Raw genomic sequence first — 111,823 nt, forward strand, 5'->3', positions numbered from 1 at the left:
GCGAAGCCGACAGCCTCGACATCAGGCAGGCGCTGAAACTCTATCGCGTCGCCGACTATCTGCTGATCGCGCTGTTCGGGTTGGTTTCGATTGTCGTCATTCTGGCGTGACCTCACCGCCTCATGAGTTCTCTCCCGAAGGGGAGGAAGAGAGCCGTGCCGCAACAGGCTCGCGCCTTTCCTCTCCCCGTCGATCGGGGGAGAGGTAGCTCGGCGAAGCCGGGAGGGAGTGGGGGTCGACCAGCTCGGCAGTCGCGTTTTCGCATCTGCCGGGTCGCGCCTGCCAGTCTGCGGCCGCGCGTTCGACAAATCGCCGTCCCCCAATCCGTCGCTGCTTCGCAGCGCCACCTTTCCCCCCTCCGGAGGGAAAGGAAGGGAGCCCCGCTGGGAGCGTTGGCGACCAGACTTGAACGGCCTACCCACAGAAAGGGACAACAGATCTCAGAACTCTATCCCCTGCTGCGCTTTCACGCCGGCGGAAAAATGGTGCTTGGTCACGCCCATCTCGGTGACGAGGTCGGCGGCCTCGATCAGCGCCGGCTTGGCGTTGCGGCCGGTGACGACGACATGCAGGCTCTCGCGCCGCGCTTTCAGCGCCGCAACCACTCTGTCGAGATCGAGATAGTCGTAGCGCAGCGCAATGTTCAGTTCGTCGAGCACCAGCAGGCTGATCGACGGATCGGCCATCAGTTCGAGCACCTTGGCCCAGGCGGCTTCGGCGGCTGCGATATCACGCTTCAAATCCTGCGTTTCCCAGGTGAATCCCTCGCCCATCGCGTGCCAGACGACGCGGTCGCCGAAGGCGGCGAACGCATCCTTCTCGCCGGTGTGCCATTTGCCCTTGATGAACTGGACGACACCGACGCGCTTGCCGTAGCCGAGCATCCGCAGCGCCAGGCCGAAGGCGGCCGTGGTCTTGCCCTTGCCGGGGCCGGTGTTGACGATCAGCAACCCCTTCTCGACCGTCTTGCTCGCCACCTCGGCATCCTGCACCGCCTTGCGCTTGGCCATCTTGGCGCGGTGGCGTTCTTCGTCCTTATCGTCGATGTCGGTCATGTCATTTCACCTTGAGCGGCAGCCCCGCCACCATCAGCAGCACCGTATCGGCAATCGCCGCGACCTGCTGGTTGAGCCGGCCGGCGGCATCGCGAAACCGGCGCGCCAGTGCATTGTCCGGCACGATACCCTGGCCGACTTCATTGGACACCACGAACCATGGCCCGCGCGGCCGCGACAGCACCTCCGCCAATCGCCGGCATTCCAGCTCGAAATCGTGTTCGGCCAGCATGTGGTTGGTCAGCCACAGCGTCAGGCAGTCGACAAGCACCGGCCGATCGTCCGGCAAGGCGGCAAGCACGCCGGCGAGATCGAGCGGTGCGTCGATGGTCGTCCAGCCCTCGCCGCGCCGGGATCGGTGCAACGCGATGCGCTCATGCATCTCGTCATCCCAGGCTTGCGCCGTGGCGACATAGGTCCAGGGTGGCGGCAAGGCGGTCGCCAGAATTTCGGCGTGCGCGCTCTTGCCGGAGCGCGCACCGCCGATGAGGAAGGTCAGTGTCTTGCGATCAGGCAAAGCTGTCGCGCAGGCTGGTCGCGGTGCCGGTGAAGCGGCCGCGCACCACGCCGACGACCGCGCCGAGCACCAGCCAGAACACCAGATTGGTCACGGTCACCGCCACCACGAACTGGTGATGCAGCCCTTCTGGAATCGCCGTCTCGTAACTGTCGGGCTGCGGTGCACCGACAACATGCGGTGCGACGATCAAAAGGACGGCAAGGATCGCCAGCGGCAGCGACTTGCGAAACGCGATCAGGCCGAGACCGGCAGCCGTTGCCGCCACCGTCGCCCACCACCAGATCTGGCGCTGGGTGAGATCGGCGGCCGGCATGGCCGGCAGTTCCGGCGGCAGGCCGAGGCCCGGTGCCAGCGTGAACACGGCAAAGCCGGCCAGGCCCCAGAACACGCCCTGGCGCCAGCCACCGATGCCGCCGGCGAATTCGGAGACCGCGACCAGGATCAAGGCGAAGCCGATGCCGGTGACGATGTTGGCAAGCACGCTGAAGGCGAAACGCTCGAAACCGTCTGCCGGCGCCCAGCCTTCGTCTGCCGGAGCGGCTTCCGCCGCCGGTGCAGTTGTGCTCATGGCGTTGCTATCCGTTGCGGCCGGAGCGGCATGGTCATGGTGATGCCCGCCTCCGGCCTGTTCGTAGACTTCCGCCTTCAGGATCAGCGGCACGGTGGCGTAGGCCTGCAGGCAGGCGAGGACGACGCCGGCCACGAGCCCTGCGATCGCCGCGATGAACACGACGTTGCGAAACAGGTTCATGATGTCAGCCCCTCGTCAGTGGCAGGGAAACGCCATCGAATGGCGATAGTCGTGAGCCGCATTGTGGACCGCATCGATATGCGAGAAGCCGACAAAGCCCATCACGAAAATGCCGAGCAGCCCGGCGAGCGCGAGCTGCATGAAGCGCGACTGCGAGGAGACGGAGGCGCCGAGGGAGACGGAAGCGGTAGTCATGTCTTGTCCTTTCGCCCTCCACCCGAGGGCATCGAAGTCAGTTTCCTGTCGCCGGCAGGTCTCCTGGCTCACGGATCAGCGTCCTTCCCCACCTTCCCGAAGAAAAATCTTCAGTGGCATATGGAGAGGACTACCGCACACAGTTGCGGGGGCAGCCACGGCATTGGGCGAAAACTCGCCCTCACCGCATTCCCTCTTGGCTCCAAAATGGAACCGGCGACACCGGCGACTATAGGCAGAATCCTCGCCTCCGGCAAACCAAATTCCGCCGGCAACCATCGCGAATGCGTCGTGCCGATGCAGGATCGCCGGCGCGGTGATTGGCAAATTTCCTGGCTTCCCGGCGCTGGCCCAATGCCGCGGCTGATCAGAGCTCCCGGTCTTCTTTTGTCCGGGGCAACCGTGATAGTCCTCCAGCGGGGCTGAATCAGAATGCGAGACCATGAGCATCCAAACGCCGACCGCACCCGTTCAGGATCGACCAAAGCGCATCGTCGCCATCGACATCGCGCGCGGTATCGCGCTGATCGCCATGGCGAGCTACCATTTCACCTGGGATCTGGAGTTCTTCGGCTACACCGATCCCGGCCTGACCGCCTTCGGCTGGTGGAAGATCTACGCGCGCTGCATCGCCTCGGCCTTCCTGTTCCTGGTCGGCGTCAGCCTGTACCTCGCCCATGGCCAAAAAATCCGCTGGAACGGCTTCTGGAAGCGATTTGCCATGGTCGCCGGAGCCGCTATCGCGATTTCGGTCGTCACCCGCATCGCCACCCCGGACGGCTTTATTTTCTTCGGCATCTTGCACGAGATCGCGCTGGCCAGCCTGCTCGGCCTTGCCTTCCTGCGCCTGCCGGCGCTGCTGACGCTTGTCGTCGCCGCGCTCGTCATCGCCGCCCCCGTCTATCTGCGTTTCGAGGCCTTCGATCACCCATGGCTGTGGTGGGTCGGCCTGTCGGCGACCAATCCGCGCTCCAACGACTACGTTCCGCTGTTTCCGTGGTTCGGCGCCGTGCTTGCGGGCATCGCGGTGACGAAACTCGCCGCCGGTTCCGGCCTGCTTGCCCGGCTTGCCAATCTGGCGCCCGGTCGCTTGGCCAACCCGCTGGTCTTCATCGGCCGGCACAGCCTGGCCTTCTATTTGATTCACCAGCCATTGCTCATCGGCTGCGTCTGGCTGTTCTCGCAGATCATGCCGGCACAGGTCGAAACCCCGCAGGTGAATTTCCTCAAAACCTGCCAGCTGTCCTGTGAGCAGTCGCGCGACACCGAGTTCTGTACGAGCTACTGTGTCTGCATGCTCGATACGCTCGAGGGCGAGGCCACGCTTGATCGGCTCTACAACAACGACCAGACTGCGGAATGGAAGGCACATTTGTCCGATCTTGCCGGCATGTGCACCGCCAAAACCGACAGCAGATTGACGGAGGAAGGGGTCAAATGACCGAAAACCAGCCGAAGCCGGGGCTCATACCGTGGCCGCCGCTGATCTACATCGCCGCGATCGCCATCAGCATCGCGCTGGGCTTGCTCTACCCCCTGCCCTGGATCGGCGACCTGCTGGGCGATATCCTGTTCGCCGCCGGCTGGGTGGCGCTGTTTGCCGTCGCCGCGCTCTGGTTCACCGCGATCCGCACCATGATCCGGGCCAAGACCACGCTCAACCCCAACGCAGTGCCCGATCACCTCGTCACCACGGGTCCCTTCGGCATCACCCGCAACCCGATGTACCTGGCCAACACGCTGCTGTTGATCGGCGTCGCCCTTGTCTCGGGCATCGTGTGGTTCCTGCCACTGGCGTTCATCGCCGCCTATGCCACGCAGAAGGTGGCGATCGAAGGCGAGGAAAAGGTGCTGGCGGCAAAGTTCGGCAAGAAATACCGCGACTACGCGAAACGCGTGCGCCGCTGGATTTGAGCTGGCGTTCTGGTTTCCATCGCGTAGAGGTTTTGACAGGTGCACACTTCGGCGATTAGCCTAAGTCTTGCGAACTTCGTCATCCTAGGGCGAAGCAGGAGCGCAGCTCCGTCGCGGAGACCCTAGGATCCATGCCGTGACCTCGGTCGAGGAGTGCAGCGGAGCAAAGTTCTGCGCCGTCGCGGCGCATTGAAGTCATGGCATGGATCCTAGGGTCTGCGCCGCGTCGCTACGCTCCTTGCTCCGCCCTAGGATGACGAAGGAATGGACGTTTCCGCTAATTCCGAACGCTAACGCCCGACAGAATCCAGTCCGCTCAGGTATTCACGCCAAGCTCGACCAGCCGCTCCACACAAGACTCCTCGGCCTGGTCGAGTTCAGCCAGCGTCTCCTCGAGGTCGCGGCGCTTCTGCCGGAGATCCTCGCGCTTTTCCTCGATGCGCTTGATCATCAGGTTGAGCTGGCCGACTTCGCCGGGCGGCTCCCTGTACATCTGGATGATTTCGCGGATCTCGTTGATCGAGAAGCCAAGCCTTTTGCCGCGCATGATCTGGCGGATGAGGTGCCGGTCGGAGGGGCGAAACAGCCGCGTGCGGCCACGCCGCACCGGCTGCACCAGCCCTTCGTCCTCGTAAAAGCGCAGCGTCCGCGTCGACACGTCGAACTCGCGGGTCAGCTCGGTGATCGAATAATATTCTCGCATTGCCACTCCCGCACGCCGAAACTCCGGGCGACCGCCATGCCGGCGTCACCCTTCTGTCCCGAACCAAAACCCATGCCATGCCGGAATCGACATGGCGCCCCGCGCGAGCCTCGCACGGCATTTACGTAAAAGTCAATTGAACCAAGAGGCCTGCCTTCAGGGCACACCGAACCACCATGTGGCGATGCCGAGAAAGGCAAAGAAGCCGACGACATCGGTGACCGTGGTGACGAAAACCGCCGAAGCGACCGCCGGATCGATCTTGTAACGGTCGAGCAGCAGCGGGATCAGGATGCCGGCCAGGGCGGCCACGAACATGTTGATGATCATCGCCGCCGCGATGATGCCGCCCAGATTGGGGTCACGGAACCAAGCTGCCGCAACGATGCCGATCAGGATGGCGAAGACGATGCCGTTGATGAAGCCGACACCCATCTCGCGGCGGATGATGCGGCCGGCATTGTAGATGTCGAGATCCCTGGTCGCCAATGCCCGCACGGTGACGGTCATGGTTTGCGAGCCGGCATTGCCGCCCATGCCGGCGACGATCGGCATCAGCACCGCCAGTGCCACGATATGTTCGATCGTGCGGTCGAACAGGCTGATCACCGACGCGGCCAGGAACGCGGTCAGAAGGTTGATCAGCAGCCACGGAACGCGGGAGCGCGAGGTCGAAAGGATGCTGTCGGAAAGCTCTTCGTCGCCGACGCCGCCCATGCGCATCAGATCTTCCTCGGCCTCCTGCTGGATGACGTCGACGACATCGTCGATGGTCAGCACGCCAACCAGCCGTTCGTTCTCGTCGACGACGGCGGCCGACAAAAGATCGTACTGCTCGAATTCCCGCGCCGCCTCTTCCTGGTCCATGGTGGCGGGAATGGCGTGCCGCGTCTCGTGCATCACCTCCTCGACCTTGACCGAACGCTTGGTGCGCAGGATCTGGTCGAGGTCGATGGCGCCGAGCAGCTTGAAGCTCGGATCGATGACGAAAATCTGGCTGAAGCGCTCGGGAAGGTTGTTGTCCTCGCGCATGTAGTCGATGGTCTGGCCGATCGTCCAGAACGGCGGAACCGCGACGAACTCGGTCTGCATGCGGCGGCCGGCCGTCTCTTCGGGATAATCAAGCGAGCGGCGCAGCCTGATCCGCTCGGTGAACGGCAGTTGCGACAGGATCTCGTCCTGGTCTTCCTGGTCGAGATCCTCGAGAATGTAGACGGCGTCGTCGGAATCGAGCTCCTGCACCGCCTGTGCGATCTGCGCATTGGGCAGATTGTCGACGATCTCCATACGGATCGCCTCGTCGACCTCCGTCAGCGAGGAGAAGTCGAAATCGGCGCCCAGGAGTTCGACCAGCGCGCGGCGCTGTTCGGGATGCAGCGCCTCGAGCAGGTCGCCGAGCTCCGACTGGTGCAGGTCGTCGACTTCATGCTTGAGGGTCAGCGTGTCACGGTCGGCGATCGCCGCGCCAATCCGCGCCAGGAAGGACGAAAGCACGGCGCCGTCCTCGCCATAGATATCGGCGTGGTTGTCCTCGGCGGCCCTGGCGCCGGTCGTCCGTTCGTGCTCGCCTTCCACCAGCGCCTCCCGCCACAAGAATCCCGGAAAAGGTGCAAATCAGGTCTAGAGCATCGGACCCAAAAGGGGAAACCGGTTTTGGGAGAATCCGACGCTCAAAAAGAAAGTGGCGTAAAGTGCGGGAATATCAACGAAATGCGTCCGGCCCGCAGCGGGCGAGACCGGCACAAATCGGATTCTGGGAAGAGAATGGTGCGGTCGAGAAGACTCGAACTTCCACGGGTTGCCCCACAGCGACCTCAACGCTGCGCGTCTACCAATTCCGCCACGACCGCACGTGGTAGAGCCGGAACCGACCGGCTCGCGGCGTGTAGCAAATCGTTTCCGGTGAAACAAGTGCACGGCAAGCAATAATGTCAGGCGATTGGCATAATGCTCCACAGGGCCCGAAAGCAGCGCCGGAACTGGACGTTTGCGCCTGATATCGCCATATGGAAGGCAAGTTGATGTCACCCAAAGGTGCGGCGCGGTTTTGGGACGCGACATGCATAAGCGAAAAGACGATACGCCATGCCCGAACGCAGCCAGATCGCCACGTCGTTCCTGCCGCTTCCCGGTTCAGCACCGGTCGAATGGCTGATCGAACCCGGCCTCACCGCCTATCCCGAAGCACTTGCCTTCATGGAGGCGCGCGCCGAGGCGATCCGCAGCGGGGCTGCCGGCGAAATGGTCTGGCTGGTCGAACACCCGCCGCTCTACACGGCCGGCACCAGCGCCCGCGGCGAGGATCTGATCGACGCCAGCCGCTTCCCGGTGTTTTCGGCCGGCCGCGGCGGCGAGTACACCTATCATGGGCCTGGCCAGCGGGTCGCTTACGTCATGCTTGACCTGAAGCGGCGGCGCGAGGACGTCCGCGCCTTCGTCGCGGCGCTCGAACAGTGGATCATCGGCACGCTCGCCGCCTTCAATGTGCGGGGCGAGCGCCGCGAGGACCGGGTCGGCGTCTGGGTCGTGCGGCCGGATCGCCCTGCCCTGCCGGACGGCTCGCCGGCCGAGGACAAGATCGCGGCAATAGGCATCCGGCTGCGGCGCTGGGTGAGTTTTCACGGCATCGCCATCAATGTCGAGCCCGATCTCGACCATTTCAGCGGCATCGTGCCTTGCGGCGTGCAGGACCACGGCGTCACCAGCCTCGTCGACCTCGGCCTTCCCCTGGGAATGGCCGACCTTGACCTGGCGCTGAAATCCGCCTTCGAGGATGTGTTCGGTCCCGCCACGGCCTTGCCTGTCGAAGCCGAGCGCAAGGCCGGCTGATCCGGTACGGCTCAAATCAGTTGGGCGGAGGCCCACAACACGCCATAGCCATGGATGGCGAACACCGCCAGCAACGCCGCCGCCATGGCGAGCCGGTCGATGGTGCGGATCGGCTTCAGCTCGTAACGCGGCTTGACCCCGCTGCTCATCGTCAACAGGCTGAGGGTCGAAAACACCGCTCCCGTCGCGAGCAGGAAGTTGGAGGAAAAGCCGGCCTGCCAGCCGATAGCCAAGAAAGCCGAGAGCAGGAAGAACGAGGCCAGCGCCAGCCCGATCGGCCCCGGACAGATCTGGCGCAGCACCTGGCCACCGTCGAACTTCCACACCGGCACCAGATTGGCGATGTTGAACAGTGCGGCGAAGCCCGCCAGGGTCGCCAGCAGGGCCGCCGCCAGCCGGTGACCTTCCGCGCCGGCAAAGGTGCTGGCAGCGATCACAACCGGCACCAGGAATGCGGAGAAGCCGGCCCCCATCAGCGCCACGAAAGCAACCTCGAAACGGCTGTCATAGGGCCGCCCGCCAATGGCGATGCCGCCGAGCAGCGGAATGAAGATCATCCGTGCCCGGTTGTGGCCCATAAGCCGGAACGCCGCCATATGGCCAAGCTCATGCAGGGCGACCACCGATGTGAGGATCCCGGCCAGTGCCAGGCCGCCGAAGTGAAGTCCGAAGAATGGCCACAGGATCAGCGCCGAAAGCCCGGCAAAGCCGACCTGGCTGAGCGGATGCTCGAACCAGCCGCCCTTGCGATACTTTCCGGTCCGCGCCCAGCGCTGCAGCTTGGAGAGTTCGCGGCGCAGGGCGAAATAGCGGAACACCAGGAAGGCGACGCCGCGATAGCGATCGGTCTGGCTGAGCGTCACCCGCGTGCCGTTGCCCTCGGAAACGAGTTCGGCGGTTTCGGAAAAGTCCTTCCAGAACGAAGCGTCGAGCGCCGTGTCCTCGATGACACGCATCGAGAAGCTGATACCTTCGACGACGTCTTCAAACCGCGACCTGCGTTCGATCGGCTTGCCGTCGCGACCTTCCCACGACAGCGTGATGCGGGCCACGCCCTCGCCGTCCAGCGCCTCGGCGGAAAGGATCTCACCGGACCAGCCGGCATCGCTGCCGAGCGGCCAAAGCGCCTGCCAGAGGCGCTGGCGGTCCGCTGCTATCACGCGGCTGAGCCGGACCGTGCACAGACCAAGCGGCACGGTCATCAAGAGAAAGATCAGCCCGAGATTGCTGGCCACCAGAATGGCCGTGACTATGGGCGACACGCGACGCTGCTCCCTGTCTTTCAGGCACCCTAACGTCGCGGCGGCAAGAAAAGCTTAACGGCGGAGCGGTCTTCGACCGCATAGGACCCACGGCGGCGAACGCCGCCAAATCACATGGCTCCGATCCAGATCGCCATGGAAACAAGGAACGTGCTCATGCAAACCAGTGAGATGACATCCTGAACCAGATCGGTCATAACTCTCTCCTGTTGTTGATATGTTCGCATTTTGTTCTAATTTTGTTTCAAAGTCAACGGGCACGATCCGCCCGCCTCCGGAATTTCCGGGCGATCAAATCGGCAGGGTTAAGGAAAGGTTGATGAGGGCGGCGGTTGGCCAGCGCCGACCAGGGCACGGCGAGACTGGGGTCAGGCCGAGCCGAGAATGGTGGATTTCGAGAACCGGAGCGGAGCGTACTTTTGGGTACGTGAGCACAGTTCTACCGCGACGGGTAGAACGGGAAGCGCAGGAAGCCGCCTTTCGCAGGCCGGCCTCACCCCAGTATCGCCGTGCCCTAAAGCGGCACCACTTTGCCGTCGGCCAGCGTAACACGCCGGTCCATGCGCGATGCCAGTTCGTGATTGTGTGTGGCAATCAGTGCCGCAAGGCCCGATTGCTTGACCAGTGCGGCCAGCGCCTCGAACACATAAGACGCGGTGACCGGGTCGAGATTGCCGGTCGGCTCGTCCGCCAGCAGCACCAGCGGCGCATTGGCCACCGCACGCGCGATGGCGACGCGCTGCTGCTCGCCGCCGGAGAGTTCGGACGGCCGGTGCGACGCGCGCTTGCCGATCTGCATGTAGTCGAGCAGTTGTGCCGCGCGCTCGGCCGCGTCCTTGCGGCTGAGCCCCTTGATGAGCTGCGGCATCATGATGTTTTCCAGCGCCGAGAATTCCGGCAGCAGGTGATGGAACTGGTAGACGAAGCCGACATCGTTGCGGCGTATCGCCGTGCGCTCGTCGTCGGACAGCCGACCGCAGGCACGGCCGGCCAGGATGACGTCGCCGGCGTCGGGACGCTCCAGCAAGCCGGCGGTGTGCAGCAGCGTCGACTTGCCGGTGCCCGACGGCGCCACCAGCGCCACCATCTCGCCACGCTTCAGCGCGAAGTCGGCGCCATTGAGAATGGTGAGCTTGCGCGGCCCCTGGACATAGTGCCGCTCGACACTCTTCAGCTCGATAATGACCTCGGCCACTACTCGTACCTCAAGGCTTCGACCGGATCGAGACGCGCGGCGCGCCATGCCGGGAACACCGTTGCCAGGAAGGACAGGCCGAGCGCCATCAGGACGACATAGGTCGTCTCGCGCGGATCCATCTTCGCCGGCAACTGGCTGAGGAAATAGAGTTCAGGATTGAACAGCACCTTGCCGGTCATCCATGAGAAGAACTGGCGGATGGATTCGATGTTGGTGCAGATCAGCACGCCGAGCAGCACACCGGCGAGCGTGCCGGTCACGCCGATCGCCGCCCCCGTCATCAGGAAGATGCGCAGGATGGCGCCCCGCGACGCCCCCATGGTGCGCAGGATGGCGATGTCGTGGCCCTTATCCTTCACCAGCATGATCAGGCCGGAGATGATGTTCAGCGCCGCCACCAGCACGATCAGCGTCAGGATCATGAACATGACGTTGCGCTCGACCTGCAGCGCGGAGAAGAAGGTCTCGTTGCGCTGACGCCAATCGACCATGTCGATCGGCCGCTGCGCCGCCGCCTCCACCTTCGGTTTCAGCGCATCGACATCGTCTGGATTGTCGACATAGATCTCGATCGTTTGCGCCCGCCCGTCCATGTTGAAATAGAGCTGCGCTTCGGAAAACGGCATGTAGACGATGGAGGTGTCATATTCGGACATGCCGACTTCGAAGATCGCCGCGATCTTGTAGCCCTTCATGCGCGGCGTGGTGCCGATCGGCGTCACGTCGCCGTCGGGCGAAATCAAGGTGATGGTATCGCCAAGCGTCAGGCCGAGATTCTCGGCCATGCGCTTGCCGATGGCAACGCCGTCGCCGGAGTCGAAATCGGCGATCGAACCCTGCTTGATGTTGCTGGCAATGATGGCGATCTTGCTCAGGTCCTCACCGCGTATGCCGCGCACCAGCGCTCCGGTTCCGCCGCCGACATTGCCTTGCGCAAGCACCTGGCCATCGATGAGCGGGATGGCGTATTTGACGCCCGGCACGCCATTGATGCGGCTGGCGACCTGAGCATAGTCCTCCAGCGGCGAATCGAGCGGCTGCACGATCAGGTGGCCGTTGACGCCGAGGATGCGCGTCAAAAGCTCGGCCCTGAAACCGTTCATCACCGCCATGACCACGATCAGCGTGGCAACGCCCAGCATGATGCCGAGGAACGAGATCGAGGCGATCACCGAGATCACCGTCTCCTTCCGCCGCGAGCGCAGATAGCGCCACGCGACCATGCGCTCGAAGATGGAAAAGGGTCCCGCACCCGCCGGTCTTGCCGCCACCGCCTCGCTCATGCGGCGACACCGAAACGCTTCTTCGCGTCCGCGATCGGCAGCGTCTCGCGCTCGCCGGTCTTGCGATTCTTGATCTCGATCTCGCCGGCGGCGACACCACGCGGCCCGACGATCACTTGCCAGGGCAGGCCGATCAGATCGGCGGTGGCGAACTTGCCGCCCGGCCTCTGATCGGTGTCGTCGTAGAGCACGTCCTTGCCGGCGGCGACGAAAGCGGCATGCAGTTCGTCGCAGACGCGGTCGCACTCGGCGTCGCCCGCCTTCATGTTGATCAGCCCGATGTCGAACGGCGCCACCGCCTCCGGCCAGATGATGCCGTTATCGTCATGGCTGGCTTCGATGATCGCAGCGACCAGCCGCGACGGACCGATGCCGTAGGAGCCGCCGGAGACGAAATGATCCTTGCCGTCGGGCCCGGTCACCTTGGCGCCCATGGGCTTGGAATATTTGTCGCCGAAATGGAAGATGTGGCCGACCTCGATGCCGCGCGCCGAAACCTTGTCGCTCTCGCCGATCTTCCCCCACGCCGCCTCGTCATGCATCTCGTCGGTGGCCGCGTATGGTGTCGTCCATGTCTTGACGATGTCGGCGATCTCGCCGTCATTGGCAAAATCGGTGTTGGCGCCGGGCACATCGAGCGAGAGATAGTCGCGGTGGCAGTAGACCTGGCTCTCGCCGGTGTCGGCCAGGATGATGAACTCGTGGCTGAGATCGCCGCCGATCGGCCCGGTGTCGGCCCGCATCGGTATCGCCTGCAGCCCCATGCGCGTAAAAGTCCGGAGATAGGATACGAACATCCTGTTGTAGGCCGCCCTGGCGCCCTCGAAATCGAGGTCGAAGGAATAGGCGTCCTTCATCAGGAACTCGCGCGAACGCATAACGCCGAAGCGCGGCCGCACTTCGTCGCGGAACTTCCACTGGATGTGGTAGAGATTGAGCGGCAGGTCCTTGTAGGACTTCACATAGGCGCGGACGATCTCGGTGACCACTTCCTCATTGGTCGGGCCGTAGAGCATGTCGCGGTCCTGCCGGTCCTTGATGCGCAGCATCTCCTTGCCATAGTCGTCATAGCGGCCGCTTTCGCGCCACAGATCGGCCGACTGGATGGTCGGCATCAGGATTTCCAGCGCGCCGGCGCGATTCTGCTCCTCGCGGATGATGCGGCAGACCTTGTCCAGCACCCGCTTGCCGAGTGGCAGCCACGAGAAACTGCCCTGCCCCTGCTGGCGGATCATGCCGGCGCGCAGCATCAGCCGGTGCGAGACGATCTCGGCCTCGCGCGGATTTTCTTTGAGGATCGGCAGGAAATAGCGCGACAAACGCATGGACAGGTCCGTGAGTGAGAAGGGCCGCGTCAGAATCGGCGCGACTTTGGCTTGCTTGACCCGGCTTCATAGCCATTTCAAGGCGGAATGGGAACCCGGACGCTTCAGCCCGAAAAGCGGCAATCGATTTTCAAAAAGCATGGGGTAGCCGGGATCAGAAGCGTCGCACCGTCCTTCGCCCGCCCAGAAGCCTACGGCGCTGCAAGGCATCCCGGTCACTCTGCGCGTCTTGATGATCGTTCGCCAAGCAACGCCTGCCACACTATTGTGCAGTGCAGCACGAGAATGCCCGTTTCAAGGCAAAATTCTTCGTGACATTTTCATTCGCCTTAGGCTAATGTACCTCGATAACCGAGAGGGTAGAAAAAAATCTGCTCTCCTACGCGGTCAAAGTCTTGGGAGGATGCGATCTAGGCGCGGTTACTCGCTGCCGCCGGAAACCGGAAACAGATCGGACGCGTTTAAATTGCAAGGCCTTGTGCCTTGCATTTTTTTTGTGCAATCATCTGCTTAGCGCAACGCGTTGCCAAACCACCTTACCCAGCGTCAGCGCTCCTCCGGCAGCAAAACAGGACGGAAGCCCTGTTCGAAACCATGCACGCTTTCGACGAGCAAAACCGCCGCTGTCGGGCGTTTATTTGGTTGGAGTTTGGCTGAATTCCGGCACGATGTGCGGGATGTCGTTGAGGCTGTATCCCAGCCCATGCGTCAGGCCATAGAAAATGCCCATCAGGATCGCGGTGGCGATGGTCGTGCGGATCACGGCGCGCAGCATGTGAGGCCCACGCGGCGCGCTCGGAACCGTGCCGAGCGTCACGTCGTGATCGTCGTCCTGCGTCCTCACGCTGAACGGCAGCACGGCGAACAGCACCACCCACCAGGTCGCGAAAAACAGGGCGGTGAACGAAACCCAGCTCATGATTGCTCCAGTTCGATCAGCGTGCCGAAGAAATCCTTCGGATGCAGGAACAGCACCGGCTTGCCGTGCGCGCCGATCTTCGGGTTGCCGTCGCCCAGCACGCGGGCGCCGGCGGCCTTGAGCTGATCGCGCGCGGCCAGGATGTCGTCGACCTCATAGCAAAGGTGATGCATGCCGCCGGAAGGGTTCTTCTCCAGGAAGGCGGCGATCGGCGATCCCTCGCCCAAAGGCTCCAGAAGTTCGACCTTGGTGTTGCCGACATTGACGAACACCACCGTCACCCCGTGCTCCGGTAGCGCCTGCGGCGCCGTCACTTCCGCGCCGAGCGTGTTGCGATAGGCAGCGACGGCGGCCGTAAGGTCCGGCACGGCAAGCGCGACATGGTTCAGACGTCCGAGCATTGGCACTCCCAAACTAAGGGAGTAGGGGAATAGGGGAGTAAGGGAGTAGGGGAAAAGACAGATATATCAACTGTTTGCTCTCCCTACTCCCCTACTCCCCTACTCCCCTACTCCCCTACTCCCCTACTCCCTTACTCCCCTACTCCCTTGTTCGTCACCTCGTGACGAACACCGTCACCAGCGGCTTCTTGCCCCAGGCTTCGTTGGCGGCGCCGCGCACGGCGCGCCGCACTGCTTCCTGCACCAGGTCGAGATCTTTTCGGCGCTGACGGGGAATCGAGTCCACCGCGCCGATTGCCGCATCGATCATGAGATCTTCCAGCGACTCGCCACGGCCATCGGCCTCGGCGACGCCGATGGCGACCAGGTCGGGGTCGCCGGCAAGCTCATATTTGTCGTCCAGCACGACATTGACCGCCACGTGGCCGGCAAAGGACAGCTTGCGCCGGTCGCGGATGCCCATCGCCTGATCGGTGCCGATCAGTCTGCCATCCTTGTAGATTCGGCCGAACGGCACCTGATCCATGATGGTGGCTGGGCCGGGAGCAAGCCTCAGCATGTCACCGTCGCGCACCTGCGCCACCTGGCCGATGCCCGATGTCGACATCAGCGAGCCCTGCGCCACCAGATGTGCCGCCTCGCCATGCACGGGAACGCCGATCTGCGGGCGCACCCATTCATACATCTTGCGCAATTCGCTGCGCCGCGGATGGCCGGAGACATGCACCAGTGCATCGCCGTCCTCGATGATCTTGACGCCAAGATCGATGAGGCGGTTCTTGATCTCGAGGATCGCCTTCTCGTTGCCGGGAATGGTGCGCGAGGAAAACACCACCGTGTCGCCCGCCGTCAGCGACACCGACTTCATCTCTTCGCGCGACAGCTTGGCCAGTGCGGCCAGCGGCTCGCCCTGGCTGCCGGTGCAGATGATGACCAGGTTTTCGCGCGGGATGAAGCCAAAATCCTCCTCGGCGATGAATTCCGGCAGACCGTCCATGTAGCCGAGTTCGCCGGCCACATCGATGACCCGCTTCAGCGAGCGGCCGAGCACCAGGCACTGGCGGCCGGCATCGCGCGCCGCTTTGGCGATCGAGACAATGCGTCCGACATTGGAGGAGAACGTGGTGACGGCGATACGGCCCTTGGCAGCCTGGATGACGCCCTTGAGGCCCTCGCCCACAGCCACTTCCGAAGGCGACTCGCCTTCGCGCAGCGCATTGGTCGAATCGCAGATCAGCGCCAGAACGCCCTTGTCGCCATAGGCGCGGAAACGCGCCTCGTCGGTCTTCGGCCCGATGGTCGGCTCCGGATCGATCTTCCAGTCACCGGTATGGATGACGGTGCCTGCCGGCGAGGTGATCGCCAGCGACATCGGCTCGGGAATCGAGTGCGCGACCGGAATGGCTTCGATCTCGAACGGGCCGACGGTGAATTTTTCGCCCGCCCGGTAGATCGTGACCGGTATTTTCGGCGCGCCCTGCTCGCCTTGCCGCTTGGCCTCCAGCAGGCCGGCGCTGAACGGCGTCATCCAGACCGGCGCCTTCAGCTTCGGCCATGTGTCGAGCAGCGCGCCATAATGGTCTTCATGCGCATGCGTGATGATGATGCCGCGCAGATTGGCGAGGTTCTCCTCGATGAAGCGCGTGTCGGGCAGCACAAGGTCGACGCCCGGCAGGCTGGCATCGGGGAAGGTCACCCCGACATCGATGACGATCCATTCGCGCGCATTGGGCGGCCCGTAGCCGTAAAGAGCGAAGTTCATGCCGATCTCGCCGACGCCGCCGAGCGGCACGAAGACGAGTTCGGCGGTTTCCGCTTTCGCCATGATTTTTCCCTTCCTGGCCCTCAGGCCAAGCCCAAAAAGCAATTCCGGGAAAAGTTTGTAACGGTTTTCCCACCGGAGTTGCGCAAAAACAAACAGCTAGAACCGTTCATGAACGGCCCTATGCCCTGGCCGAAGCGACCGCGCCGAAATGCACATCGCCGGCGGCGATCGTCCGAACCGAACCTTCATCGTCGCGGATCACGAAACGGCAGTCCTCGTCAATGGTCTCAAACACCCCACGCACCACATTACCGTCAATTCTGACAGCAACTTCGCCGCCGAGCCCCGCGGCACGATCGAGCCACCGTCGCCTGACGGCCGCAAGTCCGCGCCCCTCGTCCCACAACCGGGCATTCTCGCTCCAGGCATCCGACAGCGCCAGGAACAGTGTTTCCGCATCGCATGCCGCGCCCAGCGCGCTGAGTGATGTTGCGGGATAGGGCAAATCCTCGGGGTATGCCACCACATTGACGCCTATGCCGACCGCCACCGCGAAACGGCCGCCCTCCAGGATTGCCGATTCCAGCAGGATGCCGGCCAGCTTGGCGCCGGAGGCAAGCACGTCGTTCGGCCATTTGAGTTCGAAACGATTCTTTCCTTCGCTGCCACCGTCGAGGCCGATGGCGATCCGGCCCTTCGGCACCACGGCGTCGAGCGCATCGGCCAGCGCCAGTCCGGCGACGAAGCCCAGCGTCGCGGCAAGGCGAAGCTCTGCCTTGGTGATGACGAGCAGCGTCGCCGCGAGGTTGCCTTCGGGGGTCGCCCAGACGCGGCCGCGCCGGCCACGCCCGCTTTCCTGCTTCTTGGAAACGACCCACAATTTGCCGGGGTCGCCTGCCCTTGCGTGGTCCAGCGCCAACGCATTGGTGGAGCCGACGCTCTCATGCGCCTCGAGCCGGAACCCATCCGACGCCGAGGTTGGAGCCAGCCGAAATGCCATGCCGACTAGAAAAACGTCTTGGCGGCGGCTTCGGCATAGGTACCGATCGGCCCACCGATCAGCACGTAGAACAGCACGAAGGCGCCGGAAACGCCGAGTACGACACGCAATTCCGTCGCCATCGGCACGAAGCCGCCGACCGGTTCGTCGAACCACATGATCTTGATGATGCGCAGGTAGTAATAGGCGCCCACCACCGAGGCCAGCACGCCGATGATCGCCAGCGCATAGAGATTGGCGTTGATGGCGGCGAGGAAGACGTACCATTTCCCCCAGAAGCCGGCGAGCGGCGGAATGCCGGCCAATGAGAACATCAGGATGGTCAGGATCGTCGCCATGATCGGATTGGTCGACGACAGGCCGGCCAGCTCGCTGATCTGCTCGACATTGCCTTCCTTGCGCCGCATGGCGAGGATGAAGGCGAAAGTGCCGAGCGTCATCACCAGATAGATCAGCATGTAGATGGCAACGCCGCGCACGCCGGCCTGGCTGTTGGCGGCAAGGCCGACCAGCGCATAGCCCATATGGCCGATCGAGGAATAGGCCATCAGCCGCTTGATGTTGGTCTGGCCGATGGCGGCGAAAGCACCAAGCGCCATCGAGGCGATCGAGATGAAGACGATGATCTGCTGCCAGTCCGCGGCGATCGGCTTGAACGCGCCCATGGTGACGCGCACCATCAGCGCCATCGCCGCCATCTTCGGGGCCGCCGCCAAAAAGGCCGTCACCGGCGTCGGCGCACCTTCATAGACGTCAGGCGTCCACATGTGGAACGGCACCGCCGAGATCTTGAAGGCAAGGCCGGCCAGCACGAAGACGAGACCGAAGACGAGACCGAGCTGGCGCTCGCCGCTGCCGAGCGCGGACGCGATCTCCTGGAAGCCGGTGTTGCCGGTGTAGCCATAGACCAGGCTGATGCCATAGAGCAGCATGCCCGACGACAGCGCGCCGAGAACGAAATATTTGAGGCCTGCTTCGGTCGACCGCAGATTGTCGCGATTGATCGCGCACAGCACATAGATCGCCAGCGACTGCAGCTCGAGGCCGAGATAGAGGCCGATCATGCTGTTGGCCGAGATCATCAGCATCATGCCGAGCGTGCAGAGCAGCACCAGCACCGGATATTCGAACTTGTCGAAACGCTCCGCCTTGGCGAAACGCATCGACATCACCAGCGTCACCGCCGAGCCGACCAGCGCCAGCACCTTCATGAAGCGGGCGAAGGAATCCTGGATGAAGGCATTGCCGTAAGCGCTGCCCTGCCCGGTCCGGAAGATCAGCCAGGCGCCTGCGATTGCCAGCACGGCAACCGCAAGGCCGGTTACCGTGTTGGCCGTGTTGGCGCGCGAATAGGCTCCGACCATCAGCAGCGCCAGCGCGCCGACGGCAAGGATCAGCTCTGGCGTCGAGAGCGACAGGCTGGAGAGAAGGTCCGGCGTCATGGTTCGCAAAACCTCTGGTCAGTTCGCCGCCGCGGTCTGCGCGGCGCCGATGGATGCAGTGACATTGGTGACGAGCGACTTGACCGATTCGGCCGTCGCGTCGAAGACCGGGGCGGGATAGACGCCGAAGAAGATGACCAGAACGACCAGCGGGTAGATGATCACCTTCTCGCGCGGCGACAGGTCGAGCAGGCCCTTGAGGCTCTCCTTGGTCAGTGCGCCGAAGATCACCCGGCGGTAGAGCCAGAGCGCGTAGGCGGCCGACAGGATGACGCCGGTGGCGGCGAAGAACGCCACCCAGGTGTTGACCCGGAACACGCCCAGCATGGTCAGGAATTCGCCGACGAAGCCGCTGGTGCCGGGCAGGCCGACATTGGCCATGGTGAAGATCAGGAACACCGTGGCGTATTTCGGCATGTTGTTGACCAGGCCGCCATAGGCCGCGATCTCACGTGTGTGCATGCGGTCGTAGATGACGCCGACGCACAGGAACAGCGCGCCGGAGACGAGGCCGTGGCTGAGCATCTGGAAGATCGCGCCCTGCACGCCTTCCTGGTTCATGGCGAAGATGCCCATGGTGACGAAGCCCATATGAGCAACCGACGAATAGGCGATCAGCTTCTTCATGTCCTCCTGCATCAGCGCCACCAGCGAGGTGTAGATGATGGCGACGACGGAGAGCGCGAAGACCAGCGGCGCGAACATTTCCGACGCCAGCGGGAACATCGGCAAGGAGAAGCGCAGGAAGCCGTACCCGCCCATCTTCAACAGGATGCCGGCCAGGATGACGGAGCCCGCCGTCGGCGCCTCGACATGCGCGTCGGGCAGCCATGTGTGCACCGGCCACATTGGCATCTTCACCGCGAAGGAGGCGAAGAAGGCAAGCCATAGCCAGGTCTGCATGTTGGCCGGGAAGTTGTGGGTCAGCAGCGTCGGGATGTCGGTTGTTCCAGACTGGAAGAACATCGCCATGATGGCGAGCAGCATCAGCACCGAGCCGGCGAGCGTGTAGAGGAAGAACTTGAACGAGGCGTAGACGCGCCGCTTGCCGCCCCAGACGCCGATGATGATGAACATCGGGATCAGGCCGGCTTCGAAGAAGACGTAGAACAGCACGATGTCCAGCGCGCAGAAAACGCCGATCATCAGCGTTTCGAGCAGCAGGAAGGCGATCATGTAGGCCTTCACGCGCTTCTCGATCGATTCCCACGACGCCAGGATGCAAAGCGGCATCAGGAACGTCGTCAGGATGACGAACAGCATCGAGATGCCGTCAACGCCCATATGGTAGGAAATGCCGGAGTCGAGCCAGGCGACCTTCTCGACGAACTGGAAGCCGGACTGCGAATTGTCGAATCCGGTCCAGATGAACAGCGAGATGATGAAGGTGAACGTCGTCGTCAACAGCGCGATGGCGCGGATGTTGCGGCGTGCATTTTCGCTGTCGTCATTGATGAACAGGATAAGCAGCACACCAACCAGCGGCAGGAAGGTGACCAGCGAGAGGATTGGCCAAGCGGTCATCAGAGCATCATCCAGGTGACGAGTGCGGCAACGCCGATCAGCATGGCGAAGGCGTAGTGGTAGAGATAGCCGGTCTGCAGCTTGACGACGCGGTCGGTGACATCGACGACGCGCGCCGAAATGCCATCCGGGCCGAGGCCGTCGATGATGGTGCCGTCGCCGGTCTTCCACAGGAAATGGCCGAGGCGCTTGGCGGGACGCACGAACAGGAAGTCGTAGAGCTCGTCGAAATACCACTTGTTGAGCAGGAAGGCGTAGAGCCCGCGATGCTGCGCGGCCAGGTTGACCGGCATTTCCGGCGAGCGGATGTAGAATTTCCAGGCCAGCGCGAAGCCGATCAGCATGGCGATGAAGGGCGACAGTTCGACCCACAGCGGCAATTCGTGGATGTCGTGCAAGATGTGATTGTCAGGCAGTGTGAACAGCGATGCCTTCCAGAATTCGGCATAGCCCTCGCCGATGAAGGCGTTGTGGAAGATGACGCCGGCAAACAGCGCGCCGGCAGCCAGGATGAACAGCGGCACCAGCATCACCGGCGGCGATTCATGGACATGGTGCATCACCTCATGGCTCGCCCGCGGCTTGCCGTGGAAGGTCATGAAGATCAGCCGCCAGGAGTAGAAGGAGGTGAAGCAGGCGGCGACGACCAGAGCCACGAAGGCCATGCCGGCAACCGCATTGTGGCCGGCAAAGGCGCTTTCGATGATGGCGTCCTTGGAGAAGAAGCCGGCGGTACCGATGACCGTTACCGGGATGCCGACGCCGGTCAGCGCCAGCGTGCCGATCACCATCATCCAGTAGGTGGTCGGGATCAGCTTGCGCAGCCCGCCCATCTTGCGCATGTCCTGCTCGTCGGACACGGCATGGATGACCGAGCCCGAGCCGAGGAACAGCAGGGCCTTGAAGAAGGCGTGCGTGAAAAGATGGAAGATCGCCGCGCCATAAGCGCCGACGCCGAGTGCCACGAACATGTAGCCGAGCTGCGAGCAGGTCGAGTAGGCGATGACACGCTTGATGTCGTTCTGGACCAGACCGACGGTCGCAGCGAAAAAGGCGGTGAAGGCGCCGATGAAGGTCACGACCGTCAGCGCCGAATGCGACAGTTCGAACAGCGGCGACAGCCGGGCCAGCATGAACACGCCGGCCGTCACCATGGTGGCGGCATGGATCAGCGCGGAAACCGGCGTCGGGCCTTCCATGGCATCCGGCAGCCAGGTGTGTAGCGGCACCTGCGCCGACTTGCCCATGGCGCCCATGAACAGCAGCAGGCAGACGATCGTCATGGCCGCCTGCTTGTCCAGCGCATAGCCGAGGAAGGTCAGCACCGCGGCGCCGTGCGGGGCGCCTTCGGCGGGGATGAACGTCGCCGCATTGGCGAAGATGGTGCCCAGATTGACCGAGCCGAACAGCACGAACACGCCGAAGATGCCGAGCGCGAAGCCGAAATCGCCGACGCGGTTGACGACAAAGGCCTTTATTGCCGCGGCATTGGCCGACGGCTTCTTGTACCAGAAGCCGATCAGCAGGTAGGACGCCAGCCCCACGCCTTCCCAGCCGAAGAACATCTGCACGAGGTTATCCGCCGTCACCAGCATCAGCATGGCGAAGGTGAACAGCGACAGATAGGCGAAGAAGCGCGGCCGGTTCGGATCGTGGTGCATGTAGCCGATCGAATAGATGTGGACCAGCGCCGACACGGTGTTGACCACCACCAGCATGACCACCGTCAGCGTGTCGATCCGCAGCGCCCAGGACGCTTCCAGTCCGCCCGACTGTATCCAGCGCAGCACCGGCACGGTGAACACCTCGCCATGGCCGAAACCGACGGTGAAGAAAGCGACCCACGACAGCACGGCCGCGATCACCAGGAAACCCGAGGTGATGTATTCGGACGCCTTGGCGCCGAGCGACGTGCCGAACAGGCCGACAATCAGGAAGCCGAGCAGGGGAAGGAAGACGATGGCCTGATACATGGTGGTTCCGTCAACCCTTCATCATGTTCACGTCTTCGACCGCGATCGAGCCGCGGTTGCGGAAGAAGACGACGAGAATGGCAAGTCCGATTGCGGCTTCGGCCGCCGCGACCGTCAGCACGAACAGCGCGAACACCTGGCCGACCAGATCGCCGAGTGCCGCCGAAAAGGCGACGAAGTTGATGTTGACCGCCAGCAGGATCAGCTCGACCGACATCAGGATGACGATGACGTTCTTGCGGTTCAGAAAGATGCCGAACACGCCGAGCGTGAACAGAACAGCCGATACGGTCAGATAATGTGCGATGCCGACGATCATGCTTTTACGACTCCTGCCTGAACCATGAAAGTGACTACGAACACTGCGGTAGCCGTCATCAGGGCGGCAACGTAAGGCAAGGTTCCAATCGCGTCTTTCAAAGCCCCGAAAATGAATGACACTCCAACGACCGGAAGGGCGAAGAATAGCAAATAGAGCCCACTGAGCATGGACAGGGACTGCTCCTTCAACCCGAACAACATCCCGAAAACTCCAACGGCGATTACAAACGCAGCAGCAAACCGCAAAAGCAGCGTCATCAAGACTCCGTCTTCGAACGAGAAGAGCGCCGTCCAAGCAGACCAAAGCGCCAAGCCGCCGTATAGCAGTGGACCTGAACTCATATTCCTTCGCCTGTCTTGACCTTGCGGATTTCCATGCCGGTCGCCGGCGTGCGGCCGACCTGGGCCGCGATCGACTGCCGCTTGACGCCTGGCTTGTGGCGCAGGGTCAGCACGATGGCGCCGATCATGGCGACCAGCAGCACGAGGCCCGAAATCTGGAAATAGTAGAGGTAGTCGGTATAGAGGATGTCGCCGAGCGCGGCGGTGTTGGTCCGCGTGGCGAGATCCGGAATGGGCTTGGAGACCGTCGAAGCGAGCTGCGGTGCGAAGGTGTAGCCGCCGAGAACGACGATCAGCTCCGCCGCCAGGATCAGCCCGACCAGCGCGCCGATCGGCGCATATTGCAGGGCGCCGCTCTTGAGTTCGGCGAAATCGACGTCGAGCATCATGACGACGAACAGGAACAGAACCATCACCGCGCCGACATAGACGACGAGCAGGATCATCGCCAGGAACTCGGCCCCGGTCAGCATGAACAGGCCGGCGGCATTGAAGAAGGTCAGGATCAGGAACAGCACCGAATGCACGGGGTTGCGCGACGAAATGACCATGAACGCCGATGCCACCGCGACAAAGGCGAAGAGGTAGAAAAAGGCCGCCTCTAGTCCACTCAACATTGGGGATCCCCCGGGTTCCTGTCCGAAACAGGACGCTCGTCCTGTTCGATTTTTGCGACCGCCTCCGGTCGGCAAGTTGTGTCCTTAGACGAGGCCCCTCGCCCCGTCCATGCGTCAAATATCAGCGGTAGGGCGAGTCCAGCGAGATGTTGCGCGCCAGTTCGCGCTCCCACCGGTCGCCATTCGCCAACAGCTTGTCCTTGTCGTAGTAGAGTTCCTCGCGCGTCTCCGTCGCGAATTCGAAATTCGGCCCCTCGACGATGGCGTCGACCGGGCAGGCTTCCTGGCAGAAGCCGCAATAGATGCACTTCACCATGTCGATGTCGTAGCGAACCGTACGGCGCGTGCCGTCGTTGCGGCGCGGGCCGGCCTCGATGGTGATGGCTTGCGCCGGGCAGATCGCCTCACACAATTTGCAGGCGATGCAGCGTTCCTCGCCGTTCGGATAGCGGCGCAGCGCATGCTCGCCCCGGAAGCGCGGGCTGGTCGGCCCCTTCTCGTGCGGATAGTTGATCGTCTCCTTCGGCGCGAAGAACTGGCGCATCGACAGGAAGAAGGCGCTGACGAAATCCTGCAGCAGCAGCGATTTTGCAGCTTGGGAAAGAGCGGACATCACGCAAACCCCGTGATCTTGAGGAAGGCCGCGGTGGCGACCACCATGAACAGCGAGATCGGCAGGAACACTTTCCAGCCAAGCCGCATCAATTGGTCGTAGCGATAGCGCGGCACGAAGGCCTTCACCATGGAGATGCCGAAGAACACGAAGCAGACTTTCAGCACGAACCAGATGACGCCCGGCACCCAGGTGAACGGCGCGAAGTCGAACGGAGGCAGCCAGCCGCCGAGGAACAGGATGGTGGCCAGCGCGCACATCAGCACGATGGCGACATACTCGCCGAGGAAGAACAAAAGGAACGGCGTCGACGAATATTCGACCATGTGGCCGGCGACCAGTTCCGATTCGGCTTCCACCAGATCGAAAGGCGGCCGGTTGGTCTCGGCCAGTGCCGAGATGAAGAAGATGATGAACATCGGGAACAGCGCCAGCCAGTTCCAGTCGAGGAAGGTGTTGGGCAGGCCAAGCCGCGTACCAATACCATCATGCTGCGACAAAACGATATCGGTGAGGTTGAGCGAGCCGGCGGTGAGCAGCACGGTGACGATGACGAAGCCGATCGAGACTTCGTAGGACACCATCTGCGCGGCCGAGCGCAGCGCGCCGAGGAACGGATATTTCGAGTTCGACGCCCAGCCGCCCATGATCACGCCGTAGACCTCGAGCGAGGAGATAGCGAAGACATAGAGGATGCCGACATTGACGTTGGCGATCGCCCAGCCCTGATTGACCGGGATGACCGCCCAGGCCGAGATCGCCAGCACGGCCGAGACCAGCGGCGCCAAAAGGAACACGCCCTTGTTGGCGCCGGACGGGATGACCGGCTCCTTGAAGACGAATTTCAGCAGATCGGCGAAGGCCTGCAGCGTGCCCCAGGGGCCGACGACGTTCGGGCCACGGCGCAGTTGCACCGCCGCCCAGATCTTGCGGTCGGCATAGAGGATATAGGCGACGAAAATCAGCAGGATAACGATCAGCACGACCGATTTCAGCAGAATGATCAGCGCCGGCAGCACGTAGAAGGAGAAGAAAGTGTCCATGCTTATTCCGCCGCCTGCTTGAAGCCGCTTTTGGCCAGTGCCGAGCATTCCGCCATCACGGCCGATGCCCGCGCGATCGGGTTGGTCAGGTAGAAATCCGTCACCGGCGAGGTGAAGGTGCCCTTGTTCAGCCGTCCGCCGAGCTTCGCCACCCCAGCGATGTCCTCGGCATTGCCGGCCGCGACCTGGTCGATACGGGCCAGATGCGGGTATTCGCCATAGAGCTTGGCGCGCAGCTGCGGCAGCGAATCGAACGGCAGTTTCTTGCCCAGCACATCCGACAGCGCCCGCAGGATCGCCCAGTCCTCGCGCGCCTCGCCCGGCGCGAAGCCGGCGCGGTTGGTCTGCTGCACACGCCCTTCGGTGTTGACATAGGTGGCCGACTTTTCCGTGTAGGCGGCCGCCGGCAGGATGACATTGGCGCGGTGCGCGCCCTGGTCGCCATGCGTGCCGATATAGACGACGAAGGCGCCGCCGGTCTTGGCCATGTCGATCTCGTCGGCGCCGAGCAGGAACAAGAGCTCCATTTCGCCCAGCATGCCGGCAACGTTTCTGCCGCCCTCGCCCGGCACGAAGCCGAGATCGAGACCGCCGACGCGGCCGGCCGCATTGTGCAGCACGGCAAAGCCGTTCCAATCCACGCGGGCAGCGTTGACGGCGGCGGCGAGCTTGGCCGCCTGACCGAGCACGGCCGCGCCATCGGCACGCGCCAGCGCGCCCTGGCCAACGATGATCAGAGGGTGTGTCGCCTTCTTCAGCGTCTGGAAGAACTTGCCGTTGCCGTCGGCCAAATCCTTCAGCGAATCCGGTCCGGCGCCCAGCTGTTCGTAGTCGTAGCGTGTGTCGCCGACATCGCCGATGACGCCGACCGGCAGATTGCCGATCCGCCAGCGCTTGCGGATACGGGCGTTGAGCACCGAGGCTTCATAGCGCGGGTTGGCGCCGATGATCAGCACCGCATCGGCCTGCTCGATGCCTTCGATGGTCGGGTTGAAGATGTAGCTCGCACGGCCGAGCGCCGGGTCGAGTGCGGCGCCATCCTGGCGGCAATCGGTATTCTTCGAGCCGAGCGAAGCCATCAGCAGCTTGAGCGCATAGGTTTCCTCGACGGCAGCGAGATCGCCCGCGATAGCGCCGATCTTCTCGGGCGCCGTCCTCGACACCGCGTCCTTGATCGCGGCGAAGGCCTCGGCCCAGGTGGCGGCAACCAGTCTGCCGTCCTTGCGCACATAGGGGCGGTCGAGGCGCTGCGTGCGCAGGCCGTCCCAGATAAAGCGGGTCTTGTCGGAGATCCACTCCTCGTTCACCGCCTCGTTGACGCGCGGCAGGATGCGCATCACTTCGCGGCCCCGGCTATCGACGCGGATCGCCGAGCCGACCGCATCCATCACGTCGATGGATTCGGTCTTGGTCAGCTCCCACGGCCGCGCCTGGAAGGCGAATGGCTTCGAGGTCAGCGCGCCGACCGGGCAAAGGTCGATGACATTGCCCTGCAGCTCCGAGGTCATCGCCTGTTCGAGATAGGTGGTGATCTCTGCATCCTCGCCACGGCCGATCAGGCCCAGTTCGGAAATGCCGGCAACTTCGGTGGTGAAGCGGACGCAGCGCGTGCAGTGGATGCAGCGGTTCATCACCGTCTTCACCAGCGGTCCGATGTATTTGTCTTCGACCGCGCGCTTGTTCTCGTGATAGCGCGAGGAATCGACGCCGAAGGCCATCGCCTGGTCCTGCAGGTCGCATTCGCCGCCCTGGTCGCAGATCGGGCAATCCAGCGGATGGTTGATCAGCAGGAACTCCATCACGCCTTCCCGGGCCTTCTTGACCATCGGCGTGTTGGTGAAGATTTCCGGCGCCTCGCCATTCGGGCCGGGACGCAGGTCGCGCACGTTCATGGCGCAGGATGCCTGCGGCTTGGGCGGCCCGCCCTTCACCTCGATCAGGCACATGCGGCAATTGCCGGCGATCGACAGCCGCTCATGGAAGCAGAAGCGCGGCACTTCCGCGCCAGCGTCTTCCGCCGCCTGCAGCAGCGTGTAGTGGTCGGGCACAGTGATCTCTTTCCCGTCGACCTTGAGCTTTGCCATTCGCCTCAAACCCCTGCGGAGTTCCCGCAATCTCTTTTTCCGGACGCGGTCGAGACCACGTCGGGCACTTCATTCACTTCTTGACGGCGAGCGCCGCCGCTTGGGCTGTCCAATCGTCGCGGCCGATGCGGCCGCCGAGCGACAGATAGTCCTCGACCCAGGCAACCTCTTGCGGCGTCCATGCCGCGATCTGGGCATACGTCCAGATGCCGAGGCCGTTGAGGACCTTTTCCAGCTTCGGCCCGATGCCCGAGATGGCCTTGAGATCCGCCGGTTTGGCCGGCTTCTCCATGGCGTTGGGCTGCCTGAAATCCTCGGGCATCAGCGCATCGCCGGCGCCGCTTGTCGCCGGAGCGGCGTTGGCGGCCGGCACGGCAGTGGCGGCTTCCTTGGCGGCAATATCAGTGACCTCCCGGGCGAAGGACTGCGCCTCGGCGATCATGCTTTTCGCCGTCGCCCGCGCCTTGGTGGAGGAAGAGTTCGGATCGTCGAACTGCGCGACGCGCGCCTCGAAATCATCGACGATCGGCTGCAGCAGCCGCTGCGAGGCTTCCGCCGCGCCTGAAAACGCGCCCAGCCAGACGCCGAAAGCATGATTGGCGAGCCCGAGGCCAAGCGCCGACATCGCCGCCGCACCCGCCACAGGATGCACGAAAAGGTTGACGGCGCTGGCCATCTCCTTCGGCATCATCCTGGTCAAGTCCTGGTTCATTTGCTCGATCTGGTCCAAATTGGGCATCAGCGGGTTCGAATACGGCGCCATAGAGTTCTCCTGGTCGTTTCTTCGTTCGCCCCGCCCTTCGCTGCGGACTTTCGTCCGCGTAAAACGTTCTTTCTATTCCGCCGCCACCATCACAGGCTCGGCCCGGTGCGCATTGCGCGAAAACTCGTCGATGCGCCGCTCCACTTCGCCGCGGAAATGCCGCATCAGGCCCTGGATCGGCCATGCCGCCGCGTCGCCCAGCGCGCAGATCGTGTGGCCCTCGATCTGCTTGGTGACGTCGAGCAGCATATCGATCTCGCGCTTCTGCGCCTCGCCGCGCACCAGCCGTTCCATCACCCGCCACATCCAGCCGGTGCCTTCGCGGCATGGCGTGCACTGGCCGCAGCTCTCGTGCTTGTAGAAATAGGAAAGCCGCGCGATCGCCTTCACGACATCGGTCGACTTGTCCATGACGATGACAGCCGCGGTTCCAAGGCCGGATTTGAGGTCGCGCAGCGCGTCGAAATCCATCGGCGCGTCGATGATCTGCTCGGCCGGCACCAGCGGCACCGAGGCGCCGCCTGGTATGACCGCCAAAAGATTATCCCAGCCGCCGCGAATGCCGCCGCAATGCGTCTCGATGAGCTCGCGGAACGGAATCGACATCGCCTCTTCGACCGTGCACGGATTGTTGACGTGGCCGGAGATGCAAAACAGCTTGGTGCCGACATTGTTGGGCCGGCCGAAGGACGAGAACCAGGCCGCACCGCGGCGCAGGATGGTCGGCGCGACCGCGATCGATTCGACATTGTTGACCGTGGTCGGGCAGCCATAGAGGCCGACATTGGCCGGAAATGGCGGCTTCAGCCGGGGCTGGCCCTTCTTGCCTTCGAGGCTTTCGAGGAGGGCTGTCTCCTCGCCGCAGATATAGGCGCCGGCGCCGTGGTGCATGTAGATGTCGAAATCGTAGCCGGAGGTGTTGTTCTTGCCGATCAGCTTGGCCTCATAGGCCTCCTCGATCGCGCGCTGCAGCGCCTCGCGCTCGCGGATGAACTCGCCGCGTACATAGATGTAGGCGGCAATCGCGCCCATGGCGAAACCGGCAAGCAGCGCGCCCTCGACCAGCGTGTGCGGGTCGTTGCGCAGGATGTCGCGGTCCTTGCAGGTGCCGGGCTCGGATTCGTCGGCATTGATGACGAGATAGCTCGGCCGGCCATCGCTCTGCTTGGGCATGAACGACCATTTGAGGCCCGTCGGGAAGCCGGCGCCGCCGCGGCCGCGCAGGCCCGACGCCTTCATCTCGTTGACGATCCACTCGCGCCCCTTGGCGACGATGCCGGGCGTGTTGTCCCAGGCGCCGCGCGCCATCGCGCCGGCCAAGGACTTGTCGAACAGGCCGTAGATATTGGTGAAGATGCGGTCTTTATCCCCGAGCATTTTTCGTCCCTCAGACCGGCTTCTTGCCGAAGACGCGGATGTATTCGGCGACGCCACCCTTGGCGAGCGCCTTGGCCTGCTTGACCCAGTCGTCGCGATCGATGCGGCCTTGGAAGGAGAGGTAGCCATCCACCCACTCGCGTTCGGCCTTCTTCCACGACGCGACCTGCGCGAAGGTGAAAATGCCCAGCGTATGCAGGATGCCCTCGATCTTGGGGCCAACGCCGGAGATCAGCTTGAGGTCGTCGACCTGTGCCGGTCTAGCGATGCCGGCCGGACGGTTCTTGTCCTCGAGCGACGGTTTGGCCGGCTTGGCTGCCGGTACCTTGACCTCCGGCGCCTTGAAGGCGGATGCCGGCTCGGCCTTGGTTATTGGACCGTTGCGCTGCTTGGAAATCTGCTCGACCTTGGAGTCCGCCTTGTTGGCATTGGCGGCCGAATGCAGCGGGGCGGCAACGCTCGCCGCCTTTTCAACCGCCGGCGCGACCTTGGTTTTTGAAGGTGTCTTCAACGCCGGGCTGGTTTCAGGGGCGTCGGTCTTCGGCTTGCTGGTGTTGGACGGTGCGACAGGGGCCGCGGCCGGCCCCGGCACGGGCGCCGCGATGATCGCGTCGGGCGCCGCCCTGGCGGCCTTGGCCGCCTCCCTGGCTTCCCTTTCGCGGGTCGATTTGAGGATCGCCTTTTCGCTCTTCAGCGTGGTGAGGCCGGAGGCCGGCTCCGAGCCGGTGCGGCCGTTCTGCGGCCCCGGTTCCACCGAAGCACCCTTGCCGGCGTCATAGAGATCGATGATTTCAGCCAGGCGTTCCGGCGTCAGATCCTCGAACGTGTCCTTGAAGACCATCACCATCGGCGCGTTGACGCAGGCGCCGAGGCATTCAACCTCTTCCCACGACAAGGTGCCCTTGTCGTTGGTGTGGAACTGGTCGTGATGGATCTTTGACCGGCAGACATCCATCAGCGCTTCCGAGCCGCGCAGCATGCAGGGCGTTGTGCCGCAGACCTGGATGTGCGCACGCGTACCGACCGGATTCAATTGGTACTGCGTGTAGAAGGTCGCGACTTCGAGCCCGCGGATGCGCGGCATGCCGAGCATGTCGGAGATCGTCTCGATCGCCGCCTTCGTCACCCAGCCTTCCTGCTCCTGCGCTATCATCAGCAAGGGAATGATCGCCGACTGCTCACGGCCCTTCGGGTACTTCTTGATCCATTGCTTCGCCGCAGCCGCGTTCGCCCGGTTGAAGGCGAAGGATGCTGGCTGGACGCTGGCTTCTGCGAGACGGCGGACTGACATTGCGATTCGCTTCTTATGTTTCTACTGGGCGGAGCTATAGGCGCGGTAGCAATCCTCAGATCGCCCTGACACGCATACGAACTCTTCATTTCCACGCTTCAAGCGGACGTATTCGTCGTAACGATCATTCCACCATGTTACGTGTCCGCAATCGCGGGGCCGAGCCAAGCTCGGCACCTCTGCGACCAAGGTCCTCTCACCCTTGCAACTGGATTGCTCCGGCGGAGCGAGTACAAAAATTCCAGAATCCAGAAGCACATCGCCACCGAATTCACGCACTGTGAGCAGATCGCCTTCCGCTACCAGTTCGAACCCCTCCTTGAGAAGATCCGTCGACGACAGACCATCACCGGATCCAGCAAGGGACGCTTCAGCGGAAGCGGCAAGGCAAGCCGCCGCTAGAAACACTTTGGATGGCCGGAGGGCTCCCATCATCACCGATCCACCTCACCGAACACGATGTCGAGCGACCCCAGAACGGCTGTGACGTCGGCCAACATGTGGCCACGACACAAAAAGTCCATGGCCTGGAGATGCGCGAAACCCGGCGCGCGCAGCTTGCAGCGGTAGGGCTTGTTGGAGCCGTCGGAAACGAGATAGACGCCGAATTCGCCCTTCGGCGCCTCGACCGCGGCGTAAACCTCGCCGGCCGGCACGCGATAACCCTCGGTGTAGAGCTTGAAGTGATGGATCAGCGCTTCCATCGAGCGCTTCATCGCCTGGCGCTTGGGCGGCACCACCTTGCCGTCGAGATTCGACACCGGCCCGGTGCTTTCCTTGCCGAGCAGGAGATCGACGCACTGGCGCATGATCTTCGCCGACTGGCGCATTTCTTCCATGCGCACGAGGTAGCGGTCGAAACAGTCGCCGTTCTTGCCGATCGGGATGTCGAAATCCATTTCCGAATAGCATTCGTAGGGCTGCGACTTGCGCAAGTCCCAGGCAGCGCCCGAACCGCGCACCATCACGCCCGAAAAGCCCCAGGCCCAGGCATCCTCCAGCGAGACGATGCCGATGTCGACATTGCGCTGCTTGAAGATGCGGTTGCCGGTCAGCAGCTGATCGAGGTCGTCGATCGACTTCAGGAACGGGTCGATCCACTTGCCGATGTCCTCGACCAGTTTCTGCGGCAGGTCCTGGTGGACGCCGCCGGGACGGAAATAGGCGGCATGCATGCGCGAACCCGAGGCGCGCTCATAGAACACCATCAGCTTTTCGCGCTCGACGAAGCCCCACAGCGGCGGCGTCAGCGCGCCGACGTCCATCGCCTGCGTCGTCACATTGAGGATGTGCGACATGATGCGGCCGATTTCGCAGTAGAGAACGCGGATCAGCTGGCCGCGCTTCGGCACGTCGATGCCGAGCAGGCGCTCGGCGGCGAGTGCGAAGGCGTGCTCCTGGTTCATCGGCGCGCAATAGTCGAGCCGGTCGAGATAAGGGATCGCCTGCAAATAGGTTTTGGCCTCGATCAGCTTTTCGGTGCCGCGATGCAAGAGCCCGATATGCGGATCGACGCGGTCGACGACTTCGCCGTCCAGCTCCAGCACAAGGCGCAAAACGCCGTGCGCCGCAGGGTGTTGCGGGCCGAAATTGATGTTGAAGTTGCGGACCGAGGTTTCAGCCATTTACTGCTTTGCCTTCTCGTCACCCGGCAGCACGTAATCCGTACCTTCCCACGGGGACAAAAAATCGAAATTGCGGAATTCCTGCTTGAGCTCGACCGGCTCGTAGATAACGCGCTTGGCTTCGTCGTCGTAGCGCACCTCGACGAAGCCGGTCAGCGGGAAATCCTTGCGCAGCGGATGGCCTTCGAAACCATAATCGGTCAACAGGCGGCGCAGGTCGGGATGGCCCGAGAACAAAACGCCGTAGAGATCGTAGGTCTCGCGCTCGAACCAGTCTGCGCCGGGAAACACGCCGGTGATCGACGGCACCATGGTTTCCTCGTCGGCCTGCACCTTGACGCGGACGCGCACATTCTGCTTCGGCGACAACAGGTGATAGACGACGTCGAAACGCTTGGGCCGCGACGGATAGTCGGCGCCGCAGACATCGATGATCGAGATGAACTGGCAGCGCGCATCGTCGCGCAGGAAGGTCATCACCTCGACCAGATCGCGCGGCTCGACATGGATGGTGAGTTCGCCATAGGCGATATCAGCCTCGTTCACGCGGCCGATCAGCTTCTCGCCGAGATAGGTCGACAGTTCGCTCAGGGATGCGGTCATGGATTTACCGTTCGATCGTGCCGGTGCGGCGGATCTTCTTCTGCAGGAGAAGAATGCCGTAGAGCAGCGCCTCGGCGCTCGGCGGGCAGCCGGGCACATAGATGTCGACCGGCACGATGCGGTCGCAGCCGCGCACCACCGAATAGGAATAGTGGTAATAGCCGCCGCCATTGGCGCAGGAGCCCATCGAGATGACGTAGCGCGGCTCCGGCATCTGGTCGTAGACCTTGCGCAGCGCCGGCGCCATCTTGTTGGTCAGCGTGCCGGCGACGATCATGATGTCGGACTGGCGCGGAGACGCGCGCGGCGCGACACCGAACCGCTCCGAATCATAGCGCGGCATCGAGGTGTGGATCATTTCGACCGCGCAGCAGGCGAGGCCGAAGGTCATGAACATCAGCGACCCGCTGCGCGCCCAGGTGATCAGCGCCTCGGTCGAAGTGACCAGAAAGCCCTTGTCGGCCAACTCATTGTTGATCTCGAGGAAGAAGGGATCGTCCTCCCCCACCGGCCTGCCGGTGTTGGGATCGATAATACCCTTGGGCTTCGGCGCGACGAGGGTGCCTGAACTGTCGTTCAATCCCATTCCAGCGCTCCTTTTTTCCATTCATAGGCAAAGCCGATGGTCAGCACCGCCAAAAACACCATCATCGACCAGAAACCGAGCATGCCAATCTTCGAAAACGAAACCGCCCACGGAAACAGGAAGGCCACTTCCAGGTCGAAGATGATGAACAGGATCGACACCAGGTAGAAACGGATGTCGAACTTCATGCGCGCGTCGTCGAACGAGTTGAAACCGCACTCGTAGGCGGAAAGCTTTTCGGGATCGGGATTGCGGTAAGCCACCAGGAAGGGCGCGGCCAGCAGCGCCAGGCCGACAACCAGCGCCACGCCTATGAACAGGACGATGGGCAGGTATGAGCTCAAGAGTGCGTTCATGCTCGGCTTTCCGTTGGCGCAATCCACTTTGATTACAGCACCGGACCCTAATGCGGAAGCGTGACAGTTTAACCGCTGAACCGTTTTAAGGGCCTATGCTGCAACGCGGCGAGGGTTAGCGCAGCACTTCCAGCGAAGCAAGTCAAACCTTGTTCAAAACATCGACCTGGACGGCATATCGCGGCAAACTGGTCCGATCCGCTCTTGTTTGATTTCCTTCGCTTTTTACTCCACTTTTCTCTCCTGACATGGATGCCGCCAAAACCCTGCTAGCATGGGTTGGAATCAGCCATTCGACCCTCGGTCAAAACACTTCAAAGTGATGCCTGCATGAAGGAAAAGATCTCGCTCCCCACGGCCAGGCGCATCGCACTTGCCGCCCAGGGGTTCCTCGATCCCCGCCCGGCCGGCACGCCCGACCGCCGGCATTTTGCCCGCACCCTCTCCCGCACCGGCCTGTTGCAGATCGATTCCGTCAGTGCGGTGGTGCGCGCTCATTACATGCCGCTTTATTCGCGCCTTGGCCCCTACCCGTTCTCGCTGCTCGACAACGCGGCCGTGACGCGCAAGCGCACGGTTTTCGAATACTGGGCGCATGAGGCCTCCTTCCTGCCGGTCGAGACATACCCGCTGATGCGCTGGCGCATGCAGCGCGCCGAGCGCGGCGATGAAATGTATCTGGGGCTCGCCAAATGGGGCCGCGAACATGCCGCCTACATCGAGGAGATCTACCGCCAGGTCGCCGAGCGGGGCCCGATCGCCGCTTCCGCGCTGGAAGGCCAGAAAGGTTCGGGCGGCTGGTGGGGCTGGAGCCACGCCAAGCATGCCTTCGAATGGCTGTTCTGGGCCGGCCGCATCACCACGGCGCACCGTCGCGGGTTCGAGCGCTTCTATGATCTGCCCGAGCGCGTGCTGCCGCAGGCGGTCCTCGATTTGCCGGTGCCGACGCCTGAGGACGCGCACCGCGAATTGCTGCGCATTTCCGCCCGCGCCCACGGCGTGGCGACATCAGGCGATTTGCGCGACTATTTCCGCCTGTCGCCGGCCGACATGAAAGGCCGGCTGGAGGAACTGGTTGAAACAGGCGAATTGCTGCCGGTGCGTGTCGAAGGCTGGGACAAGCCGGCCTATCTTCACCGGGATGCCCGCCTGCCGCGCAAAGTCGAGGCCCGCGCCTTGCTGGCGCCGTTCGATCCGGTAGTCTTCGAACGGTCGCGCACGGAGCGGCTGTTCGATTTCCACTACCGCATCGAGATCTACACGCCGGCCGACAAGCGGCAATACGGTTATTATGTCCTGCCCTTCCTGCTCGGCGACCGGATCGTGGCGCGCGTCGACCTCAAGGCCGATCGCCCGGCCAGCATACTGCGCGTCCATGCGGCCTATGCGGAGGCTGGCGCGCCGCCTGAAACCGCTGCAGAACTGTTCGAGGAATTGAAGCAGATGCAGGGCTGGCTTGGCCTTGAGCGCATGGAAGTGACCCCGGCCGGCGATTTGGGCCCGGCGCTGGCCGACATCGCCGTGTCGTAAGCTCGCGTTGACACCGCCGCCCGCAAAAGCCTAAATCCGGTTCCAGATGGTCCCTTGCCCGCAACGGCAAGGGCTAAGAGGGAATGCGGTGCGGGCAAAAATCCCAAATCCGCGGCTGTCCCCGCAACTGTAAGCGAAGAGCCAAGGCCGAAAGCCACTGGGAGTTCCCGGGAAGGCGGCTACCCAAGGCGATGACCCGCGAGCCAGGAGACCTGCCGTCTGCGACTTTAGAATCCGATCGCCCGGCGGGTTTCCGGGCAAGGAGCCCGATCTTTGGACCACGACAGCAGTTTTTCGGCTGGCACAGCGGATATTTCGTCCGGCCATGATGATGCCTTGGCCGGCGTCACCATCATCGTCTGCGCCTCCTGCCGCAATGAGACCGGCTCCGACGCTCATCCCCGCGCCGGCGAATTGCTGGCGGACGACACGCGCCGCGCCGCATCCGGCGAAGACATCCGCATCCGCAGCGTCGAATGCCTCGGCAATTGCAAGCGGCGCCTCAGCGCCGCGATCCTGCGCGACGGCTGCTGGAGCTACGTCTTCGGCGACCTGACCACGACCAGCGGCGCCGATCTCGTCACGGGCGCCAAGCTCTTCTCCACCTCGAAGGACGGCCTCATTCCCTGGCGCGGCCGCCCTGATAGCCTGAAGCGTGGCCTCGTTGCCCGCATCCCTCCCCTCGACCTGTTGAAGGACTGATCATGACTGCTTCCGTCTCGCGCGTTCCCTGCACCGTCGTCACCGGCTTCCTCGGCGCCGGCAAGACGACGCTGGTCCGCCATCTCCTGGAAAACGCCGGCGGCAAGCGCATTGCCATCATCGTCAACGAGTTTGGCGACATCGGCATCGACGGCGAGATTTTGAAGGGCTGCGGCATCGACACCTGCCCGGAGGAAAACATCGTCGAACTGGCCAATGGCTGCATCTGCTGCACCGTCGCCGACGATTTCGTGCCGGCGCTTGACAAGATCCTGTCGCTGACGCCGAGGGTCGACCATATCCTGATCGAAACCTCGGGCCTGGCGCTGCCCAAGCCGCTGGTCCAGGCCTTTCAGTGGCCGAGCGTGAAAAGCCGCGTCACAGTCGACGGCGTCATCGCCGTGGTCGACGGCCCGGCCTTGGCCGAGGGTCGCGTCGCCAACGACATGGATGCCCTGCAGGCGCAGCGCGCCGGGGACGAGACGCTCGACCACGACGATCCGGTGGAAGAAGTGTTCGAGGATCAGATAGCCTGCGCCGACCTGATCATCCTGTCGAAGAGCGACCTGATGGACGCCGCCGGCACCGCCCGCGCCAATGCCATCATTGGCGAACACTCCGCCCGCGCGGTGAAGATCGTGCCGACGTCGCATGGCAAGGTCGATCCCTCGGTGCTGCTCGGGCTCGGTCTCGCCGTCGAGGACGACATCGAAAACCGCAAATCCCATCATGACGGCGCCTTCGACCATGAGCATGACGACTTCGACACGTTCATTGTCGACATTGCCTCGGTCGCCAATCCCGATGAACTGGCAAAGCGTGTCGCCACGGTCGCCGAAGAAGAGAACGTGCTGCGCGTGAAAGGCTTCGTCGAAGTCGGCGGCAAGCCGATGCGGCTCTTGCTGCAGGCCGTCGGGCCGCGCGTCAACCACTACTATGACCGCGCCTGGACCGCCACGGACGACCGCCGCTCCCGCCTCGTCGTCATCGGCCTGAAAGGGCTGAACCGCCCGGCGATCGAGCGTATACTCGCCGGCTGATTTCGGACACGGATTGCGATGCACATCCTAACCACGACATCCGCCTCGCTCGACGACCTCGCCGAGCCGGTCGATCTGCGGCAGATGCCGGCGGATATCGTGGCCCTGTCCTTCACCGACAGCGACCTCGCCGGACTGTCGGCGGCGTGGAAGGCCGATGCCGACCGCCTGCCCTCGATGCGACTGGCCGCACTGCGCGACCTGCGCCATCCCATGTCCGTCGACCTCTGGGTGGACAGCGTCGCCCGCCACGCCAAGATCATCCTCGTGCGCATCCTCGGCGGCTACGACTGGTGGCGCTACGGCTGCGACCAGCTTGCCTCGACCGCCCGCGCGCACGGCATAAAGCTGGCGCTGCTGCCCGGCGAATGCCGCGACGAGGATCTGCGCCTGATCGAAGCCTCTACGCTGCCGCGACAGGAACTCGACGACCTGCTCGACTATTTCCGCGAGGGCGGCCCGGCGAATATGAGCGCGCTGGTGCGGAGGCTGGCGCGGCTGGCGGGACAGGATGCGGAGGTAGCAGAGCCGGTCGCTGTGCCGAAAGTTGGCTACTACGAACCCGGCCGCGGCGTCGTCCCCCTCCCCCTCGAGGGGAGGGTCCGGCCGCAGGCCGGGGGTGGGGTCCTCTCCGAAACGCGCCGACCTAAAGAAACGTCGAGTCCGGTCGTATCGACCCCACCCGGCCCTGCGGGCCACCCTCCCCTCGAGGGGGAGGGAAAGGTCGTGCCTATCCTGTTCTACCGCTCGATGCTGCTGGCCGCCGATGTCGCGCCGATCGACGCACTTTTTGAAGCTCTGCGACAGCGCGGCATCAACCCAGTCCCCATCTTCGTCTCCAGCCTCAAGGACCCCGCATCCCTGGCGTTCGTGGAAACCGCGCTGGCCTGGCTGAAACCCTCGGCGATCATCACCGCGACCGCTTTCGCGTCCGGTGCCGAACCGGGCGTCGAGACCCTGTTCGACCGCGCCGGCGTGCCTGTCTTCCAGGTCATCGTCGCCACCACCCGCCGTGACGTCTGGGAAACCAACCAGCGCGGCCTGGCGCCCGCCGACCTTGCCATGCATGTCGTGCTGCCCGAGCTCGACGGCCGCATCCTGGCTGGCGCCATTTCCTTCAAGGGCGAGAGCGAGATCGATCCCGCACTTGGCCACCGCGCCTTCGCCAACCGGCCGGAACCGGATCGTGTGGCGCAAGTGGCTGACCGCGTCGCGGCCTTCATCCGGTTGCAGGAGACGCCCCGCGCCGATCGCAAACTGGCGATCCTGATACCCGATTATCCCAGCGCCCCCGGCCGCACCGGCTATGCCGTCGGCCTTGATGTGCCGTCCAGCGTGCTGGCCATGCTGCAGGACCTGCGGGATCAGGGCTATGCGGTTGAGGGGATTCCGGAGACGCCGCGTGAGTTGCTGGGGCTGCTGGGGTTGAGCGGCGATGGGCTGGGGCTGGACGATTATCTCGCTCTTTCGACGGAGTTGCCGACGGGTGCGATTACAGCGGTAGAAGCCGCTTGGGGTACGGCAGAAGATGACACAGGGCTGTGCGAGGCACCCCCCTCTGTCCTGCCGGACATCTCCCCCTCAAGGGGGGAGATTGCGCTGTCATTGCGGCTTTCGCCAATCTCCAACGTTGCGGGAGGGGGCGAAGCGTCAAAACTGCCAATCTCCCCCCTTGAGGGGGAGATGTCCGGCAGGACAGAGAGGGGCGCCTCGCGCGGAAGCTTCCCCTTCCGCGCCGCCACCTTCGGCAACGTCACCGTCGCCCTCGCCCCGGATCGCGGCCGCTCCGCCGACCGCCGCGCCGACTACCACGACCCGACGCTCCCGCCACGCCATGCGCTGATCGCCTTCGGCCTGTGGCTGCGCAAATCGCTCGGTGTCCACGCGCTGGTCCATGTCGGCGCCCATGGCACGCTGGAGTGGCTGCCGGGCAAGACCGTTGCGCTGTCGGAAAACTGCTTTCCAGAGATCCTCACGGGTCCCCTGCCCGTCATCTATCCCTTCATCGTCTCCAACCCAGGCGAAGCGGCGCAAGCCAAGCGCCGCATCGCCGCCGTCACCCTTGGCCATCTGCCACCGCCGCTGACCGGCGCCGGGCTCGACGAAAACCAACACAAGCTCGAGCGGCTGGTCGATGAATATGCCCAGGCCGACGGGCTCGACCGCCGCCGCCGCGACCGTCTGGCGAAACTGATCGTCGACACCGCGCAAAAAACCGGCCTCGCCTCCGAAGCCGGCGTCGCCGGGACCGACGCTCCGGACGAAGCGCTGCGCCGCATCGACGCCTGGCTCTGCGACCTCAAGGATTTTGCCATCAAGGATGGGCTGCATATCTATGGCCGCGCCCCTGAGGACGAACCCGACGCCATGCGCCGCCAAAGTGCTGAAGCCGAGAAAGCGGCACTGCTCGCCGCGCTCGATGGCCGCCACGTCAAGGCCGGCCCGGCCGGCGCGCCCGCGCGGGGTCGCTCGGACGTTCTGCCCACCGGCCGCAATCTGTTCACGTCGGACCCGCGCACCATGCCGACACCGACCGCCTATGATCTGGGCAAGGCCGCGGCGGAGGAAGTCGTGCGCGGCTACATGCAGTCGCATGGCGACTGGCCGCGCTCGCTGGTCATCGATCTCTGGGGCTCGGCTTCGCTGCGCACCGGCGGCGAGGAAATCGCCCAAGGCCTGGCGCTGATGGGCTGCCGGCCGCAATGGGATTCGGCGACCGGCCGCATCACCGGCATCGAAGTGCTGCCGCCGGCCACGCTCGGCCGGCCGCGCGTCGACGTCACCTGGCGCATATCGGGCCTGTTCCGCGACATGTTCCCGACCCAGATCGCACTGATCGATGCCGCCGCCAACGCGGTCGCCTCCCGTGACGAGGACGATGCGGAAAACCCGCTCGCGGCCAAAACCCGCGCCGACGGCAAGATCAGCCCGCGCATCTTCGGCACCTCGCCCGGCACGTATGGCGCCGGCGTCGAGGATCTCATGTCCTCCGGCAACTGGGCGGCGCGCGAAGAAATCGGCCGCGCCTATCTCGACGCCACATCGCACGCCTATGGCGGTGCCGAGGGCGAAGGCGTATCGGTGCCCGGCGCCTTCGAAACCCGCATCGCCGAGGCCGATCTTCTCGTCCACACCGGCGACGACCCCGGCCGCGACATCCTCGAAGGCTCCGCCGACGTCGCCTTCATCGGCGGCTTTTCGGCTGCCCTTGCAGCCCTTGGCAGGAATGCCGACGTCATCGTGCTCGACACCACGGACCCGCAAAGGCCGAAGCCGCGCTCGGTCGGCGAGGCCGTATCGCGCGTCGTGCGTGCTCGCGCCGTCAATCCACGCTTCATATCAGGCCAGATGCGGCACGGCCCACGCGGCGCCTCGGAATTCGCAGAAACCGTCGACCGGCTGGTCGGCTTCGCCGAAACCACGCACGCCATTTCGGGCACGCTGATCGAGGCGGTTCATGATGCCTATCTCGGCGATCCCATGGTCCGCGCCTTCATCCTGCGCGAGAACCCAGCCGCGGCCAAAGTCATCGCCGAGCGCTTCCTCTCGGCGCGCCGGCGCGGCCTCTGGCATCCCCTGCGCAATTCCATCGACGACGATTTGACCGCCCTGATTGCCGAGGCAGAAGCACTTGGGGTGGCGGCATGAACGCCTTCTCGCGTCGCGGCGCCTGCCCGGCTTTGTCCGCGCCGATGCAGACCGGCGACGGCCTGCTGGTGCGGCTCAACCCGGTCGCTGGAGGATTGTCTCCCAAGCTTTTGATCGGACTCGCGGAATCCGCTTTGCGTCACGGCAACGGCATCATGGAGGTCACCGCGCGCGGCAGCCTGCAGATACGCGGCCTGACGGCGGAAAGCGCGGCGTTGCTGGCAGCGGAGGTCGATGCACTGGCCATTGCGGTTCACACAGACGTGCCGGTCGAGACCGGGCCGCTGGCCGGCATTGATCCGCAGGAGATTGCCGATCCCCGACCGCTGGCGGAACGGATCAGGGCGGCGGTCGAGGATGCTGGGCTGACGCAACGGTTAGGGCCCAAGGTTTCGGTGGTTGTCGACGGCGGCGGGCAACTGACAATGGATGCGGTGACGGCCGATGTGCGGCTTGCTGCAACGCGCACCGATGCCGGAGTTCGTTGGCGAGTGTCTGTCGCGGGTGACGGGTGGAATGCGAGGCGGCTTGTCACTGCCGATGAAGGCTCGGCATGCGACATCACCGTCGCGGCCCTAAGAATGGTGGCCGAAAAAGGCCGTGAGGCCCATGCAAGGGATCTGTCTGAGAGACAACTAGCCTCTCTCGCAGGTTGGCATTCTATGGCGCCCCCCTCTGTCCTGCCGGACATCTCCCCCTCTAGGGGGGAGATTGCGCTGTCACCGATGGTTTCGCCAGTCTCCGATGTTGTTAAGGAAAAGCCGGCGTCGAAGCTGCCAATCTCCCCCCTAGAGGGGGAGATGTCTGGCAGGGCAGAGGGGGGCGCCTCGCGCAAACCTATCGGCCTTTTCCCCTTAGCCGGCAACACTTTCGCCCTCGGCGTCGCCCTCCCCTACGGCAGCATGCCCGCCGACAAGCTCATCGCCCTCGCGCAAGCCGCCCACACCCTCGGCACAACCGAAATCCGCCTAGCCCCCGGCCGCGCCCTGCTCCTCCTCGGACAGCCACCGGCCGCTAACCAACCACTCCAACACACCGCCGCCACCCTCGGCTTCGTCATCTCCCCCACCGACCCGCGCACGCGCATCGCCGCTTGCCCCGGCACGCCGGCCTGCGCCTCCGGCCGCATCGCCACGCGCGACATCGCCGAGACGATCGCGGCTGAAAACGCCGACATCCTCGAATTCACCTTGCACATTTCCGGATGCGCCAAGGGCTGCGCCCACCCCGGTCCGGCGACGCTGACGATCGTCGGCGGCGAAAACGGAGCCGGACTTGTCGTGAACGCGATGGCAAAGGCTCTTCCTGCGGGCTACAGGCCGGGCTATGACGCCGCGCGCGGCATCGGCCGCGTCGCGGCAATGATCCGCAGCACACGATATCAAGGCGAAACCGCCGCTGCTTGCCTGACAAGGCTCGGGCCGGTGGCAATCGCCGAGGCTTACCGACAGGCCCAAACTGAAAAACGGAAATGAGCATGGCCGCCTACGACTATATCCATGACGGTACGGCGATCTACGAGCGCTCCTTCGCTATCATCCGCGCCGAGGCTGACCTTTCGCGCTTCTCAGAAGCCGAGGCCGATGTCGCCATCCGCATGATCCATGCCTGCGGGCAGGTCGAAGCTTCAAGTCATTTTGTGTTCTCCAAGGATTTCGTTGCCGCCGCCCGCGCCGCTTTGGCGGCCGGCGCGCCGATTTTCTGCGATGCGGAAATGGTCTCGCATGGCGTCACCCGCGCCAGGCTGCCGGCGGGCAACGAGGTGATCTGCACCTTGCGCGATCCGCGCACGCACGACATCGCCAGGGAGATCGGCAACACCCGTTCGGCCGCCGCGATCGATTTGTGGGGCGAGCGCATGGCGGGCTCGGTGATTGCCATCGGCAATGCACCGACCGCGCTGTTCTATCTATTGGAAAAACTGCGCGACGGCGCGCCGAAGCCTGCGGCCATCATCGGCATGCCGGTCGGCTTCGTCGGCGCTGCCGAATCCAAGGACGCGCTGGCCGAGAATTCCTACGGCGTGCCCTACGCCATCGTGCGCGGCCGGCTTGGCGGTAGCGCCATGACCGCCGCCGCGCTCAATTCATTGGCGAGGCCCGGCCTGTGAACACGCTTGCCAAAGGTCGTCTCGTTGGCGTCGGCACCGGTCCCGGCGACCCCGAACTGCTGACGCTGAAAGCCGCGCGCGCCTTGGCCGAAGCCGATGTCGTGGCCTATTTCGCCAAGCGCGGCAACAACAGCAACGCGCGCGCCATCGTCGAAACACGTTTCCGGCCGGATATGCTGGAGTTGCCGCTGCTCTATCCCGTCACCACCGAGATCGCTAGGGATCACGACGACTACCGCTCGCAGATCACGGCTTTCTATGAGGAGTCGGCCGAGCGGGTCGCCGAGCACCTCGAAGCCGGCAGGATGGTTGCGGTGCTGTCGGAGGGCGATCCTCTGTTCTATGGCTCCTACATGCATCTGCATGTGCGGCTCGCCCATCGCTTCCCGACCGAAGTCATTCCCGGCGTTACCGCCATGTCGGGCTGCTGGTCGCAGACTGGTATTCCGATCGTCCAGGGCGACGATGTGCTGACCGTTCTGCCCGGCACGATGAGCGAGTTCGAGCTGACACGCCGGCTGGCCGACACCGATGCCGCCGTCATCATGAAGGTCGGCCGCAACCTGCCCAAGATCAGGCGGGCGCTTGAAGCTACGGCCAAGCTGTCGCGCGCCGTCTATGTCGAGCGCGGCACCATGGCCGGCAGCGTCTCCATGAAGCTTGCCGACAAGCAGGATGACAAGGCGCCCTATTTCGCCATCGTGCTGGTCGCCGGCTGGTCCGGCCGCCCCGGCGTTTTGGGAGGCGAAGCATGAGCGGCCGTCTCACAGTCATTGGCCTTGGCCCTGGCAATCCCGAACAGGTCACGCCGGAAGCCAGCCGCGCTGTCGCCGAGGCGAAATTCTTCTATGGCTACAAACCCTATATCGACCGGCTCGAGCTCCGCCCGGACCAGACGCGCGTCGCTTCCGAGAATCGCGAGGAACTTGCCCGCTCCAAGGACGCACTGGTCAAAGCCGCCGAGGGCCACGACGTCGCGGTCGTCTCCGGCGGCGATCCCGGCGTGTTCGCGATGGCGGCGGCCGTCTGCGAGGCGATCGAGGCCGGTCCGGCCGAATGGCGCGCGGTCGATGTCACCGTGGTGCCCGGCATCACCGCCATGCTCGCCGTCGCCGCCCGCATCGGCGCGCCGCTCGGCCATGATTTCTGCGCCATCTCGCTGTCCGACAATCTGAAGCCGTGGGAGCTGATCGAATTGCGCCTGCTGGCGGCGGCCGGCGCCGGCTTCGTCATCGCGCTCTACAACCCGATCAGCAAGGCGCGCCCCTGGCAGCTCGGCCGTGCCTTCGAATGCCTCACTGCGATCCTGCCGGGCACCACGCCGGTGATTTTTGGCCGCGCTGCCGGCCGCCCGGACGAGCACATCGAGGTCTATCTGCTGGCCGATGTTGACGCGCAAAAGGCCGACATGGCGACTTGCATCATCATCGGCTCGCCGGAAACCCGGATCATCAAGCGCGGCGACAAACGGGCGCTGGTCTACACGCCGCGTTCGGCAGCAGGCTCGACAAAATGATCGACCATCACGGCCAGCGCCTCCACGGTTTCAGCCGACGGCACGTCCGGCAAGGCTGGCCGTTGGACCATCACAACGTCGAGGCCAAGCGCCCTTGCGGCGGCGATCTTGCCGTAGGTAGCCTTGCCGCCGCTATTCTTGGACACGACGACATCGATGCGATGCTTTTCAAGCAGCGCGCGTTCCTCCGCCTCGCGAAACGGGCCACGGGCCAAGAGATAGACGGCATCGGGCACGGCCAGTTTAGGCTCGACGGGATCGACGCTGCGGATGAGATAATGGTGCTGCGGTGCTGCCTCGAAAGAGGCGACCTCCTGCCGGCCGAGCGCCAGAAAAACGCGACGCGGCGCAGGTCCAAGCGCTTGCGCGGCCTCGCCAGACGTATCGACCTGCGTCCAGCGGTCGTCCTCGACAGGCTCCCAGCCGGGGCGCCGCAGGGCAAGGATCGGCACGCCGGCCATGCGCGCGGCTTGCGCGGCATTGGTGGAGATTTGCGCCGCATAGGGGTGCGTGGCGTCAATCAGCAGGTCGGTATGTTCTTTCCGCAAATAATCGGCCAATCCATCGGCACCGCCAAAGCCCCCCGTTCGCACCGGCACGCCTTGCGCGACCGGGCTTTCGGTGCGCCCGGCCAGGGACAGCGTAACCGAGATATCCGCGCGCGCTGCCAGTTTTCCGGCCAGTTGCCGCGCTTCCGTGGTGCCGCCGAGGATCAGAATACGGTGGGTCATCATGCCTGCTGAGCGTCAATCGCGAGCCGCCTGGCTGACGGTCGTCGGTATCGGCGAGGACGGTTTAGCGGGTCTCGGCGACGAGGCCAAGCAGCGGATTGCCGAAGCAGAAATCATCTTCGGCGGCAAGCGGCACCTGGCGCTGGTCGCGTCCTTCGCCAAGGGCGAGCCGCGACCCTGGCCAGTGCCTTTCGATACCGAGATGGCCGACGTGCTGGCGCTTGCCGGCCGAAACGTCTGCGTGCTTGCCTCCGGCGATCCATTCTTCCACGGTGTCGGCGCCACCCTCGCCCGCAAGGTCAAGCCACAGGAGATGCATGTCATCCCCGCGCCGTCGGCCGTTTCCCTGGCGGCCGCCCGGCTTGGCTGGGCGCTGCAGGATATCGAGACCGTCTCATTGCATGGCCGGCCGCTCGACCTGATCCGGCCGCTGCTGCAGCCCTGCGCCCGTATCCTTGCCCTGACCTCGGACGCCAACGCACCGGCGGCGATCGCGCGCCTGCTGACGGAACTCGACTTCGGCGCCTCGCAGCTGACGGTGCTGGAAGCGTTGGGTGGTCCGAACGAAAACCTGCACACCGCGCGTGCCGACGCCTTCGATCTCGAAAACATCAATCCGCTCAACGTCCTGGCGATCGAGATTGAATCCGGCCCGGATGCGCGCGTCCTGCCGCTCACATCAGGCCTTGCCGATCATCTGTTCGACCATGACGGCCAGATCACCAAACGCGAAATCCGTGCGATCACCTTGTCGGCGCTGGCGCCGAGGCGCGGCGAATTGCTGTGGGACATCGGCGCCGGCTCCGGTTCCATCGGCATCGAATGGATGCTGGCCCACCCTTCCATGCGCACTATTGCCATCGAGGCCGATCCGGCCCGCGCCGCCCGCATTGGCCGCAACGCCGCCGCCTGTGGCGTTCCCGGCCTTGTCGTGGTCGAAGGCAGCGCCCCCAAGGCGCTTGCCAGGCTGGACACGCCTGATGCGATTTTCATTGGCGGCGGCGGCAGCGATGCCGGTGTCTTGAACGCCGCCATCAAGGCGCTGCACACTGGCGGCCGTCTCGTGGCAAACGCGGTGACGCTGGAGATGGAAACCCTGCTCCTTGCCCGACACATCTCGCTTGGCGGTGACCTTGCCCGGATCGCCATCTCCCGCGCGGCGCCAGTTGGCTCGATGCAGGCCTGGCGGCCGGCCATGCCGGTCACCCAATGGTGCTGGGTGAAGCCATGATGGTCGCAGGCATAGGCTGCCGAAAGGGCGTGAGAGTCGAAGACGTGCTTGCGGCGATCGAAACCGCGCTCGAGGCGCATGGGCTGGTGATGACAGCGCTTTCGGCGCTGGCCACGACTGAATTCAAGCGCAACGAAGAGGCCATTTTCGCTGCCGGCCGTAAACTCGACCTCCCTGTCATAGTGGTGGACGTTGCCGGATCCGAACCGGCGCTCCCCCTCACCCAGCCTCCGCTTCGCTCGGCTGACCTCTCCCCGAGGGGAGAGGAGATTGCCAGCGGCGGTGCCAATCTCTTCTCCCCAGCGGGGAGAAGGTGGCCCGAAGGGCCGGATGAGGGGGCCACGCGCAATCTCTCGCAGGATGTTGCCGGCACGCCCTCGGTTTCCGAGGCGTCAGCCCTCGCCGTTGCTGGCACCGGGGCAAAACTGCTCGGCCCCCGCACGGTGCTCGGCCCGGTCACTTGTGCCATCGCCATCAGCGGAGATGCGCCATGACCGTTCATTTCATCGGCGCCGGTCCCGGTGCCGCCGATCTCATCACGCTGCGCGGCGCAAGGCTGCTGGCGAGTTGCCCGGTCTGCCTCCATGCCGGCTCGATCGTCGCACCCGAATTGCTTCAGCACTGCGCGCCGGGGACAAAACTGATCGACACCGCACCGATGTCGCTCGACGAAATCGAGGCCGCCTATCTCGAGGCGCACAAATCAGGCCATGATGTCGCGCGGCTGCATTCCGGCGACCTGTCGGTGTGGAGCGCCGTGGCCGAGCAGATCCGCCGGCTGGAAAAGCACGGCATTGCCTACACGCTGACGCCGGGCGTGCCCTCCTTCGCCGCCGCCGCCGCCGCATTGCGCCGCGAGCTGACCATTCCCGAAGTCGCGCAAAGCCTGGTGCTGACCCGCATTTCCGGACGTGCGTCAAAGATGCCGCTGGGCGAAACGCTGGCCGGCTTCGGCCGCACCGGCGCCACGCTGGCCATTCATCTGGCCATCCACGCCATCGACCGCGTCGTCGCCGAACTCACACCGCACTATGGCGGCGATTGCCCGGTGGCGATCGTCTTCCGCGCGTCCTGGCCGGACGAGCGTGTGCTGACCGGCACGCTGGCGACGATCGAGGCGCTGCTGACCGCCGATCCTATGGAACGCACGGCGATCATCTTCGTCGGCCGCTCGCTGGCCGCGGAAGGTTTTGGCGAGAGTTCACTATACGACGCCCATTACCAGCGGCGTTTTCGCGGACGGGACGGATTGTGAGCGGCAGCACCAAAGACATCGGCGAAAACGCCACGCTCGAAAAAGCCTTGTCACGGCTGAATTTCAAGCCGCGCCGGCTCGAACCCGGCCATGTCTGGCTGGCCGGCGCCGGCCCCGGCGACCCCGGCTGCCTGACGCTCGAAGTGTTGGCGGCGTTGGCCGAAGCGGATGCATTGGTCTACGACGCGCTGGTTTCATCCGATGTCGTCGCCGTTGCCGAAAAAGCCGAGCTTTTCTTTGCCGGCAAGCGTGGCGGAAAACCGTCGATGAAACAGGACGACATCACCGCCCTTTTGGTGCGGCTGGCGCGCGATGGCCGTCGCGTCATCAGGTTGAAGGGCGGCGACCCCTATATTTTCGGCCGTGGCGGCGAAGAAGCTCTGGCGCTCGCGCGGGAAGGTATTCCCTTCCGCGTCCTGCCCGGCCTGACGTCCGGCCTCAGCGCGCTGGCCGCGACCGGCATCCCGGCCACCATGCGCGGCATCAACAAGGCTGTGATCCTGGCCACCGGTCACGCTGCCGGCACCGATGACGATCTCGACTGGGCGGCGATCGCCCGCACCGGCCAGCCTGTCGTCGTCTATATGGGCATGGCCAATCTGCCCCTGATCGCCGCGGCACTGCTCGATGGCGGTCTGGCGCCGTCGACACCAGCGGCTGTGATCGTCGCCGCAACGACGCCGCAGGAACGAACCGTCGTCGCCACGCTCGCCACTATTGCCGAGGAAGCGGCCGCCGCCGGTCTTGCCTCGCCGGCACTGATCGTCGTTGGCGGCATCGTTGCCATGCGCGCGGCACTGGCGGGGCAAGCATGACGGCCCGCGCCATCATCATCGGCGCGCCGCGCTCCGGCTCCGGCAAGACCAGTGTCACCATCGGCATCCTGCGCGCGCTGACCCGGCGCGGGCTGAAGGTGCGCGGCGCCAAATCCGGCCCCGACTATATCGACCCCGGCTTCCACACCGCCGCCACGGGGCTGTCCGGCGTCAATCTGGACAGCTGGGCGATGCCGCCCTCGCTGCTCAATGCGCTCGCCGCGCAGGCCGCCGACGACACCGATTTCGTCATCCTCGAAAGCGCCATGGGACTGTTCGACGGCATTCCGGCCGCAACGGGCCGCACCGGCTCGGCGGCCGACCTAGCGCGCCTCTATGGCCTGCCGGTGCTGCTGGTGCTCGACGTTTCCGGCCAGTCGACCACCGCGGCAGCCGTTGCGAAGGGTTTTGCCACCTATGACCTGGATGTGCGCATGGCCGGTGTCGTACTCAACCGGTTGGGCAGTGAGCGGCACCGCAAGCTGTGCAGCGAGGCCATCGAGGCGATCGGCCTGCCGGTCGTCGGCGCCATCCTGCGCGACCCCACGCTCAACCTGCCCGAGCGCCATCTCGGTCTTGTCCAGGCGGGCGAATACGACGACCTGATGGCGCATCTCGACCGGCTGGCCGACATGGCGGAAAAGTCGCTCGACCTCGATGCGATCATGGCCCTGGCAACGCCCCTCACCCCGGCGTCTGGCGGTTTCGCCGGCGCGCTGCAGCCGCCCGGCCAGCGCATCGCGCTGGCCGAGGATGCCGCCTTCACCTTCCTCTATCCGCATGTCGCCGCCTACTGGCGCAAGGCTGGCGCGGAAATTATCCCGTTCTCGCCGCTCGCCGACGAGGTGCCCGGCGAGGACTGCGATGTCTGCTGGCTGCCCGGCGGCTATCCCGAGCTTCACGCCGGCCGCCTCGCCGCCGCCGCGACTTTCCGCGCCGGCATGGCGCGTTTCGCCGCGACGAAGCCCATCCATGGCGAGTGCGGTGGCTTCATGGTGCTTGGCGAAGCGCTGGAGGATGCCTCCGGCGAAACGCATCGCATGCTGGGCCTGCTCGGCCATTCCACTAGCTTCGCCAAACGCAAGATGAACCTCGGCTATCGCGAGGCGCGGTTGCGTGCCGATTGCCCGCTGGGCTCAGCTGGCGCGCTGATCCGTGGCCACGAATTCCACTATGCCCAGATGACCTCTACCGGCAATGACGAGCCGCTGGCCGACCTCGCCGACGGCCAGGGCAATCCGATCGGCGCCTCCGGCTATCGGCGTGGCCATGTCAGCGGTACCTTTTTCCACGCCATTGCGAGGGGCTAGAATAAGATGCCGAAAAATGGCGACCGGTTTTCGGAAAAGATCAGGCTCATGGTCCGGAACATCATCGTTTCGCCACGACAAATCCCCAGCGACATCGCGCTCTGCCTGGTCTTCTTCACCAGACTGCCGCTCCCTGTCCTCGACTTTCGCGGCCGCAGCCTTGCCGCCGCGATCTGGGCCGCCCCTGTTGCCGGCCTCGTCGTCGGCCTTATCGGCGCCATCGTCTTTGCCACGGCGGAGCGGTTTGGCCTTGCCATGGGGCCTGCGGCCGCCCTCGCCCTCGTCGCAACCGTGCTCACCACCGGCTGCCTGCATGAGGACGGCCTGTCCGACGTCGCCGACGGCTTTGGCGGCGGCAAGTCGCGCGGCCGCAAACTCGAGATCATGCGCGACAGCCGCATCGGCGCCTACGGTGCCATGGCGCTGGGCCTGTCGCTGCTCATCCGCTGGAGCGCGCTGTCGCAGCTCGTCGACCCCACACAGGCACTGTTCGCCCTCCTGGCCGCACACGCGGCCTCGCGCGGCCTGCTCGGCGCCTTTATGCATCTCTTGCCCCCAGCGCGGATCGATGGCCTGTCGGCCGATGCCGGCACCGTCTCGCAGGAAACAGCCATCGCCGGCGCCGTGCTCGGCGCGATCCCGCTGCTCTTGCTTGGGCTCGGCGGCGCCGTTTTCGCGCTGATCCTGCTTGGCCTGCTGTTTGCCGCGTTCCGCGCCCTTTGCCTCAACCAAATCGATGGCCAGACCGGCGACACGATCGGCGCCTTGCAGCAGGCAAGCGAGATCGCGGTGCTGCTTGTCGCATCCGTAGCGCTTTCCTGACCCCCTTGGCCTGATTCCCTTTCGGAGACTTTGCCCCCATGCCCTTCAAATCGCTTAGTGAATTGCGCGCCGCCTGCCTCGACTTGCCGGCCGGCAGCGACGGAGCGGCCAATGCGGTCGCCCGCCGCCAGGACACGCTGACCAAGCCGCAAGGCAGTCTCGGCCGGCTGGAGACCATCGCCGCCTGGCTGGCGCGCTGGCAGGGCCGCGACATGCCGAAACTCGACCGCGTAAAAGTCTTCGTCTTCGCCGGCAACCACGGCGTCACCGCGCAAGGCGTGTCGGCCTATCCCTCGGAAGTCACCGTGCAGATGGTGGCGAACTTCGCCGGCGGCGGCGCCGCCATCAACCAGCTTGCCCGCATGGCCGGCGCCGAACTCGACGTCATCCCGCTCGATCTCGACCATCCGACCGGCGACTTCACGCAAGGGCCGGCGATGGACGAAGCGGCCTTTCTGGCGGCGGTCTCGGCCGGCTATGATGCGATGACGAAGGATCTCGACCTGATCTGCTTCGGCGAGATGGGCATCGGCAACACCACGCCGGCAGCCGCCATTTCAGCGGCGCTGTTCGGCGGTGGCGCGGAAAAGTGGACCGGGCGTGGCACCGGTGTCGACGACGTCGGCCTCAAGCGCAAGGTGGTCGCCATCGAAGCCGGCCTGAAGCGCCACGCCGCCGCCCTTGCCGACCCGCTGGGCATTGCTGCCGCACTCGGTGGCCGCGAGCTCGCCGCCATCTTCGGCGCCACGCTGGCGGCCCGCCATCTGGGCATCCCTGTGCTGCTCGACGGCTTCGTCTGCACCGCCGCCGCAGCCCCACTGGCAAAGATGCACCCAACCGGCCTCGCCCACACAATCGCCGCTCACGTTTCGGCCGAATCGGGCCATCGCGGCCTGCTCGAAGCCCTCGGCCTGCCGCCGCTGCTCGATCTCGGCATGCGGCTCGGCGAAGGCTCCGGCGCCTGCCTGGCCGTCAACATCGTCCGTTCGGCGCTGGAGTGCCATGCCCGCATGGCAAGCTTTGCCGAGGCTGGTGTGTCGGAGAAGTAAATACGAGACTCTACTGCACCGACGGGTGAGCCGATGAAGGCTCTCCACGAACGCCTTGCCGGGCCGCAACTCTCACGTCGTCTCCTAGATTCGGATGACGGAGAAATCTATAGTGGGGCACAGAGTCGGAGAGGTATCCCTTGGAAAGCGACTTTCAAGTTTTCATAAGCTACGCTAGGCCGGACCGTGAGGCGGCGGGGGAATTATACGATTGGCTTAAGCAAAACGGCTTTGAAAGCTGGGTTGACTTCAAGAAAATTAAAGGCGGGCAAAATTGGGATTTTGAAATTAAACGCGCTCTGGATAGGTCATCTATCATTGTCATTCTTTGGTCGAAAAATTCGCGCGACCGTCGAGGCTATATCCAAAGACAGCTGAAGCTGTCTTTGGAAAAATATCAAGAAAAATTGATTGATGATATTTTTATAATACCAGTCCTTATTGATGACAGCCCCATTCCTGAACAATTTAAAAGCATTCAAGCTTTATTCACCAGCCAATCTGATTTTAGAGAAGCGTTATCCGATGCAATATCTCATCAGATCGAGCGGCTGGGCGGCGAGCGTGAGCGCGTGCAGTTGGATCAGAAAATCACCTGGCACTCCTCTTTAATCAAGGAAGAGTGGGAGGGGACACCGGGTTATGCGGTTGAACTTCAGATATTGGATTTTTCTTCCACAATAATTCCGAACGTAGCTCAGATCGGCCAGCACGTTAGAGGTGCTCTGATCGAAAATTTATTTTCTTACCGTCGAAGCAAATTTGAACAAAGATCGGAAACTTATAACTATGCCCAGGACAAATGGTCTCGAACCAGCACATTCGACGCCCATTGCGGAGACCCTATATTTTGCAATAAAATTGTTACACTTCTATACAATATGAATTGGTATGGTGCCGGGGCAGCGCACCCTACGCACGGCCATAAGACTTTTGCATTTCTGCTTGAACCACTTATCAGAATCGAATCGCTTGAAAGTGTTTTCGTGACGCCCGATGTTGCGTTTTCAATTTTACAAAAGGAAGTTCGTCAGCGGTTGGTAAAATACAATCCGTGGGGAGACGAGGAGCCAGACCCCGGCACCGTGATCGGCTTAGAAGAGGAGTGGGTAAACGAAGGAACGGAAAAATGGTCGGATTTTCGATCGTTCGTTTTCAGCGAAAACAGCCTTGATATCCACTTCTCGTCCTATCAAGTCGCCTATTATGCGGCGGGCACGCCCCACGTTTCAATCCCGTACCCCTTGGTCGTCAAATTAATGCGGGAAGAGTACATCGTCGCCCTCAATATCAAGAGATACACATATGACCAGCAGCCTGTTGCCTAGGGAGCTGCCTTTTTGCGGATTTGACGCGGGGCTCGTGACCCCGCTTCGCTTGCAACACATTGAAATATCAGCGGAAAATGGTGGGTGCGCACAGGATTGAACTGTGGACCCGCTGATTAAGAGTCAGCTGCTCTACCAACTGAGCTACGCACCCACTCGGCCGGCAAAAACCGGCGTTGGCGGGCATATAGCCGCCACCATCGGTCCTGTCCAGCCCTGCCGGAATCATTTCCCGACAAATCGACCGAGCATGCGTTCGATCACACGAACAGCTTGCCCTCCGCCACCTTGATCGCGTTGCCGCCAATGCGCGCCGAGGCCAGTTTTCCGCCTTGCACGGTCAGTTCGAGGCGGATGCGCGATGGTCGGCCCATCTCCAGCCCCTGCTCGATCCACAGCTGCGAAATGCCGTCGGTCGGTGCGTCGAAATGCATGATGGCGCCGGCAAAGGCCGCAGCCGCCGAGCCGGTCGCCGGATCCTCGTAGGAAGGCGTGCCGGGCACGATCATGCGCACATGGAAGGCGCTTTCGTGGTTCACCGTCTCGCGGCAGTAGACATAGGGGCTGGCAAAGGCCCACTCGCTCTTGCGCGGCGCCAGTTCCGACCAGGCCTGGTTGTCCAGCCTGATGCGGCCCGCCGCCTCCAGATTGGCAACCGGGATGGTGACGTAGGGCACGCCCGCCGACCAGAACGCGACGCGGTGATTCTCGAAGCCGATCTCATGCGGCGTCAGCCCAAGCGCGGCACCGATCGCCTCCGGATCGGCTTCGAGCTTCAGCGGCTCCGGCAGCTTGGCCAAGTCGAACTCGGCAAAAGTGTTGCCGTCGTGCTCGCTGACGGCGCACCGCACCGGGCCGATATTTTCCTCCAGCACGAAAATGCCGGCGCCGCCCTCTTGCGCCAGTTCGGCCAGCGCGATCGCGGCGCCGACCGTTGGATGGCCGGCGAACGGCATTTCATAGTCGGGGGTGAAGATGCGGATGCGGTTTTTGTGCTTGGGATTGTCCGGCGGCAGCACGAAAACCGATTCGGAAAGGTTGAATTCGCGCGCGATGGCCTGCATCGCGGCCGTGTCCAATCCCTTGCTGTCCAGCACGACGGCCAAAGGATTGCCGGCCAGTCGCTCGGTCGTAAACACATCGTAAAGTAAGTAATTCCGGGTTTTCATTCCTGCCTCAATCCCAACATGGGCGAAATTTAATTTGATATTTGAACCAGTAAGCCTGATCTGTGCACAGATAGGGACATTGCGCATTATAGGGGTCCAGCGTGGACCAGATTGTCAATCTGCCAAGGACGGAATCGGATTCCGCCATCGAGACGGCGCTCGGGCTCGACAGAACGGGTCAGCGCAAGTCGCGCCGGCGCGGCTGGCTCTATGCGCTGCTGGCGCTGATCGTGCTCGTCGCCGGGCTCGGCGTCTATCAGTGGTATGCCGGCTCGCCGGCCAGGATCGACTACACCACCGTGCCTGCCGCCAAGGCCGACCTCACCGTCGCGGTATCGGCGACCGGCACGCTGCAGCCACTCACCCAGGTTGACATTTCAAGCGAACTGTCCGGTATCATCCGCTCCGTCTCGGCCGAGGAGAACCAGCAGGTCAAGAAGGGTGACGTGCTGGCGACACTCGACACGGTGAAACTCGAAGTCCAGATCGAGCGCGCCGAAGCTTCGGCCAAGGGCGCCGCCGCCAATGTCGAGGACGCCACGGTCACGCTGGCCGAAAACGAGAAGGCGCTTGTCCGCGCAGCAGCGCTGACCAAGCGCGGCATGGCGACCGACCAGTCGCTTGAAGCAGCAACCGCCACGCGCGACCGTTCCAAGGCAGCGCTCGACAGTGCGCAGGCCAACCTCGCCATCGCCCAGGCCGACCTCAAGGCGCAGCAGACCGACCTTGCCAAGAGCACCATCTATGCGCCGATCGACGGCATCGTGCTGACGCGATCGGTCGATCCCGGCCAGACGGTTGCCTCCTCACTGCAGGCGCCGGTGCTGTTCATCATCGCCGCCGATCTCAGGAACATGGAACTGGTGGCGGCGGTCGACGAAGCCGATATCGGCGCGGTCAAGTCCGGCCAGCATGCCCGCTTCACCGTGGATGCCTTCCCCGAGCGGCCGTTCGATGCCGAGATCCGCGACATCTCCTATGCCTCGGTGACCACCGACGGCGTCGTCACCTACAATGCGCGGCTCGAGGTCGACAACAACGAGCTGTTGCTGCGGCCCGGCATGACCGCCACCGTTTCGGTCGTCACAAAGCAGGCCAAGGGCGTGCTCACCGTGCCGGCCACCGCCTTCCGATATCGTCCGGCGCAGCAGGCCGCCCGCGGCTGGAGCCTGAGCGACCTGTTCACCGGCCGCATGGGGCGCCCCGGCGGCAACCGCCAACGCCAGGCCGCGACAGCGCCCACCGACGGCTCTCGCACGCTCTACGTGCTGGAGAACGGGCGTCCGCACCCGGTCAATGTCAAGATCGGCTCCACCGACGGCGAACTGACCGAGATCATTTCGGGTCTGGACGAAGGCGCACAAATTATCACCGCGTCGCAGCAGCGGAGCTGATACCGTGGCTGCGGGCGCGACCCTCATCACCTTCGACAAGGTCTGGAAGAGCTATGGCCAGGGCGAGGCCAAGGTGCATGCGCTGGCCGGCGTCGATCTTGCCATCCGGCGTGGCGAATTCGTCGCCATCATGGGGCCGTCCGGCTCGGGCAAGTCGACGGCGATGAACATCATCGGCTGCCTCGACACGCCGACGGCCGGAACCTACTCCTTCATGGGCATCGACGCCGGCCGCCTCGACCGCAACCGCCGCGCCATGCTGCGCAACCTCTATGTCGGCTTCGTCTTCCAGGGCTACAATCTGCTGGCCCGCACCACGGCAGCCGAAAATGTCGAACTGCCGCTGATCTATCGCGGTGTTGCCGCGCGAGAGCGCCGCGACCTCGCCATGCAGGCCTTGGCGGAGGTCGGCCTTGTCGGCCGCGAGCACCACACGCCGGCCGAACTGTCCGGCGGCCAGCAGCAGCGCGTGGCGATCGCGCGCGCCATCGTCACCCGCCCGACACTCCTGGTCGCAGACGAGCCGACCGGCAATCTCGACACCGCCCGCACGCACGAGATCATGGAGCTGCTGACTAGGCTCAACACCGAGCTTGGCCTGACCATCGCCATGGTCACGCATGAGGCCGACGTCGCCGACTATGCCGAACGCACCATCCGCTTCCTCGACGGCCACGTCGCCTCTGATTCCAGGAAGCTGGAGATCGCACAACCATGATCTGGGAAACCGTCCGCCTCTCGCTGCGCTCGATCCGCCGCAACGTGCTGCGCTCGTTCCTGACCTTGCTTGGCATCGTCATCGGCGTTGCCGCCGTCATCGCCATGCTCACCATCGGCTCGGGCACCACAGCAAAGGTCAAGGCCGACATCTCCAAGCTCGGCAGCAATCTGCTGGTCGTCCGCTCCGGCCGCCCGGCCGGCCCCGGCGGTCCGGGCGGGCTCGACCAGGTGGTGCGTCCGCTGGCCGAAAAGGACCTGGCGGCACTGGTTGCGCATCTCAGCGGTGCCCGCGCGATTTCGCCGGCCTCGCAAAAGCAGGTCCGCGTCATCTTCGGCACCGAGAGCCTGACCTCGGGCGTCACCGGCACCGACAGCGCCTATCTCGATGCGCGCGACTGGAAGCTGGTATCGGGCCGCCCGTTCAGCGATTCCGAGACCCGCTCGGGCACCGGCGTATGCCTGATCGGCGAGACGGTGCGCCAGCAATTCTTCGGCGCCGGCGATCCGGAGAGCGAGATCATCCGCGTCAACCGCACCTCCTGCAAGATCATCGGCCTGCTCGAGCCCAAGGGCTATACCGGCTTCGGCCAGGACCAGGACAATGTCGTGCTGATGCCGCTGCATGCCTATCAGCGCCGCATCGCCGGCAACCGCGACATCGACAACATCTACATCGCCGCCGACGACCGCACACCGACCAGCGAGTTGCAGCCCCGCGTCGAGGACATTTTGCGCGATGCGCGCCGCATCACGCCCGACCGCGAGAGCGATTTCGCCATCCGCGACATGACGCAGATCGCCGACGCCATGGCCAGCGCCACAACCACCATGACCGGCATGCTGGGCGCCGTCGCCGGCGTCAGCCTGCTGGTCGGCGGCATCGGCATCATGAACATCATGCTGGTGTCGGTCACCGAGCGCACCCGCGAGATTGGCATCAGGCTCGCCATCGGCGCGCATGAAAAGCACATCCTGATCCAGTTCCTGGTCGAGGCGACGGTGCTGTCGCTGCTTGGCGGCATCATCGGCATCCTGATCGGGCTGGCGCTGGCCGGCCTCGCCGCGGTGACGCTGACCATCCCCTTCGCGCCGAGCCCGGCGGTGATCCTGCTCGCCGTCGGCTTTTCCGCGCTGATCGGCATGGTGTTCGGCTTCTTCCCGGCGCTGCGCGGCGCCAGGCTCGACCCGATCGACGCGCTAAGGCACGAATAGGGCAACCCGGTCGGAAATGCGGCCAGCGCTCCAACCGGTTTTGCACAGTCTTCGGTGTTTCCACCCTGCCCGCCACTGTCGCCGCACCGTTCGCGATGCTAGGGCAATTCACCCTGGGTGGAGGAATAGCCAATGAGCAAGAAGGCGCGACTGGTCCTGGCGATGGTGATCATCGAGGCAGGTCTTGCAGGCATCTGGTGGTATCTCGCCCGCTACGGTATGGCCAATCCCGATCGCGTCACCGCCGACTTCCAGGCAGTCGTCGGCCAGACCATGGGAATGGCGATGGGCGGCTTGCTGGGCATCGGCTTTATCCTGTTCCTCGTCGCCGCCCGCAACGATCGCAACGCGGCACAGAACAAGACGCGCCCTTAATTCCCGTTTGCGAAATGCCACTCGATCAGCGGCTTCATGTGCGGCGAGAGTCCATCCGGCAGGTCGGCGGCATGGCGGATGATCACCGGTCCCTCGATCTCCGGCTCGGTCTCGGCGGCAACGAAGGCTGAGATGCGCCTGGCGATCTCGTCGGCAGGCGCCGCCGCATGGTAGCGGCGAAAGATCACCGTGCCGCCGCTGGTCGACATGGCATGGTAGCGCTTGCCGCGTTCCGCACCTGACAGGTCGAGCCCGGTTTCCTCGCGCACTTCGCGGATCATGTTGAAGTCGACATCGACCAGCCCGTCGCGAAAATCGACAGGCTCGAACGAGCCGGCGGCGAAATAGACGCGCCCGGCATTGACCGTGTGCGGTCCCATGCGGATCGCCACCAGCGCATTGTCGCCGGCCACCAGCATGGCATGCGCATAGGCATGCTCGGCGCCCGAATTCTCGCGCCGCTTACGCCACAGCATGAAGGTCGAGTAGTTGACCGCATGGCAACGGCCGACCAGACGGTTGTCGCGGTAGGCAAGTTGCGATAGCAGCACCACCGTGCCGTCGAACAGCGCCGGATTGGCGGCGATTTCGCGCTGCCAGTTCTCGGCGATCGCCCCCGCATTGTTCAAGGCGAAGGGATGCGGACCGGGATCGAGCCGGACGTCGACGGCATCGACCGGCAGGATGACATTGCGCGGAAGGTCGAAACTCATGCGTCAGGTCATGTCCAGCGTGATCGCCACCGGACAATGATCCGATGCCTTCGGCCGGTCCCAGCCGGCGCGCGGAAACCGCTCCACTTCCTGCCCCGGCGGAAAGATGGTGCGCCAGGGCTGGCCGTTGCGGATGATGTCGGGAACGGCCGTCGCGTTGCTGGCGGCGAGCCCCTTCGACAGCAGGATGTAGTCGAGCTGGCACAGATGCCGCTCTTCGGGTCCTCGCGTGTGGTAAAAACTCCAGCGGTTCATCTCCGGCCGCCGCTCGACGACGTTTTCGCAGAAGCCCCCTGCCGTCAGCACGTTGATGCAGGACAGGGCTTCATCGACCACCTCGAAGCGGTAGCCGTCGATCGCATCGCCGGCCACCTTCACGCGCTGCCGATAATCATTCATGTCGCCGCATATCGCCCAGTGTTTGTCGGCGGCATAGTCCTTGCCGAAGCGCTCCTCGATGATCCGTCGCACGGCCCGCGCCTCGGCGATGCGCACCGGCATCGTCGCCTCGCGACCGTCGAGCCCATTGCGCGGCGAGCCCATCGACTTGAAGTGCACGAGGTAGAGCGTCAACGGCACGCCGCCCACGGTGAGGTCGATCTCCAGGCAGTCGCGCCGGAAGATGCGCTCATTGGCCAGGTTGCCGAGTGTCGCCAGCTCCGGCGTGTGCAGCCCGAACTGCTCGTAGGTGACGTAGGCGTGGCTGGTCATGCGCACGAATTCGATCGGCTGGCCCTGCGCGGTCTCGTTGCGCATCATCACGGCAACGTCGATGCCGCGCGAATCATTGCCCGATGTAGTGTATTTCTGCCGGTAGCCCTGCCCCACCATCTTGAACAGATAGCCGTATTCGAAGGCCTTCAGCGCCTCGATGTTGTCGACCTCCTGCATGCAGATGATGTCGGCCCGGGTGGCAGCGATTGCCAGCGCCGTCAGCTGACGCGTGTCGTCGGACTGGGCGATGGCGCGGGCCTGCTCCAGAATCCTGTATTCCGCCTCGCTCTGGATATCGAACAGCGCCAGCGTCCGATCCTCGTTGAGCTGGTTGCGATAGCCGGAATAATCGAACCTGTTCATCAGGTTCTCGACATTGAAGGTGGCAAGGCGCAGCGACATGCCATGACCTTTGCCCGCAAGTGCTTCGGAAAACAAGCGCGCAGAACCACCAGCTGAGATCGATTGGTCCTGGGCGCGTTCGCGTCATGGTTGACGGAACCTTTCCGTTCATCCGCCGTTCAGATGCAAACATCCATTGTTGCCCCATCCTCGGGTGGGCGTGGGGCCTGTAACTCTTGGAGAGTGCAATGAATTCGCTCTTTTCTTCCACGGTCAAATCGGGGCTGATAGCCCTCGGTATCCTCTCCGGCATCACGGCACCGTCCGCCGCTGGGCCGATCATGCAGCCGAACATGTCGCTTCCCACCAGCACCGCAGCGCCGAATGTCACGCCGGTCCGCGATAGCTGGGCGGGCGGCAACAACAACCAGCAGTACAATGACAATTGGAGATGGCGCCGGTCGGGCAATTGGAACGGCAGCCGTCGACACTGGAATGGCGGCGGCGGTAACTGGAATGGTGGAGACAACTGGCGGTGGCGCCATGGTCGCCATCACTACCGCGGCGGCCGTTACTATGATGATGGCGCGAGTGCCGCGATCCTGGGCCTTGGCCTGGGGCTAGGCCTCGGCAGCATGTACAACAATAACGACTACTACGACCGGCCGGCGCCGCGCCGCTACTACCGCGCGGGACGGCTTTCGAGCGCCCATGTCCAATGGTGCTACAACCGCTACCGGTCGTACCGGGCCTACGACAACACGTTCCAGCCCTACAACGGCCCGCGCCAGCAGTGCTACTCACCCTATTGATGCGCTGGCCCTGTAGCTGAGCTGACCGACAGAATGAAAAACGGCGCCGCGTGGCGCCGTTTCTTGTTTATGGAAGCTGCTGTTTTCCAGCGCTTGTGGATTTCGCTCAATTCTTCGCCTTGTCGACCAGCTTGTTCTTGGAAATCCACGGCATCATCGCGCGCAGCTTGGCGCCGACTTCCTCGATCTGGTGGCTGTCATTGTTGCGGCGGATGCCCTTGAAGCGGGACATGCCGGCGCGGTATTCCTGCATCCACTCCGAGGTGAATTTTCCCGTCTGGATGTCCTTCAGCACGCGCTTCATCTCGGCCTTGGTCTCGGCGGTGATGATGCGCGGGCCCGAGACATATTCGCCCCATTCGGCGGTGTTCGAGATCGAGTAGTTCATGTTGGCGATGCCGCCTTCATAGATCAGGTCGACGATCAGCTTGACCTCGTGCAGGCACTCGAAATAGGCCATTTCAGGCGCGTAGCCGGCTTCCACCAGCGTCTCGAAGCCGGCACGGATCAGCTCGACCAGACCGCCGCACAGCACGACCTGCTCGCCGAACAGGTCGGTCTCGCATTCCTCGCGGAAATTGGTCTCGATGATGCCAGAACGGCCGCCGCCGACGCCGCAGGCGTAGGACAGGGCCAGATCGAGCGCATTGCCCGAGGCATCCTGATTGACGGCGACCAGGCACGGCACGCCGCCGCCCTTCTGGTATTCGCCGCGCACCGTGTGGCCGGGGCCCTTCGGCGCGATCATGACGACGTCGACCGTCGACTTCGGCTCGATCAGGCCGAAATGCACGTTGAGGCCGTGTGCGAAAGCGATCGCCGCACCATCGCGGATGTTCGGCGCGATCTCGTTTTTGTAGATGTCGGCCTGCAGTTCGTCCGGCGTTGCCATCATCATCAGGTCGGCCCATTTGGCCGCGTCCGCCACGCTCATCACCTTGAGCCCGTCGGCCTCGACCTTCTTGGCGGTCGCCGAGCCGGCCTTGAGGCCGATGGCGATCTCCTTGGCACCGGAATCCTTGAGGTTGAGCGCATGCGCCCTGCCCTGGCTGCCATAGCCGATGATGGCGACCTTCTTGCCCTTGATCAGATTGAGATCGGCATCACGATCGTAATAGACGCGCATTTTGTCTTCCTTCCCGTTTATGAATCAGAGGCCTTGCGGCCCGGTTTTGCTCCATGAAGAGCGAGAAACTGCTGCGTCGCGCGCGCGGCATCGCCGCCGATCGCCGCCTCAGTCAATTCCAGCCGGTCGCCGAGCAGCAGACGGATCTGCACGTCGCGGGCGACCAGCCCGAAAAAGGTGCGGAACGCCGTCTCGGCATCCGCGAAGTCCAAAAGCCCGGTCCGTCGGCCGGCCTCAAGCACCGGCTTCAGCCGTTTGGCCAATGCGAAGCGGCCGTTCTCCAGCACCACGGCGCCGAGATTGTCCTTGCCGGAACCGGCATGGCTGACCGCCACCCGATTGAGCGCGATCGACGTGTCGCTGGAAATCACCTTGAGCCAATCCGAGGCGAAGCGCTCGAGGCTCGCGGTCAGCGAGGCAAGATCCAGCCCCTTGCCGTCGACCGGCGCCACCCGCACTTTCGAGGCCTGCCACTGTACCGTCGCCGTCAGCAGCCCGTCGCGGTCGCCGAACCATTTGTAGAGCGTTTCCTTGGAACAGCTGGCGCGGCGCGCCACGGCGGTCATGGTGAGTTGGTCGCCCTCCTCGACCAGCAGCCGCAACGCCGCGTCGAGCACGGCCTTCTGCCGCTCCGTCAGCGCTTCGCTGGTGTCGATGTCGGGCACGCTATGCAACACGCTCTTCTCTCGAAAGGTCGGGCCATCCATCACTCGGCAAGCCGTACCGTACGTTACGGTTCGGCATATTGCTCATTCCAAGGCCGTACGCAAGAGGACGAGAGCAAAATATCTGCAAGTGGATGAGCGTTGCCGCGCGCGACAAGCCTCGCCTAGTCGCCGGCTGGCGGTAGACGCAACCGTCCAAGCAATGCCGAGACCATGGTCAGCTCATCCGCCGACAATTTGGCGCCTACCAGTTCCGCAATCGAGCGTCCGTAGACAGCCCACATCTGGCGGCGTGTCTCTCGCCCGCTGGCGGTGACGCGGATGGTCTGGCCACGGCCGTCATCGGCCACCGGCAGTTTCTCGACGAGCCCATCGGCCTCGAGCCGGGCCAGCAGGCGCGAAATGTTGTATTGCGCAAACAGCGTGCGCTCGATGAGCTGGAACGGCCGCAGCCCGCCCTCGCCCGCCTCGGCGAGCTCATGCAGCACGTCGTACCAGGCAAGCGGCGGCAGGCCGGCGGCCTTCAACGCTTCTTCAGCGCTTTCCATCAGTTGGCGCGAAACGCGCATCAGGCGAGCCCAGGCCTTGATGGCTTCTGGCGAAGGCGTGGCTTTCTCGGTCATGGCCAAGCATAGGCAGTAGATGCATCTGCATCAAGCTTGACGATCGATGCATATGTATCCATATAGATGCAAATGCATTAACTTTGGAAAATCTCATGAAACACAAGCTCATTCTCGTCAGCCATCACCTTTGTCCCTATGTGCAGCGCGCCGCGATTTCGCTGGCCGAAAAGGGCGTGCCGTTCGAGCGCATCGATATCGACCTCGCCAACAAGCCGGACTGGTTCAAAGCGATCTCGCCGCTCGGCAAGGTGCCGCTGCTGCGCGTGCAGCGGAATGGCGAGGAAACGGCGATCTTCGAATCGGCCGTCATCCTCGAATTCCTCGAAGAGACGCAAGCCAATCCCCTCCACCCTGCCGACCCCTATGCCCGCGCCCGTCATCGCGCCTGGATCGAGTTCGGTTCGGCAACCCTCAACGCCATCGGCCGGTTCTATTCAGCCTCGACCGAAGCTGGCTTCCTTGCCGAATCCAGCGCGCTGTCCGCCATGTTCGACCGTCTCGAAGCCGAATTGGCCGACGAGCCTGGCGGCCCCTGGTTCGCCAGCAGGCACTTTTCGCTGGTCGATGCCGTTTACGGTCCGGTCTTCCGCTATCTCGATGCCTTTGACCGCATCGGTGATTTCGGCATTCTGGACGGCAAACCGCTCGTCCGAGCCTGGCGCAAAGCGTTGAGTGAGCGCCCGTCGATCAGGCAAGCTGTGGCGCCGGACTATCCGCAGCGCCTGCATGCTTTCCTGCAAGCGAAGGGATCGCACCTTTCAGGCCTCATCCGGCAAAACGATCCGGCCACCGCGCCTCGGTCAGCCCGATCCGCTTGAACGGATCGATCGCGAGCAAGCGTTGGTTTGCAGCCGTCAGTTTTCGAACATGACGAAGGCGGCCCATACCCGCGGGTCCTGCGCGCCTGATATCTTGCCGTCGCGGGCATCGCGACGGGCCTGGCGCAGCGCTTCCGGATAAGTCCGCCCGGCGGCGAGATGGCCGTAGAAGCTCACCATGAAGGCAGCAGTTCCCGCATCGTCCACAGGCCAAAGGGCGAGCAACGAGCGCTTCGCACCGGCAATGTTGATTGCCGTCGGCAGGCCGCGCAAACCGCCGACGAATGTCTCCTGGCCACGGGCCGTCTCGCAGGCGGAGAGCACAAGCAGGTCGAGGTTCGACAGGTCCCACATCATCAGCTCCATGCCATAGAGCCGGCCGTCATCATCATCGCGCTTCATCGATTGCCGGTTCCCAGACCGGGACAGCACGACCTCACTCTGCCATAGCGCATTCACGGCGCCGACGCCGCCCTCTTTCTCGTCGCGGTAGGCACCGTGTGTGGCCAGATGCGCAACCGTGGCCTGCTCCATGTCCTTGCGCAGCGCCCGTTCGCCGGCAGCGGTTCCGGTAAGGGTCTCGACCGAATAGTGATCGCCGTGCAGGATCGAGGCGATCGCGTCGACCTCCTTGCGGGTACCCGGTAGCGGCTCGGCACCCTTCTCCGCACCCCGTGCGTAATCCAGGCCGCCGGCCAGCAGGGCCTTGCCGGACTTGGGAAAACTCTGATCGATGCCTGCGTTCAACAGCGATTCCGGCCGGGTCAGCATGCGCACCAGGAAGCGATCGTCGAGCGACGCGCCCTTGCTGTCCTGCAGCAAGGGGAATGGCACCGAAAACAGCTTGCCGTCCGGCACCACGAAAAGCGTGTCGGCGCCGCCAAGCGACGGCTCCAGAGGTGCGATCAGACCGGCGTAAAGCCCTGTGAATGTCGCGTTCAGATCGACCAGGGTCACAGCGCCACGCTCCTGCGCGAAGCGGGTCGACCTGAGGTTTGCCATGCGGGTTTCCCGGGCGGCGGGGATGAGCCGGCGCGGATCGCCGAGGTCATAGAGCGACGGCTGCTGGTCCTTGCGCGTGACGATCGCGTAGAGCCGTTCGTCTTCCAGCGGATCGGCGCTCTCGCGATCCGCCCGCCACTTGCGAGTGATGAAATAATCGATCAGCGCCTCGTTGGGCTGCAGCAGCGTGTTGGCGGATGGCAGTGGCTTGTCCACCACGCTTTGGTCGAATCTGTACTTCGTCGTGACTCTCGTGATCGCCTTTTCGTACGCCGCCTGAGCCTGGTCGGGCCGCACCGCACCTGGATCGTCGGCACTGTCGCCACTGGAAGCAGCCTCCTGGTAGGCCAGGGACAGCCGTATCCCGGCCTGGATCAAATGGCGTGTCTCCATATCGTTCGGATCGATCAAACGCGACAGTCTGCGCAACTGATCCCGTTTGTCGTTTTCGAGTGTCGGCCAGCGACGCACCGCTTCAGCGAATGCCGGCACTGCCGATGCGTTGTTTTTTGCCAGCCGCGCATAGTCGTAGAGCATGTCATCGGCCAAGGCGCGGCTGGCTTCAGCGACGACCGGGTTGGCGGCCGTGCTTACCTGGAACCAATTCCAACGCAACATGTCATCGTTGAGGGCCGCGAAATCGGTGGCTGCAGCCTCGGGATTCGACTTCGCCTTGAGGTTGGCCATGGCGTGCCGCGCGGCAAAGGTCAGCGGGTGTACCGAGCCGTATGTCGATCCGGCGATGCTATAGGCCCGATCGAGTTGGTTCATGCTGTTTTCGGTATCGCCCATGGCGGCGAAATGCGCGGCGAGCAGGTTGGCGATCTTGATTGCCAATATCTCGGGATAACTCGCGTCGTTGGTCAGCGGCAACAAGCGTGCGAGCGTCGGCGCGTCGAGCGGCTGTGCACCGGAAAGAGCCCTGGTGTAGAGCAGCCAGGCATCGGCCTGCTCAATCAAATTGCCTTCCTGCTTGAGGACGACAGCGATATCCCGGTCCTGCTGGAAATAGCGCAAGGCCTCGTCGTACTTGGCGAGGTCGAGATAATCCTGAGCCGTGTTGTTGGCGCTAACCAGAACGTTGAAGTGATTTGGCCCGTAGTAGCCGATACGTTTCTCGAGCACATTCAGGTCGTACTGTAAGGCGCGTGTCGGTGCCCCGATCTGACGCAACATGTCGGCAAGATTGTTCTGCAGCTTCCAGGTGAAGCGATCATCCTGGCCAAGCACCCGCTCCGCAATCTCCAGATTGCGCTGGTCAACGTTGATCGCCGCAGCGATTTGACCGAATGCAGCGATCCCTGTCGCCAGCACATCGTTGGCATACATGAGTTCCGGGGATTCCGTGCCATGATAGCGGGCGTAAAGATTGGTTGCTGTAGCGCACATGGAAACGAAGCCCTGGTAGTCTTTCTCGGCCTGTTTCAGCATTGCGTAATTGAGATAGAAATCGGCACGCTTCGCGACATCCTGCTGCATCGCCCTGGTTTTCAGGCCTTCGGCAAAAATCTCCTCGGCGTTGTCGAGGATCTGGTTGTTGAGAAATGTCGCGCCGGCGTTCGAGTAACTCTCGACCGTAAATTCATAGAGGTCGCTCCTAGCCGCATCGAGCAGCGCTGCCCGCAACTGCACGTAACCGTGGTCGAAACGCACCACCTCCATCATCAGCTTGTAGGCCGCATCGATCCGAGCCTTCAGCGCCGCTTCACTGTCTGCCGGAGCCTGCTGGCTGGCCTGACCTGGCGTCTGGGCTTGCGCCTGCGGCAAGGGCAGCATCACGACCGACGTGGCCAGGACAGACGCAACGACCCGTATCAGGTCTAGCGATTTTCGGACCCTGGAGATGACAACGTTCATACGGATCGGTCCGAGGCGAAAAACTCTAGGATGCGGTCGTATCATGACCCGGACTTTGTCCGAAATTCCACCGTGTTTCCTTGAGTCCGATCCGCTTGAACGGATCGACCACCGTGCCCGCCACCATCGAGGCAAGGAATTGCGGCGCCGGCGGGATTTTTGCCACCGTCGCCACCAGCCTGTCGCGGATGAAGGGCAGCGCCACCGAATCCGACTGGTAGAACGGCGTGAATGCCAGCGACAGCGCCTGGAAGATGCGGACATGCCAGCGCCGCGCCCTCGCATAGGCTTCCAGTGCTGCCTCGACGTTTGACGCCCGCGCCAGCGCATGGCTGAGCGCCGCGGCGTCGAGCAGCGCCATGTTGGCGCCTTGCCCGAGTTGGGGGCTGGTCGAGTGCGCCGCGTCACCGATGATGGCCAGCCGCCGCCCTACGGGCCGCTTCATCGTGTGGTGGCCATAGCGCGCCAGCGAGAGCTGGTCGAAACTGTCGATCTGGCTGGTGAACGCCTCGCTCTGCGGCCACAGCCCGACCACCCTTTCCTTCCAGGCGTTCAGACCGCGGACGCGCACCTCATCGGCATCCGACGGCTTCAGGCTCCAGAAGAAGGCCGCCATCTTTTCAGCGCCCGGCTGCGGCCGGCCGATCGGCAGCACGCCGATCATCACGCTCGCTCTGTCGTAGCGTTGCAGCAGCGCGTGCTCGTCGAAACCATCGCCGCGCCAGCCGAGCGAGGCCCAGAACGCGCCATAGGTGAGTGGCAGCGGCTCGCCTGGAGCGCTTTCGCGGCGCAGTTTCGAGCGCGAACCGCTGGCGTCGACGACGAGGTCGAACGGCCCTGCCCTTCGTCCGTTGCCGCATATCAGCGTCGCCCGTTCGCCAGTCTCCAGGGCCTCGATCTCGACGCCGGTCTCGATGGCGATCGCTTCGCGCTGCGCAGCGCGGAAGAGCACGCCGAACAAGGCCGCCCGGTGCACCGCCAGCCCGAAGCGGCCACCGCGTTGCGCATCATAGCGGACATCGAGCACGGTACGGCCTGTCGTGGCATCGGCGCCATGAAGGCGGTCGATGCGGCTGCCCAGCGCCAGTATGTCGTCAAGCAGGCCAAGATCGGCTAAGACCGTCAGCCCTGTCGGCTGCAGGATCAGCCCGGAGCCGACAGGCTTCGGCTCATCGAAGCGCTCGAAGACCGTGACCCGATGCCCGGCGCGCTTGAGATAGAGCGCCATGGCCAGTCCCGCCGGCCCGGCGCCTGCAATTGCGATGTCGTAGGAAATGCCAATGCCCCCAAAGCCGAATGGCCGGGACAATCCTTCAGCGGAAGGACGAAATCAAGTCGCGGCGCCGTCCAGAGGCTTACGCTTGGGCGGCATCAAAATCGGCGCGTGCGCCGCGCACCGCATCATGATTGAGCTCGGCCCACAGGATCAGCTGATGCAAGGCGCCGAACATCGATTGTCCGAGATCGGTCAGGCTGTATTCGACGCTCGGCGGCTTGGTCGGGAACACCTCGCGATGCACATAGCCGTCGCGCTGCAAATCGTAGAGCGTCTGCGTCAGCATGCGCTGTGAAATGTCCGGCACCAGCCGCCGCAACTCGCCGAAGCGATAGGGCTGCTCGGCCAAAGCCATCATCAGCAGCGAGCTCCATTTGCCGCTCACGCCCTGGATGACCTCACGGACCGGACAATTGGAGAAGTTGCCGCCGCCGGAGACCGCCTTGTAGACCTCCAACTTCGATCTCAGATTGACGATCTTGCTGTCCACCGCTGGTTCCCTGCGCGTGCCTACCTCCCGAAAAACTGCCTTCTTTACGGCTCCGGGTCAATTCCTATTTTAGTGCTGGTCTCTTTTTGAGACCGCCACTCGAACCGCCTTAGCGGCGCAACGTCAGGATCTTCCATGACCCAAACCCTTCTCGTCACCGGCGCCTCCGGCCAGCTCGGCCGCGGCGTCATCCACTATCTCCTGGACACGCACAAAGTTCCGCCAGCAAAGATCATCGCCACCACACGCAATCCGGAAAACGTGGCCGATCTTGCGCTGCGCGGCGTCGTTGTCAGGGCCGCCGACTTCAACGACGCGGCCTCGCTGGAAACCGCATTCGAGGGCGCCGACAAGGTGCTGATCATTTCGACAGGGGATCTCGATCTCAAAAGCGGCAGGCGCCTGAAGCAGCACGAAAATGCCGTTGCCGCAGCCAAAAACGCCGGCATTTCGCATCTGCTTTACACCTCGATGCCCAATCCGGAGCCGGTGTCGCCGGTCCTGTTTGCCGATGACCACTACAGTACCGAGCAGGCCATCAAGGCGAGCGGCATTCCCTACACGATCTTCCGCAACGGCTGGTACCAGGAGAACCTGTTCCTGGGGCTGCCACACGCCATCGCCTCGGGACACTGGTATACGTCCGCCGGCGACGGCCGCGTTGCGCCTGGTGCGCGCGACGACATGGCAGCAGCGATCGCCGCCGGTCTCGCTGCCGTTTCCAACGAAAGCAAGACCTACACCTTGACCGGCCCGCAGGCCTACACCACGGCCGAGATCGCCGCCCTGGTAAGCGAGGTCACCGGCAAGCCGCTCGATGTCGTCCAGGTTTCGGATGAAGCCTTGACCGAAGGCGTGAAGGCATCAGGCGTTCCCGAGGATTTCGCTGAGGTCATCGTGTCCTTCGACGCCAACACGCGCGCCGGCCGTATCGCCATGGTGACGGACGCGGTCGAGACGCTCTCCGGCCGCAAGTCGAAGACGCTGAAGCAGTTCCTCGAGGCGAACAAGGCCGCGCTGGCCAGTTAAGATCGGCGTCTTCGTGAGGGCGTGTCGAGATTCAGGTCAGGCTGAGCCGAGAATGGTGGGTTCCGAGAACCGGAACGGAGCGGACATTTGGTCCGTGAGTACAGTTCTACCGCGATGCGGTAGAACGGGGAAGCGCAGGAACCTGCCGTTCGCAGGCCGGCCTCACCTGAATATCGGCATGCCTAGATCGCCACCTGCGTGCCGATCTCCACCACGCGCCCGGTCGGGATCTGAAAATACTCCGTCGCGTCGGCCGCCGTGCGCGCCAGGCCGATGAACAGCCGGTCCTGCCACACCGGCATGCCGGAATTTGGCGAGGCCTTGAGCGAACGCCGCGACAGGAAGAACGAGGTCGTCATGATGTCGAACTTCCAGCCCTGCTTGCGGCAGATCGCCAGCGCGCGCGGGATGTTGGGCTGCTCCATGTAGCCGAAGGTCAGCGTCACCCGCATGAACAGCTCGTTGACGTTCTCCATCTTGACCCTGTCGCTGTCGGGCACCACCGGCTGCGGTGCCGTCACCACCGAAAGGATGACGTTCTGCTCATGCAGCACCTTGTAGTGCTTCAGGCTGTGCATCAGCGCGGTCGGCGCGCTTAGCGGATCGCTGGTGAGGAAGACGGCGGTGCCGGAGACCAGCTGCGGCTTCTTCTTCAACAAATTGCCGGCAAGGAAATCGAGCGGGATCTCGTTGCGGCGGGTCTTGTCGAACAGATAGCGGCTGCCGCGCACCCAGGTCCACATGGCCAGCACGACGGTGAAGGCCACGGCTAGCGAGGCCCAGCCGCCCTCGAACACCTTGACGATGTTGGAGGCAAAGAAGCCGATATCGATGAAGCCGAACAGCGCCGTCAGCGATACCGCCAGCCACAGCTTCCATTTCCAGATGCGTGTCATCACCACAAACAACAGCACCGTAGTCACCAGCATGTTGCCGGTTACCGAGATGCCGTAGGCCGATGCCAGCCTGCTGGACTCGCCGAAGCCGACCACCAGCATCATCACCACCAGCGCAAGCAGGAGATTGACGCGCGGCATGTAGATCTGGCCGGACTGTTTCTCCGACGTGTGCAGGATTTCCAGGCGTGGCAGCATGTTGAGCTGCACCGCCTGCCTGGTCAGCGAAAAGGCGCCCGAGATCACGGCCTGGCTGGCGATGACGGTGGCGGCGGTCGCCAGCACGACCATCGGAATCAGCGTCCAGCCTTCGTTCATCTCGAAGAAAGGATGGCCGACGACGCCGTTCTTGGCCAAGACGAAAGCGCCCTGCCCGGCATAGTTGAGCAGCAGGCAGGGAAACACGACCCACAGCCAGGCCAGCACGATCGGCTTGCGGCCGAAATGGCCGAGATCGGCATAGAGCGCTTCCGCGCCGGTGACGGCGAGGAAGATGGCGCCGATGGTGACGAAGGCGACGTCGGGCGAATTGATCAGGAAGGCGACGATGTAGTGCGGGCTGATCGCCCACAGGATTTCCGGATCGGCGACTATGTGATTGAGACCGGAAAGGCCGATCGCCAGGAACCATACCGCGGTCACGGGACCGAACACCAATCCCACCCCGCCCGTGCCAAAACGCTGCACCGCGAACACCATGGCAAGGATGACCAGTGTCAGCGGCACGACATAAGGCTGGAAGGTCGGCGTGACGACGTTCATACCTTCTACCGCCGACAGCACCGAAATCGCCGGCGTGATGACGGCATCGCCGAAGAAAAGCGATGCTCCGACGATGCCGATGCCGAGCATCAGCGCCGAGCGCTTGGGGAAACTGCCGCGCGCCAGGGCCATCAGCGACAGCACGCCGCCCTCGCCGCGGTTGTTCGCCCGCAGCACGAACATGATGTATTTGATGGTGACGATGATGGTCAGCGACCAGATGATCAGCGACAAAACGCCGAGGATATCACCGCGGTCGGCCACTTCTCCGCCCGACGATGCCACCAGCGCCTCGCGAAAGGCGTAGATCGGGCTGGTGCCGATATCCCCATAGACGACACCGAGCGCGCCCAGCATCAGAACCTTGGTGCTGTGCTGCTCGACTTCCGAATGGCTCGATTGTTCGACGGGTTCTGCCTCACTACCAGTATTGGTAAGGGCCATGGACGACACTCCGATAAGCGCGCGGTGCTCTACGCTTGCTGCGATGCAATATCAAGTGCCGTCGCGTAATGGCTGCCATGCCTGCCACGCGAGGGCTGCCATCGCTACCACCCGCAGGCCTTGAGGAACCGACCCACCGTGCCGGCCATGCCATACTCCAACGCGTCGGCTGTCAACCCATGTCCGATCGACACTTCGGCCAATGCCGGAATGCGCCTGGCAAGTGCCGGCAGATTGCCGACCACCAGATCGTGCCCGGCATTGACCTGCAGCCCGGCGGCAAGCGCGGCGTCAGCGGTTTTTCCCAATCTTTCCAGCTCTTTGGCCGCCTTGGCGGAATCTGTGTGATAGCTGCCATACGGACCCGTATAGAGCTCGATGCGATCGGCGCCGGTGTCGCGTGCGGCGGCCACCCAATCGGGATTAGGGTCGGAAAACAGCGACACGCGAAAGCCCCCTTTTTTCAAGCGCTTGACGATCGGTGTAAGGAACGCGGCCTGGGTGGCGAAGTTCCAGCCATGATCCGATGTCGCCTGGGCCGGATCGTCCGGCACCAAAGTCACCTGCTCAGGCTGATGCTTTTCCACAAGCAACAGGAAATCCTCGGTCGGATAGCCTTCGATGTTGAATTCCGCGCGCGGAAACTCGTCGTCGATCAGCGACCGGATCTCGGGCAGATCGGAGTGTCTTGTGTGCCGCTCGTCGGGGCGTGGATGCACCGTCAGCCCATGCGCTCCGGCCGCCAGCGCAATGCGGCCGAGGCCGGTGACGCTTGGCCACGGCAGGTCGCGCCGGTTGCGCAGCATGGCGATGGCATTGAGGTTGACGGAGAGCTTTGCAGGCATGCGGGTGGCCTCGGAAATCATTCAACGCGCCCACCTATAATGCCTTTGACGGGAACAGTAATGCCTTTGGTGGGAACAGACTGGGGGTTTCGCGTGTTCCAAGCCTGATGAGCGAACCAGAGAAAGGACGCGCCGATGAATTTTCTCGATGAGGTTCCGGCCATCCGCCGGATCGAGACCAGCCGTGACGACCTTTTCGCCATCGATGTCGTCGGGCACGTTTCCGCGGCCGACGGTGAAAATCTTTTCGGGCTGCTGGAGGCAGCCTATGCCCTGCATCCGCGCATCGATGTGCTGGTGCGCCTCGTCGACCACGATGGCGTCGACTGGGCCGACATCGCGGACGAGACCCTCAAGCAGGGCGCCATCCATGCATTGGAACATGTCGGCCGTTGCGCAACCATCGGCGAACCGGACTGGATAGCGGACGCGCAACGCTTTCTGCCGTCCTCACCGCCCATCGAAATCAGGCATTTCAAGGCGGAGGACGAGGCTGCCGCTTGGCAGTGGCTTGCCGCACAGCCTATCGGGGCAACAGCATCCGGCGCCCCTACCTCACGATCGTCAGCCGCTCGGCCGCCCGCGTGATGGCGGTGTAGAGCCAGCGCTGGCGAGTTTCCTTGAAGGCCCAGCTTTCATCGAACAGCACGATCTCGTTCCACTGCGAGCCCTGCGCCTTGTGCACGGTCAACGCGTAGCCATAGTCGAAATCGTCGAAGCGCTTCTTCTGCTGCCACGGGATGTCGGCATCGGGATCCTCGAACGCCGCCTTGAGCAGCTTGATCTTGGCGACGCCACGATCCGGATCGTCCTCTTCCGGCGACACCAGAAGGTTGATGCCGGGCTTCACCGTCTCGCGCGACGAGGTCATCACCTTCCACAGCGAGCCGTTGAGCAGGCCCTTTGCCGGGTCGTTGCGCAGGCAGACCAGCTTGTCGCCGGCTTGCGGATAATCGGCGTTGAAGCCCTTGAGCTCGCGCAGCCGCTGATTGTAGCGGCGCCGCGTGCGGTTGGTGCCGACCAGCACCTGGTCCGCCTTCAGCACCAGCTCCTGGGTAACGTCTTCCTTGCCGATCACCTGCGCCGTGCCATAGTCGCCACGCATGAACTCACGGCCCTCGCGCACATCGAGCGCCAGCCGCAGGATCGGGTTGTCGCGCGCCTGCCGGTGGATTTCGGTCAGCAGAAAATCCGGCTCGTGGTCGGTGAAGAAGCCGCCGCCCGAGATCGGCGGCAACTGGCCGGGGTCGCCAAGCACCAGGATCGGCGTGCCGAAGCTCATCAGGTCGCGGCCGAGTTGCTCGTCGACCATCGAGCACTCGTCGATGACGACCAGTTTCGCTCGCGTAATCGGGCTCTGCCGGTTGAGCGAGAAGGTCGGCGACATGGACGTCTTGCCGGTGACCTCGTCCGACACCGATTCCTCGCCCTTCGGCCGGTAGATCAGCGAATGGATAGTGCGGGCATTGACCGCCCCCTTGGAGCGCAGCACTTGCGCCGCCTTGCCGGTGAAGGCGGCGAACTGCACCTGGCCGTCGACATGTTCGGCGAAATACCGCGCCAAGGTCGTCTTGCCGGTGCCGGCATAGCCGAACAGCCGGAACAGCTGCGGCTGGCCGGTCTTCAGCCATTGGGCGACCGCCTTCAGCGCGTCGTCCTGTTGGGGAGAGAATTCCATCAGCGCGAGAGACCGGATTCGCAAGGGAAAGACAAGACAGCCGCCATCATCATCGATGCGTCGGGACGCTTCAATGCCGCCGACGGGTCAGGCTATCAGGCACAGACAAGAACGTAAAGGGAACAAAGGGCCGCATCAAGTGGAGCCGGAATTCAGGCAATGGCCATGGCGGCCGGCGGGTCGCCGTCGCCGGGTGGTAGCGGAACGGGAATGTATCCGGCATAGCTGGCGTTCAATCGTGCCTGCCCGTTCGAACAGGACCGGAGTACATCCTCCAGCTTGGACATATTTCTAAGCGGCACTGTCGCGTTGACGACGACGACCACGCCGCGGATTTCCCGACTCAGTATCTGGCCGCGGCGGCTGTGCAGTTCGGCGACGACATTGCCTACATGGGTTGCGGAAGTCATCACCTCGACCTTCATGATCGGCTCGAGCAACTGCACGCCAAGGCGTGGCGCGGCTTCGCGGAAGCAGGCGCGGCCGGCGATCTCGAAAGCCAGAGCTGAGGAATCGGCATCGTGAAAAGCGCCATCCATCAGCACCGCCTTAACGCCGATCATCGGGAAGCCCGCCAATGGACCTGAGGATAATATGCTGCGCAGACCCTTTTCGACGCCTGCAATGTACTCGCCATGAAGCGCACCACCGGCGATCCTGGACTCGAACACGAAGTCCGCGCTGTCCGCGATCGGCTCGAACATGATCTTGACGCGGGCGAACTGACAGGTGCCGCCGGACTGTCTCTTGTGCGTGAAGTCCTGCTTGTGCCTACGGGTGATCGTCTCGCGACAGGCCACTTGTGGAGAACCAATATTCACATCGACCTGGGACTCGCGGCGCAGGTGGTCGATGATGATGTCGAGGTGGAGTTCGTCCATGAAGGCGATAATGGTCTGGCCTGATTCCTCGTCGTGCCTGACACGAAGAAAGCATCCTCGTCCGCCAGCTTCGCCAAGGCGATACGCAGCCGCTCCTGATCGGCCCTCGATTTCGGCTCGATCGCGATTTGCAGCAAAGGCAGGGCGCGGCAGGCTTTTCCATAATGGGATATGGTCGCTGGTGGCCCCAATATTTGCAACTGAGTGCCGGAGCGAAATCCGGACTGAGATAACGGAAGACTAAACTGATCTTTTTGACATGGCTGCTCGCAGCCTGCTGTCAGGGTCCGGGATCGTTTTCCAGCAGGATCGGCTTGCCGTGCGGGGTGGCATGCGCGGCGCGCTCCCAGGCTTCAGCCATGGCGTCGACATCGGCTCTGGCTGCCAGCCCTTTTGAAGCAAGCAGGCTTTCCAGCGCCGCCAGCCAGTGTTCGTAATAGTCATGGCCGTCAGTGGCGGCGCCTGGCTTCTTCACCTGCGCCGACAGCGCATCCGCCCACTCGCTCCACGAAAACACACCCTTGTCGTGCAGCGCCACCGTCATGGCGAAGGCTTCGGCCTGCCATGGCTCGGCGAAAACAGGGGTATCCGGCGGCAAATCGGCCATGTCCGAGTCACGCCGGCTCAAGATAGCTCTCCCAGGCGTCTATCGAGACGCTCAGCGTCGGATCGGCGCCCTCGCCCCAGATTTCCGATCCTTCGAAAACCACGGTGTAGACCCATTGCGGGTTTTCGCCGTGGCCATGCGCGTTGCTGTCGGGGAACACGAAGCCGTCGCGCACGGCCTCGATTGTACCCTGCTTGCCGCGTGCGTAACGCGGCAGCCGCGTGTGGCCGGTCGGGTTGAAGTTCTTGGTCCGCACGGGGTCGCCGGCCTTGAACCGCGCCGGCTGCGCCACCGGCCGGTCGCAAGGGCTGCCCTTGGCCAGCACTGCGGGCACGTTCTCCGCCTTCAGCACCCTCTTGGGCGTGGCTGCCGGATCGACCGCCTTGCCCGCTTCGAGATCGCGCTCGCTGACGAAGCCATGGCGCCTCAACAGCACCTCCAGCGCCTTGATCCATATCTGGTAGTAGCTCGATGAATAGTAGACAGCCGGGTGCAGCGATTCCCGTGCGTGCCGGCTCTCGTCGATGTTCCACGCGCCCATGGCGCCGGCAGTCAGCGTCACGCCAAGCGCCCGCCTTTCCCAAGCGGCATGGAAGTACGGTTCGTCCTGTTCGGGTGCGACCGGGCCGAACCCCATCTGCCCGCCAAGATCGTGCGGCCCGTTCATGCCGGCTGCCCCTCTATTTCAGGTCTTTGGGCAAGGCCGGTGCCGATCATCGCGTCACGGCTGACCAGCTCCGCCAGCCGCTCCTCGCTCCAGCCCTCGGTGCCCTCAGGCCGCATCGGCACGACGAGATAGCGCAGTTCCGCGGTCGAATCCCAGACGCGGATTTTCTTGTCCGCCGGCAGCGTCAGCCCGAACTCCTCCAGCACGCCGCGCGGATCGATGACAGCCCGCGAACGATAGGGCGGCGCCTTGTACCAGACCGGCGGCAGGCCGAGCACCGACCACGGATAGCAGGAGCACAGCGTGCAGACGACGAGGTTGTGGGTGTCCTTGGTGTTGAACACCGCCTGCATGTGCTCGCCTTGCCGGCCGGTATAGCTCAGCGATGCGATCGCCGCCGTCGCATCGCGCTTCAGCCATTCGGCATAGGCGGGATCGCTCCAGGCTTTCGCCACCACCCTGGCGCCGTTGCGCGGCCCGATCTTCGTCTCGTAAGTATCGACGATGACGTCGATCGCCGCCGGATCGATCAGCCCCTTCTGGGTGAGGATGGTTTCCAGCGCGCGGACGCGGGCGGCAAACGGATCGAGTTCGTTGTCGTGGTCATGATCGTGTGACATGGCCGCAAACTACGTTTCCAGTGATGCCGCCGCAAGCGCGACGGCTTGGGCCAACGGCATATGGCGCTGGCCTGTTACATCATTCGGCCGCCGCCTGCTGCGGTTCTGGCAGCATGTCTTCCCTGGGCTTGAACAACGAGAGCTGGTCGACATTTTCGACCGGGCTCGGCTCGCCCTTGCGCTTCGACCAGAGCCCGACCAGCCAGCCCGAGAAATTCTCCATGTAGACATAGATCACCGGCGTCACGAACAGCGTCAGCGCCTGCGAAGCCAGCAGGCCGCCGACAACGGCAACGCCCAGCGGCTGGCGCAGTTCGGCGCTGGCGCCGGTGCCGAGCGCGATCGGGAATGTGCCCATCAGTGCCGCCAGCGTCGTCATCATGATCGGCCTGAACCGCATCAGGCAGGCCTTGTGGATCGACTCGGTCGCCGACATGCCTTCTCGTCGCAGTTCAAGCGCGACGTCGACCATCATGATGCCGTTCTTCTTGACGATGCCGATCAGCATCAGGATGCCGATCACCGCGATGACCGACAGATCCATGCCGGCGAAGCGCAGCGCAACGACCGCTCCGAGCACGGCCGACGGCAGGCCGGTGAGGATGGTGAGCGGGTGGATGAAGCTCTCGTAGAGGATACCGAGCACGATGTAGATCGTCAGGATTGCGCCGCCGACCAGAAAACCCTGGTTGGCAAGAGAATCCTGGAAGGTCTTGGCCGTGCCGGCAAAGGTCGTCGAGATCACCGTCGGCATGCCGATCTGCTCCTTCAGCGCATTGATGCGCGTCACGCTGTCGCCCAGCGCCACGCCCTGCGGCAGATTGTAGGAGATGGTCACGGCTGGAAGCTGGCCGAGCTGGTTGACCGTCAGGGCACCGGCCGTGCGATCGACGCGGGCGAAGGCGCCGAGCGGAACAAGACTGCCGCTCGCCGTCCTCATCTGGATGGCCAGCATCCGCTCGGGCGACCACTCGATCTTGGGATCGAGCTCGGTGATGACTTCGTAGCTGTCGGCCGAACCGAAGATTGTCGAAACCTGGTCGGTGCCGAACCCGCCATAGAGGGCGGAGCGCAACGTGTCGGTGTCGATACCGAGCTGGGCGGCCTTGTCGCGATCCACCACCAGCGTCGCCTGCAGCGCATTGTTCTGCAGGTCGCTGGTGACGTCGGTGAAGTTCGCATGGTCGGCAGCCATCGCGTCGTTCAGTTTCTGCGCCCAGATATCGGTCAGGCCGGTATCAAGGCCCTGAACCACGAGCTGGTAGGCGCTGGCCGACGACCGCGAGCCCAGCCTCAAATTCTGCACCGGCTGCATATAGGTCTCGATGCCCGCCACGCCGGCCAGTTGCTTGCGCAGATCCGAAAGCACCTTCTCGATATCGGGGCGCTGGTCCTTGCCCTTGAGCTGAACGAAAAGCTGCCCCTGGTTGAGCGCATTGTTGCCGCTGCCCGCCGACCACGCCACATGGTCGACATAGGGCGAATGCGAGAAGACGCTGGCGACCTGTCCTTGCAGCCTGGACATGGCGTCGAAAGAGATGTCCTGACGTGCGATGGTGGTCACCGATATCTGGCCGATGTCCTCCTGCGGGAAGAAACCCTTCGGCGAAGTCTGTATCAGCCACACCGACGCTGCCGCGGTGCCGACGAAGACCAGGAACACCAGGAAGGTGTGCCGCAGGCAGAAGCTCAAGACCCTGTCGTAGCCGCGCGTGACGAGGTCCTGCTTGTGACCGGGCCCATGCTTGTCGCGATCGGCTTTGGTCACCGACAGCAGCCGCGAGCACAGCATCGGCGTCAGCGTCAGCGACACGAACATCGACGCCAGGATAGCGACCGTCACCACGACGGCGAACTCGTTGAAGATGCGCCCGATGACGCCGCCCATCAAAAGCACGGGGATGAACACCGCGACCAGCGAGATCGAGATCGAGATGATGGTGAAGCCGATTTCGCGCGCGCCCTTCAGCGAGGCATCGAAGGCCGACAGCCCGTCCTCCTCCATATGGCGGAAGATGTTTTCCAGCATCACGATGGCATCGTCGACGACGAGGCCCACCGCCAGCGTCAGGCCCATCAGCGATATGTTGTCGATGGAAAAGCCGAACAGGAACATCGCGCCGAGCGTGGCGATCAGCGAGATCGGCACCGCCACGGCCGGAATGATCGTCGCCGTCACCCGGCGCAGGAACACGAAGATCACCATGATCACCAGGGCAATGGTGAGCAGCAGCGTGAACTGCACGTCGCTGACCGCCTGCCGGATCGAACTGGAGCGGTCGTTAAGCAGCTTGATGTCGGCGGCGGCCGGCATCTGGTCCTTGAAGGACGGCAGCATCGCCTTGACCTTGTCGACGACGTCGACAGTGTTGGCATCGGGCTGGCGCTGCACCGCCATGATGATCGCGCGCGTACCGTCATACCAGCTCGCCGTCGTCGTGGTCTGCACCGAATCGACCACGCGGGTCACCTCGCCCAGCCGCACCGGGTGACCGTTTTTGGTGGCGATGATGATGTTGGAGAAACCCGCGGCGTCGGTCAGCTGCGTGTTGGCGGTGATGGTGAGCTGCTGCTTGTCGTTCTGCAGCACGCCGAGCGGCGTGTTGCTGTTGGCCGAGGCGACCGCCGCCTGCAGCTGATCGATCGAGATGCCGCGTGCGGCAAGCGCGGTCGGGTCGATCTGGATGCGCACCGCGTATTTCTGCTGGCCGAAGATCGAGACCTGCGCCACGCCGTCGATGGTCGACAGCGACGGCGAGATGACATTTTCCGCGAAAGCATCGAGATCCGTCAGCGGAACCGTGTCGCTGACCAGCGACATCAAAAGGATCGGCGCGTCGGCCGGATTGACCTTGCGATAGCTCGGCGGCGCCGTCATCTGCGGCGGCAATGATTTCTGCGTGCGCGCGATCGCCGCCTGCACATCGGCCGCCGCCGCGTCGATGTCGCGGTTGAGCACGAACTGGATGGCGATCGAGGTCTGGCCAAGCGAGTTCGTCGTCGAAATGGAATCGATGCCGGCGATGGTGGCGAACTGCTTGATCAGCGGCGTCGCCACCGATGTCGCCATGGTTTCCGGCGAGGCGCCGGGCAGCGAAGCCGAGACGTTGACCACCGGGAATTCGGCGCTGGGCAGTGCGGCCACCGGCAGGAACTTGTAGGCGAACAGTCCGCCCAGCACGAGGGCGAACGACATCAGCAGGGTGGCGACGGGTCGGCGTATGCAGAATTCGGAGATCATTGGGCCGCCTCGCCGGCGTTGGTCGCCTCGGCCACCTTGGGAGCAGCATTCGCCGTGGCCTTGCCCTCATGCACCGCCGCGCCGTCCTTCAGCCTCGTCTGGCCTTCGGTGACAACTTTCTCGCCGCTTTTCAGCCCCTGGCTGATGGCGCTGTTGTCGCCTTCGGTCAGCGCCACCTGCACCGGCCGCATCTCGACCGTGTTGTCCGGCTTGACGACATAGACGAACGGCCCCTTCTGGCTTGGCTGCACCGCGACCGTGGGAACCGATGTCATCTGCGGCATGATGCCGGCGTCGAGCACGACATTCACATATTGGCCGGGCCATAGCGAAAGGTCGGCATTGGGAATGCTTGCCCGCGTGGCGATGGTGCCCGACGCGGTGTCAACGCTGGAGTCGACGAAATCGAGCGTACCCTTGCCGATCGGCGTCGGGTCGCCGTCCTTGGTCAGCGTCACCGCGCCCTGCTGCGGATTGGCAAGCGCCTTGTGCAGCAGGGCCAGGTTGCTCTCGGGAAGATTGAAGTTGACCTGCAGCGGGTCCATCTGGGTGATGGTCACCAGCGGGGTCGCCGTGCTGCTGTTGCCATTGCTGACAGTGACGAGATCGCCGACGGCGACGCTGACCGCACCCAGCCTGCCGGAAATCGGCGCCGTGATCGTGGCGAAGCCAAGCTGGACATTGTCGGCGTCGATTGTCGCCTTGTCGGCATCGACGGTCGCAGCGGCAGCCTTCTGCGCGGCGACGGCCTGGTCGTAGGTCTGCTGCGTGCCGGCCTGCTTGGCGACCAGATCCTTGGCGCGCTGGAGATCGGACTGCGAGCTGGCGAGCATGGCCTGATCCTTGGCGAGCGCCGCCTGATCCTTGGCAAGCTGCGCCTTCAGCGCCCGGTCATCGAGCGAAAACAGAACGTCGCCGACCCTGACCATCTGCCCGTCCTTGACGTCGATGGAGACGATCTGGCTGGACACCCGCGCGTTGATGTTGACGACGGCGGGAGAGGAGACGAAGCCGATGGCGTAGCGCCGGATCGGGAAATCGGCTGTCGAGGCGACGGCCGAGAGGATGGAAGCCGAGCGCCCCGCATTGTCGGTCTTTTTGTCCGAAGCCGCGGCCTGTTTGTCCGGCGCGGCAACCTGCTTTGCGCCGATGACCTGCTGGACCCTGCCAAGCGCGCCAGGCGAAAGATAGAGCCACCCGGCCGCACCCAGGCAGGCGACGGCCAGCAACGAAAGAACGACTTTTCCACGCATGGTCAAAGGCCCTCTCCACCCGACACGTCGTGGTCCGATGGTTCTACTCTAGCGCAAATCACGGCCCGTTGCCGCGATTTCGCCGAATAGATAGGACACGCCTTTGTCGGAAAAGGGCCAAAACACGGCATTACGAAGATTTAATGTGCACTGCACAATGGATGTGCAACACGGGGCGGCTCCCGGTACGGGGGTGGTCCGCCGAGAGTCCGGTCCCGTCCCCCTACGATCGGATGGCGCGCCCCACGGCCTATTTAAGCATCGGCCAAAGCGTCGCCGCCAGCAGCACGCCCATGGCGATGTTGAACCATTTCAGCCGCACCGGGTCCGACAGGAAGCCACGCAGCGCGGTGCCGAACCCAGCCCACACCGAGACGCTCGGCAAATTGACGATGGTGAAGGCCACGGCGATCAACACCACCGACAGGAACGGGTGCTCGGCATTGGCATAGACGGCCATGGCGGTGATCGCCATCACCCACGCCTTGGGATTGACCCACTGGAATGCGGCTGCCTCGATGAAGCGCATCGGCCGCGCGTTCGTCTCGCCCTTGCCGGTCAGCGTGCGCGACATGGCGATCTTCCAGGCGAGGTACAGAAGATAGGCGCCGCCGGCGATCTTGAGCGCGGTATGCAGCGCCGGAAACGCCGTCAACACAGCGCCGAGGCCAAGACCGACGGCAAGCAGCAGCACGAGGAAACCCATGCTGATGCCCAGCATGTGCGGAACGGTTCTGACGATGCCGAAATTCACGCCCGATGCCAGAAGCATGAGATTGTTCGGCCCCGGCGTGATCGAGGTCACGAAGGCGTAGACAAGCAGGGCAAGGAATGCGTCGAGCGACATGGATATCCTCCCTGACAAGTCAGCACCGGAAGCCTCACTATGGAAGCTGGCTGGCGCGTTCGGCGCCAGCCCCGCCGAAGTCCTACATCGCCTGCGGGCCGCGGTTCAACGCCGCCACGCCGGTGCGGCAGATTTCAACCAGGCCGAGCGGTTTCATGATGGCGATGAACTGGTCGATCTTGGAGCCCTTGCCGGTGATCTCGAAGATGAAATGCTCGGTGTTGGCGTCGATGACGCTGGCGCGGAACGCATCGGCCAGCCGCAACGCCTCGACCCGGGCCTCGCCGGTGCCGGCGACTTTGACCAGCGCCAGTTCGCGCTCCAGCGGCCGCTCCTGGCCGGATTCATGCGAACGCACGGTCAGATCGACGACGCGGTGCACCGGCACGATGCGCTCGAGCTGGTGCTTGATCTGCTCCAGCACATGCGGCGTGCCGCGCGTCACGATGGTTATGCGCGACAAATGCTTCTCATGCTCGGTCTCGGAGACGGTCAGGCTCTCGATGTTGTAGCCACGCCCGGAAAACAGGCCGATGACCCTGGCAAGCACGCCCGGCTCATTGTCGACCAGCACGGAAAGCGTGTGGTTTTCCGGCTTTTCCGTTTCCTTGGCGATGAAATAGGCGGAGCCGGTCGGTTGTAGCTGTGCGTTCATGACATGAATCTCGATTTCAAGCTCTTGAGCTAATTCTCTGTTTGCGCAGGGCTTTCTTAGCGATAGCCCTGCCTTGGTTCTGCCGGCTACACCAGTTCCCTGCCCTTGGCGTCGATGGCGTTGGCCACCGCCTCGTCGGTCGCCTCGTCGGGCAACAGCATCTCGTTGTGCGCCTTGCCTGACGGGATCATCGGGAAGCAGTTGGCGAGCGTCGCCACGCGGCAATCGAACAGCACCGGCTTCCTGACCGAGATCATCTCCTTGATCGCGTCGTCCAGTTCGTCCGGCTTCTCGCAGCGAATGCCGTGGCCGCCATAGGCCTCCGCCAGCTTGACGAAGTCCGGCATCGCCTCGGTGTAGGAATGAGACAGCCGGTTGCCGTGCAGCAACTGCTGCCACTGCCGCACCATGCCCATATACTGGTTGTTGAGGATGAAGATCTTGATCGGCGCGTCGTGCTGCACGGCCGCGCTCATCTCCTGCATCGTCATCTGCACCGAAGCGTCGCCGGCGATGTCGATGACCAGCGCATCGGGATGCGCGATCTGCACGCCGAGTGCTGCCGGCAGGCCATAGCCCATCGTGCCCAGCCCGCCCGACGTCATCCAGCGGTTCGGCTTCTCGAAATGATAGTGCTGCGCCGCCCACATCTGGTGCTGGCCGACCTCGGTGGTGATGTAGGTGTCCATGCCCTTGGTCAGTTCGTAGAGCCGCTCGATGGCGTATTGCGGCATGATCACGTCGTTGTTCATCTTGTAGGCGAGCGAGTCGCGTGCACGCCATTTGGCGATCTGCTCCCACCAGGGGTAGAGCGCCTTCTTGTCGGCCTTGGCGCTCGCGCGCCACAGCCGCACCATATCCTCCAGCACCCGGCCGACATCGCCGATGATCGGCACCTCGGTGTGGACGTTCTTGTTGATCGACGACGGATCGATGTCGATGTGGATCTTCTTCGAGTTCGGCGAGAAGGCGGTCAGCCGGCCGGTGATGCGGTCGTCGAAACGCGCGCCGATGCAGATCATCACGTCGCAATCATGCATGGCCATGTTGGCTTCATAGGTGCCGTGCATGCCGAGCATGCCCATCCAGTTCTTGCCCGATGCCGGATAGGCACCGAGGCCCATCAGCGTCGAGGTGATCGGGAAACCGGTGAGATCGACCAGTTCGCGCAACAGATGGCTCGCTTCCGGGCCGGAATTGATGACGCCGCCGCCGCTGTAGATGATCGGCTTCTTGGCTCCCGCCATCAGCTCGACCGCCGCCTTGATCTTCTCCAGGTCGCCCTGGACCTTGGGCTGGTAGCTGGTGCGCGGCGCGATCTGCGGCGGGACATAGAATCCCCTGGCGAACTGCACATCCTTCGGGATGTCGACGACGACCGGACCCGGACGGCCGGTGGTCGCGACATGGAAAGCCTCGTGGATGGTGGCGGCGAGTTCGTTGACGTCCTTCACCAGCCAGTTGTGCTTAGTGCAGGGGCGGGTAATGCCAACCGTGTCGCATTCCTGAAAAGCGTCCGAGCCGATCAGCGAGGTCGGCACCTGCCCCGTCAGGCAGACCAGCGGGATCGAATCCATCAAGGCGTCCTGCAGCGGCGTCACCGCATTGGTGGCGCCGGGGCCGGAGGTCACCAGCATCACGCCGGCCTTGCCGGTGGAGCGTGCATAGCCTTCGGCCGCATGGCCGGCGCCCTGCTCGTGGCGCACCAGTATGTGCTCGACATCGTCCTGCTGGAAGATCTCGTCATAGATCGGAAGGACAGCGCCGCCGGGATAGCCGAAGACATGCTTGACGCCATTGTCCTTCAGCGCCTGCACCACCATTTCGGCGCCCGTCATTTCGCGCCGCTCGTTCTGTCCGTTGCTCATCGGTCTGGTCCCGTACTGTCGCCATTTGGGCGTTGCTGGTCGTTTAGTCGTGTTTCAGGCAATAAAAAAGGCCCCCGAGGGAGCCTGTGTCTTGCGCATGGGGGGTTTTCGCCCGGCGGTTACACCGCCTTGCCCACGCGCTTTCCTACGAGAATGAGTGCCGTTTTCATGGTGGCGGACACTAAGGGCGGGAAAGGCGGCCTGTCAACGGGAAAAATCGCGCCGGCGCGCACAGCGTGCCGGCGCGATTGCGGTGATCAGCCCGGCGCCTTGCAGCGGGAAACGCGCGGATCGCATTTGGACGCCTTCCTAGCCTGCATCTTCGCTGGCGGATGGTGGGGTGCCACCCTTGCCGGGGCATGGTGCTGGGGCATGCGCATTGCCAGCGCCTGCTGATGCGGCTTTTGTTGTCCGGCACCGCGTGCTGGACGCTGCCCCGAAACCGGCTTGGGCGAAACCGGCTTGGCCGACGATTTGACAACGATACGTCCATCGCCCGCGGTCCTGTCGGCATGCAGCTTGAGCGCATCGGCCTTCGCGCCGCTGCCGGCGGCCATCCGCTTGCGAACGGCGTCGCCAGGCTTCACGACGGCCGGATTGCTGGCAGCCACCGCGCCCGGGGAAATGGCCTTGCCGCCGATCGCAGTCTTCGGACCCGCCAGGATTTGCCCGTTCCCCGTTGCATTGCCGGCAAGCTTCTTGATTTCGGCGCCCCTGGAAGCATCGAGCCGTGCACCGGCAAACACGCCTTTGGGCGGAGGAACCAGTTTTGCCGCCTTGATCGATTCGATGACGGGCTTCGGGAGTTGCTGCAGCCTGGGTCCGGCATTGATGGCAATCACTTGATTGCCAAGCCGCACATGCGGCGCGTTGTTGACCACGACGGTCTGGTTGATGAATGTCGTGTCGCGCACGATGACGACGTTCTCAGTGGCAGGCCGCACCACCCTGACCAGATCAACCGCGCCGATCGCCGCCACCGGCACGAAACACCACCAGGCGTCGTCGAAGGCGACGTCGACATCGGGGGGTGCCGGAGCCCAGCCGACATCGTTGCCGCCCTGGCGCCACACCACCCAGGCTGGCGCCCATTGATCGCCGGCGATCCACACCCAGCCGAAATCGGGATCGTAGGCCCAGCGGCCATAGTGATAGACGACATCGCCGAACGGCTCGGTGGACTGCCAGTACCAGCCATCGTCGGTCCAGACCCACCTGCCTTCGGTGTAGGGCCGCCATTCGGTACGGACCGAGGGAACCCAGACATCGCCGAAGCGGCTGGAGGTCCGCCATCCGCCATAGTTCGAAAGCCTTTCGCGGACGGTGACGGAAATTTCCGCCGCATGCGCCTGCGTTCCGGGCAGCACCAGCGGGCCGGTCAGGGTCGCGCTCAAGGCCATGACCGCGGCCATTGCTGCTGCGCGTCCACGCCGGCCGAGAGAGCGACATGAAGACGCTTGGATAAAGGATATGATGATCATAACGGGCTCCAGAGTTCCGCATCCAGAAAATCCCGGGAACCGCTCTGTTGCCCGCCACCGCTTCCCGGCTTCTCACCGATCGGTTGTCATCGGCCCCGGTGACCGCATTGCGGCATTTGCCCATCAATTTTGCGCGACCGGCGCGGCATTCACAAATGGGACGTTCGTTTCCGGCGCCCGGGCGATTCCGAAACCGCCTGGCGATCCCATTTCGAGGATAGACCATTGAAATTGCTGGAAACTATGGTGGGGCGTGACGAGGGCCGCCATCTCTGACGATACTTGATCGTCCGGCGGCAAGCCCGGCGGAGCCACCACCATGACGATCTGGATTTCACGGGAGGAAACCTGATGCTCGACAAGCCCTCTAGCAAGAACACGGCCCCTAGCAAGAAACTGTCCGACCTGCTCGATCAATTCGGCGCCGCGCTTGCTGCCAATGACATCGAGAAGGCGGTCGATTGCTTTCAGGAGGATTGCTACTGGCGCGACCTCGTTACCTTCACCTGGAACATCAAGACCATGGAAGGCCGCGACCAGGTCCGCGACATGCTGAAAAGCCAATTGTCGAACACCAGGCCCTCGCACTTCGCCATCGCCAAGGGCGAGGACGCGACCGAGAGCGGCGAACTGATCGAGGGCTGGATCAGCTTCGAGACGGAAGTGGCACGCGGCTTCGGCCATATCAGGCTGAAGGACGGCAAGATCTGGACGCTGCTGACCACCATGGCCGAATTGAAAGGCCACGAGGAGCCGGCAGGCTTTGCGCGACCGATGGGCGCCAGGCACGGCTCGGGCAAGAACCGTCCGACATGGAAGGAAGAGCGCGAGAAGGAAGCCGCCGAACTCGGCTTCAAGACGCAGCCCTATACGGTGATCATCGGTGGCGGCCAGGGCGGTATCGCGCTCGGCGCGCGGCTGCGGCAGCTTGGCGTGCCGACGATCATCATCGAGAAGAACGAGCGGGCCGGCGACAGCTGGCGCAAGCGCTACAAGTCGCTCTGCCTGCATGACCCGGTCTGGTACGACCATCTGCCCTATATCGATTTCCCCAAGAACTGGCCGGTCTTCTCGCCCAAGGACAAGATCGGCGACTGGCTGGAAATGTACACCAAGGTGATGGAGCTGAACTATTGGTCCTCGACCGAGGCCAAAAGCGCGTCCTATGACGACAAGACCAAGGAATGGACCGTCGTCGTCCACCGCGACGGCAAGGACATCACGCTGAAGCCCAAGCAGTTGGTGCTGGCAACCGGACAGTCCGGCAAGGCCAATCTGCCGAAATTCAAGGGCATGGAGACCTTCAAGGGCGACCAGCACCACTCGTCGAAACATCCGGGTCCCGACGCCTATGCCGGCAAAAAGGCCGTTGTCATCGGATCCAACAATTCCGCCCATGACATCGCTGCCGCACTTTGGGAAGCCGGCGCCGACGTGACCATGGTGCAGCGCTCGAGTACCCATATCTCCAGGTCCGACACGTTGATGGAAATCGGACTGGGTTCGCTCTATTCGGAGCAGGCGCTGCAGAATGGCATCACCACCGCCAAGGCCGATCTCATCTTCGCTTCGCTGCCCTACAAGATCCTGCACGAGTTCCAGATCCCGGCCTATGCCGAGATGAAGAAACGCGATGCGGCGTTCTACAAGGGATTGGAAAAGGCCGGCTTCATGCTCGACTGGGGCGACGACGAGTCCGGCCTGTTCATGAAGTACCTCAGGCGCGGCTCTGGCTATTACATCGATGTTGGCGCCTCGCAGCTGGTTATCGATGGTTCGATCAAGCTGAAGAGCGGCGTCGACGTCGAAGAGATCAAACAGCACTCGGTCCTGCTCAGCGACGGGTCGGAACTGCCTGCGGACCTCATCGTCTACGCCACGGGCTACGGTTCGATGAACGGCTGGGCCGCCGATCTGATATCGCGCGAAACCGCCGACAAGGTCGGCAAATGCTGGGGCCTCGGCTCGAACACCACCAAGGATCCCGGCCCCTGGGAAGGCGAGTTGCGCAACATGTGGAAGCCGACGCAACAGGAGGCGCTGTGGTTCCACGGCGGCAATCTGCACCAGTCACGCCACTATTCACAATTCCTGGCGCTGCAGCTGAAGGCCAGGCAGGCCGGCTTGGCGACGCCGGTCTACGGGCTGCAGCAGGTGCACCACAAGGGATAGGCGAGCGCCATTCCTGCGGAGTAAAAAAGGAAGGAGGCATGGCTTGCACCCTGCCTCCTTCCTTCGAGGGAATTACGCCGGCTTACCCGCGGCGAACTGCGTCACCACCCGCTGCAGCAGCGGCACGTAATCGCGAAACGCCCGTGTCTTCATGTTGGCGATCTTGCCGCTCTCGTCCCAGATGCGGACCCGGACCGCTTCCTCATGGAAGGGGTTCTTGCGGAACTCGGCCACCTCCTCGGCGCTCATCGGCCCGCCTTGCAGCGACAGAGTGTGCACCGAGGCTTGCGAAAGCCTGCCGAAATAGGTCGGGTCGGTGGCGCAGAGATAGCGCTTGGCCGCGACATGCAGCCTGACGCATTCGACGATGACCGGCGGAAAGAACGGCGCCAGCACCTCGCCGCCGGCCTCGTCATGATGCTTGTCCTCGACATCCTCGGGCGAATAGGTGCCGAACTCGCTGGTGTAGTGGCCGATGTCGTGCAGCAGCGCCGCCGCCACCAGCTCGTCCGGCGCGCCGTCCTTTTCGGCGAACCAGGCGCCCTGCAGCATGTGCTCCGACATGGTGACGGGTTCTCCGAGATAGGATTCGGCGCCCCGGCGCTCGAAGATGTCGGCGATGAACTCGACGATGGTGTCCGCGTTCAAATCCTGGCCACTCATTCCGCCGCCTCCTTGAACCCATGCTCGATTGCGGCCAGCGTCGACAGCAGGCCGTCCTTGTCTGCGTAGCAACCCTGCAGCCAGCGCTTGCCGGTGCCGGAAAACGCCTTGCGCGCATGCATGACGCGGGTGTTGTCGACGATGAAAGCCTGCCCCGCTTCGAGTTTGAACGTCACCTCGAAGGACGGATCCTCGATCAGTTCGGCGAACCGGCGATAGGCGGCGTAGTAAGCCTCCATGTCGGCGAACGGCACGTCGACCGTCGGCGCCAGCGAGCGGTTGTTGAAGCGGATGCAAATCAGCTCGCCATCGGGCCCGAGCTCGATCATCGGCCGCTTCGCCTGCAGCCGCACGCCGGAAGAGCCGGCATATTCGAAGCGCGCCGGGCATGAACTCAACAGGCGGAAGCCTTCGGGGTTCTCAGCCTGCAGCGCAGCCGCGACGGCAAACCCGTCGACGACGCTGGATTCGCCGCCCTCAACCGTATTCTCGATGCAAGACAGGATCTGCAGCGTCGGCACAGGGTCGCGATAGGGATTGTCGGTGTGCGCCTGCAGGCCAAGATTGGTGTAGGCGAGATTGTTTGGATTGACCTCGGCGCGCACTTCGAACCAGCGGCCGTAATTGGTCTCCCTGATATAGCCGAAAAGATCGGACACTTTGCACAGCGCCCCGGATTCGGTCGGCAGATCGTCCATCACCGCGAAGCCATAGGTTTTCACCGCCAACAGCCATTGCCGCAAGACGGCTTGGTCGCCGCTGGCAGCAGAATAACCGGCGCGCGGCACCGAATTCTGCATGGTGGCCTTGGTCCATCGCACGATATCCTCGCCTGTCCAGCCGGGCTGGCGCGCCTCACCGCGATCATAGGTGTTGGCGCGCAGCCATGACGCGGGAAAGCTGACCGTCTTCTGCTCGGGCACGAAGCTGACCTCCAGGGCATCGCCCTTGATCGACGCCGCGCCGATGAGCGTCTCAGCGGGAATGTCGAGAATGGTGATGAGCCGTTGACCATTGCCGGCGCTGCGCGTCTTGTCGTCCAGCGCATTGTCGCGCAGCCACATGGCGTGAAAGCCGCTGCGTGTCCCATCCTGCCAGCCAAGTTCGATTGTTCTGCCTTCGTCGCCGATCAGCGCGTGGGTAAGCATGGAGATCCGTTCCTGTCCGTTGCGTCCCCACGTACCGATCCGCAGGGTCTCGATTGCATGTTGATCCCGCAACAGGCATAACTCAAATTATCATTTTTTGGCCAATGACCATAAATACCTAATGCCTCGGACAAACACACCCTTACCGCCGCTCGACTGGTTGCGCAGTTTCGAGGCGGCGGCGCGGCTGTCGAATTTCACCGCGGCGGCAGGCGAGCTTGGCCTCACCCAGGCAGCCGTCAGCCAGCACATCCGGTTTCTCGAGGAGCGGCTGAAGACACGCTTGTTTTCGCGGCTGGCGCGCGGCGTCGCCCTGTCACCAGAGGGTGCGGCCTACCTGCCGCACATCCAGTCGGCCTTCGCCACCATCGGCAACAGCACCGCGGAACTGTTCGAGCCGCGCGCTGTCCAGACCGTGACCATCCGGGCGCCGATCTCCTTTGCCTTGCTGATGCTGGTTCCAGCAATGCCCGATCTGGCAAAGGCACTGCCACGCATCCAGCTAGACCTTGTGACGATCCATCGCCCTGCTGACTACGACCTGCCGGGCTCGGTGCTCGACATCCGTTTCGGCAACGGATCGTTCCCCGGCCGCGAAGCCGACAGGCTGACGGCCGAGCGGCTCGTGCCGGTGGCGGCGCCGGGCATGGTCGGCGACGCGGACTGGACATCCTTGCCACTGCTTCTGGTTGCCGGCGCACGCGAGATGTGGGCGGAATGGTTCGCTGCCGCCGGGTTGGCCGGCCACCCCAGGCGATCGCACCGTTTCGACAGCTTCGTTGCCGCCATGGAAGCGGCGAGCGCCGGCGCCGGCGTGTTGCTGGGCTCGCGGCCACTGGTCGATACGGCGCTCGGCAGCAAAACCCTGGTCAGGCTTTCCGACTTCGAACTCTCCAGCACATCGGGCCATTTTCTGACCAAGGCGTCGACCGCGCGCCTGACCGGTGCCGAGCAGGATTTTCGCCAGTGGTTGCTGTCGCGCCTCTCCGCGCCGGCATGACTGGTTACGAGATTGGCCCAATCCGCTTCCAGTAGATCAACGTGCCGGTCAGCCCGCCATGCGGCTTCAGGGCATAGTCCGGTATCTCACCGGCCAGCGTGAAGCCCAACCGCTTATAGAGGCCTGAGGCGCCCTCGTCGGTCGCCGTGTCCAGAACCAGCAGCGTGCGGCCCTTCTCCACCGCAAGGCTCTCGGCGGCCCGCATCAGGCGCGTTCCCACGCCCCTGCCCCGGCAATCGACTGATGTCATCAGCTTGGCGATCTCGGCCCGGTGCGGCTGGTTGGGCGGACAGTCGAGCAGCAAGGTCACGGTACCGACCAGGTTTTTGCCGTCCCAGGCGCCAAGCACCGCTCGTTCGCCCCTTGCCGCCGCGGCCAGTGATTTCTCCCAGAACGCCCTTGCCGCCTGCGGCGCCAACGGGTGCATGAAGCTGACCGATCCGCCGGCCGCCACCGTTCCCACCAGCAGATTGGCCAGCATGTCCTGCGTCTCGGCAGCCGGGTCAAGGGTTGCGATCTCGATCGAGTTCATGTGCAGGATATCCTGTGATTGCGATAGAAGCGGGCGCATTGCTGTCATTCCAGATGGCGCACGCGGCGTCGCTTTCGCGCCGCCTTGATGGCGCTGATGCGTTCGGTGTCTTCGTGCCCGAGATGCCGCCCGCGCTCGAGAATCTCGAGCGTGTACTCCTCATAGGTCAGGCCCAGCCGCTCGGCTCTGTCCATGCGCAACAGCATCACCTCGTGGCTCGGCGCCTTCCACGCCTTGGCGTGCGCTGCCTGCCAGGCCAAGAAGATGTAGGGATCGCCCGTGCCCCATGGCGGGCCTTTGTACTCATCGAGAGGCGGCCCCCCATTGTGGGAGCGCTTTGGTTTTCTCGCCATGAAGTCAGCCCCTGACCAGCGCGACGAGATAGTCGGCGCCAGGCTCCAGGGCATGGAAGGTGCAGTCCGACGGCGCCCCAAGCGCCAGGCAATCGCCTGATACAAGCCTGTGCACTGTCTCACCTTCGATGAATTCGAGCCCCCCGGAAATCAGCCATATCTGCTGCTTGATAAAGGCGTAGGAGGCGGCCGGGAAGCTGACTTTGGCGCCCGCCGGCAGATGCACCTTGATCAGTTCCAGCGGCATGTCGGAAGCCGGCGAAAGATGCCGCCTGACATAGCCGGTATCGGGATCGCGCCACACCGGCTGGTCGGCGTCGCGCAACAGCCCGCCGCCCTGCAACTCCGCGCGTGCGATCAAGGTCGACAGCGTCATGCCGAAGGCCGACGCGATGCGCACCAGAAGCGCCGCCGTCGGGCTGGTCTTGCCCCGCTCGATCGTGCTGAGCATCGCCTTCGAGACCCCGGAACGCTCCGCGAGTTCGGCCAGGGACCAGTCGCGCACGATCCTTTCGGCGTGTATCCTGCGGCCGATCGTCGAGGAAATGTCGTTCGCTATATCATCCATATGTCTATTATAGCGAAATATAGACGCCGGAGAAGAGCCGCGTCGCGACAATTTTCAGAGGCCCCTTAATGCTCTCTACACCATCCGACCTCATCGGGCCTTAACCCCATTCGGGTAGGATCGATGCTCCAGGGAAATGGGGATTGGCCTGTCCATGTATGTCGAACGCGAAGCCTCCGTCGGGGAACCGACCTCGCAGGAGCGCCGCCAGGCCGAGCAGAACGACAAGCGCATCCTCGGCAATGTCGTGCAATGCGATGGCGCGCGCGCCACCATCAGCGCCTACGCGGACGATGCCGACGGCGCGGTGACCGGCCTGTGGACGGTTGGCAAGATGATTTCCATCAATCTTGGATCGACGCGAACCGTCGGCCTTGTCTACGCAATTGGCAAGTCGGACCGCGCCTGGAGCAATGAGGGCCAGAACGCCATCGAGGTCAGCATCGAGCTGATCGGCGAAGTCCGTGACGGAGCAGAGCCAGGCGCCAGACCGGTCTTCGACCGCGGCATCACCACCTATCCGCATATCGGCGCCGTTGCGCACCGCATCCGCACCCGCGACCTGCAGGCGGTCTATGACCTCGCCGGGCGTCATTCGATCACCATCGGCACGCTCGCGCAGGACGAGACGATCGCCGCCAACATCGCCATCGACGATACGCTGGCGCGTCACTTCGCCATTGTCGGCACCACCGGCGTCGGCAAATCCACCGCCGTCTCGCTGCTGCTGCGCAAGTCGATCGCGGCACGGCCGGACCTGCGCATCCTGATTCTCGACCCGCACAACGAGTTCGCGGCGTCGCTGCCCGAATACTGCGTCAGGGTCGATTCCAAGTCCCTGGATCTTCCGTTCTGGATGTTCACGCTGGAGGAATTCGCCGAGGTGCTGTTCCGGGGCCGCGAGACCGAGCCCGAAGAAATCGATGCCTTGCGCGACCTCATTCCGGCCGCCAAGAACCTCTACCGCAATCCGAATTCGGGCTCCTATATCAGGCGCGGCAGCGATGCGCTGACCGCCGATACGCCGGTGCCTTACCGCATCGCCGACCTGCTCAAGCAGATCGATGAGCGCATGGGCATGCTCGAAAGCAAGACCGATCGCCCGACGCTCAAATCGCTGAAGACGCGCATCGAATCGGCGGCGGCCGATCCACGCTACCGCTTCATGTTCAACTCGCGCCTGATCGAGGACACCATCCACGAGACGATCGGCAACATCTTCCGCGTGCCGCATCATGGCCGACCGGTAACCTGCTTCGAGATGGCCGGCATGCCGTCGGAAGTGGTCAATTCCGTCTGCTCGGTGCTGGCGCGCCTGGCCTTCGACCTCGCTCTGTGGAGCGAGGGCAAGCTGCAGCTGCTGTTTTTGTGCGAAGAAGCGCACCGCTATATGCCGGCCGACCCGCGTCTCGGCTTCGCGCCGACCAGGCATGCGCTGTCGCGCATTGCCAAGGAAGGCCGTAAATATGGCTGCTATCTCGGCGTCGTCACCCAGCGCCCTGGCGAGCTCGACCCGACCATCCTGTCGCAATGCTCGACCTTCTTCGCCATGCGGCTTGCCAATGAGCAGGACCAGGCGATCATCCGCTCGGCGATTGCCGACTCTTCCGCCTCCTCGCTTGCCTTCCTGTCCTCCATGGGCCAGCGCGAAGCCATCGCCTTCGGCGAAGGCGTGGCGACGACCATGCGGCTGAAGTTCGAAAAACTGCCGAGCCACCTGCTTCCTGGCACCGCCAAGCGCGAAGAGGCCACGTCGAAGCCGGGCGACGATGTCGATCTGGTGGCGATCGTGGAACGACTGCGCAACGTGCCGAAATCAACGCAGCAGGCGATGGCCTTCGCCGAGGTCGTCGATTCAGGCCGCCAGGCCGGCGATCCCGACTACCGCAAGCCACCCGCCGCGCGCGCGCCATCGGACGACGATTTCGACATGCGCTACGGCCTCAAGCCCGCAACCTTCGGCCTGCGCCCGCAAAACGATTGAGTTTGCCGTCTGCCGACAATCCCGAAAGTCTGCTCCAAACTTCGGTTGGTTCTGCTTCGTTCGAAAAGCTCGGGTAAATCCCGTCAGGGAATTCGTCAGGCAGAGTCGGGTGGTGCTGTTTTCGAGAACCGAAGCGGAGCGGACGTTTGAGTCAGTGAGCACCGGCCTACGCCGGCCGTAGCCTTGACTGCCGCCCCACCCATGAGTGCTTCGGCCGGCGAAGGCCGGAAGCGCAGAAAACGGCGCCAGACGGCCAGCCTCACGAATTCAGTGATGGGATTTCAGGCGCAGACGCGGTTGCGGCCTTGCCTCTTCGCCTCGTAAAGCTGGCGGTCGGCGCGGCGATAGAACTCTTCGGCTGTTTCCTTGCGGTCCCAGACGGCAAGCCCGACGCTGGTGGTGATCTTGAGGCGGACATTGCCCGACAGCACCGACATGTTGGCGATCGCCTTGCGGATGCGCTCGGCAAACTTGCCCAGAAGCTCGGCGTCCATGTTGGGCGTGACCACGGCGAACTCCTCGCCGCCCAGTCGCGCCACCACATCGTGGTAGCGCGTCATATCCTTGAGACAGTTCGCGACGGCCTTGAGCACCTCGTCGCCGACGTCATGGCCGTGTGTGTCGTTGACCTGCTTGAAATGGTCGAGATCGAGGATCATCAGCCCGACGGGCTTTTCGATGCGCCGGAACTCCTCGAGATACTCTTTCAGCGCATCGTCGAAATAGCGCCGGTTCTGCATGCCGGTCAGGCCGTCGGTCAGGGCCGCATGCTCGAATGTTTCCGAGCGCGCGCTGAGCGAGACCGTCATGGCGCGTAGCTTGCCTTCCTCCGTCGCCTGTTTGCGGATCAGCGGATAGATGAAGAAAATGCCGAAGAACAGCGCGGTGGCCAGGAGCACGCCGGTCGCGAACAAGAGCTTGTTGAGATAGATGACCTTGTCCAGACCCGAAGCCGTATGCAACTCGTCGGCGAAGGATTGCAGAAGTCCATAAGCATGCAGCGTCACCAGGCCAGCGGCCAGGATCACGAAGATAAAGACGAAAAACGCTGATTCCGCCTTGTGGAAACGCATCTGCTCCCCGTTGGAAAAGTGCCCGCTGACCTTATGGCACGGGCGGGCTTACGGAGGGTTAATTTGGACAACCACAACGAGAACCTTTCCTTGCAGGTAAACTTTTCAGGTTGCATTAGAGGCACGCAATCCGATCGTGGTTTCCAGATCATCACCGGGGCGCAACCTCAGCCATTCCGGCCCCAATTGATGCCTGAACCAGGTGGTTTGCCGCTTGGAATATTGCCTGGTCGCGATCTTGGCGCGTTCGATTGCCTCGGGAAAGCCAATCTCTCCGGCCATCGCCGCCTGCAGTTCGCGAACGCCGATCGCTTTCATCGCCGGCAATTCGGGATCGAGGCCAAGTGCCGCAAGCCGCTTGACCTCGTCCAGCGCGCCCTTGTCCAGCATCTGGTCGAAGCGTTTGTCGATGCGTCCGACCAACGCCGCCCGATCCGGCTCGATCACCTGGAAACGCGCGCTTTCCCTGTCGATGAGCGGCTGGCCGCGCTCTGCCTGCCATTCCAGGATCGAACGGCCAGACGCATCGAGAACCTCCAATGCCCGCACGATGCGCTGGCTGTCGGTTGGCTTGAGCATCGTGGCGGCCGCCGAATCCTCGCGCAGCAGCAGGCTGTGCAGCTTGACGGCACCCTGCTCCTTCAATTCGTAGCGCCAGCGGTCGCGGACCCGCTGCGGAATGTCGGGCATTTCCGAAATGCCCTCGGCCAGCGCGCGAAAATAGAGCCCGGTGCCGCCGACAAAAATCACTGGCCGTTCGGAGAACGTGCCGTCAGGCCGTTCGGAGAACGTGCCGTCGTCGATCAGCTTCCTCACGTCGCGCAGCCAGGCGCCGGTGGAATAGGGTGTCGCCGGGTGGACATGGCCGTAGAGGAAATGCGGTGCGCGGGCGAGGTCGGCCGCCTCCGGCCGGGCAGTCAGCACGTCGAGCACCGAATAGCCCTGCATGGAATCGGTATTGACGATCACGCCACCCCTGCGCTCGGCCAGATCGAGCGCAAGCGCCGACTTGCCGCTGGCGGTCGGCCCGGCTATCAGGATCGCGTTCTTCACGCGGCCCTTGCCCGCCTGCCCGCCGGAATGTTCCATGCCGCTCATCGCCACGCTTGTTTCCCGTCCCACTGAGCGCGCTTTGTCGCTGTCGCTTGCGAATATGGCCTCACGGTCGGTCGGCGCAAGCGCTGTTGTCTGGCTGGCCGAAGGTATTGCCTGCGATCTGATCCTGCCTGAGGCAGAAGACGCCGCCGTTACGAGTGCCGTCTTGCGCACGGCACTCGCCAGCGAGGCGGTCGACGTGATCGTCCAAGAGGCAGAAACCCGCCGCAAGAAAATCCTGATCGCCGACATGGATTCAACCATGATCGACCAGGAATGTATCGACGAGTTGGCCGACGAGATCGGCGTCAAGGATCATGTTGCGGCCATCACCGCGCGATCCATGAATGGTGAGATCGCCTTCGAACCGGCTTTGCGCGAGCGGGTGGCGTTGCTCAAGGGCCTCGACGCCGCCGTGGTCGATCGCATCGTCGCCAATCGCCTGACGTTGGCCGCGGGCGGCCGTGTTCTGGTCCGGACCATGCGCGCCAACGGCGCCTGGACGGCACTCGTGTCTGGCGGGTTCGAGGTCTTCACGACGCGCATCGCCGCCATGCTCGGCTTCCAGGAGAACCGCGCCAATCGCCTGCTAGAACAGGACGGCCGCTTCACCGGGCTGGTCGGCGAGCCGATCCTCGGCCGCGCCGCCAAGGCCGACGCGCTGATCGAAATTTCAGCGCGCCTTGGTCTGACGCCCGCCGACGCCATCGCGGTCGGTGACGGCGCCAATGATCTCGACATGATCCGCCTTGCCGGTACCGGTGTCGCGCTCCACGCCAAGCCGACGGTGGCGGCACGGGCCAAGGTCCGCATCGATCATGGCGACCTGACCGCGCTGCTCTATGTGCAGGGCTACAGGCAGGAGGAGTTTATGCAATGAAACCAATGCGTACCGAGCGCCTGATCCTGCGCAACTGGGAAGATCGCGACCGCGACCTGTTCCACCGCATCAACTCCGATGACCGGGTCATGGAGTTCTTTCCATTCCGCCGCGACCGCGCCCAGGCGGATGCCAAGATGGACGAGCTCCAGGCCTGGACCACGAAGGACGGATACGGTTTTGCGGCCGCCGAGATCACCGCCACCGGTGAATGCATCGGCTTCATCGGTCTCCTCGACACCGATCATGTGCCATCCCTGCCAGCCGGCACCATCGAGATCGGCTGGCGGCTGGCACCTGAGTTCTGGGGCAAGGGCTATGTCACCGAGGCAGCCGAGGCGTGGCTGGCCTACGGCTTCGAGACGCTTGGCCTCGATGAAATCGTATCATTCGCCGTCGCGGCCAAACGCCGCTCCACCGCCGTCATGCAACGCCTCGGCATGAGCGCGGATCCGTCCGGCGATTTCGACCACCCCGGCATTCCCGACAGCCATCCCGCGCTCAAGCGCCATGTCCTGTACAGACTGTCGCGCCAAGACTGGCAGGCAAGAAAAAGGGCGGCCCGCTAGCCGCCCTTTCCATTCAAGATGAGGATTTTTTCGCCGGGTCTTCCGGATATCAGTCCATCCGGATCGTCACGAACCTGAGCTCGCCGGTCTTCGATGCCAGCATCAAGAGCGCGTTCTTGCGCCCTTGTTCCTTCAAGGCGCCGATCCGGTCCATGACATCCTTGGGCGTGGCGACCGATTCCTGTGCGATCTCGGTGATCACCTCGCCGGGCTGGATGCCGCGTTCGGCTGCGGCAGAGTCCTTGGCGACGTCGGTGATGACGACGCCCGAAACATCGGCGGCAATGCTGAACTTCTTGCGCGTCTCGTCGTTCAGCTCGCCGACCGTCATGCCGAGCACCGAAGCAGTGGAAACGGCTGGAGCCTTGTCACCCTTGTCCTGGTCGGTTTTGCCGCCCTCCTCGCTGCTGGCGAGTTTCTCGCCATCCTCGAGCCGGCCGAGCGTCACTTTCACGGTCTGCTCGACACCCTTGCGCACGATGAGCACATCGACCGCCTTGCCAACCGGGCTTTCGGCGACGACGCGCGGCAGATCGCGCATCTCATGGATATCCTTGCCGTCGAACTTGATGACGACGTCGCCCGCCTGGATGGTGCCGTTGTCGACCGGGCCGCCCTTGATCACGCCGGCAACCAGCGCGCCCTTGGCGGTCGCCATGCCGAGGCTTTCGGCGATGTCATCGGTTACCGGCTGGATGCGCACGCCGAGCCAGCCGCGCCGCGTCTCGCCGAACTGGCGCAACTGGTCGACGACGCCGGACGCGAGTTGCGACGGTATGGAGAAGCCGATGCCGATCGAGCCGCCGGAAGGCGAAATGATCGCCGTGTTGATGCCGATGACTTCGCCCGCGCTGTTGAACAGCGGTCCGCCGGAATTGCCGCGGTTGATCGCGGCATCGGTCTGGATGAAGTCGTCATAGGGGCCGGAATTGATGTCACGGTTGCGGGCAGAGACGATGCCGACCGTCACCGTGCCGCCGAGGCCGAACGGATTGCCGATCGCCATCACCCAGTCGCCGACGCGCATCTTGGTGGAATCGCCGAACTTCACCGCCGTCAGCTTGTGGCCTTTCGGATCGACCTTGAGCACGGCGACATCGGTCTTGGTGTCGGTGCCGACCAGCGTCGCCTTCAAGGTGACGCCATCGGAGAAATTGACCTCGATATCGTCGGCATCGGCAATGACATGGTTGTTGGTGACGACGATGCCCTGCTCGGCATCGATGACGAAGCCGGAGCCCAGCGACTGCACCTTCTGCGCGCCGTTGTCCTTGTCGCCGCCGCGGTTCTTGAAGAAATCGTCGAAGAAGTCCTGGAAGGGCGAACCCTCGGGCAATTGCGGCATCGGCACCGCGCCCGGGCCTTCGGTACCCTTGACCGTCTGCGAGGTCGATATGTTGACCACCGCGCCGAGCAGGCCTTGCGCCAGATCGGCAACCGAAGCGGGCCCATCGGCGGCAAATGTCGGCGTCACGAAGGACGGGACAGCGACGGCGCTGACAAGAAGTGCCGCCGCGCCGGCGATGAATGTCCGCCGCGCCGCGCGCAGAATTGTATTGGATGTCATCGAGAAGCCTCCCGGTATTCTTGAAAAGAAAAGCGCTTCGACGAAAACGCCGCGTCACGCCATGTTGGCAAAAAATACGGCACGTTTGCGGCTATGACTATCGGCAAAGGATAAATCATCGCCGCCGTCATGCGCCTCGTACCAGCCAGACGATGCCGACGCCGATCGCGATCGCCGCCAGCCCGGCAATCCGCAGCGCATTCTCGGGCAGCGACAGCACTTCGGTGGCGAGCTTCCTGGCCAAGCCGGGAAAGCCGCCATAGACCAGACCCTCTATGACGAGGACGAGGCCCATGGCGGCAAGAAAATCCTGCACCGGCCGCTACTGGCCGGTGCTAGGCTGTGCCGCCGGCGCGGCGGGTGCCGTCGCCGGAGCGTTTGGCGCAGGCTTTGCCGGCCCCTCGCTGCCGTCGGGATTGCGGAAGAAGCGGAAGAACTCCGAGTTCGGCGACAGCACCATCGTCGTTCCGGTGTTGTCCAGCGCCGTGCCATAGGCATTCATCGACCGGTAGAAGTCGAAGAAGGCCGGATCGCGCTGATAGGCTCCCGCGAAGGTGGCGCTGCGCTGGGCCTCGCCCTCGCCGCGAAGGATTTCCGACTCTTTTTGCGCTTCGGCGACGATCTCGACCACTTCGCGATCGGCGCGGGCGGTGATGCGCTGTGCCGCCTCGTTGCCGCGTGCCCTCAGCCGGGCAGCTTCCGCCAGGCGTTCCGCCTTCATGCGGTCGAAGGTCTGCTGCGAGACTTCGGCCGTGAGATCGGTGCGGCGAATGCGGACATCCTCGATCTGCAGGCCGAGCGATGTGGCATCGGGCCTGAGTTGGTCGCGGACTTCGCGCATCATCACCCCGCGCTCTTCGGAGAGCGCTGCCTCGAAATCACGCAGACCGTAGACACGGCGCAAGGCAGCGTCGAGACGCGTCCTGAGCCGGGCTTCTGCCAGTTCGATCTGACCTGACACGGCGGAGCGGAAGACCCGCGGATCCGAGATGCGGTAGGCGATGAAGGCATCGACCTCGTAGAACTTGCCGCCCGAGACCTGGACGCGAATGTTGTCGAGGTCGAAGCGCAGCACCCGGTTCTCGATCAGCTGCACGGTGTCGGCGTCGAAGAACGAGAACGGCGCCTTGAAGTAGATGCCGGGTTCGCTCTTGACGTCGACGATCTCGCCGAACCTGAGCACCAGCGCCTGCTGGCGCGCATTGACCACGAAGACCGACGAATAGAGCAGGAACAGGATAACCGCTGCTGCGACGACGATGATGGGAAGACGGTTGGCCATCACTGGTTACCTCCCGTAACGCCACTGGACGCAGCGGGTGCCGGCGCTTTCGGCTGCAATGCCGGCAGCGGCAGATAGGGAACGACCCCTTGCCCGTTGCCCTGCTCGACGATGACCTTGCTCGAATCCTTCAGAACCTTCTCCATGGTTTCCAGGTAGAGGCGCTTGCGCGTTACATCGGGCGCCTTGGCATATTCGTCATAGACCGAGATGAAGCGCTGTGCCTCACCCTCGGCTTCCTGCACGACCCGGTTCTTGTAGGCGGCCGCGTCTTCGCGGATCTGTGCGGCCTCGCCGCGCGCCTGCCCGAGCTTCTGGTTGGAGTACTGGTTGGCCTGCTCAACGAACTTGTCCTCGTCCTGCTCGGCGCGCTGCACCTCATCGAACGCATCGGCCACCTCGCGTGGCGGTGCCGCATCCTCGATCGAGACGGCGTTGACGTTGAGACCGGCCTTGTAGCCGTCCAGCGTCGTCTGGATGATTTCACGCACCGAGGCGGCAATGCCCTGGCGGTCGTCGCGGAAGATGTCCTGCGCCGGCCGGCGGCCGACGGCTTCACGCATGGCGCTTTCGGCAACCTGCCGCAGCATACCGTCGGGATCGGACACATCGAACAGATACGCGCTCGGGTCGGAGACCTGGTAGGCCACCGAGAACTGGACGTTGACGATGTTCTGGTCGCCGGTAAGCATCAGCCCGGAGGTGTTGCCACTCGTCGCGCCGCCGCCGCCGATATCAACGAGCTGCTCGGAAATCTTGGCGGTCTCGACGGTTTCGAGCGGCCACCAATGGAAATGCAGGCCGGGCTGCGACAGCTCGGCCTTCGGCTTGCCGAAGCGCAGTTCGACCGCGACCTCGTCGGGCTGCACGGTATAAACCGCCTTGAACGCCCACAACACCACTAGTGCCGCTGCGATCAGCGCAAAAATAGCAGGGCTCGCGCCGCCGCCGCCCGGCAGAGCGCGCCGCAGCCGGTCCTGGCCGCGGCGGATGATGTCTTCGAGATCGGGAGGCGAGCCCTGTGGCCCGCTCGGTCCCTTTGGTCCCTGCCCCCAGGGACCTTGATTGTTGCCGCCGCCGCCGCCCCATGGGCCGCCGCCACCGCCGCTTTTATCGTTCCAGGGCATGAATGTCCTTTCGCTTGGAATTCCCTCAAGCGCCGGTATTACGGCGCAAAATCCAGTATTGTTCTTCTATAGGGACGCCACGAGGCGCTTTCAACGCGATGCGCTGCCGACTTCGTCCGATTTGTCCGGTCGCGACCCTTTGTCTTCCTTCAATGCCCCTTTTTTCAGTCAATGTCTCTCTCGACGCCGCTCGTAAAGCGAATAGCGCGTCGGATGGCTGTCCTTTTCCCCGGCTGGGACGTCCTGCGAACTGACAATGCGCCAGGAATCAGGATCGATCGGCGGGAAATGCGCGTCGCCGTCGACGGCTGCCAGCACATGGGTGACATGCAGGCGATCGGCCAGCAGCATGGCCTGCGCATAGATTTCGCCGCCGCCGATGACGCACATCTCGTCCACACCGACCATGCGGCGCCCGCGCTCCGTCGCCAGTTGGATCGCGGCCTCGAGCGAATGTGCCACCCCGACGCCCTCGGCACGCCAGGTCTTGTCGCGGGTGACGACGATGTTCAACCTGCCCGGCAGCGGCCGGCCGATGCCCTCATAGGTCTTGCGGCCCATGATGATGGGCTTGCCCATCGTATCGGCCCTGAAGCGCTTGAGATCGGTGGAGAGCCGCCACGGGAGCCCGCCGTCCCGCCCGATCACGCCGTTCTCGGCAATGGCAACGTAGATTGCGACATGCATCAATTGCCGTCCGTTGGCTCGAGGATCAGGATGTCGATGTCGCGCTCGGGGTAGAAATCATCCGCCGTCATCTCGAATGTCGTCGGTCCGGTCTTTTTGACATTGTCGCCGCAGAACGAGACCAGGGCTTTCGGATTGCCCTTGTCTATCGTCAGCTTGAACTTGCCGATCGTGCCTGCCGCCCAGTTGCCGCCGGTGGTCAGGATATAGGCGATGCGGCTCTCAAAATATTTGGGATAGCCGTCGGGGTCGCTCTTGGCCGCCTTGCGCACCGCATTTTCGAATGTGCCGTCCATGCAATACCGGGCCTTGTAGGCCGCATACTGACCCTGGAATTTGCCGTCGTAGAAGAAGCTGACTGAAGACGTGCCGCCGACGCTCGGTCTGTAGTGGTGGGAAACATGGACGTCCTTGTTGGCCGGAAAGGTCGAGCGCCACCAGTAGGTCGAACGCAATTGCCAGAACGGCGTGTAGACCTTGGTCGTCTCGGTGCCGTCGCTGCCGGTGTCCTCGATGATGATGCCGCGGTTGACCCAGTCATCGACAACTGCCTGCGGCAGCTTGGCCAGGGCCGTCTTCGCCGCATCGCCGAATGGATAGAACGGCACGTTTTGCGCCTTCAGCTCTGCGCTGATGTCGATGCCGAGCGCCAACACCTTCTGCTCGAGCTGCGGCTTGACGGCGACACCGTCGATAGTCACCTCGAAGCCGAGGAAATTGTCGCTCTGATTTTCTGGGATCGCCGGGATTTCTTCGGGATTGCCCGATATGTCGGGCATCGGGAAAGCGACGATGGCCTCGACATCCCGATCGGTGTTGTTATGGAAGACATAGTCGACCGTGACCTTTTCCGGCGAGATGAAAAGGTCCTCGCTTTGCATCGCCACGGCATCGCTGCGCGACAGGATCAGGCCGCCGGTGCCAAGTTCGGCAACCGAATCATTGGCGAAGGCGGGCGCGGGCGACAGGGCCAGCACGGCGGTCAGAACATATCGCAACATGGAAGCCCCCTCGGCTAGAATGCTTGCAGGACCCTAGCCGTTTCAGTGCGGCGTTTCAAAGCCCTTCCGCATCCGCGGACGCACCAAAGATAGCTGGACTGCGGTCTGGACACGCGCCAGCGCGGTCTGGACACGCGCCAGCGCGGTCTGGACACGCGCCAGCGCGGTCTGGACACGCGCCAGCGCGGTCTGGACTAACAGGTTCCGATCGGGCAGGAGTTCGCCCCATGCGCAAGCTTCTCGTCATCGGCATCGGCGCCGGCAATCCTGACCACATGACCGTTCAGGCCATATCAGGCCTGAACCAGGCGGATGTGCTGTTCATTCCCGACAAGGGCGCGAAGAAAAATGAGCTGGCCGAACTGCGCCGCCGGATATGCGACCGCTTCGTCACCAATCCGAAGTCGCGCCGCGTCGAATTCGACGTGCCGGTGCGCGACCTGCCGGTAGAAGATGGGCCGGCGCCCTCCTATCGCTCGACCGTCGATGACTGGCACGAAGCCATCGCCGCCATTTACGAAGGCCTGATCCGCGAAGAGATATCAGGGGATGGCTGCGGCGCCTTCCTGATCTGGGGCGATCCTTCGCTTTACGACAGCGCGTTGCGCATCCTCGAGCGCGTGCGCCTGCGAGGCAATGTCGCGTTCGAGCTTGAAGTGATACCCGGCATCACCGCTGTCCAGGCGCTTGCCGCCAGCCACAAGATGGCGCTGAACCGCATCGGCGATTCCGTCCTCATCACCACCGGCCGCCGTCTGACCGAGGAAGGCATGCCGGACAATGCCGGCAGCGCGGTCGTCCTGCTGGACGGCAAATGCGCCTTCAACACGCTGGACGACAAGGATGTCGTCATCCACTGGGGCGCCTATCTCGGAACCGAAGACGAGATCACTCTCTCCGGCAGGATCGGTGACATCGGCGCAAAGATCGAAGAGGTTCGAGAGGAAGCCCGTCGGCGGAAGGGCTGGATCATGGACAGCTATTTGCTGCGCAAGCCCGGTGAAGAGCAATAAGTCCTACTCCCCTACTCCCCCACCCCCTTCACCCAGCATCAATCTCCGCCTGCAATGCCTCCATATGGGTCGCCGCCGCGGCAGAAGCCGCACGCTCGATGGCGCGAAAGCGGCTGACCACTGCAAGCCCCACGGCCGTCAGTTGCGCACCACCGCCCTTGCGGCCACCGGTTTGCGCCGCCACCAGCGGCTTGCCGAACACCCGGTTCATGTCCTCGACCAGGTCCCAGGCGTGCTTGTAGGACATCTCCATGCCGCGCGCGGCGGCCGAGATCGAGCCGAAGGCGGCGATCTGTTCCAGGAGTTCGATCTTGCCCGGCCCGACGCGCCCGTCGGGATCGAGATTTATCCGCAAGCTCAGCGACGGCATCATTACTCTCCGCGGTCACACCCCAACCTCATACTAGAAGCTCCCTGGCGAAACCGCTATTCCAAAAAGACATAGCGGGATCATCCATCCGCCTCGGCGGGCAGGCCGGCGCCGGTGTTCGCCCGATCGAAGCTCACCGTCTTGATGACCGCGAAGACCTTGCCGCCAAGATGAAGCTTCAGCGCCTGCCGCGACTGTTCGGTGATGCGGGCAAGCACGGTTGCGCCATTGCAGTCGATACCGACCTCAACCGCGGGTCCCTCGCCGGGGCTCATCGTCGTTATGGTTCCCGGCAGGATGTTGAGCGCGCTGAGACCCCTCGGCTTTTCGGTGGCGATCATCACATCGCGGGCGCGGATACGGATGCGCACCGGCGTTCCTGTTTTCATCGCCAGCCGCGGCACCCGAAGCTCGCCTGCGGCCGAGCCGAGCACGGTCATGCCGAAGGTCTCGTCGTGATGCAGCACCTTGGTGTCCAGCACGGCGCCCCCCTCGCCGCGCTCCTCCGCCGGCAACAGGTCGAGCCTTTGCATCACCGCCCCGGTCGGCCCGCTGGCAATGACATTGCCCTGCGCCAGCATCACCACGTCGCTGGCCAGCCTCGCCACTTCGGCGACCGAATGACTGACATAGACGATCGGGATTTTCGTCTCGTCGCGCAGCCTTTCGACATAGGGCAGGATTTCGGCCTTGCGCGCTTCGTCGAGCGAGGCCAGCGGTTCGTCCATGAGCAGCAGTCTGGGGCTGGCAAGCAATGCCCGGCCGATCGCCACGCGCTGTTTCTCGCCGCCCGAGAGCTTTGCCGGCCGCCTGTTCATGAGCGGCCCGATGCCGAGCAGGTCGACGACGGCATCGATATCGGCGTAGCGCTCCGCCGGCGGCGTGAACCAGCGGCCGTAGCGAAGATTGCCGGCAACGCTCAAATGCGGAAACAGCCGTGCGTCCTGGAACACCATGCCGATGCGGCGCTTGTGCTTCGGCACGAAAATGCCGGCACCGGTATCGACCAGCACACGGCCGTCGACCTCGATGCGTCCCTTGTCGGGCCGGATCAGCCCGGCAATCATGTCGATCAGCGTCGTCTTGCCCGACCCAGACGCTCCGAACAGCGCCGTCAGCCGCCCGGCACTTTCGAAGCGGGCGTCGATGGCGAAACCACCCAGCCGATGATTGATGTCGACGAGAACGCTCATTCGATGTCCAGTCGCCGGCCGACACGCCGCGCCAGCACCTCCGACGCCACAAGTGCTGCCATGGAGATGACGATGGAGATCAGCGTCAGGCGGAGCGCCCCTTCATCGCCACCCGGCACCTGCGTGAAGGTGTAGATCGCCGACGGCAATGTCTGCGTCTCGTTGGGAATGTTGGAGACGAAGGTGATGGTCGCGCCGAACTCGCCCATCGCCTTGGCGAAGGCCAGGATGGCGCCGGCGATCAGCCCGGGCAGGATCAACGGCAGCGTGATGGTTGCAAACACCCAGAGCGAATTGGCGCCGAGGGTTCCCGCCGCCGCTTCCATCTTGCGGTCCACCGCCTCGATCGACAGCCGGATCGCCCGCACCATCAGGGGAAAGCCCATGACGCCGCAGGCCAGCGCCGCACCCGTCCAGCGGAAGGAGAAGACAATGCCGAAATGCTCGGCCAGGAAGGCGCCGGCCGGGCCACGCCGGCCAAACGTAAGCAGCAGCAAATAGCCGGTCACCACGGGCGGCAGGATCAGTGGCAGATGCACCAGGCCGTTGAGCAGCGTCTTGCCCCAGAATTGGCCTCGGGCAAGCAGCAGCGCGATCAATATGCCCGGTGGCAGGCTGGCGAGCATCGCCACCGTCGCCACCTTGATGGACAGCCGGACCGCATTCCATTCGTCGGGAGTGAGGTCCAGCAGCCAGTTCATATGCGAGATGAAGCCCCTTGGAACTCAGTTGCTCGGCGCGAGCACGGTAAATCCCTGATCCTTGAACAGCGCGGCCGCCTTGGCCGACTGCAGGCATTTCAGGAAAGCCGGCGTGTCCTTGTCCTTCGAATCGGCGGTCTGGGCAACCGGATAGATGATCGGCGGATGCGAATCCTCCGGGAAGGTGCCGACCACCTTGACGCCCTTTTCGGCATGCGCGTCGGTGGCATAGACGATGCCAAGCGCTGCTTCGCCCGTCGAAACCAGCTTCAGCGCCGCGCGCACGTTTTCGGCCTGCGCCACCTTGCCCTCAACCGAGGACCAGACGCCGAGCGATTCAAGTGCGGCCTTGCCGTATTTGCCGGCCGGCACCGCCTTGAAGTCGCCCATGGCGAGCTTGCCGTCGCCGATCAGCTTGGCGAGGTCAAAACCCTTCTCGATCCTGGTGTCTACCGCCGAGTCCTTCGGCGCCACCAGCACGATCTGATTGCCGAGCAGCTTCACTTCGGTGTCCGGCTTGGTCAGCTTCTTGTCGGAGAGATATTTCATCCAGTCGAGGTCCGCCGAGATGAAGACGTCGGCAGGCGCCCCGCCCTCGATCTGCTTGGCCAGCGCCGAACTCGCGGCATAAGAGACGGTCGCGGCCTCGCCGACATCGGCCTCGCAGGCTTTGTTCACCGCGTCGAGCGCGTCCTTGAGGCTGGCCGCCGCAAACACCACGACCTTGTCTTCCGCGTGCGCCATTGGCACCGCGGCCATCAACGCTGCCGCAAAACCGCCAATAGCGATCACCCTCAACCCGAGACCTTTGCGCTTCATCGAAACTCTCCCTGGTTTGAAATCCGTGCGGCCCAAGGCCTGACAACCGATATATCCGCATGAATATAACAAGGGAAGGGCCGACACCCTTCTCGACATCGATTGTTCTGGTAAAACGGGCAAAGAAAAGACTTGGAAAGGACCCTTCGATGAAGATCAGCGCCCGCAATATCCTCAAGGGAACGATCACCGAGATCGCCAAAGGCGCCACCACCTCGCACGTCAGGATCGACATCGGCGGCGGCGCCATCGTCACCGCCTCGATCACCAACGAGGCCGTCGCCGACCTGAAGCTCGAAAAAGGCAAGCAGGCCTACGCCGTGGTCAAGGCCTCGGACGTGATGGTCGGAGTAGATTGAAGCCGCGGTTCAGACCGCGATCGGCGCCTTGATCGATGCATCGGCGACGTAGTTTTCCAGCCGGAAATCCTCGAAGCGGAAGGCGAACAGGTCCTTCACCTCCGGGTTGATCCACATTGTCGGCAGCGTCCTCGGCGTGCGCCGCAGCTGCTCGCGCGCCTGCTCGAAATGGTTCGAGTAGAGATGCGCATCGCCAAGCGTGTGGACGAAATCGCCGGGCTTCAGCCCTGTCACCTGCGCCACCATCAAGGTCAGCAGGGCATAGGATGCGATGTTGAACGGCACGCCAAGAAAGATATCGGCGGAACGCTGGTAGAGCTGGCAGGAAAGCCGCCCTTCCGAAACATAGAACTGGAAAAGGCAGTGGCAGGGCGGCAGCGCCATCGCTTCCACCTCGGCTGGGTTCCATGCCGAAACGATCAGCCGCCGCGATTGAGGATTTTTGCGTATCTCCTTGAGAAGATTCGCGATCTGGTCGATCGAGCCTCCATGGCCGTCCGGCCAGGAGCGCCACTGCTTGCCGTAGACCGGGCCGAGATCGCCATTCTCGTCGGCCCATTCGTCCCAGATCGAAACGCCGTTATCGGTGAGGTATTTGATGTTGGTGTCGCCGGCCAGGAACCACAAAAGCTCATGGATGATCGACTTGAGATGCAGCTTCTTGGTGGTGGTGACCGGAAAGCCGCGCGCCAGGTCGAAACGCATCTGATAGCCGAAGACGGAGCGCGTTCCGGTGCCGGTGCGGTCGCCGCGATCGGCGCCGTTATCCAGCACGTGCTGCAGGAGGTCGAGATACTGGCGCATCGGTTCCGGCTCGATTCGAGAGTGCAGGCATTATAGCTGCCGGACAGGCGGCCGAACACAGCAAAATGGCAAAAAGCTTTGCTCTCCACCACGCTTTCCGGCCGTTTGCGCCGCCCCTCATTGCCCTGCCGGGCATTTCTCCCCGTATAGTGACGGGGAGAAAGGTGCTGGCCGCAACGCAGGCACCCTCTTGCAACGTTGGTGATTGGCGAAATCGGTGACGACAGCGCCCCTCTCCCCGTCACTATACGGGGAGAGGATGCCGGCAGGCAGGTGAGGGGCAGCGCTGACGCTAGGTGAACTGCCGATTCAAGCCTGAAGCGGTTGCTCGCAGCACCGATCTTCACAACCTGAGTTATGACGGATCAGAGGGAGCCGAGCTTGCCCAGGTCTTTGGCGACGAGGTAGTAAAAAGTCACACGGCTCTTGGTGTTGTCGGCAGCCATTGCCTTGCAAGTCTTCTCGATGGATGCATCGGCCTTCGCTGCATCGCTGATGCCGAGCTTCTTGGCGACCCAGTTGTCCCTGACACGCCCGAGTTCCTTTGGGTCGGTGCAGGACACCAGCGAGGAATCGCGGTTCCTGAGCGCGATGCCCAGGTGTTTGACGATCTTTTCAACCGCATCGGCACTGGCGCCGGCATCGTATTTCTTCACGTCTGCAAGATAGTCGGCCATCAAAATTCCCCTCGTCGGCGCCACGGATCCGATCGATGAGGGCTGTGGCGCGCTGCTGCAACTTGTGCGCTAGGTCGGTTACTCCTCACCGTGGCAAAGCTTCGGTTGAGACCGCGTCCAAGTCAACCCTTTGGAGATGCGGTTTTGACACGCGGACAAAGTGCCATTGCGGCCTTCCATTTCCTGCGATGGGCCCCTATATTCAGTTTGTCGGCTCGACCGACTATGGCGATAAATGGGCGATGAAATAAGCCGTTCGGACCCGGGGGCGGTACCCGGCGCCTCCACCAAAAGCCGCTGCTGATGACAGAGCGGTTTTTGCTGGGGGCGAAATAGGATCGACGAAGGTGTAAAGATCGTACTTTTGCCCGGCATGGTACCACCGTCATCGGGCTAAACCTGTAGTTGCAAATGACAACTATGCGGAAGCACGTCTCGCCGCGTAAGCGGTGCGATAGCTTCAAATCAAGCCCTAGAGGTTCGCACTTCTAGGCGGGGTTCGGAGGTACCTGGCAACAGAAACCTCCACTTCTCCCCCCACAACATGCGCTACGCACAACGGCAGCTCACGCTGGCTGGTCCTTCCAACGGTTATGGGCCACGAAGGCGCACCGCCGCGCGCCCCCTCTCCATGGACAAAACATGCAAAACGATTCCGATCGCTTCTTCGTGCTGACCGGCGGTCCCGGTTCCGGCAAGACCACCTTGATCGAAGCCCTGCGCCACGCAGGCTTTGCCACCTCGGTGGAAGCCGGGCGCGGCATCATCCGCGACCAGTCCGCCATTGGCGGACCCGCTTTGCCCTGGCATGATCGCGCCCTGTTCGCCGAGTTGATGCTGTCATGGGAGATGCGCTCGTATCAAATCGCGCAAGAACAGACCGGGCGTCCTGTTTTTTTCGATCGTGGCGTTCCGGACACGCTCGGCTATCTCAGGCTGAGCGGCCTGCCGGTGCCGGAGCATATCAGGGTCGCGGCAGACCGTTTCCGCTACAACCCGCGCGTCTTCGTCGCCCCACCGTGGCCGGAGATCTTTGCGCAGGATGAAGAGCGCAAGCAGACGCTCGACGAGGCCGAGCGCACCTATCATGCGCTGGCTGGCGTCTACACGCAGCTGGGTTATGAACTGGTCCCGCTGCCTTTGGTTCCGGTCGAGGCGAGGTTGCGCTTCGTGTTGGCCGAGACGGGATTGGCATGAAAAAGGCCGGGCGAACCCGGCCTTTTTGCTCTCATCGAAAGTCTGTTATTCCGCCGGCGCCTCGGCAGCTTCGCGCGAGCGGCCGAGTGTGACTTTGGCCAGCGTGAAGGAAATCACCGCGCACAGCGTGATACCGGCCACCATCGGCAGCGGCGTACCGTCGAAGAACACGCCGGCGACACCCATGGCGAGTGCGCCGATGGCGAAATGCAGCGTGCCCATCAGTGCCGACGCCGTGCCGGCGATCTCGCCATGTTCTTCCATGGCCAGCACCGAGGTGGTCGGGATGACCAGGCCAAGAAAGCCGTAGCCGACGAACAGCAGCGCCGCCATCACGTCGAGCCGATCGATACCCGTCGCCATCACCGCGAACAGCACCACCATCGTCGTCGCATAGCCGGTCACCGCGACACGCACCACGCGCCTCAGGCCGAAGCGCTCGGCCAGCAGTCCCGTCATCTGCGACATGCCGATGAAGGCGACCGCATTGATCGAGAAGAACACGCTGTAGACCGAAGGCGACAGGCCGTAATGGTCGATCAGGATGAACGACGAACTCGACAGATAGACGAAGAAGCTGGCAATGCCGAAGCCGGCGATCGCCGTCAGGCCAAGGAAGTTGCGGTCACCCATCAGGAAGCGGTAGGCCGACAGCGCGGTGCCGAAGGAGGAGCCGGCGCGGTCTTCCACCGGCCGCGTCTCCTTGAGCGATGTCGCCAGAAGGATGGTGGCCAGCAGAGCCGCGCCCGTCACCGTCCAGAACACGGCGCGCCAGCCGAAACTCTCGATGATCACGCTGCCGGTCAGCGGCGCCAGGATCGGCGACACCGAGAACACCAGCATCAGCAAGGACATCAGCTTGGCGGCTTCATTGCCGGTGTGCAGGTCGCGCACGATGGCGCGCGGGACGGCCATGCCGGCACTGGCGCCAAGCCCTTGCAGGAAACGGAAAGCGATCAGCCATTCGATGGTCGGCGCCATTGCCGAACCGATGCCGCCGACCATGAACAGCGCAAGGCCGCCATAAAGCGGCAGTTTGCGGCCGACCATGTCGGAGATCGGCCCGACGACGATCTGGCCAAACCCCATCGACAGGAAGAAGATCAACAGGCTCATCTGCACGGCAGCGGTGCCGGC

Annotated in this window: 108 protein-coding genes, 2 tRNA genes, 1 other RNA gene, 1 pseudogene and 2 riboswitches (2 of these 114 cut by a window edge); of the genes and pseudogenes, 37 read left to right on the forward strand and 75 right to left on the reverse strand. The window is 63.6% G+C overall.

Annotated features, from left to right (window positions below; all coding sequences use genetic code 11):
• Positions 1-110 carry the final stretch of an adenosylcobinamide-phosphate synthase CbiB gene (gene cbiB / locus MESCI2_RS0100280; protein WP_027034786.1) on the forward strand. Its footprint begins 859 nt before the window's first position, so only the last 110 of its 969 coding nucleotides appear in the window; its start codon lies beyond the left edge, outside the window; the stop codon is at positions 108-110.
• 330 nt (positions 111-440) lie between these two features.
• Here cbiB and cobO read toward each other — a convergent pair whose 3' ends face one another.
• Genes cobO through MESCI2_RS0100300 form a run of 4 tightly spaced genes read right to left on the reverse strand, consistent with a single transcriptional unit; the run spans position 441 to position 2,521 of the window.
• Complete coding sequence (gene cobO, locus MESCI2_RS0100285) at positions 441-1,055, reverse strand: cob(I)yrinic acid a,c-diamide adenosyltransferase (protein ID WP_027034787.1); 615 nt, start codon at positions 1,053-1,055, stop codon at positions 441-443.
• 1 nt (position 1,056) lies between these two features.
• Positions 1,057-1,572, reverse strand: a complete 516-nt coding sequence (gene cobU / locus MESCI2_RS0100290; protein WP_027034788.1) for a bifunctional adenosylcobinamide kinase/adenosylcobinamide-phosphate guanylyltransferase — start codon at positions 1,570-1,572, stop codon at positions 1,057-1,059.
• On the reverse strand, positions 1,565-2,326 hold the full coding sequence (locus MESCI2_RS0100295; RefSeq protein ID WP_027034789.1) for a CbtA family protein: 762 nt from the start codon (positions 2,324-2,326) through the stop codon (positions 1,565-1,567). Before MESCI2_RS0100295 ends, cobU begins: the two co-directional genes overlap by 8 nt.
• A 15-nt stretch (positions 2,327-2,341) precedes the next feature.
• Positions 2,342-2,521 carry a CbtB domain-containing protein gene (locus tag MESCI2_RS0100300; protein ID WP_027034790.1) on the reverse strand — a complete coding sequence of 60 codons (180 nt, stop codon included), beginning with the start codon at positions 2,519-2,521 and terminating at the stop codon, positions 2,342-2,344.
• A gap of 36 nt (positions 2,522-2,557) precedes the next feature.
• Positions 2,558-2,763: riboswitch (cobalamin riboswitch) on the reverse strand.
• 200 nt (positions 2,764-2,963) lie between these two features.
• Between MESCI2_RS0100300 and MESCI2_RS0100305 the strand changes: the two genes are divergently transcribed.
• Positions 2,964-3,962, forward strand: a complete 999-nt coding sequence (locus MESCI2_RS0100305; RefSeq protein WP_027034791.1) for a heparan-alpha-glucosaminide N-acetyltransferase — start codon at positions 2,964-2,966, stop codon at positions 3,960-3,962.
• A complete protein-coding gene (locus tag MESCI2_RS0100310) occupies positions 3,959-4,435 on the forward strand; it encodes a methyltransferase family protein (RefSeq protein ID WP_027034792.1) in 477 nt (158 codons plus the stop codon). The genes MESCI2_RS0100305 and MESCI2_RS0100310 overlap by 4 nt, the downstream gene beginning before the upstream one ends.
• Positions 4,436-4,751: 316 nt before the next feature.
• On the opposite strand, the gene MESCI2_RS0100315 is transcribed toward MESCI2_RS0100310, so the two are convergent.
• From MESCI2_RS0100315 to MESCI2_RS0100325, 3 genes are all read right to left on the reverse strand, one after another.
• A complete protein-coding gene (locus MESCI2_RS0100315; RefSeq protein WP_027034793.1) occupies positions 4,752-5,138 on the reverse strand; it encodes a MerR family transcriptional regulator in 387 nt (128 codons plus the stop codon).
• Between the two features lie 156 nt (positions 5,139-5,294).
• Positions 5,295-6,713 carry a magnesium transporter gene (gene mgtE, locus MESCI2_RS0100320; RefSeq protein ID WP_027034794.1) on the reverse strand — a complete coding sequence of 473 codons (1,419 nt, stop codon included), beginning with the start codon at positions 6,711-6,713 and terminating at the stop codon, positions 5,295-5,297.
• 190 nt (positions 6,714-6,903) lie between these two features.
• A tRNA-Leu gene (locus tag MESCI2_RS0100325) sits at positions 6,904-6,988 on the reverse strand.
• Positions 6,989-7,223: 235 nt separating this feature from the next.
• Here MESCI2_RS0100325 and lipB point away from each other — a divergent pair.
• Positions 7,224-7,967 (forward strand): lipoyl(octanoyl) transferase LipB, encoded by a 744-nt coding sequence (lipB, locus tag MESCI2_RS0100330; RefSeq protein WP_027034795.1) that lies wholly within the window; start codon positions 7,224-7,226, stop codon positions 7,965-7,967.
• 11 nt (positions 7,968-7,978) lie between these two features.
• Here lipB and MESCI2_RS0100335 read toward each other — a convergent pair whose 3' ends face one another.
• The 24 genes from MESCI2_RS0100335 to MESCI2_RS0100460 all read right to left on the reverse strand — a co-directional run bounded on the left by MESCI2_RS0100335 (position 7,979) and on the right by MESCI2_RS0100460 (position 33,680).
• Entirely contained in the window at positions 7,979-9,229 is a 1,251-nt protein-coding gene (locus tag MESCI2_RS0100335; protein WP_027034796.1) for a peptidase M50, read from the reverse strand.
• A gap of 514 nt (positions 9,230-9,743) precedes the next feature.
• Entirely contained in the window at positions 9,744-10,472 is a 729-nt protein-coding gene (locus tag MESCI2_RS0100345) for an ABC transporter ATP-binding protein (RefSeq protein WP_197031499.1), read from the reverse strand.
• On the reverse strand, positions 10,424-11,710 hold the full coding sequence (locus MESCI2_RS0100350; protein ID WP_027034797.1) for a lipoprotein-releasing ABC transporter permease subunit: 1,287 nt from the start codon (positions 11,708-11,710) through the stop codon (positions 10,424-10,426). Before MESCI2_RS0100350 ends, MESCI2_RS0100345 begins: the two co-directional genes overlap by 49 nt.
• On the reverse strand, positions 11,707-13,035 hold the full coding sequence (gene proS, locus MESCI2_RS0100355) for a proline--tRNA ligase (RefSeq protein WP_027034798.1): 1,329 nt from the start codon (positions 13,033-13,035) through the stop codon (positions 11,707-11,709). The genes MESCI2_RS0100350 and proS overlap by 4 nt, the downstream gene beginning before the upstream one ends.
• A 634-nt stretch (positions 13,036-13,669) precedes the next feature.
• Entirely contained in the window at positions 13,670-13,954 is a 285-nt protein-coding gene (locus tag MESCI2_RS0100360; protein WP_027034799.1) for a DUF1467 family protein, read from the reverse strand.
• Complete coding sequence (gene mce, locus MESCI2_RS0100365; protein ID WP_027034800.1) at positions 13,951-14,355, reverse strand: methylmalonyl-CoA epimerase; 405 nt, start codon at positions 14,353-14,355, stop codon at positions 13,951-13,953. Before mce ends, MESCI2_RS0100360 begins: the two co-directional genes overlap by 4 nt.
• A gap of 154 nt (positions 14,356-14,509) precedes the next feature.
• Positions 14,510-16,180, reverse strand: a complete 1,671-nt coding sequence (locus MESCI2_RS0100370; RefSeq protein WP_027034801.1) for a ribonuclease J — start codon at positions 16,178-16,180, stop codon at positions 14,510-14,512.
• 118 nt (positions 16,181-16,298) lie between these two features.
• Complete coding sequence (locus tag MESCI2_RS0100375) at positions 16,299-17,120, reverse strand: biotin--[acetyl-CoA-carboxylase] ligase (RefSeq protein WP_023812378.1); 822 nt, start codon at positions 17,118-17,120, stop codon at positions 16,299-16,301.
• Between the two features lie 5 nt (positions 17,121-17,125).
• Positions 17,126-18,562 carry an NADH-quinone oxidoreductase subunit NuoN gene (gene nuoN, locus MESCI2_RS0100380; protein ID WP_027034802.1) on the reverse strand — a complete coding sequence of 479 codons (1,437 nt, stop codon included), beginning with the start codon at positions 18,560-18,562 and terminating at the stop codon, positions 17,126-17,128.
• Between the two features lie 18 nt (positions 18,563-18,580).
• Positions 18,581-20,086 carry an NADH-quinone oxidoreductase subunit M gene (locus MESCI2_RS0100385; protein ID WP_027034803.1) on the reverse strand — a complete coding sequence of 502 codons (1,506 nt, stop codon included), beginning with the start codon at positions 20,084-20,086 and terminating at the stop codon, positions 18,581-18,583.
• Positions 20,086-22,059, reverse strand: a complete 1,974-nt coding sequence (gene nuoL / locus MESCI2_RS0100390) for an NADH-quinone oxidoreductase subunit L (RefSeq protein ID WP_027034804.1) — start codon at positions 22,057-22,059, stop codon at positions 20,086-20,088. The genes MESCI2_RS0100385 and nuoL overlap by 1 nt, the downstream gene beginning before the upstream one ends.
• 10 nt (positions 22,060-22,069) lie before the next feature.
• Positions 22,070-22,378, reverse strand: coding sequence for an NADH-quinone oxidoreductase subunit NuoK (nuoK, locus tag MESCI2_RS0100395; RefSeq protein ID WP_027034805.1), 309 nt, complete (start codon positions 22,376-22,378; stop codon positions 22,070-22,072).
• Positions 22,375-22,638 carry a hypothetical protein gene (locus tag MESCI2_RS0100400; RefSeq protein WP_155936557.1) on the reverse strand — a complete coding sequence of 88 codons (264 nt, stop codon included), beginning with the start codon at positions 22,636-22,638 and terminating at the stop codon, positions 22,375-22,377. Before MESCI2_RS0100400 ends, nuoK begins: the two co-directional genes overlap by 4 nt.
• An 80-nt stretch (positions 22,639-22,718) precedes the next feature.
• Positions 22,719-23,339 (reverse strand): NADH-quinone oxidoreductase subunit J, encoded by a 621-nt coding sequence (locus MESCI2_RS0100405; RefSeq protein WP_027034807.1) that lies wholly within the window; start codon positions 23,337-23,339, stop codon positions 22,719-22,721.
• 121 nt (positions 23,340-23,460) lie between these two features.
• Entirely contained in the window at positions 23,461-23,952 is a 492-nt protein-coding gene (gene nuoI / locus MESCI2_RS0100410) for an NADH-quinone oxidoreductase subunit NuoI (RefSeq protein ID WP_023812382.1), read from the reverse strand.
• Positions 23,952-24,995, reverse strand: coding sequence for an NADH-quinone oxidoreductase subunit NuoH (nuoH, locus tag MESCI2_RS0100415; protein ID WP_027034808.1), 1,044 nt, complete (start codon positions 24,993-24,995; stop codon positions 23,952-23,954). The genes nuoI and nuoH overlap by 1 nt, the downstream gene beginning before the upstream one ends.
• A 2-nt stretch (positions 24,996-24,997) precedes the next feature.
• A complete protein-coding gene (gene nuoG, locus MESCI2_RS0100420; RefSeq protein WP_027034809.1) occupies positions 24,998-27,079 on the reverse strand; it encodes an NADH-quinone oxidoreductase subunit NuoG in 2,082 nt (693 codons plus the stop codon).
• Positions 27,080-27,152: 73 nt separating this feature from the next.
• Positions 27,153-27,842 (reverse strand): NADH-ubiquinone dehydrogenase, encoded by a 690-nt coding sequence (locus tag MESCI2_RS0100425; RefSeq protein WP_027034810.1) that lies wholly within the window; start codon positions 27,840-27,842, stop codon positions 27,153-27,155.
• A 72-nt stretch (positions 27,843-27,914) separates the two neighbouring features.
• Positions 27,915-29,219, reverse strand: coding sequence for an NADH-quinone oxidoreductase subunit NuoF (nuoF, locus tag MESCI2_RS0100430; RefSeq protein WP_023812385.1), 1,305 nt, complete (start codon positions 29,217-29,219; stop codon positions 27,915-27,917).
• A gap of 10 nt (positions 29,220-29,229) precedes the next feature.
• A complete protein-coding gene (locus MESCI2_RS0100435; RefSeq protein WP_027034811.1) occupies positions 29,230-30,510 on the reverse strand; it encodes an NADH-quinone oxidoreductase subunit E in 1,281 nt (426 codons plus the stop codon).
• A 434-nt stretch (positions 30,511-30,944) separates the two neighbouring features.
• Entirely contained in the window at positions 30,945-32,135 is a 1,191-nt protein-coding gene (locus MESCI2_RS0100445; RefSeq protein WP_027034813.1) for an NADH-quinone oxidoreductase subunit D, read from the reverse strand.
• Entirely contained in the window at positions 32,136-32,738 is a 603-nt protein-coding gene (locus MESCI2_RS0100450) for an NADH-quinone oxidoreductase subunit C (RefSeq protein WP_027034814.1), read from the reverse strand.
• A gap of 4 nt (positions 32,739-32,742) precedes the next feature.
• Positions 32,743-33,324, reverse strand: a complete 582-nt coding sequence (locus MESCI2_RS0100455) for a NuoB/complex I 20 kDa subunit family protein (protein ID WP_013531090.1) — start codon at positions 33,322-33,324, stop codon at positions 32,743-32,745.
• Entirely contained in the window at positions 33,315-33,680 is a 366-nt protein-coding gene (locus MESCI2_RS0100460) for an NADH-quinone oxidoreductase subunit A (protein ID WP_010910112.1), read from the reverse strand. The genes MESCI2_RS0100455 and MESCI2_RS0100460 overlap by 10 nt, the downstream gene beginning before the upstream one ends.
• Positions 33,681-34,010: 330 nt before the next feature.
• Between MESCI2_RS0100460 and MESCI2_RS0100465 the strand changes: the two genes are divergently transcribed.
• The 8 genes from MESCI2_RS0100465 to MESCI2_RS0100500 all read left to right on the forward strand — a co-directional run bounded on the left by MESCI2_RS0100465 (position 34,011) and on the right by MESCI2_RS0100500 (position 44,226).
• On the forward strand, positions 34,011-35,210 hold the full coding sequence (locus tag MESCI2_RS0100465; protein WP_027034815.1) for a winged helix-turn-helix domain-containing protein: 1,200 nt from the start codon (positions 34,011-34,013) through the stop codon (positions 35,208-35,210).
• A gap of 30 nt (positions 35,211-35,240) precedes the next feature.
• A riboswitch (cobalamin riboswitch) is annotated at positions 35,241-35,444 on the forward strand.
• A gap of 39 nt (positions 35,445-35,483) precedes the next feature.
• Positions 35,484-35,912 (forward strand): DUF1636 family protein, encoded by a 429-nt coding sequence (locus tag MESCI2_RS0100470; RefSeq protein WP_027034816.1) that lies wholly within the window; start codon positions 35,484-35,486, stop codon positions 35,910-35,912.
• 2 nt (positions 35,913-35,914) lie between these two features.
• Positions 35,915-36,952 (forward strand): cobalamin biosynthesis protein CobW, encoded by a 1,038-nt coding sequence (cobW, locus tag MESCI2_RS0100475; protein ID WP_027034817.1) that lies wholly within the window; start codon positions 35,915-35,917, stop codon positions 36,950-36,952.
• Between the two features lie 18 nt (positions 36,953-36,970).
• Entirely contained in the window at positions 36,971-40,600 is a 3,630-nt protein-coding gene (locus MESCI2_RS0100480) for a cobaltochelatase subunit CobN (protein ID WP_027034818.1), read from the forward strand.
• Positions 40,597-42,075, forward strand: coding sequence for a precorrin-3B synthase (gene cobG, locus MESCI2_RS0100485; RefSeq protein WP_027034819.1), 1,479 nt, complete (start codon positions 40,597-40,599; stop codon positions 42,073-42,075). Before MESCI2_RS0100480 ends, cobG begins: the two co-directional genes overlap by 4 nt.
• 2 nt (positions 42,076-42,077) lie before the next feature.
• Positions 42,078-42,710 carry a precorrin-8X methylmutase gene (locus MESCI2_RS0100490; RefSeq protein ID WP_027034820.1) on the forward strand — a complete coding sequence of 211 codons (633 nt, stop codon included), beginning with the start codon at positions 42,078-42,080 and terminating at the stop codon, positions 42,708-42,710.
• Positions 42,707-43,465, forward strand: a complete 759-nt coding sequence (locus MESCI2_RS0100495) for a precorrin-2 C(20)-methyltransferase (RefSeq protein ID WP_027034821.1) — start codon at positions 42,707-42,709, stop codon at positions 43,463-43,465. The genes MESCI2_RS0100490 and MESCI2_RS0100495 overlap by 4 nt, the downstream gene beginning before the upstream one ends.
• A complete protein-coding gene (locus MESCI2_RS0100500; RefSeq protein WP_027034822.1) occupies positions 43,462-44,226 on the forward strand; it encodes a precorrin-3B C(17)-methyltransferase in 765 nt (254 codons plus the stop codon). The genes MESCI2_RS0100495 and MESCI2_RS0100500 overlap by 4 nt, the downstream gene beginning before the upstream one ends.
• On the opposite strand, the gene MESCI2_RS0100505 is transcribed toward MESCI2_RS0100500, so the two are convergent.
• Positions 44,190-44,957, reverse strand: a complete 768-nt coding sequence (locus MESCI2_RS0100505; RefSeq protein ID WP_027034823.1) for a cobalt-precorrin-6A reductase — start codon at positions 44,955-44,957, stop codon at positions 44,190-44,192. The genes MESCI2_RS0100500 and MESCI2_RS0100505 overlap by 37 nt on opposite strands.
• A gap of 1 nt (position 44,958) precedes the next feature.
• Here MESCI2_RS0100505 and MESCI2_RS0100510 point away from each other — a divergent pair, with 1 nt between their 5' ends.
• The 8 genes from MESCI2_RS0100510 to MESCI2_RS0100545 all read left to right on the forward strand — a co-directional run bounded on the left by MESCI2_RS0100510 (position 44,959) and on the right by MESCI2_RS0100545 (position 52,767).
• A complete protein-coding gene (locus tag MESCI2_RS0100510) occupies positions 44,959-46,188 on the forward strand; it encodes a bifunctional cobalt-precorrin-7 (C(5))-methyltransferase/cobalt-precorrin-6B (C(15))-methyltransferase (RefSeq protein ID WP_027034824.1) in 1,230 nt (409 codons plus the stop codon).
• Positions 46,185-46,682, forward strand: a complete 498-nt coding sequence (locus tag MESCI2_RS0100515) for a cobalamin biosynthesis protein (RefSeq protein WP_027034825.1) — start codon at positions 46,185-46,187, stop codon at positions 46,680-46,682. The genes MESCI2_RS0100510 and MESCI2_RS0100515 overlap by 4 nt, the downstream gene beginning before the upstream one ends.
• A complete protein-coding gene (gene cobM / locus MESCI2_RS0100520) occupies positions 46,679-47,443 on the forward strand; it encodes a precorrin-4 C(11)-methyltransferase (protein WP_027034826.1) in 765 nt (254 codons plus the stop codon). The genes MESCI2_RS0100515 and cobM overlap by 4 nt, the downstream gene beginning before the upstream one ends.
• Positions 47,440-48,258, forward strand: a complete 819-nt coding sequence (cobA, locus tag MESCI2_RS0100525) for a uroporphyrinogen-III C-methyltransferase (RefSeq protein WP_027034827.1) — start codon at positions 47,440-47,442, stop codon at positions 48,256-48,258. Before cobM ends, cobA begins: the two co-directional genes overlap by 4 nt.
• Positions 48,255-49,568, forward strand: coding sequence for a cobyrinate a,c-diamide synthase (locus tag MESCI2_RS0100530; protein WP_027034828.1), 1,314 nt, complete (start codon positions 48,255-48,257; stop codon positions 49,566-49,568). The genes cobA and MESCI2_RS0100530 overlap by 4 nt, the downstream gene beginning before the upstream one ends.
• Positions 49,569-49,616: 48 nt before the next feature.
• Entirely contained in the window at positions 49,617-50,390 is a 774-nt protein-coding gene (gene cobS / locus MESCI2_RS0100535; RefSeq protein ID WP_032900342.1) for an adenosylcobinamide-GDP ribazoletransferase, read from the forward strand.
• 38 nt (positions 50,391-50,428) lie between these two features.
• Positions 50,429-51,439: a nicotinate-nucleotide--dimethylbenzimidazole phosphoribosyltransferase gene (cobT, locus tag MESCI2_RS0100540; protein WP_027034830.1), complete on the forward strand. Its 1,011-nt coding sequence runs from the start codon at positions 50,429-50,431 to the stop codon at positions 51,437-51,439.
• Between the two features lie 140 nt (positions 51,440-51,579).
• Positions 51,580-52,767, forward strand: coding sequence for a TIR domain-containing protein (locus MESCI2_RS0100545; protein WP_027034831.1), 1,188 nt, complete (start codon positions 51,580-51,582; stop codon positions 52,765-52,767).
• A gap of 78 nt (positions 52,768-52,845) precedes the next feature.
• On the opposite strand, the gene MESCI2_RS0100550 is transcribed toward MESCI2_RS0100545, so the two are convergent.
• Both MESCI2_RS0100550 and MESCI2_RS0100555 read right to left on the reverse strand, forming a co-directional pair.
• Positions 52,846-52,921: transfer RNA gene (locus MESCI2_RS0100550), tRNA-Lys, on the reverse strand.
• A gap of 106 nt (positions 52,922-53,027) precedes the next feature.
• Positions 53,028-53,936 carry a PhzF family phenazine biosynthesis protein gene (locus tag MESCI2_RS0100555; RefSeq protein WP_027034832.1) on the reverse strand — a complete coding sequence of 303 codons (909 nt, stop codon included), beginning with the start codon at positions 53,934-53,936 and terminating at the stop codon, positions 53,028-53,030.
• 101 nt (positions 53,937-54,037) lie between these two features.
• Between MESCI2_RS0100555 and MESCI2_RS0100560 the strand changes: the two genes are divergently transcribed.
• The 4 genes from MESCI2_RS0100560 to MESCI2_RS0100575 all read left to right on the forward strand — a co-directional run bounded on the left by MESCI2_RS0100560 (position 54,038) and on the right by MESCI2_RS0100575 (position 57,637).
• Complete coding sequence (locus MESCI2_RS0100560) at positions 54,038-55,330, forward strand: efflux RND transporter periplasmic adaptor subunit (protein WP_027034833.1); 1,293 nt, start codon at positions 54,038-54,040, stop codon at positions 55,328-55,330.
• A gap of 4 nt (positions 55,331-55,334) precedes the next feature.
• Entirely contained in the window at positions 55,335-56,048 is a 714-nt protein-coding gene (locus MESCI2_RS0100565; RefSeq protein ID WP_027034834.1) for an ABC transporter ATP-binding protein, read from the forward strand.
• Positions 56,045-57,262, forward strand: a complete 1,218-nt coding sequence (locus tag MESCI2_RS0100570) for an ABC transporter permease (RefSeq protein WP_027034835.1) — start codon at positions 56,045-56,047, stop codon at positions 57,260-57,262. Before MESCI2_RS0100565 ends, MESCI2_RS0100570 begins: the two co-directional genes overlap by 4 nt.
• Positions 57,263-57,394: 132 nt before the next feature.
• On the forward strand, positions 57,395-57,637 hold the full coding sequence (locus MESCI2_RS0100575) for a hypothetical protein (protein ID WP_027034836.1): 243 nt from the start codon (positions 57,395-57,397) through the stop codon (positions 57,635-57,637).
• On the opposite strand, the gene MESCI2_RS0100580 is transcribed toward MESCI2_RS0100575, so the two are convergent.
• The gene (locus MESCI2_RS0100580) at positions 57,634-58,350 is read right to left on the reverse strand and encodes a hypothetical protein (RefSeq protein WP_027034837.1); all 717 of its coding nucleotides are present in this window, start codon (positions 58,348-58,350) and stop codon (positions 57,634-57,636) included. The genes MESCI2_RS0100575 and MESCI2_RS0100580 overlap by 4 nt on opposite strands.
• Before the next feature lie 3 nt (positions 58,351-58,353).
• Complete coding sequence (locus MESCI2_RS0100585; protein ID WP_027034838.1) at positions 58,354-59,466, reverse strand: endonuclease/exonuclease/phosphatase family protein; 1,113 nt, start codon at positions 59,464-59,466, stop codon at positions 58,354-58,356.
• 188 nt (positions 59,467-59,654) lie between these two features.
• On the opposite strand from MESCI2_RS0100585, the gene MESCI2_RS0100590 reads away from it, so the two are divergent.
• Entirely contained in the window at positions 59,655-60,218 is a 564-nt protein-coding gene (locus MESCI2_RS0100590) for a BA14K family protein (RefSeq protein WP_027034839.1), read from the forward strand.
• A 106-nt stretch (positions 60,219-60,324) separates the two neighbouring features.
• Here the strand turns inward: MESCI2_RS0100590 and ilvC are convergent, their stop codons facing one another.
• From ilvC to MESCI2_RS0100605, 3 genes are all read right to left on the reverse strand, one after another.
• The gene (gene ilvC, locus MESCI2_RS0100595) at positions 60,325-61,344 is read right to left on the reverse strand and encodes a ketol-acid reductoisomerase (protein WP_013531065.1); all 1,020 of its coding nucleotides are present in this window, start codon (positions 61,342-61,344) and stop codon (positions 60,325-60,327) included.
• Between the two features lie 17 nt (positions 61,345-61,361).
• The gene (locus MESCI2_RS0100600; RefSeq protein WP_027034840.1) at positions 61,362-62,021 is read right to left on the reverse strand and encodes a TetR/AcrR family transcriptional regulator; all 660 of its coding nucleotides are present in this window, start codon (positions 62,019-62,021) and stop codon (positions 61,362-61,364) included.
• 152 nt (positions 62,022-62,173) lie between these two features.
• Entirely contained in the window at positions 62,174-62,632 is a 459-nt protein-coding gene (locus MESCI2_RS0100605; RefSeq protein ID WP_027034841.1) for a MarR family winged helix-turn-helix transcriptional regulator, read from the reverse strand.
• Positions 62,633-62,727: 95 nt separating this feature from the next.
• Between MESCI2_RS0100605 and MESCI2_RS0100610 the strand changes: the two genes are divergently transcribed.
• Positions 62,728-63,453 (forward strand): glutathione S-transferase family protein, encoded by a 726-nt coding sequence (locus MESCI2_RS0100610; RefSeq protein WP_027034842.1) that lies wholly within the window; start codon positions 62,728-62,730, stop codon positions 63,451-63,453.
• 36 nt (positions 63,454-63,489) lie between these two features.
• On the opposite strand, the gene MESCI2_RS0100615 is transcribed toward MESCI2_RS0100610, so the two are convergent.
• The 3 genes from MESCI2_RS0100615 to MESCI2_RS0100625 are packed head-to-tail and all read right to left on the reverse strand — an operon-like array spanning position 63,490 to position 68,078.
• Positions 63,490-66,312, reverse strand: coding sequence for a CHAT domain-containing protein (locus tag MESCI2_RS0100615; RefSeq protein WP_027034843.1), 2,823 nt, complete (start codon positions 66,310-66,312; stop codon positions 63,490-63,492).
• A 25-nt stretch (positions 66,313-66,337) separates the two neighbouring features.
• The gene (locus MESCI2_RS0100620; protein WP_027034844.1) at positions 66,338-67,621 is read right to left on the reverse strand and encodes an FAD-dependent oxidoreductase; all 1,284 of its coding nucleotides are present in this window, start codon (positions 67,619-67,621) and stop codon (positions 66,338-66,340) included.
• A gap of 46 nt (positions 67,622-67,667) precedes the next feature.
• Positions 67,668-68,078 (reverse strand): winged helix-turn-helix transcriptional regulator, encoded by a 411-nt coding sequence (locus tag MESCI2_RS0100625; protein WP_027034845.1) that lies wholly within the window; start codon positions 68,076-68,078, stop codon positions 67,668-67,670.
• Between the two features lie 135 nt (positions 68,079-68,213).
• On the opposite strand from MESCI2_RS0100625, the gene MESCI2_RS0100630 reads away from it, so the two are divergent.
• The gene (locus MESCI2_RS0100630; protein WP_027034846.1) at positions 68,214-69,107 is read left to right on the forward strand and encodes an SDR family oxidoreductase; all 894 of its coding nucleotides are present in this window, start codon (positions 68,214-68,216) and stop codon (positions 69,105-69,107) included.
• A gap of 182 nt (positions 69,108-69,289) precedes the next feature.
• On the opposite strand, the gene MESCI2_RS0100635 is transcribed toward MESCI2_RS0100630, so the two are convergent.
• Both MESCI2_RS0100635 and MESCI2_RS0100640 read right to left on the reverse strand, forming a co-directional pair.
• On the reverse strand, positions 69,290-71,209 hold the full coding sequence (locus tag MESCI2_RS0100635) for a potassium transporter Kup (RefSeq protein ID WP_027034847.1): 1,920 nt from the start codon (positions 71,207-71,209) through the stop codon (positions 69,290-69,292).
• A 104-nt stretch (positions 71,210-71,313) separates the two neighbouring features.
• A complete protein-coding gene (locus MESCI2_RS0100640; protein WP_027034848.1) occupies positions 71,314-72,054 on the reverse strand; it encodes a pyridoxine 5'-phosphate synthase in 741 nt (246 codons plus the stop codon).
• 135 nt (positions 72,055-72,189) lie between these two features.
• On the opposite strand from MESCI2_RS0100640, the gene MESCI2_RS0100645 reads away from it, so the two are divergent.
• Positions 72,190-72,642 (forward strand): STAS/SEC14 domain-containing protein, encoded by a 453-nt coding sequence (locus tag MESCI2_RS0100645; protein WP_027034849.1) that lies wholly within the window; start codon positions 72,190-72,192, stop codon positions 72,640-72,642.
• On the opposite strand, the gene MESCI2_RS0100650 is transcribed toward MESCI2_RS0100645, so the two are convergent.
• From MESCI2_RS0100650 to MESCI2_RS0100700, 11 genes and pseudogenes are all read right to left on the reverse strand, one after another.
• Positions 72,605-73,732 carry an ATP-dependent DNA helicase gene (locus tag MESCI2_RS0100650; protein ID WP_027034850.1) on the reverse strand — a complete coding sequence of 376 codons (1,128 nt, stop codon included), beginning with the start codon at positions 73,730-73,732 and terminating at the stop codon, positions 72,605-72,607. The genes MESCI2_RS0100645 and MESCI2_RS0100650 overlap by 38 nt on opposite strands.
• A 152-nt stretch (positions 73,733-73,884) precedes the next feature.
• Positions 73,885-74,753: pseudogene (gene fusA, locus MESCI2_RS01000000134020) on the reverse strand (elongation factor G); the annotation flags it as partial.
• 140 nt (positions 74,754-74,893) lie between these two features.
• On the reverse strand, positions 74,894-75,220 hold the full coding sequence (locus tag MESCI2_RS0100660; RefSeq protein ID WP_430981653.1) for a nitrile hydratase accessory protein: 327 nt from the start codon (positions 75,218-75,220) through the stop codon (positions 74,894-74,896).
• A gap of 7 nt (positions 75,221-75,227) precedes the next feature.
• On the reverse strand, positions 75,228-75,887 hold the full coding sequence (gene nthB, locus MESCI2_RS0100665) for a nitrile hydratase subunit beta (protein ID WP_027034853.1): 660 nt from the start codon (positions 75,885-75,887) through the stop codon (positions 75,228-75,230).
• Entirely contained in the window at positions 75,884-76,507 is a 624-nt protein-coding gene (gene nthA / locus MESCI2_RS0100670) for a nitrile hydratase subunit alpha (protein WP_027034854.1), read from the reverse strand. Before nthA ends, nthB begins: the two co-directional genes overlap by 4 nt.
• Positions 76,508-76,586: 79 nt before the next feature.
• Positions 76,587-79,748, reverse strand: a complete 3,162-nt coding sequence (locus tag MESCI2_RS0100675; RefSeq protein ID WP_027034855.1) for an efflux RND transporter permease subunit — start codon at positions 79,746-79,748, stop codon at positions 76,587-76,589.
• Positions 79,745-81,001 carry an efflux RND transporter periplasmic adaptor subunit gene (locus MESCI2_RS0100680; protein WP_027034856.1) on the reverse strand — a complete coding sequence of 419 codons (1,257 nt, stop codon included), beginning with the start codon at positions 80,999-81,001 and terminating at the stop codon, positions 79,745-79,747. The genes MESCI2_RS0100675 and MESCI2_RS0100680 overlap by 4 nt, the downstream gene beginning before the upstream one ends.
• 250 nt (positions 81,002-81,251) lie before the next feature.
• Positions 81,252-81,848 carry a LysE family translocator gene (locus tag MESCI2_RS0100685; protein ID WP_027034857.1) on the reverse strand — a complete coding sequence of 199 codons (597 nt, stop codon included), beginning with the start codon at positions 81,846-81,848 and terminating at the stop codon, positions 81,252-81,254.
• Between the two features lie 82 nt (positions 81,849-81,930).
• Positions 81,931-82,503: an acetolactate synthase small subunit gene (gene ilvN, locus MESCI2_RS0100690; RefSeq protein WP_023757090.1), complete on the reverse strand. Its 573-nt coding sequence runs from the start codon at positions 82,501-82,503 to the stop codon at positions 81,931-81,933.
• Positions 82,504-82,589: 86 nt separating this feature from the next.
• On the reverse strand, positions 82,590-84,371 hold the full coding sequence (locus MESCI2_RS0100695) for an acetolactate synthase 3 large subunit (RefSeq protein ID WP_081738555.1): 1,782 nt from the start codon (positions 84,369-84,371) through the stop codon (positions 82,590-82,592).
• A 257-nt stretch (positions 84,372-84,628) separates the two neighbouring features.
• Complete coding sequence (locus MESCI2_RS0100700) at positions 84,629-85,783, reverse strand: DUF6600 domain-containing protein (protein WP_027034859.1); 1,155 nt, start codon at positions 85,781-85,783, stop codon at positions 84,629-84,631.
• Positions 85,784-86,203: 420 nt separating this feature from the next.
• On the opposite strand from MESCI2_RS0100700, the gene MESCI2_RS0100705 reads away from it, so the two are divergent.
• Positions 86,204-88,024 (forward strand): NAD(P)/FAD-dependent oxidoreductase, encoded by a 1,821-nt coding sequence (locus MESCI2_RS0100705; protein WP_027034860.1) that lies wholly within the window; start codon positions 86,204-86,206, stop codon positions 88,022-88,024.
• Positions 88,025-88,096: 72 nt separating this feature from the next.
• Here the strand turns inward: MESCI2_RS0100705 and tmpB are convergent, their stop codons facing one another.
• Positions 88,097-88,687, reverse strand: a complete 591-nt coding sequence (tmpB, locus tag MESCI2_RS0100710; RefSeq protein ID WP_027034861.1) for a (R)-1-hydroxy-2-trimethylaminoethylphosphonate oxygenase — start codon at positions 88,685-88,687, stop codon at positions 88,097-88,099.
• A complete protein-coding gene (gene tmpA, locus MESCI2_RS0100715) occupies positions 88,684-89,835 on the reverse strand; it encodes a 2-trimethylaminoethylphosphonate dioxygenase (protein WP_027034862.1) in 1,152 nt (383 codons plus the stop codon). The genes tmpB and tmpA overlap by 4 nt, the downstream gene beginning before the upstream one ends.
• 121 nt (positions 89,836-89,956) lie before the next feature.
• On the opposite strand from tmpA, the gene MESCI2_RS0100720 reads away from it, so the two are divergent.
• Positions 89,957-90,835: a LysR family transcriptional regulator gene (locus tag MESCI2_RS0100720; RefSeq protein ID WP_027034863.1), complete on the forward strand. Its 879-nt coding sequence runs from the start codon at positions 89,957-89,959 to the stop codon at positions 90,833-90,835.
• 4 nt (positions 90,836-90,839) lie between these two features.
• Here MESCI2_RS0100720 and MESCI2_RS0100725 read toward each other — a convergent pair whose 3' ends face one another.
• The 3 genes from MESCI2_RS0100725 to MESCI2_RS0100735 are packed head-to-tail and all read right to left on the reverse strand — an operon-like array spanning position 90,840 to position 92,288.
• Positions 90,840-91,367 (reverse strand): GNAT family N-acetyltransferase, encoded by a 528-nt coding sequence (locus MESCI2_RS0100725; protein ID WP_027034864.1) that lies wholly within the window; start codon positions 91,365-91,367, stop codon positions 90,840-90,842.
• A 44-nt stretch (positions 91,368-91,411) separates the two neighbouring features.
• Positions 91,412-91,720, reverse strand: coding sequence for a hypothetical protein (locus MESCI2_RS0100730; protein WP_027034865.1), 309 nt, complete (start codon positions 91,718-91,720; stop codon positions 91,412-91,414).
• Positions 91,721-91,724: 4 nt separating this feature from the next.
• Positions 91,725-92,288 carry an XRE family transcriptional regulator gene (locus tag MESCI2_RS0100735; RefSeq protein WP_027034866.1) on the reverse strand — a complete coding sequence of 188 codons (564 nt, stop codon included), beginning with the start codon at positions 92,286-92,288 and terminating at the stop codon, positions 91,725-91,727.
• Positions 92,289-92,442: 154 nt separating this feature from the next.
• Here MESCI2_RS0100735 and MESCI2_RS0100740 point away from each other — a divergent pair, with 154 nt between their 5' ends.
• Complete coding sequence (locus tag MESCI2_RS0100740; RefSeq protein ID WP_027034867.1) at positions 92,443-94,272, forward strand: ATP-binding protein; 1,830 nt, start codon at positions 92,443-92,445, stop codon at positions 94,270-94,272.
• Positions 94,273-94,553: 281 nt separating this feature from the next.
• Here MESCI2_RS0100740 and MESCI2_RS0100745 read toward each other — a convergent pair whose 3' ends face one another.
• Positions 94,554-95,345: a GGDEF domain-containing protein gene (locus tag MESCI2_RS0100745; RefSeq protein WP_027034868.1), complete on the reverse strand. Its 792-nt coding sequence runs from the start codon at positions 95,343-95,345 to the stop codon at positions 94,554-94,556.
• Between the two features lie 105 nt (positions 95,346-95,450).
• Entirely contained in the window at positions 95,451-96,443 is a 993-nt protein-coding gene (gene miaA / locus MESCI2_RS0100750; protein ID WP_027034869.1) for a tRNA (adenosine(37)-N6)-dimethylallyltransferase MiaA, read from the reverse strand.
• On the opposite strand from miaA, the gene serB reads away from it, so the two are divergent.
• Positions 96,433-97,320 (forward strand): phosphoserine phosphatase SerB, encoded by an 888-nt coding sequence (serB, locus tag MESCI2_RS0100760; protein ID WP_027034871.1) that lies wholly within the window; start codon positions 96,433-96,435, stop codon positions 97,318-97,320. The genes miaA and serB overlap by 11 nt on opposite strands.
• Positions 97,317-97,889, forward strand: a complete 573-nt coding sequence (locus MESCI2_RS0100765; RefSeq protein WP_027034872.1) for a GNAT family N-acetyltransferase — start codon at positions 97,317-97,319, stop codon at positions 97,887-97,889. The genes serB and MESCI2_RS0100765 overlap by 4 nt, the downstream gene beginning before the upstream one ends.
• 49 nt (positions 97,890-97,938) lie before the next feature.
• Here MESCI2_RS0100765 and MESCI2_RS0100770 read toward each other — a convergent pair whose 3' ends face one another.
• The 6 genes from MESCI2_RS0100770 to MESCI2_RS0100795 all read right to left on the reverse strand — a co-directional run bounded on the left by MESCI2_RS0100770 (position 97,939) and on the right by MESCI2_RS0100795 (position 103,553).
• Positions 97,939-99,456: a DegQ family serine endoprotease gene (locus MESCI2_RS0100770; RefSeq protein WP_027034873.1), complete on the reverse strand. Its 1,518-nt coding sequence runs from the start codon at positions 99,454-99,456 to the stop codon at positions 97,939-97,941.
• Between the two features lie 127 nt (positions 99,457-99,583).
• The gene (locus MESCI2_RS0100775; protein WP_013531032.1) at positions 99,584-99,772 is read right to left on the reverse strand and encodes a DUF2065 domain-containing protein; all 189 of its coding nucleotides are present in this window, start codon (positions 99,770-99,772) and stop codon (positions 99,584-99,586) included.
• Positions 99,773-99,778: 6 nt separating this feature from the next.
• On the reverse strand, positions 99,779-100,738 hold the full coding sequence (gene hflC, locus MESCI2_RS0100780) for a protease modulator HflC (protein WP_027034874.1): 960 nt from the start codon (positions 100,736-100,738) through the stop codon (positions 99,779-99,781).
• Complete coding sequence (gene hflK, locus MESCI2_RS0100785; protein WP_027034875.1) at positions 100,738-101,865, reverse strand: FtsH protease activity modulator HflK; 1,128 nt, start codon at positions 101,863-101,865, stop codon at positions 100,738-100,740. The genes hflC and hflK overlap by 1 nt, the downstream gene beginning before the upstream one ends.
• A 168-nt stretch (positions 101,866-102,033) precedes the next feature.
• Entirely contained in the window at positions 102,034-102,552 is a 519-nt protein-coding gene (locus MESCI2_RS0100790) for a dihydrofolate reductase (protein WP_027034876.1), read from the reverse strand.
• Positions 102,552-103,553 (reverse strand): DUF4424 domain-containing protein, encoded by a 1,002-nt coding sequence (locus MESCI2_RS0100795; RefSeq protein ID WP_027034877.1) that lies wholly within the window; start codon positions 103,551-103,553, stop codon positions 102,552-102,554. The genes MESCI2_RS0100790 and MESCI2_RS0100795 overlap by 1 nt, the downstream gene beginning before the upstream one ends.
• 227 nt (positions 103,554-103,780) lie before the next feature.
• Between MESCI2_RS0100795 and cobF the strand changes: the two genes are divergently transcribed.
• Positions 103,781-104,566: a precorrin-6A synthase (deacetylating) gene (cobF, locus tag MESCI2_RS0100800; RefSeq protein ID WP_027034878.1), complete on the forward strand. Its 786-nt coding sequence runs from the start codon at positions 103,781-103,783 to the stop codon at positions 104,564-104,566.
• 28 nt (positions 104,567-104,594) lie between these two features.
• On the opposite strand, the gene MESCI2_RS0100805 is transcribed toward cobF, so the two are convergent.
• From MESCI2_RS0100805 to modA, 4 genes are all read right to left on the reverse strand, one after another.
• Positions 104,595-104,936, reverse strand: a complete 342-nt coding sequence (locus tag MESCI2_RS0100805; protein ID WP_027034879.1) for a winged helix-turn-helix domain-containing protein — start codon at positions 104,934-104,936, stop codon at positions 104,595-104,597.
• An 80-nt stretch (positions 104,937-105,016) separates the two neighbouring features.
• Positions 105,017-106,129 carry a molybdenum ABC transporter ATP-binding protein gene (modC, locus tag MESCI2_RS0100810; protein WP_027034880.1) on the reverse strand — a complete coding sequence of 371 codons (1,113 nt, stop codon included), beginning with the start codon at positions 106,127-106,129 and terminating at the stop codon, positions 105,017-105,019.
• Complete coding sequence (gene modB, locus MESCI2_RS0100815; protein WP_027034881.1) at positions 106,126-106,830, reverse strand: molybdate ABC transporter permease subunit; 705 nt, start codon at positions 106,828-106,830, stop codon at positions 106,126-106,128. The genes modC and modB overlap by 4 nt, the downstream gene beginning before the upstream one ends.
• A 24-nt stretch (positions 106,831-106,854) precedes the next feature.
• Positions 106,855-107,649 (reverse strand): molybdate ABC transporter substrate-binding protein, encoded by a 795-nt coding sequence (gene modA, locus MESCI2_RS0100820; protein ID WP_027034882.1) that lies wholly within the window; start codon positions 107,647-107,649, stop codon positions 106,855-106,857.
• Between the two features lie 149 nt (positions 107,650-107,798).
• On the opposite strand from modA, the gene MESCI2_RS0100825 reads away from it, so the two are divergent.
• Entirely contained in the window at positions 107,799-108,008 is a 210-nt protein-coding gene (locus tag MESCI2_RS0100825; protein WP_027034883.1) for a TOBE domain-containing protein, read from the forward strand.
• 9 nt (positions 108,009-108,017) lie between these two features.
• Here MESCI2_RS0100825 and MESCI2_RS0100830 read toward each other — a convergent pair whose 3' ends face one another.
• A complete protein-coding gene (locus tag MESCI2_RS0100830; RefSeq protein ID WP_027034884.1) occupies positions 108,018-108,812 on the reverse strand; it encodes a thymidylate synthase in 795 nt (264 codons plus the stop codon).
• Between the two features lie 365 nt (positions 108,813-109,177).
• Positions 109,178-109,489, reverse strand: coding sequence for a DUF2853 family protein (locus MESCI2_RS0100835; RefSeq protein WP_023813086.1), 312 nt, complete (start codon positions 109,487-109,489; stop codon positions 109,178-109,180).
• A gap of 170 nt (positions 109,490-109,659) precedes the next feature.
• On the opposite strand from MESCI2_RS0100835, the gene ssrA reads away from it, so the two are divergent.
• Together ssrA and MESCI2_RS0100840 are read left to right on the forward strand one after the other, a co-directional pair.
• Positions 109,660-110,019, forward strand: a transfer-messenger RNA (tmRNA) gene (gene ssrA, locus MESCI2_RS1000000136400).
• Between the two features lie 112 nt (positions 110,020-110,131).
• The gene (locus MESCI2_RS0100840) at positions 110,132-110,686 is read left to right on the forward strand and encodes an AAA family ATPase (RefSeq protein ID WP_027034885.1); all 555 of its coding nucleotides are present in this window, start codon (positions 110,132-110,134) and stop codon (positions 110,684-110,686) included.
• A 45-nt stretch (positions 110,687-110,731) separates the two neighbouring features.
• Here the strand turns inward: MESCI2_RS0100840 and MESCI2_RS0100845 are convergent, their stop codons facing one another.
• Positions 110,732-111,823 carry the 3' portion of a multidrug effflux MFS transporter gene (locus MESCI2_RS0100845; RefSeq protein WP_027034886.1) on the reverse strand. It continues 114 nt past the right edge of the window, so only the last 1,092 of its 1,206 coding nucleotides appear in the window; its start codon lies off the right edge, out of view; it ends in the stop codon at positions 110,732-110,734.

The sequence above is a fragment of the Mesorhizobium ciceri WSM4083 genome, from assembly GCF_000519305.1.
Classification (GTDB): domain Bacteria; phylum Pseudomonadota; class Alphaproteobacteria; order Rhizobiales; family Rhizobiaceae; genus Mesorhizobium; species Mesorhizobium ciceri_B.

Excerpts from the sequence above, each read along its gene's own strand:
- cobO (WP_027034787.1), bottom strand. The coding sequence starts at position 1,055 with ATGACCGACATCGACGATAAGGACGAAGAACGCCACCGCGCCAAGATG.
- MESCI2_RS0100295 (WP_027034789.1), bottom strand. The coding sequence starts at position 2,326 with ATGAACCTGTTTCGCAACGTCGTGTTCATCGCGGCGATCGCAGGGCTC.
- MESCI2_RS0100300 (WP_027034790.1), bottom strand. The coding sequence starts at position 2,521 with ATGACTACCGCTTCCGTCTCCCTCGGCGCCTCCGTCTCCTCGCAGTCG.
- MESCI2_RS0100305 (WP_027034791.1), top strand. The coding sequence starts at position 2,964 with ATGAGCATCCAAACGCCGACCGCACCCGTTCAGGATCGACCAAAGCGC.
- MESCI2_RS0100310 (WP_027034792.1), top strand. The coding sequence starts at position 3,959 with ATGACCGAAAACCAGCCGAAGCCGGGGCTCATACCGTGGCCGCCGCTG.
- MESCI2_RS0100315 (WP_027034793.1), bottom strand. The coding sequence starts at position 5,138 with ATGCGAGAATATTATTCGATCACCGAGCTGACCCGCGAGTTCGACGTG.
- lipB (WP_027034795.1), top strand. The coding sequence starts at position 7,224 with ATGCCCGAACGCAGCCAGATCGCCACGTCGTTCCTGCCGCTTCCCGGT.
- MESCI2_RS0100345 (WP_197031499.1), bottom strand. The coding sequence starts at position 10,472 with ATGGCGCGCCGCGCGTCTCGATCCGGTCGAAGCCTTGAGGTACGAGTA.
- MESCI2_RS0100350 (WP_027034797.1), bottom strand. The coding sequence starts at position 11,710 with ATGAGCGAGGCGGTGGCGGCAAGACCGGCGGGTGCGGGACCCTTTTCC.
- proS (WP_027034798.1), bottom strand. The coding sequence starts at position 13,035 with ATGCGTTTGTCGCGCTATTTCCTGCCGATCCTCAAAGAAAATCCGCGC.
- MESCI2_RS0100360 (WP_027034799.1), bottom strand. The coding sequence starts at position 13,954 with ATGAGCTGGGTTTCGTTCACCGCCCTGTTTTTCGCGACCTGGTGGGTG.
- mce (WP_027034800.1), bottom strand. The coding sequence starts at position 14,355 with ATGCTCGGACGTCTGAACCATGTCGCGCTTGCCGTGCCGGACCTTACG.
- MESCI2_RS0100370 (WP_027034801.1), bottom strand. The coding sequence starts at position 16,180 with ATGGCGAAAGCGGAAACCGCCGAACTCGTCTTCGTGCCGCTCGGCGGC.
- MESCI2_RS0100375 (WP_023812378.1), bottom strand. The coding sequence starts at position 17,120 with ATGGCATTTCGGCTGGCTCCAACCTCGGCGTCGGATGGGTTCCGGCTC.
- nuoN (WP_027034802.1), bottom strand. The coding sequence starts at position 18,562 with ATGACGCCGGACCTTCTCTCCAGCCTGTCGCTCTCGACGCCAGAGCTG.
- MESCI2_RS0100385 (WP_027034803.1), bottom strand. The coding sequence starts at position 20,086 with ATGACCGCTTGGCCAATCCTCTCGCTGGTCACCTTCCTGCCGCTGGTT.
- nuoL (WP_027034804.1), bottom strand. The coding sequence starts at position 22,059 with ATGTATCAGGCCATCGTCTTCCTTCCCCTGCTCGGCTTCCTGATTGTC.
- nuoK (WP_027034805.1), bottom strand. The coding sequence starts at position 22,378 with ATGATCGTCGGCATCGCACATTATCTGACCGTATCGGCTGTTCTGTTC.
- MESCI2_RS0100400 (WP_155936557.1), bottom strand. The coding sequence starts at position 22,638 with ATGACGCTGCTTTTGCGGTTTGCTGCTGCGTTTGTAATCGCCGTTGGA.
- MESCI2_RS0100405 (WP_027034807.1), bottom strand. The coding sequence starts at position 23,339 with ATGTTGAGTGGACTAGAGGCGGCCTTTTTCTACCTCTTCGCCTTTGTC.
- nuoI (WP_023812382.1), bottom strand. The coding sequence starts at position 23,952 with ATGTCCGCTCTTTCCCAAGCTGCAAAATCGCTGCTGCTGCAGGATTTC.
- nuoH (WP_027034808.1), bottom strand. The coding sequence starts at position 24,995 with ATGGACACTTTCTTCTCCTTCTACGTGCTGCCGGCGCTGATCATTCTG.
- nuoG (WP_027034809.1), bottom strand. The coding sequence starts at position 27,079 with ATGGCAAAGCTCAAGGTCGACGGGAAAGAGATCACTGTGCCCGACCAC.
- MESCI2_RS0100425 (WP_027034810.1), bottom strand. The coding sequence starts at position 27,842 with ATGGCGCCGTATTCGAACCCGCTGATGCCCAATTTGGACCAGATCGAG.
- nuoF (WP_023812385.1), bottom strand. The coding sequence starts at position 29,219 with ATGCTCGGGGATAAAGACCGCATCTTCACCAATATCTACGGCCTGTTC.
- MESCI2_RS0100435 (WP_027034811.1), bottom strand. The coding sequence starts at position 30,510 with ATGTCAGTCCGCCGTCTCGCAGAAGCCAGCGTCCAGCCAGCATCCTTC.
- MESCI2_RS0100445 (WP_027034813.1), bottom strand. The coding sequence starts at position 32,135 with ATGGCTGAAACCTCGGTCCGCAACTTCAACATCAATTTCGGCCCGCAA.
- MESCI2_RS0100450 (WP_027034814.1), bottom strand. The coding sequence starts at position 32,738 with ATGACCGCATCCCTGAGCGAACTGTCGACCTATCTCGGCGAGAAGCTG.
- MESCI2_RS0100455 (WP_013531090.1), bottom strand. The coding sequence starts at position 33,324 with ATGGGATTGAACGACAGTTCAGGCACCCTCGTCGCGCCGAAGCCCAAG.
- MESCI2_RS0100460 (WP_010910112.1), bottom strand. The coding sequence starts at position 33,680 with ATGAACGCACTCTTGAGCTCATACCTGCCCATCGTCCTGTTCATAGGC.
- MESCI2_RS0100465 (WP_027034815.1), top strand. The coding sequence starts at position 34,011 with ATGAAGGAAAAGATCTCGCTCCCCACGGCCAGGCGCATCGCACTTGCC.
- cobW (WP_027034817.1), top strand. The coding sequence starts at position 35,915 with ATGACTGCTTCCGTCTCGCGCGTTCCCTGCACCGTCGTCACCGGCTTC.
- MESCI2_RS0100480 (WP_027034818.1), top strand. The coding sequence starts at position 36,971 with ATGCACATCCTAACCACGACATCCGCCTCGCTCGACGACCTCGCCGAG.
- cobG (WP_027034819.1), top strand. The coding sequence starts at position 40,597 with ATGAACGCCTTCTCGCGTCGCGGCGCCTGCCCGGCTTTGTCCGCGCCG.
- MESCI2_RS0100490 (WP_027034820.1), top strand. The coding sequence starts at position 42,078 with ATGGCCGCCTACGACTATATCCATGACGGTACGGCGATCTACGAGCGC.
- MESCI2_RS0100500 (WP_027034822.1), top strand. The coding sequence starts at position 43,462 with ATGAGCGGCCGTCTCACAGTCATTGGCCTTGGCCCTGGCAATCCCGAA.
- MESCI2_RS0100505 (WP_027034823.1), bottom strand. The coding sequence starts at position 44,957 with ATGACCCACCGTATTCTGATCCTCGGCGGCACCACGGAAGCGCGGCAA.
- MESCI2_RS0100510 (WP_027034824.1), top strand. The coding sequence starts at position 44,959 with ATGCCTGCTGAGCGTCAATCGCGAGCCGCCTGGCTGACGGTCGTCGGT.
- MESCI2_RS0100515 (WP_027034825.1), top strand. The coding sequence starts at position 46,185 with ATGATGGTCGCAGGCATAGGCTGCCGAAAGGGCGTGAGAGTCGAAGAC.
- cobM (WP_027034826.1), top strand. The coding sequence starts at position 46,679 with ATGACCGTTCATTTCATCGGCGCCGGTCCCGGTGCCGCCGATCTCATC.
- MESCI2_RS0100530 (WP_027034828.1), top strand. The coding sequence starts at position 48,255 with ATGACGGCCCGCGCCATCATCATCGGCGCGCCGCGCTCCGGCTCCGGC.
- cobS (WP_032900342.1), top strand. The coding sequence starts at position 49,617 with ATGGTCCGGAACATCATCGTTTCGCCACGACAAATCCCCAGCGACATC.
- cobT (WP_027034830.1), top strand. The coding sequence starts at position 50,429 with ATGCCCTTCAAATCGCTTAGTGAATTGCGCGCCGCCTGCCTCGACTTG.
- MESCI2_RS0100555 (WP_027034832.1), bottom strand. The coding sequence starts at position 53,936 with ATGAAAACCCGGAATTACTTACTTTACGATGTGTTTACGACCGAGCGA.
- MESCI2_RS0100570 (WP_027034835.1), top strand. The coding sequence starts at position 56,045 with ATGATCTGGGAAACCGTCCGCCTCTCGCTGCGCTCGATCCGCCGCAAC.
- MESCI2_RS0100575 (WP_027034836.1), top strand. The coding sequence starts at position 57,395 with ATGAGCAAGAAGGCGCGACTGGTCCTGGCGATGGTGATCATCGAGGCA.
- MESCI2_RS0100580 (WP_027034837.1), bottom strand. The coding sequence starts at position 58,350 with ATGAGTTTCGACCTTCCGCGCAATGTCATCCTGCCGGTCGATGCCGTC.
- MESCI2_RS0100585 (WP_027034838.1), bottom strand. The coding sequence starts at position 59,466 with ATGTCGCTGCGCCTTGCCACCTTCAATGTCGAGAACCTGATGAACAGG.
- MESCI2_RS0100590 (WP_027034839.1), top strand. The coding sequence starts at position 59,655 with ATGAATTCGCTCTTTTCTTCCACGGTCAAATCGGGGCTGATAGCCCTC.
- ilvC (WP_013531065.1), bottom strand. The coding sequence starts at position 61,344 with ATGCGCGTCTATTACGATCGTGATGCCGATCTCAATCTGATCAAGGGC.
- MESCI2_RS0100605 (WP_027034841.1), bottom strand. The coding sequence starts at position 62,632 with ATGACCGAGAAAGCCACGCCTTCGCCAGAAGCCATCAAGGCCTGGGCT.
- MESCI2_RS0100610 (WP_027034842.1), top strand. The coding sequence starts at position 62,728 with ATGAAACACAAGCTCATTCTCGTCAGCCATCACCTTTGTCCCTATGTG.
- MESCI2_RS0100615 (WP_027034843.1), bottom strand. The coding sequence starts at position 66,312 with ATGAACGTTGTCATCTCCAGGGTCCGAAAATCGCTAGACCTGATACGG.
- MESCI2_RS0100630 (WP_027034846.1), top strand. The coding sequence starts at position 68,214 with ATGACCCAAACCCTTCTCGTCACCGGCGCCTCCGGCCAGCTCGGCCGC.
- MESCI2_RS0100635 (WP_027034847.1), bottom strand. The coding sequence starts at position 71,209 with ATGGCCCTTACCAATACTGGTAGTGAGGCAGAACCCGTCGAACAATCG.
- MESCI2_RS0100640 (WP_027034848.1), bottom strand. The coding sequence starts at position 72,054 with ATGCCTGCAAAGCTCTCCGTCAACCTCAATGCCATCGCCATGCTGCGC.
- MESCI2_RS0100645 (WP_027034849.1), top strand. The coding sequence starts at position 72,190 with ATGAATTTTCTCGATGAGGTTCCGGCCATCCGCCGGATCGAGACCAGC.
- MESCI2_RS0100650 (WP_027034850.1), bottom strand. The coding sequence starts at position 73,732 with ATGGAATTCTCTCCCCAACAGGACGACGCGCTGAAGGCGGTCGCCCAA.
- MESCI2_RS0100660 (WP_430981653.1), bottom strand. The coding sequence starts at position 75,220 with ATGGCCGATTTGCCGCCGGATACCCCTGTTTTCGCCGAGCCATGGCAG.
- nthB (WP_027034853.1), bottom strand. The coding sequence starts at position 75,887 with ATGAACGGGCCGCACGATCTTGGCGGGCAGATGGGGTTCGGCCCGGTC.
- nthA (WP_027034854.1), bottom strand. The coding sequence starts at position 76,507 with ATGTCACACGATCATGACCACGACAACGAACTCGATCCGTTTGCCGCC.
- MESCI2_RS0100675 (WP_027034855.1), bottom strand. The coding sequence starts at position 79,748 with ATGATCTCCGAATTCTGCATACGCCGACCCGTCGCCACCCTGCTGATG.
- MESCI2_RS0100680 (WP_027034856.1), bottom strand. The coding sequence starts at position 81,001 with ATGCGTGGAAAAGTCGTTCTTTCGTTGCTGGCCGTCGCCTGCCTGGGT.
- MESCI2_RS0100685 (WP_027034857.1), bottom strand. The coding sequence starts at position 81,848 with ATGTCGCTCGACGCATTCCTTGCCCTGCTTGTCTACGCCTTCGTGACC.
- ilvN (WP_023757090.1), bottom strand. The coding sequence starts at position 82,503 with ATGAACGCACAGCTACAACCGACCGGCTCCGCCTATTTCATCGCCAAG.
- MESCI2_RS0100695 (WP_081738555.1), bottom strand. The coding sequence starts at position 84,371 with ATGAGCAACGGACAGAACGAGCGGCGCGAAATGACGGGCGCCGAAATG.
- MESCI2_RS0100700 (WP_027034859.1), bottom strand. The coding sequence starts at position 85,783 with ATGGCCGCGGTCATGGCCTTGAGCGCGACCCTGACCGGCCCGCTGGTG.
- MESCI2_RS0100705 (WP_027034860.1), top strand. The coding sequence starts at position 86,204 with ATGCTCGACAAGCCCTCTAGCAAGAACACGGCCCCTAGCAAGAAACTG.
- tmpB (WP_027034861.1), bottom strand. The coding sequence starts at position 88,687 with ATGAGTGGCCAGGATTTGAACGCGGACACCATCGTCGAGTTCATCGCC.
- tmpA (WP_027034862.1), bottom strand. The coding sequence starts at position 89,835 with ATGCTTACCCACGCGCTGATCGGCGACGAAGGCAGAACAATCGAACTT.
- MESCI2_RS0100720 (WP_027034863.1), top strand. The coding sequence starts at position 89,957 with ATGCCTCGGACAAACACACCCTTACCGCCGCTCGACTGGTTGCGCAGT.
- MESCI2_RS0100725 (WP_027034864.1), bottom strand. The coding sequence starts at position 91,367 with ATGAACTCGATCGAGATCGCAACCCTTGACCCGGCTGCCGAGACGCAG.
- MESCI2_RS0100730 (WP_027034865.1), bottom strand. The coding sequence starts at position 91,720 with ATGGCGAGAAAACCAAAGCGCTCCCACAATGGGGGGCCGCCTCTCGAT.
- MESCI2_RS0100735 (WP_027034866.1), bottom strand. The coding sequence starts at position 92,288 with ATGGATGATATAGCGAACGACATTTCCTCGACGATCGGCCGCAGGATA.
- MESCI2_RS0100740 (WP_027034867.1), top strand. The coding sequence starts at position 92,443 with ATGTATGTCGAACGCGAAGCCTCCGTCGGGGAACCGACCTCGCAGGAG.
- MESCI2_RS0100745 (WP_027034868.1), bottom strand. The coding sequence starts at position 95,345 with ATGCGTTTCCACAAGGCGGAATCAGCGTTTTTCGTCTTTATCTTCGTG.
- serB (WP_027034871.1), top strand. The coding sequence starts at position 96,433 with ATGCCGCTCATCGCCACGCTTGTTTCCCGTCCCACTGAGCGCGCTTTG.
- miaA (WP_027034869.1), bottom strand. The coding sequence starts at position 96,443 with ATGAGCGGCATGGAACATTCCGGCGGGCAGGCGGGCAAGGGCCGCGTG.
- MESCI2_RS0100765 (WP_027034872.1), top strand. The coding sequence starts at position 97,317 with ATGAAACCAATGCGTACCGAGCGCCTGATCCTGCGCAACTGGGAAGAT.
- MESCI2_RS0100770 (WP_027034873.1), bottom strand. The coding sequence starts at position 99,456 with ATGACATCCAATACAATTCTGCGCGCGGCGCGGCGGACATTCATCGCC.
- hflC (WP_027034874.1), bottom strand. The coding sequence starts at position 100,738 with ATGGCCAACCGTCTTCCCATCATCGTCGTCGCAGCAGCGGTTATCCTG.
- hflK (WP_027034875.1), bottom strand. The coding sequence starts at position 101,865 with ATGCCCTGGAACGATAAAAGCGGCGGTGGCGGCGGCCCATGGGGCGGC.
- MESCI2_RS0100790 (WP_027034876.1), bottom strand. The coding sequence starts at position 102,552 with ATGCATGTCGCAATCTACGTTGCCATTGCCGAGAACGGCGTGATCGGG.
- MESCI2_RS0100795 (WP_027034877.1), bottom strand. The coding sequence starts at position 103,553 with ATGTTGCGATATGTTCTGACCGCCGTGCTGGCCCTGTCGCCCGCGCCC.
- cobF (WP_027034878.1), top strand. The coding sequence starts at position 103,781 with ATGCGCAAGCTTCTCGTCATCGGCATCGGCGCCGGCAATCCTGACCAC.
- MESCI2_RS0100805 (WP_027034879.1), bottom strand. The coding sequence starts at position 104,936 with ATGCCGTCGCTGAGCTTGCGGATAAATCTCGATCCCGACGGGCGCGTC.
- modC (WP_027034880.1), bottom strand. The coding sequence starts at position 106,129 with ATGAGCGTTCTCGTCGACATCAATCATCGGCTGGGTGGTTTCGCCATC.
- modB (WP_027034881.1), bottom strand. The coding sequence starts at position 106,830 with ATGAACTGGCTGCTGGACCTCACTCCCGACGAATGGAATGCGGTCCGG.
- modA (WP_027034882.1), bottom strand. The coding sequence starts at position 107,649 with ATGAAGCGCAAAGGTCTCGGGTTGAGGGTGATCGCTATTGGCGGTTTT.
- MESCI2_RS0100825 (WP_027034883.1), top strand. The coding sequence starts at position 107,799 with ATGAAGATCAGCGCCCGCAATATCCTCAAGGGAACGATCACCGAGATC.
- MESCI2_RS0100830 (WP_027034884.1), bottom strand. The coding sequence starts at position 108,812 with ATGCGCCAGTATCTCGACCTCCTGCAGCACGTGCTGGATAACGGCGCC.
- MESCI2_RS0100835 (WP_023813086.1), bottom strand. The coding sequence starts at position 109,489 with ATGGCCGACTATCTTGCAGACGTGAAGAAATACGATGCCGGCGCCAGT.
- MESCI2_RS0100840 (WP_027034885.1), top strand. The coding sequence starts at position 110,132 with ATGCAAAACGATTCCGATCGCTTCTTCGTGCTGACCGGCGGTCCCGGT.